108 protein-coding genes, 2 pseudogenes and 1 riboswitch (1 of these 111 running past the window's edge) are annotated in these 113630 nt (G+C 68.2%); of the genes and pseudogenes, 61 read left to right on the top strand and 49 right to left on the bottom strand.

The window, feature by feature from the left end:
- The 4 genes in view from JOD27_RS40580 to JOD27_RS40565 are tightly spaced (at most 1 nt apart) and all read left to right on the top strand, a layout consistent with a single transcriptional unit that may run on beyond the window.
- On the top strand, positions 1-523 hold the 3' portion of the coding sequence (locus JOD27_RS40580) for an ABC transporter substrate-binding protein (RefSeq protein ID WP_204767690.1). The gene continues 380 nt to the left of window position 1, outside the view; the window shows 523 of its 903 coding nt (coding positions 381-903); its start codon lies off the left edge, out of view; it ends in the stop codon at positions 521-523.
- Positions 513-1328, top strand: a complete 816-nt coding sequence (locus JOD27_RS40575; protein WP_204767689.1) for an amino acid ABC transporter permease — start codon at positions 513-515, stop codon at positions 1326-1328. The genes JOD27_RS40580 and JOD27_RS40575 overlap by 11 nt, the downstream gene beginning before the upstream one ends.
- Positions 1315-2073 carry an amino acid ABC transporter ATP-binding protein gene (locus tag JOD27_RS40570; protein ID WP_204767688.1) on the top strand — a complete coding sequence of 253 codons (759 nt, stop codon included), beginning with the start codon at positions 1315-1317 and terminating at the stop codon, positions 2071-2073. Before JOD27_RS40575 ends, JOD27_RS40570 begins: the two co-directional genes overlap by 14 nt.
- A 1-nt stretch (position 2074) precedes the next feature.
- Positions 2075-3739: an aminotransferase class V-fold PLP-dependent enzyme gene (locus tag JOD27_RS40565; RefSeq protein WP_204767687.1), complete on the top strand. Its 1665-nt coding sequence runs from the start codon at positions 2075-2077 to the stop codon at positions 3737-3739.
- Here the strand turns inward: JOD27_RS40565 and JOD27_RS40560 are convergent.
- Both JOD27_RS40560 and JOD27_RS40555 read right to left on the bottom strand, forming a co-directional pair.
- On the bottom strand, positions 3717-3896 hold the full coding sequence (locus tag JOD27_RS40560; protein WP_204767686.1) for a DUF397 domain-containing protein: 180 nt from the start codon (positions 3894-3896) through the stop codon (positions 3717-3719). The genes JOD27_RS40565 and JOD27_RS40560 overlap by 23 nt on opposite strands.
- Positions 3874-4713: a helix-turn-helix domain-containing protein gene (locus JOD27_RS40555; RefSeq protein ID WP_204767685.1), complete on the bottom strand. Its 840-nt coding sequence runs from the start codon at positions 4711-4713 to the stop codon at positions 3874-3876. Before JOD27_RS40555 ends, JOD27_RS40560 begins: the two co-directional genes overlap by 23 nt.
- A gap of 123 nt (positions 4714-4836) precedes the next feature.
- Between JOD27_RS40555 and JOD27_RS40550 the strand changes: the two genes are divergently transcribed.
- From JOD27_RS40550 to JOD27_RS40530, 5 genes are all read left to right on the top strand, one after another.
- Positions 4837-7107 (top strand): pectate lyase-like domain-containing protein, encoded by a 2271-nt coding sequence (locus JOD27_RS40550; protein ID WP_239571264.1) that lies wholly within the window; start codon positions 4837-4839, stop codon positions 7105-7107.
- 386 nt (positions 7108-7493) lie between these two features.
- Entirely contained in the window at positions 7494-7874 is a 381-nt protein-coding gene (locus JOD27_RS40545) for a PPOX class F420-dependent oxidoreductase (RefSeq protein ID WP_372441796.1), read from the top strand.
- A complete protein-coding gene (gene cbiE / locus JOD27_RS40540) occupies positions 7855-9003 on the top strand; it encodes a precorrin-6y C5,15-methyltransferase (decarboxylating) subunit CbiE (RefSeq protein ID WP_204767683.1) in 1149 nt (382 codons plus the stop codon). The genes JOD27_RS40545 and cbiE overlap by 20 nt, the downstream gene beginning before the upstream one ends.
- Positions 9000-9740 carry a precorrin-4 C(11)-methyltransferase gene (gene cobM / locus JOD27_RS40535; RefSeq protein WP_204767682.1) on the top strand — a complete coding sequence of 247 codons (741 nt, stop codon included), beginning with the start codon at positions 9000-9002 and terminating at the stop codon, positions 9738-9740. Before cbiE ends, cobM begins: the two co-directional genes overlap by 4 nt.
- On the top strand, positions 9737-10441 hold the full coding sequence (locus JOD27_RS40530) for a cobalt-precorrin-6A reductase (protein ID WP_204767681.1): 705 nt from the start codon (positions 9737-9739) through the stop codon (positions 10439-10441). Before cobM ends, JOD27_RS40530 begins: the two co-directional genes overlap by 4 nt.
- Here the strand turns inward: JOD27_RS40530 and JOD27_RS40525 are convergent.
- From JOD27_RS40525 to JOD27_RS40515, 3 genes are read right to left on the bottom strand one after another with little or no spacing between them, the layout of a single operon-like run.
- Positions 10428-11594 (bottom strand): FAD-dependent oxidoreductase, encoded by a 1167-nt coding sequence (locus JOD27_RS40525; protein WP_204767680.1) that lies wholly within the window; start codon positions 11592-11594, stop codon positions 10428-10430. The genes JOD27_RS40530 and JOD27_RS40525 overlap by 14 nt on opposite strands.
- Positions 11591-12070, bottom strand: coding sequence for a TetR/AcrR family transcriptional regulator (locus JOD27_RS40520; protein ID WP_204767679.1), 480 nt, complete (start codon positions 12068-12070; stop codon positions 11591-11593). The genes JOD27_RS40525 and JOD27_RS40520 overlap by 4 nt, the downstream gene beginning before the upstream one ends.
- A 31-nt stretch (positions 12071-12101) precedes the next feature.
- Positions 12102-13013 (bottom strand): LysR family transcriptional regulator, encoded by a 912-nt coding sequence (locus JOD27_RS40515; RefSeq protein ID WP_204767678.1) that lies wholly within the window; start codon positions 13011-13013, stop codon positions 12102-12104.
- 92 nt (positions 13014-13105) lie between these two features.
- Between JOD27_RS40515 and JOD27_RS40510 the strand changes: the two genes are divergently transcribed.
- A complete protein-coding gene (locus tag JOD27_RS40510; RefSeq protein WP_204767677.1) occupies positions 13106-14287 on the top strand; it encodes an MFS transporter in 1182 nt (393 codons plus the stop codon).
- On the opposite strand, the gene JOD27_RS40505 is transcribed toward JOD27_RS40510, so the two are convergent.
- Genes JOD27_RS40505 through JOD27_RS40495 form a run of 3 tightly spaced genes read right to left on the bottom strand, consistent with a single transcriptional unit; the run spans position 14262 to position 17331 of the window.
- The gene (locus JOD27_RS40505) at positions 14262-15710 is read right to left on the bottom strand and encodes a precorrin-2 C(20)-methyltransferase (protein ID WP_204767676.1); all 1449 of its coding nucleotides are present in this window, start codon (positions 15708-15710) and stop codon (positions 14262-14264) included. The two genes, JOD27_RS40510 and JOD27_RS40505, sit on opposite strands and share 26 nt — an antisense overlap.
- Complete coding sequence (locus JOD27_RS40500) at positions 15707-16327, bottom strand: precorrin-8X methylmutase (RefSeq protein WP_204767675.1); 621 nt, start codon at positions 16325-16327, stop codon at positions 15707-15709. The genes JOD27_RS40505 and JOD27_RS40500 overlap by 4 nt, the downstream gene beginning before the upstream one ends.
- The gene (locus tag JOD27_RS40495; RefSeq protein ID WP_204767674.1) at positions 16324-17331 is read right to left on the bottom strand and encodes a ferredoxin-like domain-containing protein; all 1008 of its coding nucleotides are present in this window, start codon (positions 17329-17331) and stop codon (positions 16324-16326) included. Before JOD27_RS40495 ends, JOD27_RS40500 begins: the two co-directional genes overlap by 4 nt.
- 26 nt (positions 17332-17357) lie before the next feature.
- Positions 17358-17499, top strand: a riboswitch (adenosylcobalamin (AdoCbl) riboswitch).
- An 8-nt stretch (positions 17500-17507) separates the two neighbouring features.
- On the opposite strand from JOD27_RS40495, the gene cobN reads away from it, so the two are divergent.
- Positions 17508-21071 (top strand): cobaltochelatase subunit CobN, encoded by a 3564-nt coding sequence (gene cobN, locus JOD27_RS40490; protein ID WP_204767673.1) that lies wholly within the window; start codon positions 17508-17510, stop codon positions 21069-21071.
- Between the two features lie 97 nt (positions 21072-21168).
- Here cobN and JOD27_RS40485 read toward each other — a convergent pair whose 3' ends face one another.
- Positions 21169-21816 (bottom strand): helix-turn-helix transcriptional regulator, encoded by a 648-nt coding sequence (locus JOD27_RS40485; protein ID WP_204767672.1) that lies wholly within the window; start codon positions 21814-21816, stop codon positions 21169-21171.
- A gap of 78 nt (positions 21817-21894) precedes the next feature.
- On the opposite strand from JOD27_RS40485, the gene JOD27_RS40480 reads away from it, so the two are divergent.
- Genes JOD27_RS40480 through JOD27_RS40470 form a run of 3 tightly spaced genes read left to right on the top strand, consistent with a single transcriptional unit; the run spans position 21895 to position 23391 of the window.
- Positions 21895-22275 carry a DoxX family membrane protein gene (locus JOD27_RS40480; protein ID WP_204767671.1) on the top strand — a complete coding sequence of 127 codons (381 nt, stop codon included), beginning with the start codon at positions 21895-21897 and terminating at the stop codon, positions 22273-22275.
- Positions 22272-22820, top strand: coding sequence for a GTP cyclohydrolase I FolE (gene folE / locus JOD27_RS40475; protein WP_204767670.1), 549 nt, complete (start codon positions 22272-22274; stop codon positions 22818-22820). Before JOD27_RS40480 ends, folE begins: the two co-directional genes overlap by 4 nt.
- Before the next feature lie 10 nt (positions 22821-22830).
- Positions 22831-23391, top strand: coding sequence for a maltokinase N-terminal cap-like domain-containing protein (locus tag JOD27_RS40470; RefSeq protein WP_204767669.1), 561 nt, complete (start codon positions 22831-22833; stop codon positions 23389-23391).
- Here JOD27_RS40470 and JOD27_RS40465 read toward each other — a convergent pair.
- A complete protein-coding gene (locus tag JOD27_RS40465; RefSeq protein ID WP_239571224.1) occupies positions 23370-23873 on the bottom strand; it encodes an EF-hand domain-containing protein in 504 nt (167 codons plus the stop codon). The genes JOD27_RS40470 and JOD27_RS40465 overlap by 22 nt on opposite strands.
- A 34-nt stretch (positions 23874-23907) precedes the next feature.
- The gene (locus JOD27_RS40460; protein ID WP_204767667.1) at positions 23908-26478 is read right to left on the bottom strand and encodes an AAA family ATPase; all 2571 of its coding nucleotides are present in this window, start codon (positions 26476-26478) and stop codon (positions 23908-23910) included.
- A gap of 279 nt (positions 26479-26757) precedes the next feature.
- Between JOD27_RS40460 and JOD27_RS47025 the strand changes: the two genes are divergently transcribed.
- On the top strand, positions 26758-29379 hold the full coding sequence (locus tag JOD27_RS47025; RefSeq protein ID WP_204767666.1) for a helix-turn-helix transcriptional regulator: 2622 nt from the start codon (positions 26758-26760) through the stop codon (positions 29377-29379).
- Here the strand turns inward: JOD27_RS47025 and JOD27_RS40450 are convergent.
- The 3 genes from JOD27_RS40450 to JOD27_RS40440 all read right to left on the bottom strand — a co-directional run bounded on the left by JOD27_RS40450 (position 29333) and on the right by JOD27_RS40440 (position 31244).
- The gene (locus JOD27_RS40450) at positions 29333-29653 is read right to left on the bottom strand and encodes a LapA family protein (RefSeq protein WP_307830612.1); all 321 of its coding nucleotides are present in this window, start codon (positions 29651-29653) and stop codon (positions 29333-29335) included. The two genes, JOD27_RS47025 and JOD27_RS40450, sit on opposite strands and share 47 nt — an antisense overlap.
- Before the next feature lie 97 nt (positions 29654-29750).
- Entirely contained in the window at positions 29751-30104 is a 354-nt protein-coding gene (locus tag JOD27_RS40445) for a DUF742 domain-containing protein (protein WP_204767664.1), read from the bottom strand.
- Between the two features lie 216 nt (positions 30105-30320).
- Positions 30321-31244 carry an anti-sigma factor RsbA family regulatory protein gene (locus tag JOD27_RS40440; protein ID WP_204767663.1) on the bottom strand — a complete coding sequence of 308 codons (924 nt, stop codon included), beginning with the start codon at positions 31242-31244 and terminating at the stop codon, positions 30321-30323.
- 101 nt (positions 31245-31345) lie between these two features.
- On the opposite strand from JOD27_RS40440, the gene JOD27_RS40435 reads away from it, so the two are divergent.
- Positions 31346-32167 (top strand): MerR family transcriptional regulator, encoded by an 822-nt coding sequence (locus JOD27_RS40435; protein ID WP_204767662.1) that lies wholly within the window; start codon positions 31346-31348, stop codon positions 32165-32167.
- Here JOD27_RS40435 and JOD27_RS40430 read toward each other — a convergent pair.
- The gene (locus JOD27_RS40430; RefSeq protein ID WP_204767661.1) at positions 32154-33239 is read right to left on the bottom strand and encodes an MFS transporter; all 1086 of its coding nucleotides are present in this window, start codon (positions 33237-33239) and stop codon (positions 32154-32156) included. The genes JOD27_RS40435 and JOD27_RS40430 overlap by 14 nt on opposite strands.
- 49 nt (positions 33240-33288) lie before the next feature.
- Between JOD27_RS40430 and JOD27_RS40425 the strand changes: the two genes are divergently transcribed.
- The gene (locus tag JOD27_RS40425) at positions 33289-33684 is read left to right on the top strand and encodes an SSI family serine proteinase inhibitor (protein ID WP_204767660.1); all 396 of its coding nucleotides are present in this window, start codon (positions 33289-33291) and stop codon (positions 33682-33684) included.
- 25 nt (positions 33685-33709) lie between these two features.
- Here JOD27_RS40425 and JOD27_RS40420 read toward each other — a convergent pair whose 3' ends face one another.
- From JOD27_RS40420 to JOD27_RS40360, 13 genes are all read right to left on the bottom strand, one after another.
- Positions 33710-34351 carry a GTP pyrophosphokinase gene (locus tag JOD27_RS40420; RefSeq protein WP_307830610.1) on the bottom strand — a complete coding sequence of 214 codons (642 nt, stop codon included), beginning with the start codon at positions 34349-34351 and terminating at the stop codon, positions 33710-33712.
- A 16-nt stretch (positions 34352-34367) separates the two neighbouring features.
- Positions 34368-37505, bottom strand: coding sequence for a tetratricopeptide repeat protein (locus JOD27_RS40415; RefSeq protein WP_204767659.1), 3138 nt, complete (start codon positions 37503-37505; stop codon positions 34368-34370).
- Positions 37502-38479, bottom strand: a complete 978-nt coding sequence (locus JOD27_RS40410) for a hypothetical protein (RefSeq protein WP_204767658.1) — start codon at positions 38477-38479, stop codon at positions 37502-37504. Before JOD27_RS40410 ends, JOD27_RS40415 begins: the two co-directional genes overlap by 4 nt.
- A complete protein-coding gene (locus JOD27_RS40405; protein WP_204767657.1) occupies positions 38476-39384 on the bottom strand; it encodes an AAA family ATPase in 909 nt (302 codons plus the stop codon). Before JOD27_RS40405 ends, JOD27_RS40410 begins: the two co-directional genes overlap by 4 nt.
- Positions 39381-40607 (bottom strand): toll/interleukin-1 receptor domain-containing protein, encoded by a 1227-nt coding sequence (locus JOD27_RS40400; protein ID WP_204767656.1) that lies wholly within the window; start codon positions 40605-40607, stop codon positions 39381-39383. The genes JOD27_RS40405 and JOD27_RS40400 overlap by 4 nt, the downstream gene beginning before the upstream one ends.
- Positions 40604-42448: an SLATT domain-containing protein gene (locus JOD27_RS40395; RefSeq protein ID WP_204767655.1), complete on the bottom strand. Its 1845-nt coding sequence runs from the start codon at positions 42446-42448 to the stop codon at positions 40604-40606. Before JOD27_RS40395 ends, JOD27_RS40400 begins: the two co-directional genes overlap by 4 nt.
- The gene (locus JOD27_RS40390; RefSeq protein ID WP_204767654.1) at positions 42445-43518 is read right to left on the bottom strand and encodes a TRAFAC clade GTPase domain-containing protein; all 1074 of its coding nucleotides are present in this window, start codon (positions 43516-43518) and stop codon (positions 42445-42447) included. Before JOD27_RS40390 ends, JOD27_RS40395 begins: the two co-directional genes overlap by 4 nt.
- Positions 43515-44498 (bottom strand): hypothetical protein, encoded by a 984-nt coding sequence (locus JOD27_RS40385; RefSeq protein WP_204767653.1) that lies wholly within the window; start codon positions 44496-44498, stop codon positions 43515-43517. Before JOD27_RS40385 ends, JOD27_RS40390 begins: the two co-directional genes overlap by 4 nt.
- Positions 44495-46690: a hypothetical protein gene (locus JOD27_RS40380; RefSeq protein ID WP_204767652.1), complete on the bottom strand. Its 2196-nt coding sequence runs from the start codon at positions 46688-46690 to the stop codon at positions 44495-44497. The genes JOD27_RS40385 and JOD27_RS40380 overlap by 4 nt, the downstream gene beginning before the upstream one ends.
- The gene (locus JOD27_RS40375) at positions 46687-49842 is read right to left on the bottom strand and encodes a tubulin-like doman-containing protein (protein WP_204767651.1); all 3156 of its coding nucleotides are present in this window, start codon (positions 49840-49842) and stop codon (positions 46687-46689) included. Before JOD27_RS40375 ends, JOD27_RS40380 begins: the two co-directional genes overlap by 4 nt.
- A gap of 19 nt (positions 49843-49861) precedes the next feature.
- Positions 49862-52078, bottom strand: coding sequence for a vWA domain-containing protein (locus JOD27_RS40370; RefSeq protein WP_204767650.1), 2217 nt, complete (start codon positions 52076-52078; stop codon positions 49862-49864).
- Between the two features lie 372 nt (positions 52079-52450).
- Positions 52451-53422, bottom strand: a complete 972-nt coding sequence (locus JOD27_RS40365) for a D-cysteine desulfhydrase family protein (RefSeq protein WP_204767649.1) — start codon at positions 53420-53422, stop codon at positions 52451-52453.
- Between the two features lie 16 nt (positions 53423-53438).
- Positions 53439-53969, bottom strand: coding sequence for an NUDIX domain-containing protein (locus JOD27_RS40360; RefSeq protein WP_307830609.1), 531 nt, complete (start codon positions 53967-53969; stop codon positions 53439-53441).
- Positions 53970-54222: 253 nt separating this feature from the next.
- Here JOD27_RS40360 and JOD27_RS40355 point away from each other — a divergent pair, with 253 nt between their 5' ends.
- Together JOD27_RS40355 and JOD27_RS40350 are read left to right on the top strand one after the other, a co-directional pair.
- Entirely contained in the window at positions 54223-54495 is a 273-nt protein-coding gene (locus tag JOD27_RS40355; protein WP_204767648.1) for a hypothetical protein, read from the top strand.
- 71 nt (positions 54496-54566) lie between these two features.
- Positions 54567-55577, top strand: coding sequence for a hypothetical protein (locus tag JOD27_RS40350; RefSeq protein WP_204767647.1), 1011 nt, complete (start codon positions 54567-54569; stop codon positions 55575-55577).
- Here the strand turns inward: JOD27_RS40350 and JOD27_RS40345 are convergent.
- Positions 55567-56934, bottom strand: coding sequence for an IucA/IucC family protein (locus JOD27_RS40345; RefSeq protein WP_204767646.1), 1368 nt, complete (start codon positions 56932-56934; stop codon positions 55567-55569). The two genes, JOD27_RS40350 and JOD27_RS40345, sit on opposite strands and share 11 nt — an antisense overlap.
- Positions 56935-56956: 22 nt before the next feature.
- Here JOD27_RS40345 and JOD27_RS40340 point away from each other — a divergent pair, with 22 nt between their 5' ends.
- Positions 56957-58390 carry an IucA/IucC family protein gene (locus tag JOD27_RS40340; RefSeq protein ID WP_204767645.1) on the top strand — a complete coding sequence of 478 codons (1434 nt, stop codon included), beginning with the start codon at positions 56957-56959 and terminating at the stop codon, positions 58388-58390.
- On the opposite strand, the gene JOD27_RS40335 is transcribed toward JOD27_RS40340, so the two are convergent.
- The 5 genes and pseudogenes from JOD27_RS40335 to JOD27_RS40315 form a co-directional block, all read right to left on the bottom strand.
- The gene (locus tag JOD27_RS40335) at positions 58387-59340 is read right to left on the bottom strand and encodes a chitinase (RefSeq protein ID WP_204767644.1); all 954 of its coding nucleotides are present in this window, start codon (positions 59338-59340) and stop codon (positions 58387-58389) included. The genes JOD27_RS40340 and JOD27_RS40335 overlap by 4 nt on opposite strands.
- 291 nt (positions 59341-59631) lie before the next feature.
- Positions 59632-60477 (bottom strand): hypothetical protein, encoded by an 846-nt coding sequence (locus JOD27_RS40330; RefSeq protein WP_204767643.1) that lies wholly within the window; start codon positions 60475-60477, stop codon positions 59632-59634.
- Positions 60478-60972: 495 nt separating this feature from the next.
- Positions 60973-61307, bottom strand: a pseudogene (locus JOD27_RS47330) (toll/interleukin-1 receptor domain-containing protein).
- 283 nt (positions 61308-61590) lie between these two features.
- Entirely contained in the window at positions 61591-61803 is a 213-nt protein-coding gene (locus tag JOD27_RS40320; protein ID WP_204767641.1) for a hypothetical protein, read from the bottom strand.
- Positions 61804-61855: 52 nt separating this feature from the next.
- Positions 61856-63355, bottom strand: coding sequence for a cellulase family glycosylhydrolase (locus JOD27_RS40315; RefSeq protein ID WP_204767640.1), 1500 nt, complete (start codon positions 63353-63355; stop codon positions 61856-61858).
- A gap of 189 nt (positions 63356-63544) precedes the next feature.
- On the opposite strand from JOD27_RS40315, the gene JOD27_RS40310 reads away from it, so the two are divergent.
- A complete protein-coding gene (locus JOD27_RS40310) occupies positions 63545-64978 on the top strand; it encodes an amidase (protein WP_204767639.1) in 1434 nt (477 codons plus the stop codon).
- A gap of 1 nt (position 64979) precedes the next feature.
- Here JOD27_RS40310 and JOD27_RS40305 read toward each other — a convergent pair whose 3' ends face one another.
- On the bottom strand, positions 64980-66416 hold the full coding sequence (locus JOD27_RS40305; RefSeq protein WP_204767638.1) for a leucine-rich repeat protein: 1437 nt from the start codon (positions 66414-66416) through the stop codon (positions 64980-64982).
- 210 nt (positions 66417-66626) lie between these two features.
- Between JOD27_RS40305 and JOD27_RS40300 the strand changes: the two genes are divergently transcribed.
- The gene (locus JOD27_RS40300; RefSeq protein ID WP_204767637.1) at positions 66627-67265 is read left to right on the top strand and encodes a DedA family protein; all 639 of its coding nucleotides are present in this window, start codon (positions 66627-66629) and stop codon (positions 67263-67265) included.
- A gap of 7 nt (positions 67266-67272) precedes the next feature.
- On the opposite strand, the gene JOD27_RS40295 is transcribed toward JOD27_RS40300, so the two are convergent.
- Entirely contained in the window at positions 67273-67650 is a 378-nt protein-coding gene (locus JOD27_RS40295) for a winged helix-turn-helix transcriptional regulator (protein WP_204767636.1), read from the bottom strand.
- Positions 67651-67766: 116 nt separating this feature from the next.
- Here JOD27_RS40295 and JOD27_RS40290 point away from each other — a divergent pair, with 116 nt between their 5' ends.
- The 9 genes from JOD27_RS40290 (at position 67767) to JOD27_RS40250 (ending at position 72993) form a co-directional block, all read left to right on the top strand.
- Positions 67767-68627, top strand: a complete 861-nt coding sequence (locus JOD27_RS40290) for an SDR family oxidoreductase (protein ID WP_204767635.1) — start codon at positions 67767-67769, stop codon at positions 68625-68627.
- A gap of 25 nt (positions 68628-68652) precedes the next feature.
- Positions 68653-69075, top strand: a complete 423-nt coding sequence (locus tag JOD27_RS40285) for a DUF6069 family protein (RefSeq protein WP_204767634.1) — start codon at positions 68653-68655, stop codon at positions 69073-69075.
- A gap of 217 nt (positions 69076-69292) precedes the next feature.
- A complete protein-coding gene (locus tag JOD27_RS40280) occupies positions 69293-70120 on the top strand; it encodes a YbaB/EbfC family nucleoid-associated protein (RefSeq protein ID WP_204767633.1) in 828 nt (275 codons plus the stop codon).
- Positions 70121-70134: 14 nt separating this feature from the next.
- The gene (locus JOD27_RS40275; RefSeq protein ID WP_204767632.1) at positions 70135-70458 is read left to right on the top strand and encodes a WXG100 family type VII secretion target; all 324 of its coding nucleotides are present in this window, start codon (positions 70135-70137) and stop codon (positions 70456-70458) included.
- Positions 70458-70958, top strand: a complete 501-nt coding sequence (locus JOD27_RS40270) for a WXG100-like domain-containing protein (RefSeq protein WP_204767631.1) — start codon at positions 70458-70460, stop codon at positions 70956-70958. Before JOD27_RS40275 ends, JOD27_RS40270 begins: the two co-directional genes overlap by 1 nt.
- Positions 70951-71514, top strand: a complete 564-nt coding sequence (locus tag JOD27_RS40265) for a hypothetical protein (RefSeq protein WP_204767630.1) — start codon at positions 70951-70953, stop codon at positions 71512-71514. The genes JOD27_RS40270 and JOD27_RS40265 overlap by 8 nt, the downstream gene beginning before the upstream one ends.
- A 6-nt stretch (positions 71515-71520) precedes the next feature.
- Positions 71521-72186, top strand: coding sequence for a hypothetical protein (locus JOD27_RS40260; protein WP_204767629.1), 666 nt, complete (start codon positions 71521-71523; stop codon positions 72184-72186).
- Between the two features lie 52 nt (positions 72187-72238).
- Positions 72239-72673, top strand: a complete 435-nt coding sequence (locus JOD27_RS40255; RefSeq protein ID WP_204767628.1) for a hypothetical protein — start codon at positions 72239-72241, stop codon at positions 72671-72673.
- Positions 72670-72993, top strand: coding sequence for a hypothetical protein (locus tag JOD27_RS40250; protein ID WP_204767627.1), 324 nt, complete (start codon positions 72670-72672; stop codon positions 72991-72993). Before JOD27_RS40255 ends, JOD27_RS40250 begins: the two co-directional genes overlap by 4 nt.
- 136 nt (positions 72994-73129) lie before the next feature.
- Here JOD27_RS40250 and JOD27_RS40245 read toward each other — a convergent pair whose 3' ends face one another.
- On the bottom strand, positions 73130-73894 hold the full coding sequence (locus tag JOD27_RS40245) for a DinB family protein (RefSeq protein WP_204767626.1): 765 nt from the start codon (positions 73892-73894) through the stop codon (positions 73130-73132).
- A 300-nt stretch (positions 73895-74194) separates the two neighbouring features.
- A complete protein-coding gene (locus JOD27_RS40240) occupies positions 74195-76705 on the bottom strand; it encodes a non-reducing end alpha-L-arabinofuranosidase family hydrolase (protein ID WP_239571219.1) in 2511 nt (836 codons plus the stop codon).
- An 873-nt stretch (positions 76706-77578) separates the two neighbouring features.
- Between JOD27_RS40240 and JOD27_RS40235 the strand changes: the two genes are divergently transcribed.
- From JOD27_RS40235 to JOD27_RS40165, 15 genes are all read left to right on the top strand, one after another.
- Positions 77579-78397 carry a mechanosensitive ion channel family protein gene (locus JOD27_RS40235; RefSeq protein ID WP_204767625.1) on the top strand — a complete coding sequence of 273 codons (819 nt, stop codon included), beginning with the start codon at positions 77579-77581 and terminating at the stop codon, positions 78395-78397.
- 181 nt (positions 78398-78578) lie between these two features.
- Positions 78579-79355, top strand: coding sequence for a hypothetical protein (locus JOD27_RS40230; RefSeq protein WP_204767624.1), 777 nt, complete (start codon positions 78579-78581; stop codon positions 79353-79355).
- A gap of 6 nt (positions 79356-79361) precedes the next feature.
- Complete coding sequence (locus JOD27_RS40225; RefSeq protein WP_204767623.1) at positions 79362-80468, top strand: SRPBCC family protein; 1107 nt, start codon at positions 79362-79364, stop codon at positions 80466-80468.
- A gap of 65 nt (positions 80469-80533) precedes the next feature.
- Positions 80534-80920 carry a gas vesicle protein GvpJ gene (gene gvpJ, locus JOD27_RS40220; protein WP_204767622.1) on the top strand — a complete coding sequence of 129 codons (387 nt, stop codon included), beginning with the start codon at positions 80534-80536 and terminating at the stop codon, positions 80918-80920.
- A 5-nt stretch (positions 80921-80925) separates the two neighbouring features.
- Positions 80926-81687: a GvpL/GvpF family gas vesicle protein gene (locus tag JOD27_RS40215; protein WP_204767701.1), complete on the top strand. Its 762-nt coding sequence runs from the start codon at positions 80926-80928 to the stop codon at positions 81685-81687.
- 1 nt (position 81688) lies between these two features.
- Positions 81689-81922: a gas vesicle protein GvpG gene (locus tag JOD27_RS40210; RefSeq protein ID WP_307830608.1), complete on the top strand. Its 234-nt coding sequence runs from the start codon at positions 81689-81691 to the stop codon at positions 81920-81922.
- A 22-nt stretch (positions 81923-81944) separates the two neighbouring features.
- On the top strand, positions 81945-82286 hold the full coding sequence (gvpO, locus tag JOD27_RS40205) for a gas vesicle protein GvpO (RefSeq protein WP_307830607.1): 342 nt from the start codon (positions 81945-81947) through the stop codon (positions 82284-82286).
- Positions 82283-82645, top strand: a complete 363-nt coding sequence (locus JOD27_RS40200) for a gas vesicle protein (RefSeq protein WP_204767621.1) — start codon at positions 82283-82285, stop codon at positions 82643-82645. The genes gvpO and JOD27_RS40200 overlap by 4 nt, the downstream gene beginning before the upstream one ends.
- Positions 82638-83417, top strand: coding sequence for a GvpL/GvpF family gas vesicle protein (locus JOD27_RS40195; protein WP_204767620.1), 780 nt, complete (start codon positions 82638-82640; stop codon positions 83415-83417). Before JOD27_RS40200 ends, JOD27_RS40195 begins: the two co-directional genes overlap by 8 nt.
- A gap of 26 nt (positions 83418-83443) precedes the next feature.
- A complete protein-coding gene (locus JOD27_RS40190; RefSeq protein ID WP_204767619.1) occupies positions 83444-83668 on the top strand; it encodes a gas vesicle protein in 225 nt (74 codons plus the stop codon).
- A complete protein-coding gene (locus tag JOD27_RS40185; RefSeq protein ID WP_307830606.1) occupies positions 83665-83964 on the top strand; it encodes a gas vesicle protein K in 300 nt (99 codons plus the stop codon). Before JOD27_RS40190 ends, JOD27_RS40185 begins: the two co-directional genes overlap by 4 nt.
- Before the next feature lie 15 nt (positions 83965-83979).
- On the top strand, positions 83980-85143 hold the full coding sequence (locus JOD27_RS40180) for a carboxylate-amine ligase (protein WP_239571231.1): 1164 nt from the start codon (positions 83980-83982) through the stop codon (positions 85141-85143).
- A gap of 18 nt (positions 85144-85161) precedes the next feature.
- On the top strand, positions 85162-86256 hold the full coding sequence (locus JOD27_RS40175; RefSeq protein ID WP_204767617.1) for a serine/threonine-protein kinase: 1095 nt from the start codon (positions 85162-85164) through the stop codon (positions 86254-86256).
- 183 nt (positions 86257-86439) lie between these two features.
- A complete protein-coding gene (locus tag JOD27_RS40170) occupies positions 86440-86808 on the top strand; it encodes a hypothetical protein (protein ID WP_239571217.1) in 369 nt (122 codons plus the stop codon).
- Positions 86809-86952: 144 nt separating this feature from the next.
- Positions 86953-87393 (top strand): hypothetical protein, encoded by a 441-nt coding sequence (locus JOD27_RS40165; RefSeq protein ID WP_204767616.1) that lies wholly within the window; start codon positions 86953-86955, stop codon positions 87391-87393.
- Positions 87394-87555: 162 nt separating this feature from the next.
- Here the strand turns inward: JOD27_RS40165 and JOD27_RS40160 are convergent, their stop codons facing one another.
- The gene (locus tag JOD27_RS40160; protein ID WP_204767615.1) at positions 87556-87828 is read right to left on the bottom strand and encodes a GlsB/YeaQ/YmgE family stress response membrane protein; all 273 of its coding nucleotides are present in this window, start codon (positions 87826-87828) and stop codon (positions 87556-87558) included.
- Positions 87829-88140: 312 nt separating this feature from the next.
- Here JOD27_RS40160 and JOD27_RS40155 point away from each other — a divergent pair, with 312 nt between their 5' ends.
- Positions 88141-88425: a hypothetical protein gene (locus JOD27_RS40155; protein WP_204767614.1), complete on the top strand. Its 285-nt coding sequence runs from the start codon at positions 88141-88143 to the stop codon at positions 88423-88425.
- Between the two features lie 18 nt (positions 88426-88443).
- Here the strand turns inward: JOD27_RS40155 and JOD27_RS40150 are convergent, their stop codons facing one another.
- The gene (locus JOD27_RS40150) at positions 88444-89583 is read right to left on the bottom strand and encodes a serine/threonine-protein kinase (protein ID WP_204767613.1); all 1140 of its coding nucleotides are present in this window, start codon (positions 89581-89583) and stop codon (positions 88444-88446) included.
- A gap of 176 nt (positions 89584-89759) precedes the next feature.
- Between JOD27_RS40150 and JOD27_RS40145 the strand changes: the two genes are divergently transcribed.
- Positions 89760-91175 carry a serine/threonine-protein kinase gene (locus JOD27_RS40145; protein WP_204767612.1) on the top strand — a complete coding sequence of 472 codons (1416 nt, stop codon included), beginning with the start codon at positions 89760-89762 and terminating at the stop codon, positions 91173-91175.
- Between the two features lie 346 nt (positions 91176-91521).
- Here the strand turns inward: JOD27_RS40145 and JOD27_RS40140 are convergent, their stop codons facing one another.
- Complete coding sequence (locus tag JOD27_RS40140; protein WP_204767611.1) at positions 91522-92298, bottom strand: hypothetical protein; 777 nt, start codon at positions 92296-92298, stop codon at positions 91522-91524.
- 219 nt (positions 92299-92517) lie between these two features.
- Here JOD27_RS40140 and JOD27_RS47325 point away from each other — a divergent pair, with 219 nt between their 5' ends.
- On the top strand, positions 92518-92940 hold the full coding sequence (locus JOD27_RS47325) for a tyrosine-type recombinase/integrase (protein WP_372441795.1): 423 nt from the start codon (positions 92518-92520) through the stop codon (positions 92938-92940).
- A 156-nt stretch (positions 92941-93096) separates the two neighbouring features.
- Here the strand turns inward: JOD27_RS47325 and JOD27_RS40130 are convergent, their stop codons facing one another.
- The gene (locus JOD27_RS40130) at positions 93097-93495 is read right to left on the bottom strand and encodes a winged helix-turn-helix transcriptional regulator (protein ID WP_239571214.1); all 399 of its coding nucleotides are present in this window, start codon (positions 93493-93495) and stop codon (positions 93097-93099) included.
- A gap of 62 nt (positions 93496-93557) precedes the next feature.
- On the opposite strand from JOD27_RS40130, the gene JOD27_RS40125 reads away from it, so the two are divergent.
- Entirely contained in the window at positions 93558-94397 is an 840-nt protein-coding gene (locus JOD27_RS40125; protein WP_204767609.1) for an NAD(P)H-binding protein, read from the top strand.
- A 285-nt stretch (positions 94398-94682) separates the two neighbouring features.
- On the opposite strand, the gene JOD27_RS40120 is transcribed toward JOD27_RS40125, so the two are convergent.
- Positions 94683-95579, bottom strand: coding sequence for a LysR family transcriptional regulator (locus tag JOD27_RS40120; protein ID WP_204767608.1), 897 nt, complete (start codon positions 95577-95579; stop codon positions 94683-94685).
- A gap of 115 nt (positions 95580-95694) precedes the next feature.
- On the opposite strand from JOD27_RS40120, the gene JOD27_RS40115 reads away from it, so the two are divergent.
- The 7 genes from JOD27_RS40115 to JOD27_RS40085 all read left to right on the top strand — a co-directional run bounded on the left by JOD27_RS40115 (position 95695) and on the right by JOD27_RS40085 (position 103812).
- Positions 95695-96198 (top strand): nuclear transport factor 2 family protein, encoded by a 504-nt coding sequence (locus JOD27_RS40115; protein WP_204767607.1) that lies wholly within the window; start codon positions 95695-95697, stop codon positions 96196-96198.
- A 34-nt stretch (positions 96199-96232) separates the two neighbouring features.
- Positions 96233-97156 carry an NADP-dependent oxidoreductase gene (locus tag JOD27_RS40110; RefSeq protein ID WP_204767606.1) on the top strand — a complete coding sequence of 308 codons (924 nt, stop codon included), beginning with the start codon at positions 96233-96235 and terminating at the stop codon, positions 97154-97156.
- Entirely contained in the window at positions 97149-97391 is a 243-nt protein-coding gene (locus tag JOD27_RS40105; protein ID WP_307830605.1) for a hypothetical protein, read from the top strand. The genes JOD27_RS40110 and JOD27_RS40105 overlap by 8 nt, the downstream gene beginning before the upstream one ends.
- 298 nt (positions 97392-97689) lie before the next feature.
- Positions 97690-98775, top strand: a complete 1086-nt coding sequence (locus JOD27_RS40100; RefSeq protein WP_204767605.1) for a nucleotidyltransferase family protein — start codon at positions 97690-97692, stop codon at positions 98773-98775.
- Positions 98772-99998, top strand: coding sequence for a hypothetical protein (locus tag JOD27_RS40095; protein ID WP_204767604.1), 1227 nt, complete (start codon positions 98772-98774; stop codon positions 99996-99998). Before JOD27_RS40100 ends, JOD27_RS40095 begins: the two co-directional genes overlap by 4 nt.
- Entirely contained in the window at positions 99995-103288 is a 3294-nt protein-coding gene (locus tag JOD27_RS40090) for a WD40 repeat domain-containing protein (protein ID WP_204767603.1), read from the top strand. Before JOD27_RS40095 ends, JOD27_RS40090 begins: the two co-directional genes overlap by 4 nt.
- Before the next feature lie 29 nt (positions 103289-103317).
- On the top strand, positions 103318-103812 hold the full coding sequence (locus JOD27_RS40085) for an LppP/LprE family lipoprotein (protein ID WP_204767602.1): 495 nt from the start codon (positions 103318-103320) through the stop codon (positions 103810-103812).
- A 172-nt stretch (positions 103813-103984) separates the two neighbouring features.
- Here the strand turns inward: JOD27_RS40085 and JOD27_RS40080 are convergent, their stop codons facing one another.
- The 3 genes from JOD27_RS40080 to JOD27_RS40070 form a co-directional block, all read right to left on the bottom strand.
- Positions 103985-104506 carry a DUF3291 domain-containing protein gene (locus JOD27_RS40080; protein ID WP_204767601.1) on the bottom strand — a complete coding sequence of 174 codons (522 nt, stop codon included), beginning with the start codon at positions 104504-104506 and terminating at the stop codon, positions 103985-103987.
- Between the two features lie 32 nt (positions 104507-104538).
- Positions 104539-105198, bottom strand: coding sequence for a helix-turn-helix transcriptional regulator (locus tag JOD27_RS40075; protein ID WP_204767600.1), 660 nt, complete (start codon positions 105196-105198; stop codon positions 104539-104541).
- Positions 105199-105745: 547 nt separating this feature from the next.
- Complete coding sequence (locus JOD27_RS40070; RefSeq protein ID WP_204767599.1) at positions 105746-106984, bottom strand: PQQ-dependent sugar dehydrogenase; 1239 nt, start codon at positions 106982-106984, stop codon at positions 105746-105748.
- A 434-nt stretch (positions 106985-107418) separates the two neighbouring features.
- Between JOD27_RS40070 and JOD27_RS40065 the strand changes: the two genes are divergently transcribed.
- The 3 genes from JOD27_RS40065 to JOD27_RS40055 are packed head-to-tail and all read left to right on the top strand — an operon-like array spanning position 107419 to position 108817.
- A complete protein-coding gene (locus tag JOD27_RS40065) occupies positions 107419-107577 on the top strand; it encodes a helix-turn-helix domain-containing protein (RefSeq protein ID WP_239571266.1) in 159 nt (52 codons plus the stop codon).
- Positions 107578-107610: 33 nt separating this feature from the next.
- Positions 107611-108447: a hypothetical protein gene (locus JOD27_RS40060; protein WP_204767598.1), complete on the top strand. Its 837-nt coding sequence runs from the start codon at positions 107611-107613 to the stop codon at positions 108445-108447.
- Positions 108431-108817 (top strand): hypothetical protein, encoded by a 387-nt coding sequence (locus JOD27_RS40055; RefSeq protein ID WP_204767597.1) that lies wholly within the window; start codon positions 108431-108433, stop codon positions 108815-108817. Before JOD27_RS40060 ends, JOD27_RS40055 begins: the two co-directional genes overlap by 17 nt.
- 617 nt (positions 108818-109434) lie before the next feature.
- Here JOD27_RS40055 and JOD27_RS40050 read toward each other — a convergent pair.
- Together JOD27_RS40050 and JOD27_RS40045 are read right to left on the bottom strand one after the other, a co-directional pair.
- Positions 109435-110886, bottom strand: coding sequence for a hypothetical protein (locus JOD27_RS40050; RefSeq protein WP_204767596.1), 1452 nt, complete (start codon positions 110884-110886; stop codon positions 109435-109437).
- 7 nt (positions 110887-110893) lie between these two features.
- On the bottom strand, positions 110894-111193 hold the full coding sequence (locus tag JOD27_RS40045; RefSeq protein ID WP_204767595.1) for a hypothetical protein: 300 nt from the start codon (positions 111191-111193) through the stop codon (positions 110894-110896).
- Between the two features lie 466 nt (positions 111194-111659).
- Here JOD27_RS40045 and JOD27_RS40040 point away from each other — a divergent pair, with 466 nt between their 5' ends.
- Complete coding sequence (locus JOD27_RS40040) at positions 111660-112349, top strand: M15 family metallopeptidase (protein ID WP_204767594.1); 690 nt, start codon at positions 111660-111662, stop codon at positions 112347-112349.
- A gap of 222 nt (positions 112350-112571) precedes the next feature.
- Here the strand turns inward: JOD27_RS40040 and JOD27_RS40035 are convergent.
- Positions 112572-113371, bottom strand: a pseudogene (locus JOD27_RS40035) (IS5 family transposase).
- Positions 113372-113630: the final 259 nt, after the last annotated feature.

Here is a 113630-nt window from a genome sequence, read left to right as displayed (position 1 = left end):
CGCCGAGCGCCAGCAGAAGATCGACTTCGTCGACTACTTCACCTCCGGCATCACGATCATGGTGCAGAAGGGCAATCCCCAGGGCGTCAAGGGCCCGGACGACCTGTGCGGGAAGGGTGTCGCGGTGAACCTCGGCAGCTCGCAGGAGCAGTTCGCCAAGGAGCAGAGCCAGAAGTGCGTGGCAGCCGGCAAGCCCGAGGTGCAGCTCAGCGTCACCGACAGCGACACCGGCAACCAGAACCAGCTGCGCACCGGCCGGGTCGCCGCGATCCTCAACGACCTGCCGACGGCCGTCTACGTCGCGAAGACCGCCGGTGACGGCAGCTACTTCGAGGTCGTCCAGCTCCCGCCGATCAACGGCGGCCCGTACGGCATCGGCGTGAACAAGCAGAACGCCAAGCTGAGCGAGGCGATCAAGGGCGCGCTGCAGTCGCTGATCGACGACGGCACCTACACCAAGATCCTCACCACCTGGGACATCAAGCAGGGCGCGATCGCGAAGGCCGCCATCAATGGCAAGTGATCTCAGGGAAGACCTGGTCGTCGTGCCGCTGCGCCACCCCTGGCGGTGGTTCAGCGGCGCGGTGATCGTCCTGGTCATCGCGGGTCTGGGCTGGGCGATGGCCGAGGCGCAGATCCAGTGGGAGGACGTGCCGGGGTTCTTCACGCACCCCGTCATGCTCGAAGGCCTGCTCAACACCATCGTGCTCGCCGTCTGCGCGCAGGGCGGCGCGATCGTGCTGGGCGTCGTGATCGCGTTGATGCGGCTGTCGGCGAACCCCGTCGCGCGGTGGTTCGCCGTCGGCTACATCTGGCTGTTCCGCGGGCTGCCGGTGCTGCTGCAGATCCTGATCTGGTTCAACCTCGCGCTGGTGTTCAAGAACATCAGCATCCCGATGCTGTTCTCGGTGCCCACCAACGTGGTCATGACCGCGTTCGTCGCGGCACTGCTCGGGCTGGGCCTGAACGAGAGCGCCTACATGGCCGAGATCGTCCGCGCGGGCCTGAGCAGCGTCGACGCGGGTCAGACCGAGGCGGCGAAGTCGATCGGCATGACCCCGATGACGACGTTGCACAGGGTCGTGCTGCCGCAGGCGATGCGCGTGATCATCCCGCCGACCGGCAACAACTTCATCAACATGATCAAGGGCACCTCGATGGCGTCGGTGATCGCCTTCCTGGAGCTCATCCACGCCGCGAACAACATCTCCTCGCGCAACCTGGAGATCATGGAAACCCTGTTCGCCGCCGCGGCCTGGTACCTCGTGATGGTGTCCCTCGCGTCGGTCGGGCAGCACTACCTGGAGCGTGCGTATGGCCCTCGTTGAGGCGATCGGGGTCCGCAAGTCGTTCGGGCACACCGAGGTGCTGCGCGGGATCGACCTGGAGGTCGAGCGCGGCGAGGTCGTGTGCCTGCTCGGCCCCTCCGGCGCGGGGAAGTCGACCTTCCTGCGCTGCGTGAACCACCTGGAGACGATCGACGCCGGCCGGATCTGGGTCGACGGCGTGCCGGTCGGGTTCAGGGCTGCCGGCGGGAAGCTGTTCGAGCTGCGCGAACACGAGGTCGCCCGGCAGCGGCGCGACGTCGGGATGGTGTTCCAGCGGTTCAACCTGTTCCCGCACCGCACGGCGCTGGAGAACGTCATGGAAGGCCCGGTCCAGGTGCTGCGCCGGGACCGGGCCGAGGTGCGGACGGAGGCGCTGGCCCTGCTCGAACGGGTGGGCCTCGCGGAGAAGGCGGGCGCGTATCCGGGGCAGCTGTCCGGCGGCCAGCAGCAACGTGTCGCGATCGCGCGCGCTCTGGCGATGAAGCCCAAGCTGATGCTGTTCGACGAGCCCACGTCCGCGTTGGACCCGGAGCTGGTCGGCGAGGTGCTCGACGTGATGACCTCGCTCGCCCGCGACGGCATGACGATGATCGTGGTCACCCACGAGATCGGCTTCGCCCGCTCGGTCGCCGACCGCGTGGTGTTCCTCGTCGACGGAGCCGTGGTGGAGAGCGGCACACCGGCCGACGTGCTGGACAATCCACAGCAGCCGCGCACGCAACAGTTCCTCGCAAAGGTGTTCTGAGTTGATCGACTCCTCGTACCTCGCCCAGTTCCGCGAACCGGAGGGGTACCTCGACTTCGCCCGCTTCGGCCCGCCGTCGATCCCGGTGGTGCAGGCCACCTCGCGGCTGATGGAGCAGGCCTCGCTCGCCGGTCCCTCCACAGTGGACACGCTGATGCGTGAGGAACAACGGGTGAAGGCCGCCGTGGCCCGCCTGTGCCGCACGGACACCGATCATGTCGCTTTGGTGCCGAACACGTCGATCGGGCTGTTCCAGGCCGCTTTCGGGCTTTCCGGGACGGTCATGTACTCGGCCGCGGAGTTCCCGTCCAACACCTATCCGTGGGTGCGGGCGGGTCTGCCGTCGGTGCTGCTGGACGGCCCGGTGACGCCGGACGCGGTGGCCGCCGGGCTGGTTCCGGAGGTTTCCGCGTTGTCGGTGTCCGCTGTGGACTTCCGCACCGGTTATCGCGCGGACCTGGAGACCTTGCGCTCGGTGATCGGCGACCGTCTGCTGGTCGTAGACGGCATCCAGGGCTTCGGCGTGGTCGACGACCCGTGGGAAGTCGCCGACGTGCTGGTCGTCGGCGGGCAGAAGTGGCTGCGGGCCGGGTGGAGCACCGGTTTCGTCGTGCTCTCCGACCGCGCTCTGGAACGGCTTTCGCCGGTTCTGTCGGGCTGGACCGGCGCGGTGGACGCGGGTCTGTTCGACGACTCGGTGCACGACGCCGCTCCCGATGCCGCGTCCTGGAACATCACCAACCTCTCGCCGGTCGTGTCCGGTGCGTTCGCGGAGGCGTTGGAGCTGGTCGAGCTCGCGGGTGTGTCGACGCTCGAATCTGCGGTCGGCGAGGTGGTCGCGGAGCTGGAAGAGATCGTGCTGTCGTGTGGTGGCGAGATCGTGTCGGCTCGGGAACGCCGTGCGGGGATCCTGGCGTTCACGATGCCCGAGGCGGCTTCGGTGGTCGGGGAGGCGTTGAACGCCTTCGGAGTCACCGCGACCGTGCGGCCTGAGCACGTCCGCTTGTCGCCGCACGCCACGACCACGCGCGGGACGCTGGAACGGGTGCGGGCCGCGTTGAAGTCGCTGTCCGGGGCTGCTTCTTCGCCGGTGCCCGCGGCGTTGTCGGCGCTGGTGCCGACGGTCGAGAGTCTGGCCGCTGCCCTGGGGCCGGACACCGAGGTCGTGGTGCACGACCTGTCACGGCTGCCGAACTCGATCATCGCCATCGCCGGATCGTTGACAGGGAGGCAGGTGGGCGGGCCGATGACCGACCTGTTGCTGGGGCTGGTCCGGCGGGGGACCACCACCGACATGCCCGGCTACGAGACGTATGCGCCGGACGGGCGGGCGATCTGGTCGTCGACGACCTTCGTGCGGGATGCGAACGGGGTTGCCGTGGGGTGCTTGTGCGTCAACAAGTTGGCTGCGCACGAGGCTTCAGGACCCGTTGAGTCGTTTCCACAGGACGTGGACACGTTGCAGCGGGTGCTCGTCGAGAAGGCGATCGCCGATGTCGGGGTGCCGGTCGAGCTGATGAAGAAGGTGCACAAGTCGCAGGTCGTGCGAGTCCTGGACGAGGCGGGGTTCTTCCTCATCCGGGACTCGGTCGACCATCTGGCGGGTGTTCTGGAGGTCACCCGCTACACGATCTACAACTACCTCAACGAGAACCGAGGGACCTGATCAGCGCGTTCCAGGCAGGGGCCGAGAACGCGAGGACGCCGCCACTCGCGTTCTTCGAGTCCCGGACCAGTGCGTCGTGGGCCAGCGACACCTCGACGCACTCACCCTCTTCCGTTCCGACGCTGTAGCTGCTCTTACGCCAGGTGCGGTCCTGCATCATAGGGTTCCTCTCGCGGTTGGCCGACGTACTCCGCCAGCCTGCTCCGCGATTGTTCCGCACTCAAGGCGACCTGATCCAGGCGATCGAAGAGCAGTCGCGTTCGTGCGATGGCGCCAGGATCCTGCACGTATACGTTCGTGAGCTCGGTTTCGCTGTAGACCACGGGCCGCGCCTTGTCGAATTCCCACAGCGCACAGCTGGAAGCGACGACAGGAGCATCGGCGGGCACGATTCGGATGGCGTGCGCGTCGAACAGCAGCCGGACGTACTGGTCTTCCATGATGCGGCTGTCGCCGATCTGCAACCGCAACGCGTTCTCATGAACGAAAAACACGCAAGTCGGCCGGTTGTATCGGCGCAGGATGGCCTGACGGTCGGTCCGGAACTGGACGAGGGTCGGGATCCGCTCCTCTGTCACCATCCCGGTCATCCGGAAGTGACCGTCGGCGTATTTCGGTGTCTGGAGCAAGCCCGGCACCGACTGGGGCGAGTAGCTCGTGATCGCGGTGGCGGTGGACTCCGCCATCGCGACCGTGCGGAGGTTGTCCGACACCTGCACGATGTACTCGTCGAAGGCGTACTGGTAGCGCTGCTTGAAGTCCACTACGTAGTCGATGTCCTTGCCGCACATGGACAAGTACTGGATCAGGTCGATCTCGCTGGCGCGGGCTTTGCCGTGTTCTATGGTGGAGACCTTGCTCGGGTCCCAGCCGAGCTTCTTGGCCAGCTCGTGGCCCTTGAGGCCGGTGCACGTCTCGCGCAGTCGGCGTAGCTCGTCGCCGAGGTCCCTGCTGTACGCGGTGGAGGGAGTCATAGGCCGACGCTATGGCTTGTATCCAATACAAGAACTCGCTCGTTCGGGTGAAAACGTCGCTTGTTCAGCGGACCTCCGCCGCTTACCGTTCCAGGTGTGAGAGCGCTCTCAAAGGTGAGATGGCTGGCCGGCCTGGCCGCCACAGCGATTGCCCTGTCGTCACTGGCGTCGTCCACGGCCTCAGCGGCCGAGGACTACACGCAGAACGTGACGGCGCTGGACGCCACTCAGGCGAGGATCGACTTCACGCCGACGACCCCTGCCCTGTACGTCGACGTGCACTACCTCGTCACCGGTATTCCGCAGCAGAACTTCCGCATGACGAACAACGCCGGGACCTGGCAGAAGACCGTCGGGGCGCTGTCGTCGGGCACGGTGATCGAGTACTGGTTCACCTACGAGAAGAGCGGGCCGCAGTACGACACCCCGCACTTCACCTACACCCACGGCAGCGCGCCCGCGCAGGTCGCGACGCCGGCGTTCAGCCCGCCCGGCGGCTCGTACACGTCCGGGCAGACCGTGACGATCACGACGGCCACCTCGGGCGCGACGATCCGGTACACAGTGGACGGTTCGACGCCGACCGCGTCGTCTCCCCTCTACACCGGGCCGATCTCCGTTCCCGATACCAGGACCGTGAACGTGATCGGTATCAAGTCCGGTCTCACGAACTCGGCCGTGGCCAGTGCGACGTACACGATCGGCACGCAGCAGGGTTGCGTTCAGTCCGACAACCCGAACTTCGGGCCGAACACGCGGATCTTCGACCCGTCGATGTCCGCGTCGAGCATCCAGTCGCAGCTCGACGCGGACTTCAACATGCAGAAGGACACGCTGACGGCGCAGATGGCGCCGCGCCGGGTCGCGCATCTGTTCAAGCCGGGCACGTACAACGTCCATGACGACGTGGGCTACTACACGTCCGTTGCGGGTCTTGGGCGCAACCCCGGCGATGTCGTGATCAACGGTGACATCACGGTCGACGCGTTCAACGAGTCGGACAAGGGTGTCGCACTGCAGAACTTCTGGCGTTCGGCCGAGAACATGGCGGTCAACCCGAGCAGCGGCACCAACCGGTGGGCCGTGGCGCAGGCAGCGCCGTTCCGGCGCATGGACATCCGCGGCAACCTGGCGCTGTACCCGGCGTCGTACGGGTATGCCTCTGGTGGCTACACGGCTGATACGCGGGTGTCGGGTCAGACAGCGTCCATCTCGCAGCAGCAGTGGTACACGCGCGATTCCAACTACGGCAGTTGGGACGGCGGTGTGTGGAACATGGTGTTCTCCGGCACGCCTGGAGCACCGGCCAACACGTTCCCGTCGCCGCCGGAGACGACTCTCGCCACCACGCCGGTGTCGCGGGACGTGCCGTACCTCTACTTCGAGGGCGGCAAGTACCGGGTGTTCCTGCCTTCCTTGCGCACCAACGCTTCCGGGGCGTCGTGGATCGGCGGCGGCACGCCCGGGACGTCGTTGCCGATGAGCCAGTTCTACGTCGTGAAGTCCGGTGACACGGCGTCCACGATCAACGCGGCGCTGGCCAACGGCTGCAACCTGTTCTTCACACCCGGCATCTACCACGTGAACCAGACGATCAACGTAACCCGCCAGGACACCGTGGTGCTCGGCATCGGCTACGCGACGATCGTGCCGGACAACGGCGTCAACGCCATGCAGGTCGCGGACGTCGACGGCGTGCGGATCAAGGGCATTCTGTTCGACGCCGGGACGACGCGTTCTTCCGCGTTGCTGACGGTCGGACCGTCGGGTTCGTCGGCCTCGCACGCCGGTAACCCGACGACGTTGCAGGACGTGTTCTTCCGCGTCGGCGGGGCGGTCGCGGGCAAGGCGACCAACAGCCTGGTCGTCAACAGCCACAACACGATCATCGACCACACCTGGGCGTGGCGCGCCGACCACGGCGACGCCGGCACGTGGGGCTGGACCGAGGCCGAAGGTGACACGGGCGTCGTCGTCAACGGCAACAACGTGCTGGCCACCGGGTTGTTCGTGGAGCACTACCAGAAGTACCAGGTGATCTGGAACGGCCAGGGCGGGCGGACGATCTTCTTCCAGAACGAGATGCCGTACGACGTGCCGAACCAGGCCTCCTGGATGGCTCCCAACGGGGTCACCGGGTACGCGGCCTACAAGGTCGGCGACAACGTCACCACGCACGAGGCGTGGGGGCTGGGCAGTTACAGCTACTTCAATGTCAATCCGTCGGTGCGGGCCGAGCACGCGTTCGAGGTGCCTCAGCGGTCTGGCGTGAGGATGCACAACCTGCTGACCGTGTCGCTCAACTACCAGGGGACGATCACCCACGTGGTGAACGACATCGGGGCCGTGACGCCGCCGGGCACGGTGCCGGTGAACGTCGTCAACTACCCGTAGCACCTGGTCGGGTGTTGAGGTTGATGAGGGGAGCTTCCCGAGCCTCAGGTTGAGCGTTGAGGAAAGCTCCCCTCATCAACGTGGTTTCGCGGTCGCGCGACGTGGGGCATGGTTCGAGCACGGACGTGTTGGTGGTAGAAAAACGCTTGTTGATGTTGGGTTGGTAGTACTTGCAGGACTCTGTTGGCGAATCCGAGCCCGGTGCCGTTCATCGACTTCGGCACCGGTCTGCAACGGACATACCGGACGCCACCGGACTTCGCCAACAGAGTCCTTGCAGATGTCGGTGCCAGCAGCCGGGCGGCGTACTGGCCGACCCACCCGCGGGGTGCGGCTTCTGGCCACCCGATTTCGGTTTGCGCGCTGGGCATTGCATGATGCGTGGCATGTCGATCGAGCGGGGCGCAGAGTTCGCCGAGTTCTGGACCGAGCGGCACCTGTGCACGCTGTCCACCGTCCGTCCGGACGGCACGCCACATGTCGTACCGGTGGGCGTGACGCTCGATCTGGAGAACGGCATCGCACGGATCATCACGCACGGTGCGTCGTGGAAGGTCAAGCACGTCCGCAAGGCCGGGTACGCGGCTGTGTGCCAGGTGGACGGTCGGCGCTGGTCCACGGTGGAGGGTCCCGCTGTCGTCCGCGAGGACCCGGCGTCGGTGGAGGAGGCCGTGCGGCGGTATGCCGAGAGGTACCGGCAGCCGCGGGTCAACCCGGAGCGCGTGGTGATCGAGATTCAGGTGAAGCGTGTCACCGGAACAGTCTGACGTTGTCGTCGTCGGCATCGGGGCCGACGGGTGGGAGGGGCTGTCACCCGCGGCACAGGCCGCCATCCGTGCCGCGAAGGTGCTGATGGGCAGCTCGCGGCAGCTGGACCTGGTGCCGACGGGGCCCGAGGAGCGGGTCGCGTGGCCGTCGCCGCTGGTCCCGGCCCTGCCCGCGCTGTTCGAGAAGTACCGGGACGTGTGCGTGCTGGCGTCCGGTGACCCGATGTTCCACGGCATCGGCACCACGCTGGTGCGGCTGCTCGGGTCGCGCGTCACCGTCATCCCGCATCCGTCGTCGGTGTCGCTGGCGTGTGCGCGGCTCGGGTGGGCTTTGAACGAGGTCGAGGTCGTGTCGCTCGTGGGCCGTTCGCCGGACCTGCTGCGACCTGCCCTGACGCCGGGGCGCCGGGTTTTGGTGCTGGGTGGCGATCCCGAAACCGTTGCGGAAATCGCCGGGCCGATTACAGTGCTCGAACAATTGGGTGGGCCCGCCGAGCGGGTCTACCAGTGGTCCGGAGAAAGTGCGGATCCGTTGTGCGTCATCGCCGCCGAGTACGCCGGGAGCGCCTATTCGCGGGTGCCCGGGCTGCCGGACGACGCGTACGAGACTGACGGCCAGTTGACCAAACGTGAGGTGCGGGCTATTTCGCTGTCGACGTTGGCACCGCTGCCCGGCCAGCTCCTGTGGGACGTTGGCGCCGGGTCGGGGTCGATCGCGATCGAGTGGGCGCGGACGCATCCGACGTGCCGGGCGATCGCGGTCGAGCAGTCGGCCGAGCGTGCTGAACGAATCGTGCGCAACGCCGCGTCTTTGGGCGTGCCCGGTGTCGTGGTCCACATCGGACGTGCTCCTTCGGCGCTGGAGGGGCTGGAGAAGCCCGACGCGATCTTCATCGGTGGTGGGCTGACGGTTCCCGGCCTGGTGCAGGCGTGCTGGGACGCGCTGGGCGCCGGCGGCCGGCTCGTCGTGAACGCCGTGACGCTCGAGTCCGAGGCCGTGGTGGCGCAGTGGTACGCGAAGGTCGGAGGCGATCTGGTGCGGATCGCGGTGAACCGCGGGTCGTCGGTCGGCAAGTTCACCGGATGGCGGCCGCACATGCCCGTGACGACGTGGAGCGTGACCAAGTGACCGTGCACTTCATCGGCGCTGGTCCCGGCGCCGCTGACCTGATCACCGTGCGCGGGCGTTCGCTGATCGAGTCGTCGCCGGTGTGCCTGTACGCCGGGGCGTTGGTGCCGGTCGAGCTGCTGGACTTCTGTCCTGACGGGGCTCGGAAGGTCGACACCGCCGAGCTGACGCTGGACGAGATCGTCGCGGAGCTCGAATCCGCGCACGAGCAGGGGCTGGACGTCGCGCGGCTGCACTCCGGCGACCCGGCGGTGTTCAGCGCGATGGCCGAGCAGATGCGCCGACTGGATGCGCTGGGGATTCCGTACGACGTGACGCCCGGTGTGCCCGCGTTCGCGGCCGCGGCGGCGTCGTTGCAGCGGGAACTGACCGTGCCGGGCGTCGGGCAGACGGTGATCCTCACGCGGACCTCGCAGCGTGCCACGCCGATGCCCGACGGTGAGGACCTGGACACGTTGGGGCGCAGTCACGCGACTCTCGTGCTGCACCTGGCCGTGCAGCGGATCTCCGACGTGGTCGCGGAGCTGGTGCCGAACTACGGGCAGGACTGCCCGGTCGCGGTGGTGGCGTACGCGTCTCGTGCTGATGAAGTGGTGCTGCGCGGGACGTTGGACGACATCGCGGACCAGGTTCGTGCGGCGGGGATCAAGCGGACCGCGGTGATCATCGTGGGGAAGGTGCTGGGGGCGACGCAGTTTCCCGACAGCCACCTGTACTCGGCGACTCGCGTTCGATGATCCTCATCCTCGGCGGGACGGGCGAGGCTCGCGAGCTCGCGACCCGTGTTCCTGCGATTTCCTCGTTGGCCGGACGGGTGAGCTCGCCGCGGCTGCCGGTCGGCGAGGTCCGGATCGGCGGGTTCGGTGGTGTCGACGGGCTCGCGCAGTGGTTGCGGGACAACGACATCCATGCCGTCGTCGACGCGACCCATCCGTTCGCGCGCCAGATCACGGCGAACGCCTTCGAGGCCTGTGAGTGGGTGGGTGTGCCTTTCCTGATCCTGCGGCGACCGGGCTTCACGCCTGTCGAGGGCTGGCACTGGGTGGACAGCGTCGCCGACGCGGCGCGGTACCTGCACGGCTCGCGGGTGTTCCTCACGACCGGGCGGCAGGACCTCGCGGAGTTCGCGAACTGTCCGCAGTGGTTCCTGGCGCGCATGGTAGAGCCGCCGGAGCCGCCCATGCCGCAACAAATCGAGGTGCTGCTGGCGCGTGGACCGTTCACTGTGGACGGTGAGCTGGCGTTGATGCGTTCGCATGGGATCGACGTGCTGGTCACCAAGGACAGCGGCGGCGAGATGACGTCGGCCAAGCTGGAAGCCTCGCGGCAGCTGGAGATTCCGGTCGTGATCGTGCGCCGCCCGCCGCTCCCGTCGGCGGAGACGGTCACGACGGTGGCGGACGCTCTTGCTTGGTTGTCCGGCGTCACGAGTCGTTGAAGACCACTCGCCGCAACGGGTCTACCTTGCCGCACAGGCTGAAGAACGCGCGGGCCGTGTGTCGTAGCGTCCGGCTGGGAGAGATCGCCAGCCGCAGGTAGCGGGACGCTTCCCGGACGGCGGTGAAGCCGTAGTCGAGCATTTCGGCCTCGTAGGCGGCGACAGCGTCGGGCTGACCGGTCGCCACCAGACGGCACAGCAGCTGAGCGTCGCGCATCGCGGTGTTGCCGCCCAGTCCGCCGACCGGCGGCATGCAATGTGCCGCATCGCCCAGGAGCGTGACGGTCGTGCCGTGCCAAGGCAGCGGTTTGACCGCCCTGGTGAACGCGAAGCGCTCGACGGCATCGGACTCGGTGATCATCCGGCGCAGCGCGGGATGCCAGCCGGCCGCGCGTTCGCTCACCGCCGCGCGCAGGTCGGCCCGCGGAGGGATCGCCGTGCTGTCGGCGACGAAGGCCCACATCAGGTAGTCGCGTTCGTCGGCGCCCGTCTGCTCCCGGCGCCGGAACACCGCCGTGAACAGGAAGTCCTCGTGCGGCAGGATCATGTTCTTGCTCGTCAGCAAGGCTTCTGGCAACCAACTGCTGTCCAGCGGCACCTTGCCGCCGACGCCACAACCGGGGGTGGTGACGACCTCCGCGTGCGGTAACAGCTGAGCCCGCACGCGTGAGCGGACACCGTCCGCGCCTACCAGCAGATCGCCCGTGGCCGTGGTGCCGTCGGTGAAGAACGCGGTGACGGTTCCGTCCGGATGTTGTTCGTAGCGCAGGAACTCCTTGCCGAACCGCACGACATCGTCGAGCCCGGTCAGCAGGATCCCGCGCAGTGTTCGGCGGCTGACCGCGTGGCAGCTCGTCGCCGGGTCGGTGGACTCGGTTCCGTTCTCCCGCATCAGCAGACGTAGTTGTTCGTCGAAGACGCCCATGCCGCGGCCGGGGTCACCAGCCGTTGCCACCAGTTCGTGCCACAACGTGGGTGGCAGGCAGTCCCGCAGTGCCGCGCTTCCGGCCGGTTCGACGTTGAGCCGGTAGCCCTGTGTCCTGGCATCCGGAGACGCGTCACGTTCGTAGACCGCGACGGAAATCCCGGCCTTGCGCAAACCCTGGGCGAGGCAGAGACCGCCGATGCCACCACCGATCACGATCACGTTCATGCGCTGATCAGCCTTTCCAGCTCGCGCAGCACGGTGGGCGCGATGTCCGGCCGCAGACTCACCCCTTTGACCAGGGCGATGACGAGTTCGACGTTCGACGCCTCGGTGCGTCCGCCCAACGCACGACGCCAGCCGTCCTCGTACCCGTCCACCATCTCCCGCACCGCCGGGTCGCGGGCGGCTCGCAGATCGAGCTCGCGCAGCACGCGGAACAGCGCGGGCCGTTCGACGATCATCCGGCCGAGCCGTTCCAGGTGTGACCCGAGGTCGTCCGCCTGCTCACCGCTGCGCCAGAACTGCCCGGTCGCGTGGTCCACCACGGCTGCGATCAGGTCTTCCTTGGTCGCGAAGTGGTGGTGCAGCGTCGAATGGTCCACCCCCACGGCACGCGCGACCTCACGCAGCCGCAATCCCTCGAACCCCTTTTCCGCGATCCGGTCGAACGCGGCCAGCACGATCCCCTGCTTGCGGTCCACTCACCCCTCCACCAACCAGTTGGTGGAGAAGCTACCAGGACGGGCGCCACGCCTGTCCTGTGAGCGGTGGCAGGCTCCGGAAGTGGTCGATGATCGGCCGCAACCCAGGGTGCGCGTTTTCCGGCAGCAGCAACGAGATGGGGTAGACGAGCACCGGGTCCACGATCGGGATGCGACGCAGGTCGTGGCCCGCGGGCCAGACGTACCGGTCACGCGCGCCGACGAACGTGGCCACCTCGGCCGAATCCGCGAGGGTGTCGAGGAGCGCCTCGTCGCCGAAGTGCGGGCCAGCGGCGTCGACGCGCAGGTCGAAGGCGGTGGCGAGCTGGTCGTAGAAGTCGGCCCACTCGCTGCGCGGCGCGATTCCCGGCATCCAGATCCGGTGCCCGCGCAGCTGGGCCGGGGTCAGGGGGCTCGCGGACGCCAGCGGGTGCCGGGGGCCGACGAGGAGCTCCAGCGGGGAGTCGAACGCGTGGATCATGCGCACGCCGGGCGCGAGCACGGCGGTATCGGTGACGGTGCGGAACGAGGCGTCGACCTCACCGGCCCGGATGGCGGCGACCACCGCGCGCGGGTCGTTCTCCCTGAGCGTCACCACGTCGAGGCGGATTCCGGGACGTGATCGCCAGAAGTCGTGCAGGACAACGGCTTGCGCGCTCCGGAAACCGAGAACGTCGATCCGCAGCGCACCGGGTGTGATCGCGCTGACGGCGCGATCGACGCCCGTGACGATGCTTTGCGCGTGCGGCAGGAACGCCTGACCGTCCGAGGTCAGCTCGACGCCCCTGGCGGTGCGGGTGAACAGCCGGACGCCGAGCCGCCGTTCCAGGGTGGCGATCCGTTTCGAGACGGCCTGCTGCGTCACGCCCAGCTCGTCGGCAGCGTGTTGCAGCTGCCCGAACTCGGCCGCGAGGACGAACGATCGCACTGCCTCGGTGTCCATGACACGAGCCTAAGCACGTCCAACCGATCGTTGTGGCTCACCGGGAGACGGTTGTTTGATCTTGCCGTGGTGCGGGCGATGTGATGCTGTCCATGGGGCGCAGCTTCGGATGGTTGTGGTCGGCTTACGCCGTCAGCACTTACGGGACGTGGATCGCGTTCGGCGCGTTCCCGCTCATCGCGGTTCAGGTGCTGCATTCAACGGCGTTCGCCGTGTCGTTGCTGGAAGCGGCGGGCCTCGCGGTCGCGGCGGTCGTCGCGTTCCCGCTCGGGCCGTGGGTCGAACGCAGGGCCAAACGTCCCTTGATGATCGTGATGGACCTGGTCAGGTTTCTTGCCATGGCCAGCGTTCCGGTCTCGTACTTCCAAGGCTCGCTTTCGTTCGGCCAGCTGCTGGTCGTCTCGGTCGTTTCCGGAACCGCGAGTATCGCCTTCACCGCCGCGTCCGGCGCGTACGTGAAGCACCTCGTCCACGGTGACCGGCTGCTCGTCGCGAACGGGAGGTTCGAGGGCACGAGCTGGGTGGCGACGGCGGCCGGCCCACCGCTCGGCGGGGCGCTCGTCGGGCTGCTCGGTCCGGTCGTCACCGTTCTCGCCAACGCGCTGAGCTACCTGTTGTCAGCGCTGGGAATTCTGTGCATCCGGGGCAGTGACGTCGCCGCGCGGGAGGCGTCGCGGCAACCCGGTTTCTTCGTCGGCTGGCGGTTCATCCTCGGTGATCGCGTGCTGCGGCGGCTGTTCCTCAACTCGATCCTGGTCAGCGGCCTGATCATGGCCACCGTCCCGCTGCTCTCGGTGCTGCTGCTGGGCGAGTACGGCTTCCCCGCCTGGCAGTACGGTCTGGCGTTCGGTGTCCCCGCGCTCGGCGGCTTCGTCGGTGCGCGCCTGTCCCCACGGCTTTCCGCACGTTATGGCCGACACCGGGTGATGATCGTCTCCGGCTGGCTGCGCTCGTCGTTCCCGCTCGGTCTCGCGCTGGTCCGGCCCGGCGTCGCGGGACTGCTCACCGTGATCGTCGTCGAAGGTCTGCTGATCACGTGCATGGGCGTGTACAACCCGATCCTTGCGACAGAACGACTTCAGCGCACTCCCGCGGACCGTGTCACCCAGGTGCTCACGACGTGGAGCGTCAGCAGCAAACTCCTGCAGGCCGCCCTGATGGTGATCTGGGGCGGGCTGGCGACGCTCACCAGCCCGCTCGCCGCGATCACCCTGTCCGGGCTGTTCCTGCTCGCGACTCCGCTGCTGCTCAGGACGGATAGCGGCGCGGCGTGAACACCACGCCCGCGTCCGTCACGATCGTCTGCGACGAGCCGATGATCAGCAGGCAGCGCATGTCGATCGTGTCCGGGTCGAGCGTCTCGAGCGTGCCGACGCGGATCTCTTCCTCCGGCCCGCCGACGTCACGGCCGACCACCACTGGAGTTTCAGGTGCGCGGTGCTGGAGCAGCAGGTCGCGCATGTCGTGCACCTGGTGCGTGCGGGCCTTGGACGCGGGGTTGTAGATCGCGATCACCAGGTCGGCCTTGGCGGCGGCTTCGAGGCGTTCGGCGATGACGTCCCACGGCTTGAGGCGGTCGCTCAACGAGATCACCGCGTAGTCGTGCCCGAGCGGCGCGCCTGCCTTGGCCGCCACGGCGTTCGCGGCCGTCACGCCGGGGATGATCTTCACCGGCACGTCCGGCTGTTCCGCGGCCACTTCCAGCACGGCCGTGGCCATCGCGAACACCCCCGGATCGCCCGACGACACGACCGCGACCCGCTTGCCCTTGCGCGCCAGGTCGAGCGCGAACGCGGCGCGTTCCGACTCGACCTGGTTGTGGGAGGCGTGCTTGGTCTGCCCCGGCCGGTCGGCGACGCGGTCGAGGTAGGTGGTGTAGCCGACGAGGTCGTCCGCGGCTGCCAGTTCCCGGCGGGCTTCCGGGGTCAGCCAGGCGGTGTGGCCGGGACCCAGGCCCACGACGGTGACCTCGCCCTTGGCCGCTCCCGGCTTGGAGTGGCTGGGCAGCAGCGCCAGGGAGAAGTACGGGACCGTGTCCGGGTCGACGTCGGCCAGCGGCGACGTCTTCTGGCGGCCCGTGGTGGCGCGCTCGACGTACCAGGCGTTGTCGAGCCGGCCCGCGTTCTCGAGGGCCTGCTTCACGTTGCCGAACGTGCGGCCCAGCTTGAGGATCGCCGCCGAGTCGGTGTTCTTGAGGCGCTCGGCCAGTTCCGCCGGCGGAAGTGTGCCGGGGAGGATCGTGAGGACCTCGTCGCGTTCGACCAGCGGGGTGCCGAGAACAGCGCTCGCGCCGCTGACGCTCGTCACGCCGGGAACCACTTCCCACTCGTAGCGGTCGGCGAGGCGTTTGTGCATGTGCATGTACGAGCCGTAGAAGAACGGGTCGCCCGCGGCCAGGACGACGACGTTCCTGCCGGCGTCGAGGTGTGCGGCGAGGCGGGCGGCGGCCTCCTCGTAGAACTGGTCGATCTCGCCCTGGTAGTCGTCCGTGTCCTCGGTCGTCACCGGGTAGATCAGCTGTTCCATGATCTGGTCGTCACGGAAGTAGGGCTGCGCAATGGTTTTGGCCACTGACCGGCCGTGGCGGGCGCTGTGGAACGCGACCACGTCGGCTTCCCCGATGAGTCGCGCGGCCTTCACCGTCACGAGTTCCGGGTCGCCAGGACCCAGGCCGACGCCGTACAGCTTGCCCGTCATTCTTCCTCGCTCGCAATCGCGTTGATGGCCGCCGCCGTCATGGCACTGCCGCCGCGCCGGCCGTGGACCACGAGGTGCTCCAGATCCGTCGCGGCCAAAGCTTCTTTGGACTCCGCCGCGCCGATGAAGCCCACCGGGATGCCCAGCACGGCGGCAGGCCTCGGGGCGCCCTGCTCGATCAGGTCGATCAGGTGGAAGAGGGCGGTCGGGGCGTTGCCGATGGCGATGACGGCGCCTTCGAAGCGGTCGGCCAGGAGTTCGAGGGCGGCTGCGCTGCGCGTGTTGCCGATCTTCTTGGCCAGTTCGGGCGTGCGCGGGTCCTGCAGGTAGCACAGGACCTCGTTGTCCGCGGGCAGGCGGCGGCGGGTGACCCCGGCCGCGACCATGTTGGCGTCGCAGATGATCGGCGCGCCGTCGAGCAAGGCGGCGTGGGCGTGCCGCACGACATTGGGGGAGAAGGCGATGTCGTGCGTCAGGTCGGTCATGCCGCACGAGTGGATCATCCGCACGACGACTCTCGCGACGTCCTGCGGGAACCCGGCGAGGTCCGCCTCCGCCCGAATCGTCGCAAAGGAACGGCGGTAGATCTCCGCGCCGTCCTTGATGTATTCCGTCACCTGATCTCCTCGTCGCCGGCGGTGCCGGCAATGCGGCGGTAGCCGTCGCCGGTCGCGACGAACTCGATCACATCACCTTGTGGGCGGCCGCAGCGGCGTGAGCAACCAGACCAGTGGACCGGGAGCGAATGGGGCGTTCCGAGCCAGGCACGTGCGTCCGCGCGCACGTCGGACAGCGACTTCGCGCAACCGGGACGGCCGGTGCAGGCGCTGACCCCGTGCCAGGGCGAAGCGGGATCCGTGATCAAGCCACTCGTGTCCGTACCCGGCGGCACGACCAGACCGCGCCACGGCGTCAGCCGGACCGGGACGCCGGGGAGTTGGTGAGCATCCAGGCGGCCCAGCGGCACACCCGGAGTCGTCGGCGAAGGTGCGACCGGCGTCACAGCAGGGGTGATCCGAGGCCCGTCGACGGCCCCGAAGTGCTCGGTGATCTTTCGCACACCGCCGTCCACTTCGGACAGGCGCCAGGCACTGCCCCGCATCTCCTGGAACAGCCCAGCCGCGGTCACGACAGCGTCGACGGGATCGTCGACCCGAACACCTGTATCGGTACCGGCGAGCAGCAGAACGTCGTCGACCAGCCCGAAGTCACCGCCGAGCCCGCTCACGGACGCACCGACCGTGACGAGGAAACGCCCAGGCAGCGAGGCCAGCACGGGGTCCGCGCACAGAGCCGCGTCCAGCGCGTCGACCAGGTCCTGATTCGATTCCAGAGGTGCCGCGATGATGTTGCGCATGCGCTCGTGCGTGGCAGAGGGCAACAGCCCCGCCGCACGCAGCCGCGCACCCAGCTCCAGACCGTCCGCCAGGCCCCTGATCTGCAGGTTCGCCCGCGAGGTGAACTCGAGGAACCCGGTGCCGAGCTCCAGGGCGGCGAGCCGCACGACGTCCCACTGAGCAGCGGAAAGGGTGCCGCCAGGGACCCGGATGCGCGCGAGCCCGCCGTCGGCCGCCTGATGCAGCTCGACGGCGCCGGGGCAGGCATCCGGGTGACTACGCATAGGTCGGACTGTAACCCGCCGGTTAGGGTGAGCCCGAACGACGAAGCGCAGGAGGAAGCCGGTGTGAATCCGGCGCGGTCCCGCCACTGTGACCAGCGCAATGCTGGGAGTCAGGAACTCCGCTTCGCCTGTCACCCGCAACCTGGGGCGAGGACCCCACGAGGGATGGAGCCTGCGTGATCCTGCTGCTGTCGACCTCCGACACCGACCTGCTGTCGGCTCGGGCGAGTGGTGCCGAGTACCGGCTCGGCAACCCCGCGCGACTCGCCGCGGACGACCTGCCCTCACTGGTCGAGGACGTCAACCTGGTGGTGGTGCGCATCCTCGGCGGGCGCCGGATGTGGGAGGAAGGGCTCGACTGGCTGCTGGCCAGCGGGCTGCCCGTGGTGGTGCTGGGTGGTGAGCAGCAGCCGGACGCGGCGCTCATGGAGCTGTCCACGGTGCCCGGCGGTGTTTGCGCGGAGGCGCACCTCTACCTGGCGCACGGTGGGGCCGCGAACCTCGCCGAGCTGCACAAGTTCCTGGAAGACACGATTCTGCTGACCGGGCACGGGTTCGCCACGCCACAAGCCACGCCCACGTGGGGTGTGCTGGAGCGGCAGCTCGCGCAGGACGGTCCGACGGTCGCGGTGCTCTACTACCGGGCGCATCACGTGGCGGGCAACACGGCGTTCGTGCACGCGCTGTGCGACGCGATCGAGGCCAAGGGCGGGAAGCCGCTGCCGGTCTTCTGCTCGTCGTTGCGGACGGCCGAGCCCGAGCTGCTGGAGACGCTGGGGCAGGCCGACGCGCTGATCGTCACGGTGCTGGCCGCGGGTGGCACGAACCCCGCGAAGGCCGGCGCCGGTGGCGACGACGAGGCGTGGGACGTCGGGGCGCTGGCGGCGCTCGATGTGCCGATCCTGCAAGGACTCTGCCTGACGTCGAGCCGCGAGTCGTGGGACTCCAACGACGACGGACTGTCTCCTTTGGACACTGCGACGCAGGTCGCGATCCCTGAGTTCGACGGGCGGATCATCACGGTTCCGTTCTCGTTCAAGGAGATCGACTCCGACGGGCTCACGGTCTACGTGGCGGATCCCGAACGGGCGCTGCGCGTGGCGGGTATCGCGACGAGGCACGCGCGGTTGCGGCACATCCCGGTCGCGGACCGCAAGATCGTCGTGATGCTGTCGGCGTACCCGACGAAGCACTCGCGCATCGGCAACGCCGTCGGGCTCGACACGCCCGCCTCCACCGTTCGGCTGCTGAAAGCCATGCAGGAGCACGGCTACGACATCGGCGACGCCCTGCCCGGCGTCGAGGAGCTGGACGGCGACGCGTTGATCCACGCGTTGATCGCCGCCGGTGGCCAGGACGCGGACTGGCTCACGCAGGAGCAGTTCGAGAGCAACCCCGTGCGGATCAGCGCGGCGGACTACCGGGCGTTCTACGAGACGCTGCCGGAGGACTTCCGCGAGTCGATGCAGGAGCACTGGGGCGACGCGCCCGGCGAGCTGTTCGTCGACCGCAGCAGGAACTCCGACGGCGAGATCGTGCTGGCGGCGCTGCAGTCGGGCAACGTCACGGTCATGGTGCAGCCGCCGCGCGGGTTCGGCGAGAACCCGATCGCGATCTACCACGACCCGGACCTGCCGCCGTCGCACCACTACCTGGGCGCGTACCACTGGATCTCCTCGAGCTTCCAGGCCGACGCCGTGGTACACGTCGGCAAGCACGGCAACCTGGAGTGGTTGCCCGGCAAGACGGTCGGCATGTCGGCGTCGTGCGGCACGGACGCGGCGCTCGGTGATCTGCCGCTGGTGTACCCGTTCCTCGTCAACGACCCCGGCGAGGGCACGCAGGCGAAGCGGCGCGCGCACGCCACGCTGGTCGACCACCTCGTGCCGCCGATGGCCCGCGCGGACAGCTACGGCGACATCGCCCGACTGGAGCAGCTGCTCGACGAGTACGGCAACATCTCCGCGATGGACCCGGCCAAGCTGCCGGCGATCCGCGCGCAGATCTGGACGTTGATCCAGGCCGCGAAGCTCGACCACGACCTCGGCATGGACGACAGGCCGCACGACGCCGAGTTCGACGAGTTCCTGCTGCACGTCGACGGCTGGCTGTGCGAGGTCAAGGACGTCCAGATCCGCGACGGCCTGCACGTCCTCGGCCAGGCGCCGACAGGGGAGACGCGCGTCAACCTCGTGCTCGCGATGCTGCAGGCACGGCAGATGTGGGGCGGCCAGGTCGCCGCGCTGCCGGGTCTGCGCGAGGCGCTGGGGTTGGTGGGCACGGCTCGCGAAGACGTTGACGCCGTTGAGGAACAGGCCCGCGCGCTCGTCCAGGCGATGGAGGACGCGGGCTGGGACGCCTCGGTGGCACGCACGTTGCACGAGTCGGAGGACGTGCGGAAGATCCTGGAGTTCGCGGCGCTGGAGGTCGTGCCGCGGCTCGCGCGCACCACGGACGAGATGACGAACGTCCTGCACGCGCTGGACGGCGGCTACATCCCGGCCGGTCCGTCGGGTTCTCCGTTGCGCGGCCTGGTGAACGTGCTGCCGACGGGCCGCAACTTCTACTCGGTCGACCCGAAGGCCATCCCGTCGCGCCTCGCGTGGGAGACCGGCCAGGCGATGGCGGACTCGCTGCTCGAGCGCTACCGGTCCGAGAACGACGGCGAGTGGCCGCCGTCCGTCGGTCTGTCGGTGTGGGGCACGTCCGCGATGCGCACGGCCGGTGACGACATCGCCGAGGTGTTCGCGCTGCTGGGCGTGCGGCCGGTGTGGGACGACCAGTCGCGCCGCGTCACGGGCCTCGAGGTGATCTCGCTGGAGGAGCTCGGCAGGCCGCGCATCGACGTGACGGTCCGGATCTCCGGCTTCTTCCGCGACGCCTTCCCGCACGTCGTGTCCCTTTTGGACGATGCCGTGCAGCTCGTGGCCGCGCTGGACGAGGCTCCCGAGCAGAACTTCGTGCGCGCGCACACGGTCGCGGACCTGGCCGAGCACGGTGACGAGCGCAGGGCCACGCTGCGGATCTTCGGCTCGAAGCCGGGTGCGTACGGCGCGGGTGTGCTGCCGTTGATCGACAGCCGCAACTGGCGCGACTCGTCGGACATCGCCGAGGTCTACGCGGTGTGGGGTGGCTACGCCTACGGGCGTGGCGTCGACGGTGTGGCGGCGCGCGAGGACATGGAGTCGGCGTACCGGCGGATCGCGGTGGCGGCCAAGAACATCGACACCCGCGAGCACGACATCGCCGACTCGGACGACTACTTCCAGTACCACGGCGGCATGGTCACGATGGTGAAGGCGTTGACGGGCAAGGCACCCGCGGCATACGTCGGTGACAGCACGCGCCCGGAAGCGGTGCGGACGCGGACCTTGACCGAGGAGACCTCGCGGATCTTCCGCGCCCGCGTGGTGAACCCGCGCTGGGTCGGGGCGATGCGGCAGCACGGGTACAAGGGCGCGTTCGAGCTGCAGGCCACGGTCGAGTACCTGTTCGGCTACGACGCCACGACTGGTGTCGTCGCGGACTGGATGTACGAGAAGCTCACCGAGACCTACGTGCTCGACCAGGAGACCCGCAAGTTCCTGCAGGCCAGCAACCCCTGGGCACTCCACGGCATCGCCGAGCGCCTCCTCGAAGCCGCGGACCGCAAGATGTGGGAGCACCCGGACCCGTCCACCCTGGACGCCCTCCGCGCGGCCTACCTCGAAACCGAGGGCGACCTGGAGGACGGCGCCTAACCACCCGATCGGGTGAAGTTGTTGAGTACGCGGGGAGCTTTCGTACTCCAGGAGAGTACGAGAGGGCCCCGCGTGCGGCTGAAAACGGCGGGGTGGATCAGGCTTGGTCCAGCTTTACGCAGCAGTGGCCCGGTGACGGGTCCAGGCGCGCGGTGTGGCTGCGTGCCTCGATGCCGTCCAGGATTCCGCTGATCAGGCACAGGTTCATCCCGCACACCAGCTGCGTGTGCTTCTGGGCCAGGCTGTGGAACGGGCAGTTGCCCAGCAGGACCGAGGTTCCCTCGGCGTGTGGCTCGAACCCGAGATCTTCCAACGCCTGCACGACCTCGCCGTCGGCTTGGGCGGCCAGGTCCTCGCCCCACTCGTAAGCCCGCCGGTTGAGGATCTCCCGCGCGGGCTCACCGGTGGTCTCCGCCTCCAGCAGCGCGTCCGTGAGCAGGTGGCTCGCGGCCTCGTAGCGCCGGTCGGGCAGCGACACCTCGATCTGCTCGCCGGACCGCCGGTACAGCTTCGCCGGGCGGCCCGCCCCAGGCCCGGTGCGGCCGGAGCGCCGTTCGTGGATCACGTCCAGCAGGCCCATCTCGACCAGCTTGTCGAGGTGGAACGCGGCCGTGGTGCGCGGCAGGCCGATGGCCTCGGACGCCTCGTCCTTGCTGATGGGCGCGGTTTGGCGCACCACGAAGTCGTAGAGCTTGCGCCGGTTCGGCTCGTCGAGGGCCGCGACGGCGGCGACGGGGTCGGCCATCTCTAAAACCTACTTGTGTTGACGAAAATCCGCCAGTGGTTCTAATGTTAGCCGAAGTTGTCGTTAGAAGGAGGAGTCATGGCGGTCCTGACGCGCACGGATCCGGCTACGCAGGCGTTCGTGTTGCTGCGCACGGTGTTCACGGCGGCGCCGATCCTGTTCGGGCTGGACAAGTTCTTCAACCTGCTCGTCGACTGGCCCGTCTACCTGGCGCCGTGGATCGACTCGATCGTGCCCGGCTCGCCGCAGACGGCCATGTACATCGTCGGAGTGATCGAGATCGTGGCCGGTGTGCTGGTCGCGCTCAGGCCGAAGTGGGGCGGACTGGTCGTCGCAGCCTGGTTGCTCGGCATCATCGTGAACCTGGTGACCGGGCCCGGCTACTACGACATCGCGTTGCGCGACTTCGGCCTGCTGGCCGGCGCGCTGGCGCTGTCCCGTCTGGCGGACGCTCGATGACGGATCTCGAGGCGGCGCAGCAGGCCGTCACGGATCTGCTGAAGGCTCTGGGCAAGGATCCGTACTCGGTGCACCTGGCCGACACGCCACGACGGGTCGCCGAGGCGTACGCCGAGCTCCTGACGCCCAGAGCGTTCAACCTCACGACGTTCCCGAACGACGAGGGCTACGACGAACTCGTGCTGGCGCGCGGGATTCCGGTGCAGTCGTTGTGCGAGCACCACATGCTGCCGTTCCACGGTGTCGCGCACGTCGGTTACCTGCCCGGCGAACGAATCCTGGGCCTGTCCAAGCTGGCGCGCGTCGTGGAGATGTTCGCGCGCGACCTGCAGGTGCAGGAACGGCTCACCAAGCAGGTCGCCGACTGGTTGCAGGAACACCTGCGGCCCAAGGGAGTCGGTGTGGTGATCGAGGCCGAGCACATGTGCATGGCGCTGAGAGGCGTGCGGGTCAACGGATCCCGCACGGTCACGTCGGCGCTGCAGGGCGTGCTGCGGTCGGATCCCGCGTCACGGCAGGAGTTCTTCACGCTCGTGCACGCGTAACCTGCGAGACATGGGGAAGATTCACACCGGCGCCACGCTGACACCGTCGTTCCGCGACTTCCTGCCCGCCTGGGTCACGAGGCAGTCGTGGTACGACGGGTCGGGCTCACTGCGCCCGACCGGGTTCTTCCGGTTCGAGGACCCGGCGGGCGAGGTGGGCGTGGAGACACATCTGCTGCACGACGGCGAGGCGGTGTACCAGGTTCCGCTGACCTACCGGCCCGGCCCGCTCGAAGGTGGTGCGCTCGTCACGACGGCCGAACACAGCGTGCTGGGTACGCGGTGGATCTACGACGCGGTGACCGACCCGGTGTGGATCGCCGCGATCCTGCACCTGGTCGCCACCGGCGGAGCCTCGGAACCGTCTTCCCGCAACGGGTTCGAGGCAGAGGCACGCGGCAGGTTGCTGCGTCCCGGGGTCGACGGGGTCGTGATCGACCTCGACCGGCGGGTCGTCCCGGCCGGTCCGCCGGAGGACGCGGTCGGCGTGGTCACCGGTTCGTGGCAGCAGGACGGTGCGGCGAAATCCGGCCGCCTGGCGGTGCTCCGTCAGACCGGCCCGAACACGTAGGTCCCGGCGGCCTCCTCGTCGTCACCCGCCCAGAACTCCAACCACAGCTGGGCGAACTCCTCGCGTGACAGCCTGCCGTCACCGTCGGAGTCGAGCGCGGCGAAGTCGGTGACGCTGCCGTGTCCCAGCCAGGCGGCGATCATCGTGTCGTACTCGGACCGCGAGATGTAGTCGTCGTGGTTCTCGTCGACGGCCGCGAACATCGCGTCCGCGGTCTCGGTGACGGCTTCCGGCGTCTTCGGGAGCGCGTCCACGATGCTCAGGACGTTGTCGATCGTCGCGCGGTCCTGGCCCGCGATCGCCTGCAGGGTCGCCCACCAGCCCATCATCACGCCGGACAGCAGTTCCTCGTCGCCGCCGCGCAAAGACACCCAGCGCGCGGTGAGGGCGCGGAAGTCGCTCTCGTCCAGGTAGCCGTCGCCGTTGGCGTCCATCGCGCCGAACACCACCGACACCTTGCGTCTTTGCAAGTCGCTCGCCATGAGCAGCAACATAGGCCGAACGTTGCAACGGAAACTATCGGCCGAACGGGTCCGAACCAGTTTGGCCGTCCAGCGCTTCGGAGAGCTGCACGCGTCCGGAGACGCCGAGTTTGCGGTAGGTCCCAGTCAACACGCCCTCCACGGCGTCCGCCGGCATCAGCAACGTCGAGGCGATCTCCTCGTTGGACCGTCCCCGCGCGGCCAGTTCCGCCGCCTGGTGCTCGACAGGGGTCAGCGCAGTCGGGCCGGTCTGGCGCAGCCGCCGCGGCCCGGTGCTCGTCGCCGCCAGCTCGGAGTGCGCCCGCGCGGCGATCGCGCTCGAACCGCACTTCTGCGCGAGGTCCAACGCGTCGCGCAGGCATGCGCGCGCACCGGATGTGTCTGCCTGACGCCGCAAAACAACTCCGAGGTCGACCAACGCGCGCGCCAACTCCAACCGGGCGGGGGAGTTGCGCAGCACTTGCACGGCCTCTTCCAACAACGTCCGCCCAGCGGCACCGGCGGTGACGCGGCCCGCCGCGCGCAACGCCATGCCCAACGCGCGCGGCGCACCCCATGCGCGCGCCAGTGAGACTTCCTCCAACGCGAGTTCGCGCGCTCGTTCGCCGTCACCCATCGCCGCACAGGCCAACGCCGCGCCCGATCGCCACGCCAACGCCGCGGGATTGCGGTAGGGCCACGACGCGCAATGCCGTCCGGCGGATAGAAAGGCCTCCAACGCCTCGTGGTCGTCGCCTCGCGCGGTCAGCAACCGTCCGCGCACGGTCAGCAGGCCGCCGAACGACCACACGCGCCGGGCTTCGTCCGACGACGCCTCGGAAATCAGCGCGGCGGCCTCGTCCAGGCGGCTCTCCTCCAGAAGGATGTCGGCGAGCAGCGCGGCGTGCCAGGTCGACACCGCGAGCCAGCGCCGGTCCTGCCGCAGGTGATCGTCGGCCAGTGCCAGCTCGGCGCGGGCGGAGACGAGATCTCCCTTGCGGCGCTGGACGTTCGCGCGCATGACGTACGTCAGCGCCCGCAACGCCGGTGCCTGCGCGCGGTCCACGTCGTCGAGCACGGTCAGAGCCGAGTCCAGCGCGTCGGCCAGGTTGAGGATCATCGCCGACGTCAGTGAGGACATCGTGGTCTCCGTCGACACCAGTGCCACGGCCTCGTCCGCGCTGATGTCCCCGACCATCACGCGATGCAGCACGCCGGCGGGGTGGTCCAGCGAGACCGACGACGGCACGGCCTCCTGCCACGCCAGCCCGTGCACGGCGAGATGAGCCCGCGCCCACGGCGAACCGTCCGACAGCACCGAGGCCAGCTCGGCGGGCTTTGCCTCGGCGTGCAGGGCGTAGGACAGCGCGACGGCGGACTCGGTATCGTCCTCATTGGACTGAAACGCCTCGCGCAACCGTGCCGTGGCACCGGGCAGGTTGCCGACGAGCTCGGCAACGCCCAGCAGCCGCAACGCCCGCGACGGGTTCGCCACCGGTTCGCGCAACGCCCGCCACAGCAGCCGCGCGGCACCGGACGTGTCGCCCTGGTTCACCGCCTCCTGCGCGGCCCGGTCCAGCACCTCGCCCGCCCACGGCTCCAGGCCCGGCGAGGTCACCAGCAGATGCTCGGCGACGGCCCGGTCCGAGGCGCCGTGCGCACGTAACGACTGTGCGGCCCGCAGATGCAAAGCAGCCCGCGCGGGCGCGGGCAGGTCGTCGAGAACCGCGGGCCCGGCGACGCCGAGCAGCTCGACTGTTCGCACCGCCTCGGCCAGCTCGACCGGCCCCAGCCCGGTCAGTTCCGCCAGCACGCCGGGATGCGGCGACGGCCCGAGCACGGCCAGGGACTGCGCCGCGGCCACGACGGCGGCCGGACGGCGGCGCAGCCGGGCCGCCATGATCTCGCCGGACACCTCGGCACCACGTTGGGTGGCCCGCCACGCGGCCTCGGCCGTGGGCGGCACCCCGTCCTCCCGCAGCGCCGTGAGCAGACGCGTCACCGCCAGTGGGTTGCCGCCGGTCACCTCCAGGCAGGCGGCGACGAACTCGGGGGCGGGCGCAGGCGAGATCAGCGCGGCGACGCCGTCCGCGGACAGGTTGCTCAGCCCGACGCGCCGGCACGTGGCCATGATCTCGCCATAAGAACTGTCGTCGCACCGCTCACCCGCACCCACGGTCAGCACGAGAGCGATCGGCAGACGTTGGATGCGCAAAGTCAGATAGGCGAGCCACCGCAACGACGCCGCGTCGGCCCAGTGCGCGTCGTCGACGGCGATCAGCAGTCCTGAAGTGCCGGCCAGGGCCGCGGCCAGCCGGTACACGCCGTGCAGCACGGCGAAGTCGGCGGCCGGGGCGGTCAGCTGGAGCGCCCCGAGTGCCTCCGGCGGCACCAGATCGGGGTCGATCAGGTCGAAGAGCTGGGCCACGATCCCGAACGGCAGATCGCCCTCCAGGGCACTCGCCCGTGCCCGCACGACGTGCCGGCCGGAGGCCTCCCAGCGCGCGGCGAGATCATCGAGCACCGCGGTCTTGCCCGTTCCCGGTGCGCCCTCCACGACGGTGGTCGTGCCCGGCGTCACCTGAGCGCTGATTCCGGCACACCACACTTTCAGCCGGTTTTCCACGATCTCTCCGTAATCGGTGGTGAATGGATCAGCGGAATTGATGCTAGGAGAAACGCCACCACTTGCCCAGGTAGAGGTTCTTGCGCTATGGGCGTCTCAACACGGTGATGGCCCGTATGATCCGCCGGGCAACTACTCGACCGGGTAGCGGCAGCCGGGAGGCGGCCTCACCTGGTCATCCGGACGGCCTAGAGATCCTGTCTCAAGGCTGGTGGGCACGAGATCGTTGTGGTAGGGCAGCGCTTGTTCTCCGCCGCCGCGGAGCGAAAGGAAAAATAGGTGTCGGGGAATCGTGACGGGACGTTCCGCGGCCGCGAGGAAGAACGTGAGCTCCTGAGCGGTGTGCTGGACGCGGGCACCGGCGTGGTGCTGGTGGACGGCGCGGTGGGAACCGGCAAGACGCGGTTGCTGGCCGAGGTCGCCGCCGTCGCCGCGCGCCGCGGTTTCGAGGTCGCCACGGCACAGGACGAGCTGGATCAGCCGTTCCTGCTGGCACGCCTCGCGGAACGCGAACCGGACGCCCCCACGCTGGTCGTGCTCGACGATCTCCACCTGGCCGAGCCGGGCACCCTGGCCGCGTTGCGCGCACTGCTCCCCGCCGCCGCTCATCAGAAGATCGTCTGGCTGCTCGCCCGCCGCTGCGGCGAAGGCGCTGACCGCCTGTTCGCGGTCGCCGCGGCGCGCGGTGCCGTGCGGATCGAGCTGCGCCCGTTGACGGACAACGTGATCGCGGAACTCGTCGCCGATCTCGCCGGCGGAATCCCCGATCACGATCTCCGGGCGCTGGCGTCGACCGCTCGCGGAAATCCCGCCGCGTTGATCAGTCTTTTCACCGCTCTTCGCGAGGACGGTCAGATCGAGATCTCCGCCGAGCACGCGACGTTGCGTTGTGACCGCTCGGCGCGGCGCACCGAGTCGTTGCTGCGCGAGCGCCTCAGTTCGTTGAGCGGCAAGGCAAGGCACGTGCTGCAGGTCGCGTCCGTGTTCGGGCCGCGCTTCGAACCCGGTGACGTGGCGGAGATGCTGGCCGCCAGCACTGCGATCCTGTTGCCCGCGCTGGACGAGGTCATCGACGCGGGCGTGGTGACGTCGCTCGAAGACCGGCTGGCGTTCCGGCACGAGCTGGTGTGGCGGCTGGTCGCCGACTCCGTGCCGCCACCCGTGCGCCGCGCCCTGCACCGCGAGGCAGGTGAAATGCTGCTGGGGCGCGGGGATTCCGCGGTCAGCGCCGCCAAGCACCTCCTGCACGGTGCCCAGCGCGGTGACGTGCGGTCGATCGACGGCCTGGTCGAGGCCGCGAAAGCGGTGCTGTGGAACGCGCCGGACGCCGCCGCCGAACTCGCGGTCCGCGCACTCGAACTCACCGACCAGGCGTCGGCGTCGCTCGTGCACCGCACGGTCATCGCGGTGCGCGCGTTGATCGCGGCCGGCAAGCTCACGGCGGCGCAAGCGCTCGCGCAGGACGCGTTGTCGCGCCAGGTTTCCCCGGCTCCCGCCGCCAAGCTGCGGCACTGCGTGGCCATGACCACGGCACTGGGCGCGCAGCACGCCGAGTCGGTGGAGATCTCCGAGGCGTTGCTGGACGAACCCGATCTGCAGCCCGAACTCGCGCCGTGGGTGGAGATCACCAGGATGATGGCGTTGCTCGGCCACGACCGGCGGCGCGCGGAGGAGCTGGCCGAAACGGTCGTGCGCACCCACACTGGCCCGCCGGACGACGTGCTCGCCACCGCGCTCGCGGTGCTGGCCGCGATCGCCCGCGACACCGGACAACCTGGTGCGGCACTGGAACTGGCGCGCGAGGCCGCGCAGTCCGTGACGTCGTACGACCTCTGCGCGTATCCACAACTGCTGCTGGCGACGCTTTACTCCGGCCAGCGGGAGTTCGCGGAGGCCGACAGTGTGGTGCGGCGGGCGCGCAGCGGGCCGTCGTCGGTGGTGACCAAGGAACTGATGACCTCGGTCGTGCAGGCGCGGATCCTGTTGCAGGCAGGGCGGATCGAGGAGGCGTCGGTCGAGGCGCGCAACGCGCTGTCGGTGGCCGAGGACACCGGGCACACCGCACTGGTGGCACCGGCGCTGGCCGTTCTCGCGATGGTCGCGCTCCACACCGGTGACCTCCCGGCCGCGATCGAGCACGTCGAGCGCTACCGGGGGCACGTGCCGGTGGACGGGATCCTCTTCTCCCGGGCGTACTACCAGTGGGCCGACGTGGTCGTCTCGTACGTGGGGTTCGGGCCCGACAAGGCGTTGGCGCTGCTCACCGACTCCTATCCGGGGCTCGTGTCGTCCGGGCTGTTCGCCGAGGAACCGCGTGCGGCCGGGTGGTTCGTGCGCAGGGCGCTGGAGGCGGGGGACGAGCGGCTCGCCAAGGCCGTCGTCGACCGCGTGGAACGGCTGGCGGAGGAGAACCCCGGACTGCGGGCCGTGGCGGCGGCCGCGATGCACGCACGCGGCCTGTTCGACGGCGACGCCTCGTTGCTGGAACTGGCTTCGCAGCAGCACCGGGACCTGTGGGCGCGGGCCAACGCGGCAGAGGACCTGGGTGTGCTGCTGACGAACTCGGACCGCGCGGACTCGGTGAAGGCGCTGGAGATCGCGCTGGGGCTGTACCGGGAGATCGGCGCCTCCCGTGACAGCGCGCGGGTGCTGGGACGGCTGCGCAAGCTCGGCAGGCGCAGGAGAGCGGCACCGGTGCGCCCCGCATCCGGATGGTCCAGTTTGGACGACACCGAACGGGCGATCGCCAACCTCGTGGCGAAGGGGCAGACGAACCGGCAGATCTCCACGCAGCTGTTCATGTCACCGCACACGGTGAACTTCCACCTGCGCAAGATCTTCCGCAAACTCGGGATCAGCTCTCGCGTCGAGCTGGTGATGAGGTCGAGGGACGACCAGTGAGCCGTTTCGCCTGACGCCGCAACTGCAGGATGCGGGCCGCGCCCACGGTCGCGACCAGCACCGCGCCGCCGATCGCCGCGAACAGCAGCGCCACGCCGAGCGGAAGGCTGAACTGGCCCCACAGGATGTGGATGGTCGCGTTGTCGCCGTTCTGCAGGATGAAGACCAGCAGGAAGATCAGCACCACGATCGCGATGAGCACGGCGATCCACGTGCCGCTGATCCGGGTGGGCCGCAGTTTCTTCTGCTCGGCAGCACGTCCTGGCACCGGCACCGGCTTGGTGGTCGGTTCGGACGTCTCGTCGCTGGGGGTCGCCACGATCATCATTATCGGCGACCCCCGGTGATCCCGCTTGATGGCGAACGGGTGCCTACAACCGGCGCAGGCCTGCGAGAACTCGTTCGAGCAACGCCATGTTCGGCTTGTCGCCCGGTTCGTGCACGGCGACGAGGCCGAGCGTGATCAGGTCGCTCAGCAGTACCCGCGTGACTCCCAGCGGGATCTTCATCAGCGCGGAGATCTCCGCGACCGACCGCGGCTGCAGACAGAGCCGCATCATCGCCGCCTGGTCGTTGTTCGCGCGGTACAGCTGCTCCTCGTCCGTGGAGAGCAGGGTTTCCAGACGGAGGTCGTGGCGGGCCGCCGTACGGCCGCCGGTGCGTGCGTACGGACGGACGAGCGCGCTGTCCCGCGCGGGGACGTGGGGTGGTTCCTCATCCTGCATCGGCCACTCCGGTGGCGGTTCCGGCGGGCGTTGGCGCAACGGTTGCTGACGGGGCAGTTGTTGCGTCTCCGCACCGCTCGCGTCGTGAGTACGTTCGGCGCGCAGTCGTCTACGAGTCGCCGGAGACCCGAAACGCGCCCCCGTGTAACCGATTTCCGTCGCTTCCTCGTCGTGCACGTGCTCAAGCTATAACGAACACGCCCAAATGTATGTCGATCACGTTGTCTTTTTGTTGCCCAGATCGAATCTGACCTGGATTGCGGTGCCGGACGACGTCGTTTGGGTGCGGACGAGGTCCGCCAAACGGTTGACCAGCAACAGACCGCGACCGCCTGGGTCGTTTGCGTGAACAGGCGATCGTCCCGCGAGAACATCGGTGATGTGGCCGTTGTCGTTGACTTGGCAAATAATACTGTCACTTTCGGCCCACACCCGGACCGTGCTCTCCCCGCCGCCGTGCCGCACGCTGTTGGTCGCGAGCTCGGTCACCGCGAGGGCGAAGTCGTCCACGCGGTCCTGCGCGAGCCCGTGCTGGACGGCCTGCTCTCGCGCGAACGCCCGCACCGCCGCCATCCCGCCCGCCGCGGCCGAGGTGCTCGCCGCGTCCGCCGGCGTCGGCAACGGCAGCGAGTGCGCGGCGACGACGACCCGTGCGGGGTGGAAGTGGTCGCTGGGCCGGTGCCCACCCGCGTCGATCACGACGGGGTGGGTCTTCTCGGCGTCGGCCAGCACGTCGTGGCTGAGGGCAGAGATGTCGTACGGGCAGAGAATGCTGAGGTCACGGCCGCTGAACGCGTAGTTGACCAGCGCCTCGTGCAACGCGCACGCGGGGTACTCGACATCGGTGCGGTTGTCCCACACCGGTTCGCTGATGATCCGCACGGGCCCGCGGTGCCGGTCGGCGAACACACGGAGCTCGGGGATGATCCGGCCGGGGTTGCGGCCGGTGTCCGCCATGTCGATGAACGTCACGAGGTGGGCGAACCCGCTGAGCGCCTCCTTGAGCAGCACCAGGTTGTGGCCGGGCACGGCGATGGCGACTGGTTCGGCGTTCGCGAGGCCCTCCACGACGAACGGGACGGTCCCGTCGATGTAGGAGTCCTCATCGGAGTAGAACAACGCGGGATGCGCGAACGTCATGTGCCACCTCTCGTCAACGCCCCAGGATGCGCACCCGGACCGTTGCTCAAACCATCATTTCTTGACCCTCACACCGTGTCAGCCCCTACACAGGAGCAGTCATGTTCACCATCGGAGACTTCGCACGTCTGGGGCGTGTGTCGGTGCGGATGCTGCGCCATTACGACGCGGTCGGGTTGCTCTTGCCGGCCCACGTGGACGCGTCGTCCGGCTACCGCTTCTACACCGCCGCACAGCTCCAGCGACTCAACCGGCTGGTCGCGTTGAAGGACCTCGGTCTGACACTCGACCAGGTAAAAATCGTGCTCGACGAAAAGCTTTCCGTTGAACAGTTGCACGGAATGCTTTCGTTGCGGCGCGCTGAGCTGCGGCAGCAGATTCTTGCGGACGAGTCGCGGTTGAGACGGGTGGAAGCACGTCTCCGCGCCATTGAAAGGGAAGGCGCCATGCCTACCGACGACGTTGTTGTGAAGCCAGTTCCTTCTGCCCGTGTCGCCCGTTTGAGCGCCACGGCCGCCTCGTACGGGCCCGAGGACATCGGGCCGGTGATCCAGCCGCTCTACCCGGAGCTGCTGGCACGGCTGGAGCGCGCCGGGGTGCCGATCACCGGGTACGGGATCGCCACCTACGAACCCGCTGAGGGCGACCAGGTGCTGGTCCATGCCGGTGTCACGGTGTCCGTGGAACCGTCCGCGGCATACGACTTCGAGGTCGTTGACCTGCCGGCGTTGGACCAGGCGGCGACCATCGTGCACCGGGGCGTGATGGACGACGTCGACGCCACCTACCAGGCCGTCGCGACGTGGGTCGAGGCCCAGGGGTACAAGCAGAACGGGTACGCCCGCGAGGTCTACCTGAACTACGGCGACGGAGATCCCGCGGACTGGGTGACCGAGCTGCAGCTGGAGATCACCAAGCCGTGAGGGCGATGACCGCGGCCAGCCCGAGCAGGCCGACGGGCAGCGAGGCGAGGGAGGCGAGCCCACCCACCAGGAGCGGGCCGCCCGCGTCGCCGAACTCCCTGCCCACCTCGGCGCTGCCCATCGTCTGACCGAGGTGTTCCTCCGGCGTGCTGTTGGCCAGTGCCGCGAACGCCAGCGGGGTCACGGTTCCTGATCCGGCGCCGATCAGGACCGCGGCCACGAGCGTGCCGGCGAGACCCGGGATCGCCGCGGCGGCCACGAAACCGGTCGCGGCGGTGAGAACGCCCGCTCGGGTGCCCAGGCGGGTGCTGACGCGTCCGGCGTCCAGCGCCGCGCCGACGCGTGGCTGGACCAGTGCCGCGGTGATCGCGAGCAGCGACACCGCGGCACCGGTGACGATCGGGCCGTGCTGGGCGGCTTTCACCGGCAGGAAGCCGACTCCGGTGGCCAGCGCGGCCGTCGACGCCGCCAGCGCCGCCGTCGGCCTCAGGAAATCACTGTGGGACAGGCGTTTCGCGAGGTCCACGACGGTTTGCCGGTGACGGGGCAGAGGTTCCAGCTTCGGCACGCTCATCACCCATGCCGCGACGGCTGCCGCGAGTGCGGCCATCGTGAGGAACAACAGGTCGAAGCCGCCGAGGTGGATCAGGAGGCCGCCGAGCAGCGGACCGGCTGTGTAGCCGATGCCCTTCCACGCGCCGTACCGGCCGAACGCCTTGCCCTTGGCGTCCGGCGGGGTGAGGCGGGCGACCATCGCACTGGCGGCGGGGGAGAACGCCGCCGCCGCAACGCCCTGCCCGAACCTCGCGACGGCCACGTTGTCGACCAGAACGAACGCGGCGCTCGCCACGACGAACGCCACGAGCCCGCCCAGCAGCACCGGGCGGGGGCCAATTCGGTCGGCCAGCGAGCCGAACACCGGCTTCAGAACGATCTCCGCGCCGTCGTAGATCGCGAGCAGGAGGCCGAGCGTCAGCAGGTTGGTCTGCAGAAATCCCAAGCCGGATGCGACGCCGTGAGCTCCGAACGCGGTCACGAAGCCCGCTGCGCACAACGGTAGGACGTTTTTCACGCGAGCCAGAATATGTTGGCTTCGCGGAATGCGCGGGAAGCCCTAGGTCATGAACAGCAAGCGAATCGTGACCATGTCCGCGCTCGCCTGTGCCGGCCTCGTCTTTCCACTGGCCGGAACCGCCGCGGCTGCCGATGGCGAGCTGACCATGACCGTGACGCCGCAGAACCCGAGTGCTGCCAGGGCCTACACGCTCATGTGCAACCCGGACGGCGGTGACCACCCCGCCGCCGACGCAGCGTGTGCCGAGATCGAGGCGGCGCACGGCGACTTCACGGCGTTGCCCGGCGAGCCCGGGACGCTCTGCACCTACATCTACGACCCGGTCACCGTGTCGGCGACCGGCCGGTGGATGGGCCAGGAGGTCAACTACCAGCAGACGTTCCCGAACACCTGTGAGCTGATCCGCGAGACCGGCTCGGTGTTCGTGCCGGAGATCAGGTAACCACGTCCGTGCGGCGCGGCGGTCCTCAGGGCTGCCGCGCCTCGTCCTGGTGAATCCTGCGGTGCAACGACTCCATGCGTTCGTCGAGCTGCGCCGCGATCATCGCCGACGACATCAGCTCGTCCACGAAGTCGGCGGGCGGGCTGTCGTCGTACTTGTAGAACAGCTTGTGCTCCAGCGTCGCCCAGAAGTCCATGGCGATGGTGCGCAGCTGCACCTCGACCTTCACGTGTTCGACCCGGTCCGACAGGAACACCGGAATGCGCACGATCAGGTGAAGACTGCGGTACCCGTTGGGCTTCGGCGAGGCGATGTAGTCCTTGGTGCGCAGGATCTCCACGTCGTGCTGCCGCGCGAGCATCGCCGACACCCGGTACACGTCGGACATGAACGGGCAGATCACCCGCACCCCGGCGATGTCGTCGAGCACTTCGCCGATCGACTCGACGTCGAGCGGCAACCCCTTGCGCCGCAACTTCTCCAGAATGCCCTCGGGCTTCTTCACCCGGTTCGTGATGTGCTCGATCGGGTCGTGCCGGTGAACGGAGTCGAACTCCTCGCTGAGAATCCGGAGCTTCGTCATCAGCTCCTCGATCGCGAACTTGTAGACGAGCAACCGCCGCTCGAGGTCGCGCAGCAGGCTCAGGTCGTCGGCCAAGTCGGTCACGACACCAGGGTACTGATCACGCGGACCCACCCCTCCATCGGTCACGCAGCGCGACAGCCTGCGCGTGCTCCCCGGCGTACCCGCTGTGCGTCCGCTCGTAAAGGCTGACCGCCTCCTCCACGGCCGCCACGGCCTCCTCGCGCTGGCCGAGCTCGTCCAGAACGGCGGCGTGACGCGTCAGAGCGAGAGCGAGATGTGGCCTGAACCGTTCGGGAGTGGCCGAAGCGGCCTTCCGGTACAGCGCCACGGCCTCCGCGGTGGATTCCACGGCCCTGCTCGCCGGCAACCGCCCGGCGAGGCAGACCAGCGCGGCCGCGAGCCGGTAGCCGTGCGCCCAGCTGTTGCTCTCCGTCAGCGTCCTGCCGAGCACGACGGCTTCTTCGGCAGCCGTCAACGCCTCCGGTGCGCGGCCGGTCTCGACCGCGCGTTCGGACAGGTTCACCAGCGCCTCGGTGAGCTCCGGCCGGTACTCCGCCGGCTGCTCGGCGGCGAGGCCGCGCAGGATCCGCACGGCCGCCGCCACGTCACGGAGGGCCAGCTGCGGGTCACCGCGGTGGCTTCGTGCCTTCTGCCTGCCGAGGTTCGCGAGAGCCACGCCGAGATTGGCCCCTGGCCGGTCGTGCAGCTTGCGCTGCAGCTCACGGAGTCGCCGCTCGGCCTCCTCGGCGGTCCGGAACGCCTCGGACGGGTGCCCCAGCTCGCCCAGCAGCTCGCTCTCCAGGATCAGGCTCTCGCACAACGTCTGCGTGTGGTGGCGCAACCCGGTCACCACCAGCCTGCGATATCCCGCCGTTGCCCTGCGCGCCGACGTCAGCGCCGCCCGGGTCAGCCCCGCCCGCGCCTCGCTCCTGGCGAGCCGCAGGTGCAGAGGCGCGTCGCGCGCCGGGCTCGGTTGCCCCTGCCGGAACAGGTGTGCCACCAGCACCTTCTCCAGCTGCGCCACCGCGGGATCCAGTCGCAGGTCCCGCCGGTGCGGCGGCGGGACGGCCTCGCTCACCCGCTCCAGCAGCTCCGTGTCGGCGGTCCCGATGGCGGCGATCATCGCCGAGGCACCGGCGTTCACCAGCAACGCGGGGTCGTTCAGCACCATCGGGTTCATGTGCAGCAACGCGAGCCGCGAGAACCGTTGCGCCGCATGCGCCAGCACCCCGACCGCCCGTGCCCGGAAGCTCTCGTCCAGCCCCCACAACGCTTCCCCAGCCCATCGCGGCTCGACGCCCGTGTCTGCGCGGCGGTCCACCAGCACCGCGGCGAGGAGGTCGTCGCGCAACTGGCAGGCGCCGAGCGGATCGAGCACGTCCTGGTCGATCGCGTAGTGCCGTTCGTAGGCGGCCAGCAACCGCGGCCATTCCTCCACATCGGACAGTCCATGATGGAAGGACAGCGTCCTCGCCTCCTCCAGCCGCAACGGCCGGAGCAGGGTGGCCAGGAAGATCAGCTTGGCCAGTGCCGCGTTGTGCTCGCGTTCCTTTTGCGACCGGAAGCGGTCCTCGTGCCGCAGGATGGTCTGGTTCGCCTGCAACCACGCGGGTTTCTGCTTGTTCAGCACGTCGAGCACGGCCGCCACCGCTACGGACTCGGTGAGTTCCACGCTCGACGGGATCCTGCTGGGCAGCTGTCCGCGCAGGTCGATCGACAGCGTGCTCGACAGCACGTCGAGCGCGTTCTGATAGGTCTGGTCGGTGCCGCGCACCCTGCGTGCGCTCGTGAGTCCCTGGACGTCCGTGTCCACGCCTCGACCGGCCAGCGCGCGGATCAACGCCTCCCACCACGGCCCCGTTTCGTTGCTGAGCAACAGGACCCGCGTGTGCACCTTCCGGGCGGTGAGCGCGGACAACAGGTCCCGCAGGTGCTGCGGGTGCCACGCGTCGGCGCGGTCGACGACGAGCAACAGCCCTCGCGAACCCGGAGTCGGTCGGGTGCTGTCGAGCCAGTGCGCCGCCTCGGGGTCCTGTCGTCCGCGGTAGACCTGCCACCCGTCGGCGTCGGCGTCCGCCGCGAGCTGGGTGGCGAGCCGGACGCGGTGTTCCTCCGCCCAGCCGTGCAGCAGCCGGATCGTCGCGTGCCGGTCCTGGTCGAGCCACCGGCGCAGGCGTTCGAGCGCGCCCGCGTCGACCGGAATTGTGCTGAGCACCTTGCTCAGCAACGCGACCGGCTGACCGTCACGGGCGTGGGTGTCGGTGTCGAACCTGACCGGCTGCAACCAGAACTGCGCGGGCTCCGCGCCCGGCCCCGGCATCCTGACCAGCACCGGGGAGGCCTGCACGGAGTCACCGACGGCGTCGGGGATCTGGAAGACCCTGCCGTCCACGGTGCGCAACCGCACCGGCCCCTTCACCGGCGGGGTGAACGTGACCACACCCTCGATCAGCTTCCACGTGCCGGAGCTGTACCCGTGCGGGATCAGCTCGACCCAGGGCACGTGGTGCGGCAGGGTGATCGTGACGGCGCCTTCGGCCTCGCCACCGAGCACCAGCACGCCGTCCTGCCACCGCACCGCGATGGTGCACAGCCACTCCGACTTGTCCTGGTGGTGCTGCAGCACGGGAAGCAGCACGGTGTCGAGCATCCGCTCCACACCGTTCTCCGGTGGCGAGGTGACGATGTCCTCCGGCAGCGAGTACTTCGCCTCCAGCACGAGGTGCCAGCCGTCCTGGCTCTCCATCACCTTCCTGGGCAGGCGATGCCGCGCCTCCGCGACCCAGCCCGCCACACCGGCGCGGGACTCCCCGACCATCGCCTTGGTGCCGCGGCGCAGCAGGGCGCACGCCTCCTCGAACCCGCCGTCCTCGTTGGTGCAGGCACGCCAGTTGACGTCCTCCTCCAGCTGCAGCGCGGGGGAGATGTCGCGATGGACCCGTTTGATCACCGCGCGCAGCCTGCCCACCGCTCCCGCGTGGAACATCTCGGTCAGCCGTGCCCGCAACGGTTCGAGCAGCTCCGGCCGCAGCGCGACCACCCGAGGTTGCCGCGCGCCGATCCACTCGCTGAACCAGAAGTCCGACTCCGCGCCGACGTCGAGGTGCGGCAGCACGGCGAGCCGCACCGCCCGCACCAGCTCGATCTCGATGCGCGTGGCCACGCTCAGCACCACGGCCAGCTCGACGTCCTGCCGCAGCGGCGTGCGCGCGAGCTCGGTCGCCAGCCGGCTCATGCCGCCCTGCCCATCGCGGACCGGACGGTGCCTACCGTGGTGCTGCGGTCCCAGCACACGAGCGGCATCAACCCGGTCAGCCACGCCGACCAGCGCTCACGGGGAAACGGCACCAGCCCGACCACCCGGCAGTCGCGCTGCCGCAGCGCGGCGACGTAGCGCTCCCAGTCCTCGCGGTTGGCCCTGCCGCGCTGCATGTCGAACGCGGACAGCACGAGCACGGCACGTCGCGGCGCGGGCTGGGGGTGATCGCGCCGAGGCCGCAGCGGCGAACCGCGGAACACCGTCACGTCGGTCAGCCCCGGCCCGACCACGTTGCGCACGACTTTGGCGAGTTCCCACTGGTCCCGCCAGAACAACGACATGGCGGAGGACTCCTCGATCAGCACGTGCGCGCCGCAGCGCAAGGTGGGTCGCGGCGACATCGGCAGCGACGTCACGGCGCGGCCGGCGGCGAGCTCGTCGACCAGCGTGGGCACGTCCACCTCGTCGCCCGGCAGCCGTCGCGACAGCATCGCCTGCACCAGCGCGGACGTGGAAGCCCTGCGCAGCAACGGTTCGAACGGCGGTTTGCGGCGCAGCCGGTCGGCCGTCGTGGTCTCCAGCGGGACGACCTCCTGGTCCTGCCAGGCGATCCGGAGGTTCTCCGGCACGTCCTCGACCCAGGACTGCCGCAGCCCGACCAGAGGTCCCGACTCCTCCTCCTTCGGCGGTTCGGAGAACCGGGGACGATCGAGGCCGGAGGGGCGTTCGCCGGACGGCACGGCGGCGGGAGCCGGCAGCATCGGGGTGACGGGTTCCTCCGTCTCCGACGTGGCGGGGTCGAGCCGTGCGGGCTCCGGATCCGGTGCGGTGCCGGTGATTCCGAGCATGGTCGCGACCGTCTCGACCAGCTCTGGCGTCGGCGGTCGGCCGTCTGGGCGGACTGCGCCGAGTGCGCGGACGAGGTCGCCGAGCCACGTCACGGGTCTCACAGCGGCCAGCCCTGGACGGCGTCGCCCCGCGTCTTCTTGGTGTAGATCATCTCCAGGACGGGTTTCAGCGACGGGTGGTCCGCGGTGGTGATGCCCTCGCGGACGCACGCCTTGATCGCGTCGATGAACTCGGCCGTGCTCGGCTGCCTGCGCTGCTCCTCCTTCGCGGTGCGGCGGGCGTCGGTGAGCCTGCCGATCAGGAAGTCCAGCGGGTACTTGTCGTCCGAGCCGGTGTGGTTGCCTGCGATGATCTTCAGTGTTTCCTTGTCGTGCTCGTCCAACCGGTGCACGACGCATCTGCGTTCGAAAGCGGGCGGCAGTTCGCGCTCCTCGTTCGACGTGATGATGATCAGGCTCTCCCCGTCCGGTCCCGGCTTCTCGTGCACGGGCTGTGCCTGGTCGAGGTCGGTCACCGTGAAGTACCGGTCCGCCAACGGGACCAGCAGGCTGTTCGGCACGTCCGGGTCGGCCTTGTCGATCTCGTCGATCAGCACCACGGCGCCGCGGTCCGCGCGCGTCGCGTTCCAGTCGGGGTGCGGCTCGGCCGTGCGGGGGTGGTCCGCCGCGCTGACGCGGTCGAACGCCCACCACAGCGCGCCGGGGGAGATGTAGTGCTTGTCCGGCTTGACGCCCGTCTTGGTCTGGGCGTCGCTGAGCCTGCGCACGGTGTCGAACGACCACAGCAGGTCCCGTGCCGTCGTCCTCGCCGTGACCACGTGTTCGTAGAACCGCAGGTTCTGCTTGGCGGCGATGTGCTTGGCGAGCGAGGACTTCCCCGAACCAGGAGCCCCGAACAGCAACAGCGGGCGCGTCGTCGCCCGCGCCACGCGGACGGCGAGGTCGAGCACGTCCGGGCACACGTACTGATCGCCGTGCCGTTCGATCTCCGCGGCCATGGTGTTCATGACGCCCTCGGCTTCCTCTCGACTTCCAGCAGGCCCGAGATCTTGTCGATCTCCTTGCGCGCCTCGGCTTCCCTGTCGCAGGACAGGGCCGTGCGGTGGTAGCAGGACGTGGCGAGGTCGTCCTGCGGGTCGGGCTCGCCGATCACGAGGACCACCACGACGTCGGGCCACCGCTCGTGCACCCGGCGCACGCCCTCGAGCCGGTTCGTCCGCGACGTACCGGCCTGGAGCACGACGTACTTCGTGGGATCCGGGTTCGTGGCCCAGTAGTCCACGTCTTCGAGCTGTACCTCGAGTCCGTCGAGCTCGGTGCCCTCCGGCACCCGGCCGAACGGCAGGACCGCGCACGTGTCCTCGTCCCAGTGGGTCGCCCTGCGCACGACGGCCTCGCCGGTGTCGAGGCTGATCGACCGTCCTGCCGTGCCCGGCAGGGTTCCGACCACGCCGAGCCGGTCCTCCTTCCCGTCGGGTGGGACCATCGACGCGACCAGGTCCAGCGGGATCCAGCTGGGTTCGAGCAGGCTCAGCAGGAACTCGAGGTCGGACCGGTGCTGCCGTGCGAAGAACCGTCTGCCCTTGTGGAACATCTTGTGCACGAGCAGGTCGCATCTGGCTTTCAGCATCAGGTACGCGAGGAACTCCCTGGCCAGCAGCGGAGGCGAGTCCTGGGGTCGGCGGAACGGCTCGGTCAACGCCCGCACGGTGTCGGGGTCCGTGGGGAGCAGCTCGGCGACCTTGCGCACGAGGCTCATCTCTCCCGCCTGCAGCAGGCCGAGCTCCGGGCAGTACAGGGTTCTGAGCACCTCGGGGAGCACACCGTCGAAACCGACCTTGTCCAGCGCCACGTAGTGCTTGTTCGTGACGAGATCGGTGAACGGGCGAGCCTTCACGTCGTCCCTGGACAGTCCGATGAGGACGATGATCACCTGGTAGTTGCGGTCCACCGGCTCGTTCTGCATCAGGAACGCCTCGTCGCGCACCCACTGGCTCTCCAGCGCCTTGTCGTCGAGCAGCACGATGCCGACGTGGCTTCCGTGGATCTCCTCGGCGATCTTCGGCCGCCACTCGTCACCCACGAACAGGCCGTCGCGGTCCACCCACCGGCCGATGCGGTGCTTCGGCAGCTCCTCCATCAGGACGTCGACGAGCTGGGAAGCGACGCCCTCCCGGTTGTCCGCGGTGCTGTGGCTGATGAACACCCTCCACAGGTCGTCGTCGTTCACGACTTCTCCTTTCCCTGTGCCGAGGTGTGCTGCGTCAGCCAGTCGGCGTTCTGCAGCTCCAGCACGCGTTCGCACTCGACGACGAACGTGGCCTGTGCCGCCGGGTCCTTGCGCGAGGGCAGGGACCGCAGCAGCCGGCGCAGGTCGCTGGCCGTGCGGCGGTAGCTCGCGATCATGAGCTGGTAGCCGGACTGCGACACGTGGGCGGTGATCGCTCCGGCGATCGTCGTGCAGACGCCCACCCAGACCACGACGCCGCCGTAGATGGCGCCGACGGCCGACAACACGACGGAGGCAAGGCCGAAGGCCAGCTCCGCGTTTTCGGCCAGGTGCAGTTTCTTCTCGTAGTCGTCGGCTGCGGTTTCGTGGTAGCGGATCTGGCCCTCCACGCGGGTCGCGGAGAAGGTGGCCGCATCCGTGATGTCGGGCGCGCGTTTGTGCGTCCGGGCAACGGTGTGCGGGCCGACCTCGGCCATGCGCTCCCGCAGGGCCTCCGCGGTGCCCACTCCCGCCAGGTAGGCGCAGGCAGCGGACTTCAGGGCTTCCGAACGGAGCCGTGCCGCCGTCCAGGCCGCGCGTGCCGCGGGTTCGCGCCATTGCCGCACGTAGGTGCCCACGGAGACGATCGCGGCCGTGACGCCTGCGGTCAGCACGGTCGCCCACTGCCCCACGGTGGTCAGCTGCGCGGAGAGCACAGCCCCCACCGCGCCGGCGATCAGCGCGATGAGGGTGAAACGGCGGTAGGCGACCGCTTTGCGCTTGGCCGCGTCGGCCGTGGTGGACCAGTACACCTGCCGTTGCCACACCTGGTCGACGAGCGCGTGGTCCGTCGGTGGGCGGTCCGGCTCGGTTTCCAGGGCGGCGGGGGACGCGTGGACCACGCCCTGCTCGGCCCGCCAGCGCCGGGCCACTGGTGGGTCCAGGTCCTTGAAGCCCTTGTTCTCCAGGTATTCCACGGCGTAGGCGGCGAGGGACGGCGGCACGGCGAGGTCGGGCAGCCACGCCGGGGCCTGGCGGTGCACCGACTCGATGTCCTGCGACTCCACGATTTCCGCGAGCTGGAGGAGGCGTTGATGCACGGGACCGTTGCCGTACAGCACGCTCGGCAGGTCGCGCTGGACCGGCACGGGCGTGACGTCCACCTGTTGCACCGGGATCTCCTCCGTGATCGGCTCGGACACGTCGGGAGGGCTCGCCTCTGCCGTGACGTCGACGCGCAGGCGGCCCGGCTGCGGTTCCACCGAGTCGTGAGGGCGTTCGGACAGGAAGATCAGCCTGGGCAGGTTCGGCTTGTCCGCGTCGGTTTTCTCGTACGTCGAGAACGTCCAGGTGGTGGCGGGCAGGAGTTCCCGCAGGCGCCACACGACGGGCAGGCGCAGCTCGTCGGACACGCCGATGACGCTGAACGTGCTCTCGGGACGGGACCGGGCCAGGGACACGATCGGGGCGACCAGTGAGTCGTCCACATCGGACTCGACCGGTGCGCCGAACAGGGCGGCCGACAACGCGTCCAGCTGGTCGCCGGAGGGGGCGGTGTCGAGCCAGCCGTCCTCCCACCGGGTCATCGACGGTGCCACCAGGGCGATGATCTCCCGGGAGCCCACGAGGGCGTGGGCGAGGTTGCGGCCCGCGTCGCCCGCCTTGCCCGCGCGGCGCAGCACCGCGGCGGTGCCGTCGGGGAACTCCAGGTGGCTGAAGGAGATCGCGGGTGCGGCGCCGAACAGCCTGGTGTGCTGGCGGAGCTTCTCGTGCCAGTCCCACTTGGCGGCGGGGGGCAGCGAGCTCGCGACCGGGCCCATGCCCGAGGTTCCGGTGAACGCGAAGACGATCTGGTCGATCATGTGCCAACCTCCACGGCTTCCTGGTGGTCGACGAGCCCGATCATCGCCATCAGCGCCAGCAGCGGGCGCAGGACGCGGGCGGGGCGGACACCGCGCGGGTACTGGTTGTTGAGGTCCACGGCGACGCCGGTCGCGGACACGACGTGCAGGGTGCCCCTGCGGAACTTCTCGTAGGTGCCGAGCATCGGCTGGGCGTCGTAGCGGTCGAGGAACGCGTACACGTCGCGGCTCTCCGCGCGGAACTCGGCCGCGGACAGGGGTTCCCGCGCGTCGTCAAGCCGGATCCAGTGGTCGACCGGGTGCTGGTAGCGCAGCTCGTCGGCCTTCGTGAGCACCATGACGACCGGCAGGTCGGCCATGTCCTTGCGTTGCGCCAGGCGTTGCAGGGCGCCCGCGAACGCCGGGTTGACGTTGCGCTCCGGTGAGCCGTACAGCGACGGCACCGCCTCGGCCGGGTGGTCGACGAACATCAGCGCGGTCGCGCCGAGCACGAACTGGCCGCCGAGCCCCTGCGCGCCCGACCGCACGAAGTCCTCGCCTGCCACGTCGAAGAACACCACCGGGCGGGTCGTGCCCGCGCTCGTCCTGACCAGCAGGTACGTGGTGAACTCCTCCTTGAGGTCCTCCGTGGCCTCGAGTTTGTTGCCGCGCATCAGCTCGTTGATCTCGCGCTCGAACGACTGGTGCCGCAACTCGTCCGCGGGCTCGAACGTCAGCCCGTGGTGCCGCAGGTCGCCGCGCAGCGCCGCGTGGATCATCGTGGCCAGCAGGTGCGTCTTGCCGGACTCGCTGCGGCCGACCAGGCCGATGATGATCGGCTCGCCGTGGTCGCGGTAGGAGATCGGCAGGTAGTGCTCGCGGTTCTCGGCGCTGGGGTTGGGACACCGCACGTAGCAGCGGGCCCTGCGGTCCTTGCGCTTGACCGGGTTGTGGATGTTCGACAGGTCCGCGCGCACCCACCGCGCACCACTGCTGTCGGTGATCCGCCGGTACAGCTCGTCCTCCCGCCAGGCGAAGGGCTCCAGGCAGATCGGGCACGTCACGCGCTTCGACTCCGTCGGCGGCGTCACAGGAAGATCACCCCCAGCACGACGGCGACCAGGACGACCAGCAACACGACCGGGATCCACGGGAACGGGCGGGACGGGGCAGGGGCCACCACAGGCGGGCGCGGAGCAGCCACCGTCGGCGCGACGGCCCTCGGCGGGTGCAGCTCGTCGAACCGGTCGTAGCCCGGCCGCATCGTGGCGGCGATGTCCACCGGGCGTGGCAACGGATCGCGGTCGTTCAGCCGTTCCAGCACCTGGACCGCCGTCGGCCGGTCGTCCGGCCGCGCCTCGAACACCCCGTGCAGCAACGCGGCCAGCACCTCCGGCTGCGAGGACAGGTCCGGTGTGTCGCCGAGATCCACGCGCTTGCCGGTGAACAGCTCGTACACCACCCGGCCCGCCGCACGGACGTCGTCGCCGGGATGGGCCACGCCGCCGTTGCGGGACAAGGAGGAGCGCGATCCCTCACCGATGTTCACGGTGTGCTCCAGGTTGATCAGCTGGGTCGTGAGGCCGTCCCAGCACAACGACGACAGCCCCACCGAGCCGTGCACCAGGTCGACGGCGGCGAGCTGCGCCAACGCCCGGAAGAGCCCGATCAGGAACCGGCGGCGCTCGTCGATCAGCAGCGTCCGCAGGCCACCGGCGACGCTGCGCCCGGCAGGAGGTTCCAGCAGCACGAACGGTTCCGCCGAGTCGAAGTCGTAGCCGACGAGCCGGGGCAACTCGGGCAACGGCACCGCGTAGCGCGCGTGCAACCGCGTGAGCGCACGGATCTCGTTGTCCAGCAACAGTTCCGCCAACGCCACGTCCCCGGGGTTCGCCACGTCGGGCAACGTCCGGTGCAGCAACGTCGTGCCGTCGTGGGTCTTCACGCGGGACGTCAGCAGCAGCGAGTCCGGGCTCGGCGCTCTCTCGACCGTCTGCACCTGCCAGTACGCGGGCCTGCCCGCCGGATCACGTCCGGTGAGCGTGTCGAAGTTCGTCGCGGAATGGGTCATCCGGCGTCCCCTTCCGGACCTGGTGCCACCACGTGGACCTCGCGCTGGACGATCCTGTTCACCAACGGCGTCAACCGGATCGCGCCCACCGCGTCACCTCTGGTGCGGATCACGACACCGCCGTCCGCGGGCGGCAGGTCCATGTCCGACGACGCGAAGTGCACGACCACCGTTCCGTCCGCCTGCAGCAGACGGATGTCCTCCGCCGCGCAGAGCTGCGTCATCAGGCTGCGCGCGGTGAGCGACAGCACGCGCCGGCTCGCGTCCGAGCTCTGCCACAGCGCCGCGGCGAGCCGTCTGCGCGGACCGTCGTCGGTCACGAACGGCGGCAGCTCGCGCAGTCCCGCGTGGTCGAGGTGGTGGTTGTACTCGGCCGCCAGATCCTGCGCCCGCAGCAGAGACCGTTGCGAGTCACCGGACAGCGGTGTGCGCGAGGAGATCTCGTCGAACGACGGCCGCAGCACCTCCAGCGTGATCGCGACCAGGTCGTGGTGCAGCACCTCGGCGAGCCCCGCCGAGCTGTCCACGCTCAGCGTGCTGCCGTCGTGCTGCTCGCGCTGGTCGGAGATCATGTCGCCGAACACCTCGACCACCGCGTCGATCGCCCCGGCGATCACCAGCAACGCGTCCGCGAGCCGGCGGTTGCGGTCCGACGGCGTCCACCGTTCCTCGATCGTGCGCGTGACCTGGTCGACCAGCAGGCGGTTCGCCCTGGCCGCCCGGCGCACCGGAACCTCGCCCGCCCACGTCGTCACCGCGCGGTTCCACACGGCCACAACGCTTCCGACCAGGACGGCCATCAGCACCAGCAGCACACCGATGGCGACGAACAGGCCGAACGACGGCAGCGCCGGGAAGAACGTGCCCGCCGTGCCACTTGCCGCCGCCGCGAGAGCCGTTGCGGCCAGCGGAAGCCGAGCGTCCTGCACTCCCGGCGCGCGGTTGAACAGCAGTGCCACCGAAAGCAGCCACAGCAGCCCGAGCCCGATCGCCCGCCACCACTGCAGTCCCGGCACCCACGCGGCGAGCAGACAGGTCACGAACACCACCGGCAGCAGATGCATGACCGGCGTCGGCCACAGCCGGAACGCGGGCGGCTTCACCAGTTTGCCGATCCACGACCCGATCTCCGCGTCCACGGACTCGGCCACGACGAGACTCCGCGCGGCGCCGAGCTGGTTGCCCAGCCCACGCGCCTGGTCCGCGAGTCCCGGCAGGGTCCGGCCACCCGAGAGCTCTGCCACGACGGCCTTGCGCAACGACTCCGCCAGCTCCACCGAGTTGACCGGAGCCGGCGACGGCAGGCCCTGCTCGACGAGCTCCGCCGGTGACGGATATCCCTCCGCCAGGCTGGAATCCACGTCCTCCAACGCCCGCGTGGTCGCCTTGTGGAACCGGGTGACGGCCTCGCCCGCCTCGGCCAGCCGCGCCAGGACCACCCGGTGCACCCCACCCAGCAGCCCGCCGAACCCGCGCAGCGCGTCCATCGCACGGGCCGCCGCACCCACTCTGCTCTGCGCGGTCGTCATCGCGTCATGCAGCGGTGATCCCGGCCGCAACGACGACGCGTCGCCTTCCGCGGCACTGCGCACGACCGACGCCAGTTCGGCCGACTCGCGGTCGTGCTGCCGTGCCGCCACCCCGGTCGCCACCAGCTGCCGCAACGCCCGCAGCTTCAACGCCCGCATCATCGCGGGCTCCACCGTCGCGTAGTCGACCGCGAGGCCGGGGTTCGCCGCCTGGTGCGGCATCTCGCTGACCTCGGCGAAGACCTTGTCGAACACCAGCGGAAACCGCAGCGCGGTCAGCAGGTCGTCCACACCGGCGGCACCGCGGCCGGCACCGGGACGCCGGGACCCGCCCTGCCACGGCACTCCGGCACCGTCACCCACCCACACCGTCACGCCGACGTTCGCGAGCGCGGACGGCGTGCGCAGGGACGGGCCCTTGCCGTCGAGGTCGATCGTGCCGATGGCGACCAGCACCACGGCGTCGACCTGAGGCAGCATCGCGAGCCGCTCGAACCACTCGTGGTGCTCGCTGAGCGCGGCCGTGGTGTCCACGACCAGCAGGCGGTTGGACGGCCCGAGCTCGCTCACGTCGCGCCGCTGTAGGTTCTCCACATAGGACTGACCTTCCGCCGTGCGGAGGTCCAGCGTCATCACCGAGTCCGGTGTCTCGAATCGGTTCACGGTCGCAGCCATTCCGGATCTCGGGCGACCCAGTCGCGCAGGTCCTGCAGGTTGTCCTGCAACGGGTTGTTGACCCCGCGGAACGTCAGCTTCAGCGCGCCCGGCAGCGTGCGCTCCCAGAACTCGCGCAGCGCGTGCAGCCTGCGGGTGCCGCTGTCGCCGGTGCGCCCGGCGAGCTCGGCGTCGATGCGGGCGAGCTCGTCCGGTGCCATGCCGACGATCCGGTCGTAGAGCCGCGCCGGCTTGACCGGCCTGCGGTACACCCCGTTGGGCGCGGTCGAGATCAGCCGCGCGCAGAAGTCGAGCCGGATCTGCTCGTCGTCGGTGAGCACCCAGGCCTCGTAGGCCGACAGCAGGCTCGCCCAGCTCGACAGCCGGCCGAACGGTTCCAGCTCCAGCCGCATCATCGCCTGGGCGCCCTCACCGAGCCGCACGTTGACCGCCCACGGCGACTCCTCGTCGCCGACCACGCTGATCTGGTCGTTCCAGGCGGCGCAGAGCAGGTGGTGCAGGATGCGTTCGCGGTGCTCGGGAATCGTCGCCAGGTAGCCGTAGTCGTAGCCGAGCCGTTGCCGCCAGCGCAGGAAGTCCTGCTGCTCCTCGTTCTTGAGCGCGTCGGACCAGTGCTTGAGCACCTCGCGGACCTCCGGCACCTCGGTGAGCCCCATCGAGCTGCGGAACAGCACCACCGTGATCGACTCGGCGGCGATCGGGCGGAACTCCACCACCGCACCGGACCGCGGCAGCTGCACGGTCTGCTGCAGGTACTTCTCCAGCTCGAAGTCCTTGGCAGCGGCCGGGTACGAGAACAGGATGCGCAGCTTGCCCGTCCCGCTCGGCGCGAACGAGCCGGGCACGAGACCGGAGAGCTTCTCCCGGAACTGCGCCAGCTCGTCGTCGCCGACCAGCGCGCCCGGCCTGCCCGCGGCCGCCGTCAGCAGTTCCTGCAACGCGGGCAGCAACGGCCGGTGCTGACCGTCACGGTAGGAGAACAGGCGCTTGACCGCCTGCTTGATCCGGTCCTTGATCTGCGCGACCGCGATGCCGACGCCCTTGCCCTCGACCACCAGGTCGTAGGCCTGCTGCCAGCCGTGGTCGCCGAGGATCTCGGTCACGAGGTCACCCCGCGTCGCGGTCGGCCGCAGCCGTCCGCCCTGGTGCACGTAGAAGTCGACGAACCGGCGCACGACCGACTGGTAGAACGGTTCGAGATCTCCCTGGGGCGGCAGGAGATACGTGACGCCGACCCGCTCCTGGTACAGCTCGCGCGCCCGCGTCAGGAACCGCCGCTCGCTCATCCTGGCGTGGTCGGAGAACGCGCCGACGAGCTCCTGCACCTCCCGCAGGACGGTCCTGAGCTTCACGTCCCAGCGCACGGCCTGGTCGTTCCACGCCGCGTGCCACACCCTCCTGGCCCGCCACGCGTACCACTCGTCCTGGCGCGCGATCGCCGCCCGCACCGCCGGGTCCGCCCACTGCAGCTTGCGCAGGAACTTGCCCTTGATGCCCGCGGCGGTGGGCGGGTTCAGCGTCAGACCCGCGGGGGCCGGTGGTTCGCCGCGCCGTGCCTCAAGGATCTTCGCGAACCCCATCGTGCTCGCCGTGTCGGCGAGCGAGTCGTGCCCGCTCAGCACGCGCCACAGCCGGAACAGGTCGACCTCGCCGAGCAGCGTCCGTACCGCCCGCCGCGCGTCGAACGACTGCACGAGCTCGGGAACCTGCATGGCGAGCTGCTGGTCCAGCGTGCGCAGCCCGGACTCCATCGTGCGGGCCCTGGTGCTGAGCGCGCCCTGGATGGCCTCCGCGCCCGTCGCGGGCGCCGCCTCCCTGATCGCGACGGGTGCCCGCAGCCGCAGCGGGTCCAGATTGGACGCCGTGAAACACCGTTCGATCAGCGGGGAGTTGTTCTCCGCCTGGCCCGCCGGCGGCTCGCTCAGCTCGTCGACCGCCTCGGCGAGCAGCCTCGTGCTGATGATGTCCGCGATGTCGTCCACCGGAACCGTCATCGATGCGACGGAACTCGTCGACACACCGCGGTTTCCGATGCCGGTCGCGGCGGGCACCTCGCGTTCGACCGCGCTGTTGATGAAGCTGTCGGCGAACGACATGTACGTCTGCGCCACGGCACCGCGGCCGCCGTCACCGTCCGTGCCGAGGTCCGTGCCGATCAACGACAGCACGAGCGAGACGACAGACCGGTGCAGGTCCTCCCGTTGCACCCCAGCGCCTTTGCCGAACAGGAACGCCGTCTGCAGCGTCGACGCCCGCAGCCGGATCTCCTCGCGGTCCGGGTAGCGCACCGACAGCGTGCCGTTGATGCCGTAGCTGTCCAGCTCGGTGCCCGCCGTCTGCGCGTTCTGGTCGTCCACCAGCCGGAAGAGGTCGAGCAGCGCGCGACCGGCGTTGAGCCGCGCGGCCCGGCCGCCCCCGAGGCCCTCGTCGAACGCCGACGGCATCAGCACGAGCGGGAAGATCCGCGCCCGGTAGTCCTGCCGCGCGAACACGTCGCCGATCAGGTGCAGGAAGTCGAAGAAGACACCGCTGCCCGTCCCGCCCGCGACTGAGAACGACACGAAGACGTCGCACGACAACGACCTCTTGCCGCCACCGAGCAACGCCAGCTCGCCGAGCGAGTTGTTGATCGCGCCGACGGCCTTGCGCAGCGGACCCTGCGCGGCCGAGGTGCCACCGCGGAACGTCTCGAACAACGCCGCGCGGCCGACCGTCGGCAGCTGGCCGGCACCACGTGCGAGCGGCCCGATCCGCGGCTCGCCCTGCGGTGGCGGTAGCCAGTCGTCGACGTAGGCGGGCGCGGCGAGGCGCAGGCTGCGGGCCACCTCGGGATAGGTGTCGTGGTGCGGAACGAGTTCGCGCACCAGGTGCATCGTGCGTTCCGCGGCGGGGAGGTACGCGGGATCGGGCACGACCCGGCGTTCCAGGTTGCCGAACTCGTCCTCGCTCAGGTCCGCGTAGACGAACTGCAGGCACGACGGCAGCTGGTAGGGCAGGAAGTTCTTGCCCTGCATCATCCGCTGGAGGTCGGTGCCGTCCGGGCCGCACAGTTCCTCACGCAGTCTGCGTTCGAGCTCGGCCCCGACCCGACAGCCGGTGCCACCCAGTCCTACGTACAGCATGGGCTGGTAGATCTGCATCGTTGTCCTTCCGCTGCTGTCAGAGCAGGTGGTGGTCGCCGTCTGCCGGTCGCTCGTCGCGCAGGTCCGCGGCGAGCGGGTCATCGGGGAACTCGAGTGAGGCGCGCTCGTCGAGCACCTTGATCGCGAGCGTCGGCGTCACGTCGACGTGCTCGCCGACGTGGCACCGGGTGTCCTCGCCGTACGGCGTGCGCAGCCGCAGCACCCCGCCGTTGCGGCGCAGTTCGTACGTGTCGTCGCCGGGCCCTGCGTGCGCGAGCTGCGGCACGCCCTGGTCCGCCTCGCCCAGGTGGAACCGGAACACCGGTGACGGCCGCTCGGGCGCGGCGAGGTCACCGCGGCCCCGATGGCCCTCGTACAGGTGCACGACCAGCCCGCGCACGTCGCGGCGTCTGCGGTGGACGAGGAACATGATCAGCAACGTGACCAGCACCGCCGACACGCTGATGCCGATCGCGATCTCGGTCAGGGGTGGCGGTTTCTCCACGTCGGCGGTCAACCGCCACTCGTAGATCACGTCCTGCGGGTTCTCGTCGTCGACGACCTTGAGCGTCACCGCGTTGGCGCCCATGACGGTGTCGCTCGCGAAACTGAGGTCGAAGTCGAACGTGCTGACGCCCGACGGCGGCAGGGTCAGCACCGTCTGCTCGCCGGGGATCGTCACGAGCGTGCCCGGCGCCGGATCGCTGACGATGATCCGTGCTTTTCTCGCCCTGCCGGAGTTGTTGGTGACGGTGACGGAGCCCTTGAGCGAGTCGCCGGGAGCCACCGTCCGGTCGGTGTCGCCGAACGAGCTGACGGCGGCGAGCGGTGCGGGGCCCGACGCGATCGCCGCGTCGACCGTCCTGGTGTCGCCGCTGATGCCGATGCCGGCGACCTTGCCGACGAACCGGATCGAGCCTGTGGCGTTGTCGGGAACGGTGACGTGTCCTGTGTAGACACCGTCGTCGCGGCGCTGGTCGCTGTCCCGCTGCTCGTCGTTGAGCTGGATCGTCGTGGTGAAGTCGGCCCCGGACATGGTGGCGGTGAACGACAACGCCCTCAGCGCGGCCGGGTCGACGATCGCCCGGCTGCGGGTCTGCAGGCTGAGCTCGACCACGACCTGCTGACCCGGCCGTGGCACCGGCGGGTTCAGGATCATGGCCGACCGCACCGCGCCCTGGTACAGCACGGCGGTGCCGACGTCGATCCTCGGCACGTCCGGGAACGACGTGATCTTGACGGTCCACGTGCCCGGCAACGGGTTGACGACCCGCAACGCCTCGACCGTCGCGTTCTCCCCGCTGACCTGGAACGTCGACTCGCCCTGCGTCCCCGACTTCGGCACCACCTTGCCCTCGGGGTCCACATAGGACACGGCGACGCGCGAGTCGTGCTTCATCACGATGATCGATCCGTCGGTCGCGATCATCGGAATGGTCACCTTCACCTCTGCGGTGCCGCCGGGACTGACCGGGGTGCGCTGGATGTCGCCGACACCCGCGCAGCGCCCCGACCCGAACGCCTGCAGCAGCGCCCTGTCGACGTCCGCGCTGCTCGCCACGATCGACGCCGACGGGCTGGGGGAGCGGTCGCTGCACTGGCCCTGGAACGAGCTCTTGGCGAACTTCTCCAGCTGTGCCCGGTCGACGTCGCCGAACCCGAGCGGCCAGATCGCGACCTTCTCCTGCCTGGCCTGGGAGAGCACGGTGTCGACGAGCGCGGACGCGGCCCGGTTGCGCTGGTCGCCGACGTTGTCCGGCCCGTATCGCGGGCTGCCGCTCACGTCGAGCTTGCCGTCGGTGAGCAGGAAGACGAGCTTGGGCCCGTCCTTGTCCCCGGTCAGGTAGCTCAACGCCTGCTGCAGCGCCGCGGCGTGGTCGGTGCCCTGACCTTCTTCCTTCCTGCGGCTGCGGAGGTTCTTCACGCAGTCGCTGAGCCGCTGCCGGTCCTGCGCCGTCGCGACCTTGCTCGGCGGGCACACCACGTCGACCGGCGTCTGCCCCTGCCCGCCGTCGTCACTGGCGAAACCGACGACGGCGATCGTGGACCCCGGCGCGAACTCGCCGAGCGCGATCAGCGCGGCGGCCTCCCGTTCCCGCTGCATGTCGTCGGAGCCGATGCTCCCCGACTCGTCGACGAGAACGACGATGTGCGCGGGCTGGACGACAGGCTGCGGTTGTTGTTGTGCGGCGCCCGCCGGTAACGAAACCAGCAGCAGGGCAGCCGCTGTGGAAGCGAGCACGTTCAGACGCATGAGTCAATTCACCCACTGACGCTGGTGGAATGTTGCTCGGGCGGGTCGCGGTATTTCGATCGACGGGGGCGAGCGGGTTGTTACCGCTCACCTTCGCTGCATGTCGGATCGTTATCGCCGCTCTTGCGCGCGCGTGTCGTCGCAGCTCACGAGCATAAGTGCAGGCAGAAGTATTCCAGCGCACATGGATTCGCAAAGATTGCGCCGTGCGGGTGAAAAAGTGACGATGGTGAAACGTGGGCGGACATGGGCGCGATTATGCCCGGTCAATGGCCCGGTAATCACGGCCAAAACCTGGCCAATTGGTGCCCAATGCACTGTCAGGTGCACCGGTGAAACGCGTCGATAGGATGCGTTAATGGGAAACCGCGATCAGAACTGGGCGACGGCTTCCGGTGCATAGCCGTAGAAACCCGGAAGACCACCCGTGTGGAGGAACACGACGGGAACGTCGCTCGCGGGCGCGAGTGCGCGGAACTTGACGGCCGCCTTGCCCGTGTAAACCGGGTCCAGGATGACGCCCTCGGTCTCCGCGAACAGCTTCAGCACCTTCCACATCTCCTCGGTCGGCACGCCGTAACCGGGACCGACGGTGTCGTCGGTGACCGTGACGTGGCCGAGCTCCGGCTTTCCCGCGCCGAGGAGTGCGGCGGCGTCGCCGGCGAGTTGGTGCAGTTCCTGGCCGGCTTCCTCGGCGCTGTGGGAAACGCTCGCCGCGTGCACGGTGCCGGGCCAGCCCAGCAGCTCGGTGCCGAGCGCGATGCCCGCCGCCGTGGCGCCACTGCCCTGAGGAACGACGATCGTGGCGTTGTCGATGCCGCGCTCGGAAAGCTGCCCGACGAGCTCGACGGCGGCCGCGACGTACCCGAGCGTGCCGAGCCCGTTCGACCCGCCGACGGGCAGCGTGACCGCCTTGTCGTGGTTGACCTTCTCGTAGGCCCTGACGGTTTCCTCGGCGTCCGCGCAGACGTGGACGTTCGCACCGAACATGTGGTCCAGCACGACGTTGCCGGACCTCTCGTACGCGTCACCCTTCATCGGCACCTTCGCCGTGAGCACGAGCTCGCACCGCAGCCCGAGCTTGGCGCAGGCCGCGGCGGTCTGGCGGCCGTGGTTGGTCTGCAGCGCGCCGAACGTGATGATCGTGTCCGCGCCCTGCTCGATCGCCTGCCCGAGCAGGAACTCGAGCTTGCGCAGCTTGTTGCCGCCCGCGCCGAGCCCGTTGACGTCGTCGCGCTTGATCAGGACCGGCGGGCTGCCGAGCGCGGTCGCGAGCCTCGGGGCGTCGTCCAGCGGGGTCGGCCAGCTGCCCAGTGCGACTCGGGGGAACGCGCTCAGGTCCATGCGGCGAGCTTAATTGCTAGACCTCCCGGCCGAACTCGGCGTAGTAGGTCGTCTTGGTCTCCAGGGCCTGTAACGCGAGCGTCAGCCGGCGATGCAGCGACGGGTAGATCCTCGGCCGGGCCTCGTCGAGCGTCAGGTAGACCACGCCCTCCAACTCGTCGTCGTGCGCGGTGGCGCCATCGATGATCCCGCCGTCGAACACGAACTGATGGCAGTCGCTCCACACGCCGTTGCGCGGCGTCCAGTCCACGACGAGCAACGGCCCCGGCTCGACGTCCAGCCCGAGTTCCTCGCGGATCTCGCGGATCGTCGCAGCCTTGGGCGACTCGTTCGCGTCGGTCATACCACCTGGGATGTCCAGTACCGATTTGTAAATCGGCACGACGAAGAGCACACGTCCGGTGGAATCACGGATCAGCGCTCCTCCTGCGGACGTCTTGGTCGGCCTCCTGCCGGCTATGCCTGGCTCGTACTCGACCTCGGCAGGTCCCTCGTCGAGAACGTCGGCGGCGAATGAGGCGGGGTCTCCCGCGTGCAGTGCTGACACGGGTTGATGATCACACCAGAGGATGAATCGCGCACGGGCCGTGGGCGCGGAGTACCTGATGGGTGGATGTGCCGACGATGACGGAACGCAACCAAACGACCAGGTAGTACTCTTGGATGTTGTAACTCCGTGCGATCAATCGCCGATGTCCACGACAACATCGGTGGAGGTGACGCCAATGGGGGCAACCGGTGCCGCCAAGCGCAGACGCGATGGTAGATCGGCCCCGTGGTCGGTGGTCGGACTGACTGTCGTGTTCGTCGTGGTGGCCCAGGTCCAGTTCGCCATCGCGATCGCGGAATCGGTCTGGTGGCCGGTCGTGATCGGGGTGCTGCTGCTGGCCGCGGCGGTGGCTTTCGTGAAGACGGCACGCATGCTGCGTTGGGACGACAGCGGCCCGTACGAGGCTCCTCCCGAGGTGGCCGAGCCGCTTCCGGCCGGGTACGAGCGCCACGTCGACGCCGACGGAAGCCTCGCTCGCGCCGTTGGCGACGTCGTCCAGGCGTCGCGGCGCTGGCGGACCTGACAGCCTCACAGGCGGAGACCGGGTCAGGCAGGGAGACCCGGTCGTTTCGCCGTCTCCGGGACAATGGCGGTATGCCGACGCCGGACCAGTGGCTCGCCGTGCGCGCCCACCTGCTGCGACACCGCCACGCGCTGGCTCTGAAGGCCGCGGGGGAGTACCCGGACGTGCCGAAGGTCGCGGACACGCCCCTGCTCACGTCGCCGCACTGGACGCCGGCCGCGCCGGTGCCGCTCGCGGACCTGTCGCTGGAGCTGCGTCCGTCGCCCGAGCTGCCTCCTCTCGTCACGGACCTGCTGCCCGACGGCTACCGGAGCTATTCGGAGGCGATGGCCGCGCTGGCCGCGCCGAGCGTGTTCGAGAACCGCGAGACCTACCGGTTGCTCGGCTTCACCGACCGGCACCTGACGTTCGGCATCGGCTCGTACTTCGACGGCATCGACGTGGGCGAGGCCTGCGCGCACGAGTACGCGGCCCGCGAACTCGGCCACACCGGCGAGTTGCTTCTGCGTTCGTCCGTCGGCAACCCGTGCGACCCTTCGCGCAGGCCCACCAACGTCGCCATCAGCACCCTCACGATCCGGCACGACCCGGCGACCGGTGACGCGACGTTCTTCCTGCACTGGCGCGACCCGAAGCGCGTCGGGCATGCGGGCGGCATGTACCAGGTGCTTCCGGTCGGAGTGTTCCAGTCGGCCGGTGACGACGATTTTTCGTTGTGGCACAGCATGATCCGCGAGTTCGCCGAGGAACTGCTCGGTGTTCCCGAGGTGCACGCCGCCGACTACGTGACCTGGCCGTTCGCGCGGGAGCTGACGTCGGCGGCGCGCGTGTCGTACCTCGGCATGGGCGTGGACCCGCTCACGTTCGCGACCGACATGCTCACCGTGGCGGTGATCGAGGCTCAGCGGTTCGACTCGCTTTTCGGCGATCTGGTGTCCCACAACGACGAAGGCCGTGTCCTGGAAGGACTCCCGTTCACCGCCGCCAACGTCGAGCGCTTCGTCCACCACGAACCGACGCAGGCCGCGGGTGCGGCGCTGCTGTCGTTGGCGTGGGAGCACCGGGAAGCGCTCATCGGCTGAAGGGGTTGGGCAGGTGTGCCCAGGCCTTCGTCGCCGGGTCGAGGCGCATCAACGTCAACGGCTTGGCGGGCAACGGATCGTGCAGCAACGCGGGCCGGTCCGGGGTGTCCGGGACCGCCTTCGCCACCGTTCGCCACAGGTCGGCGTCCGGCGCGTCGAGTGCGGTGATCAGCCCCGTCAGCGCGGTCGCGAAGAACGTCGCGAACGTCTTGGCGCGCAGGGCCTCCGGGCTCGCGTGCAGGCGTTCGGGCAGGTCCTCGCGAGGGCTGACGCGGATGTCGGCCAGGTCGCGGTAGATCACCCGGGACGGTCGGCCGTCGACGAGACCCACCACCAGGTTCTGCTCGTGCGCCTCCAACGCCACACCGCGGGCGAGCAGCGTCATCAACGGCGGCACGGTCAGCTCGGCGAACTCGCGGAGCCACTCGACCGGGTCGCCGAGCGCGCGGATCGGTGGTGGGCCGCCGTCGACGGGACGAGCGGTCAGCGCGGCGAGCGGCAGCAGGGTCTCGTTCGAGCGTGGCACTGGTTTGTCGCGCAGGATCACGCCGAGCGCGCGGTCCGGTTCGCCGTTCGTGAGCACCGCGGCCGAGGCTCGGTTCGGCTGCAGTTCGATGCCCTCGACGACGCCAGAGAGGAAGCAGGAGACCGTGGTGGCCGTGGTGATCGAGCCGCCGGAGATGTCCCGCACGGCCGAGGTGATCTGGGCGCTCAGCGTGGTTTTGACGTGCCAGTCGCCGGTCGACAGGGTCCGCAGGGCCATCAACGGGCTGGCGTCGAGCCTGCCGATGGTGGTGATGTCGAGGTGGTCGGCCTGCCACGGGTGCACCGGCAGCAGGATCTCCTTGCCGTCCCGCAGTTCGTCCGGCCAGTCGCCGAACACGACGTGCTCCTTCACCGGGTGCAGGCGCAGAGCGACCGCCGGCCGGTGCTCGGGGCCGTACGCGAGGTGGTCGAGGGCGGTGAACCCGGTGCGGTTGCGGCAGCACGGGTGCAGCGGATGGCCGTCGACGACGCTCTGCTCGTGCTCCTCCAGCGAGCGGCCGAGGAACGGCGTGGTGAGCGGGCTCGTCGTGCGGGACAACGCCAGTCCGGCCACGCTGTGGGCGACCTCGGCGACGAGGTTCGCGGAGTTCGGCCAGCGCAGTGCGGTGAGGAGGTCGGCCGGGTGGAGGAACTCGTCCACGCTGACCTGCGGCAGCGGTTCGACCGCGAAGGCTCTGCGCAGGCGTGCGAGAACGGCCGCGCGGGCTCCCGGCAGTGCCGCGAGGAACCGCTCGGCACGCTCGCCGTCGAGCGCGGCGGCGAATTCGGCCTCAACCGGGGTCTGGGTCAGAATGACCTGATCCTGACACATCGCCCCAGGGAAGCGGACATCGGTGGAAGCGACCTCTGACCCCGACGGCATCACCTCGACCGCCCTGCTCAACTGCCTGCGGCGCGAAGTGGGTCAGGTGGGTGAGGACGGCACGATCCGCCTGCCGCGCACGGGCGTCCTGCTGCGCGCACGGCAGGGTCGCTGGCTGTCAGACCCCGAGGTGTTCACCGGATCGTGGCACTCCGTGTCGTGGCACGAGCTGGCCGTGTTGATCACCAAGGAGCTCGGCGACCCGCCGGTCGGTTTCCTCGACGAGATCGCGGGTTCGCACTCGGCCGTCGCGGCGATGCTGGCGGCACGTCCCGCCCCGCCCGCCGACCTCTACCAACGCTCCGAGCAGGCGTTGATCGCCGGTCACCGCTACCACCCCGCGCCGAAGGGCCGCGGCGGCCTGCCCGCGGCGGAGTGGCTGCCGTACTCGCCGGAGGTGCACGCCCGTTTTTCGTTGGTGCACTTGGAAGGCGAGTTCGTCGACGACGGCGACGTCCCGCTGCCGCGCGGAGTGCTGCCGGCGCATCCGTGGCAGCTGTCGTTGCTGGGCAGGTCAGGTGCTGTCGCCGAGCACGAGGTCTGGCCCACGTCGTCGGTGCGCACGGTCTACGACCCGGCAGCCGACCTGTTCTACAAGTTCAGCCTCGACGTGCAGATCACCAACGACGTGCGCCGCCTGTGGGCCCACGACCTGCGCTGGATCCCGCCGCTCGCGCGCGTGCTGAGACCGGTGTTCGCGGACATCGCCTCGACCTACCCCGGCACGGCTTTTCTGATCGACCGCGGTTACCGGACCTCGCCGGAGTGCTTCGAAGGGCTCGCGGTCGTGGTGCGCGACGGCGTGCGGCGGCACACGTTGCCCGGTGTCACCCCGTTGCTGGCGGCCGGAATCAGCGAGGGCTTCGACGGCAACCCGCTGGACGGCCTCGACCGGGACGGCGCCCTGCGGTGGTTCCGGCAGTACGTCTCGGTCATCGTTCCTCCTGTGCTGCACGCGTTCTTCGCGCACGGCGTCGTGATGGAGTGCCATCTGCAGAACGTACTGGTGGGTGTGGACGCTGCCGGGATGCCGGTGCAGGCGTTCTACCGCGACCACGAGGGAATGCGTTTGCTGCCACGACATGCAGCGCTTTTGTCCGAAGTGGACGGTTCTGGTGGGTCGCGCGGGGTGTCCGAGGCGAAGGGCTGGGAGCGGCTGCAGTACTGCCTCGTCGTGAACCACCTGATGGAGATCGCGGGTGCGGTGATGGACCGGCACCCGGATCTGAACGTGTGGGCGGAGGCACGAGCTGTCTTCGCTGGGCACGGTTCGTTCCCGCTGCTGAGGTCGTTGCTGGAGAGTCCGACCGTGCCCGCGAAGGCCAACCTGCTGCTGCGCTGGACGCGCGCGGAAGGCGCGGCGGGCCGGTACGTCGACTGCCCGAACCCGCTGTACCGGCACTAACCGTTGTAGCCCGCGAAGATCCGCGCGAACTCGTAGGGCTGCTGCGCGATGTTCGTGCACCGGTACAAGGCTCCGGTGCAGGCGTTGGCATCCCGTCCCTGCTCCCAGAACGAGAGCATGCCGAGGTGCACCGTGCTCGCGAAGCTCACCAGCGCCCGAGCGTCCCTCTGGTAGAAGATCTCGTTCTGCGAGTCGTTGACGCCCAGCATCGGCGTGACCCCGATCTTCTTCCACGCGGCCGAGTCCGTGAGCCCGTACACCGCCTTGACCTGAGCCTGCGTGGCCTTGGCCGCCGCGATGGCCTTGGCGCCCTGGTCAGCGGGCCCCTGGTAGTAGTCCATGGCCATGATGTTGACCAGATCCAGGTTCACGCCGGCGTTCCTGGCCGACCGCACCACGTTCACGCCGTCCTGCGTCAGCCCGCTGGGCAGCACCGGCAACGTCAACGAGATCTTCAACCCGGGATTGCGGTCCTGCAGGATCTTCAACGCCTGCGACCGCCGCTGCACCGTCGTGGGATCGGCCACCGCCGCCCCCTCGATGTCGAAGTCCACGTACTTCAACGAATACGCCTTGACCACGGCGTCGTACTCGTCGGCCAGCGTCGTCGGCGTCGTGCAGTAGTACGCCAGCTCGATGCCGGACGCGCCGCCGAACGAGATCTTCACGTCCCCTCCGGCCGCGCGGAGCTTGGCGATCTCCTCCTTCTGCCAGCCGGTCCGCGGGTCGTAGGCGCCGAACCAGCTGGCCTTGCAGCCGTACGAGGTGACGAACCCGAGCGTGAAGCTCTTCACGCCACCTTTGCTCGCCATCTCGGACAACACGGGCGTCGGCCACGCGCCCATGTCCACGTAGGGCGCGATGGACGACGCCGTGGCCGCCTGGGCGGTGGGCAGGGGCAGAGCCATCGCCATCATCGCGGCGATCACGCCGATCCTGGACAGCTTCATGACGAACCTCCTCGGAGCAGGGGGTGAGGTGGGTCATCATTGGTATAGACCATCAGCCCGAGGATGGCCAGTGGTCTGGGCGGTCTGGTGCTCGTCACCGAAAGCCCGGATGGGCGCGCTCATGCACGTCGCTGCCGAGATGGCGGTAGAGAAATGCTGACGCAAACGTTTGCTGATCACCCCGACTGCTGCCAACCGTGCAGTTGACAGTCATGAGAGCGTGATCGAAGCGCGGCTGCCTGCCGGCATCACTCTCACTGTCACATCCCAAGAGATAGCTGCGACACGCCACTAAGTCAGGATGTCGCGCAGGGCTTCCGTGATGCCACGTTCGTCGCCGGGATCGAGTGCGGCGTAGATCAGCGCCTGGACCGACGTCACGAACAGGTCTTGATCGCCGCCCGTGTCGTCGCCGGTGCCCGCGATGTGCTGCGCGAAGCCCGACGTCTGCGCCGACACCATGGAACTGAGCTTCCGCGCGGTCATCCCGGGCCGGAACCGCGCGCCGAGCAGCCGCAGCCCTTCCTTGTACACCGGCTCCCACCGCGTGGAGTACGCCTCGAGCAGTTCCCGGTACGCCCTCGTGGCAACGGCCCGCCACTTCGCGTCGATCGTCAGCGAGAGCTGGAACAACCAGTACCGCGCCAGCCGGATGCGCATCCGGAGGTCGTGCGTGGCGATTTTCGTGATGAGGTCGGTGAGGTCGAGCTCGCCTTTGCTCACCCTGGGCAGCTCGGCGAGCACCCGCCGCGGCCCGTAGTCGAGGAAGAGCCCCCAGCGCGGCGCCGTGCACGTGTACTTGATGAGGCACATGAAGAAGTTCGCCATGCCGCCGTTTCCCGGCCAGCGGTCCTTGAACGCGCCCTCGCCCACGTGCACCGCGAACGGCAGGTCCGCGGCGAGCGCGGCGGCCCGCCGCAACACGATGTCGCGGGTCAGCCGGGCACCCGCGAGCTCGTCCCGGCTGTGGCGGCTGCGCCCCGACAGCTGATCGTCGATCTCCTGCAGCCCGCCCTCGAGGAACGTCATCGTGGTGACGTACGCGGATCGGCGCGGATTGCGCGGATCCGCGAGGCTGGGCCGGGAAATGTGCTCCCGGAACACCTCGGACCAGTCGACTTCGTCGTTGAAGTACACGGCACCCCCTGGAGATCACCTCATTCCAGCACGCACCGCGCACCCCGGCAACGTCCTCCCGTGTCCTCCTGAACAGGAGGATGACGAACCGCTCAGCCGCCGACATCGTGTAATCACCAGGGAATGGGGAGGAAGTCCGATGCGGATCGTCGTGGAGACATCGTTGTTGTCCATGCGCGTGGCCGAGGTGCTGCTGGTGCTGCTGACCGCCGTCGTGTGCGGGGTTCGCCGGCGCAAGCCTCCCCGGAGGTGATGGCGGGAACGAGTTACCTCAAGCGTTGCCTAATTCAGGTGTGCTCGCCGTCACACAGTCCCTAACCTCGAATTCATGAGGTTGCTGCTGTGGTTCACGCTGGCGTGCGTCTGCGCGCTCAGCGGAGATCACGCGCTCGCGGTCGTCACGGCGATGCTGCTCGTCGCCTGCGCGACCGACCGCGCTCGACACTGAGGCGGTTCGCACTTCGGTGCCGCCGTGACGTGATCGAGCAACCGGTCTCATGTGGACGGTCGAGATCCTGGGAACGGCGGTTCCGTCGCCACGCGCGGCCGTTCGGGTCTGCTGCCGTTCAGCAGACGCCGTTTCGCCTCGTCGCGGTCCACGCCGACCAGGTCGATGTACACGATCGGGGCGAGCAGACCGTGCGGTGCGCACTCCTCGACCCGGACGGGGATCAGCTTTCGCGCGGACCCGGCGGGGTCCTGCACGAACGCGGCTGCCCACTCCGACAGCGGGAACGGGCGGTCCGCGAAGGAGGGCTGAGCACGGCGATCGTGCGTGTCGCAGACGTGCCGGTCTGCATCTGGCGGACTGTGTTCTGCCCCGGCAGCATGTCCAGCTCCTGGAAGACGACCCGGAAGCCGGCCTGCTCGAGCACGGTTGCACTCGGGTAGCTTGGCGACGTGGACACGAGCTGCTGGCCGGGGCTGATCTCCCCGGCCAGCTGGAACTTCTCGACTACCTGCCGCAGCTGGAGGAGCACTTCGCTGCCGGCCTCGTTCTGCGGCTTGAGCCCTGGCGCTACCCGGAGGTGCAGGCGAGGCCGAACCAGATGGTGAACTGGGGCTCTTCGGGTGGTCAGCTGCGAAGGAACACCCGGCTTCTGCTCGCGCGGACTAGTAGCGTGTCGCAGCTATCTCTTGGGATGTGGCAGTGATGCCGGCAGGCAGCCGCGCTTCGATCATGAAGATCGCGCTCTCCTGGCTGCCAACTGCACGGTTGGCAGCAGTTGGGGTGATCAGCAAACGTTTGCGTCGGCATTTCTCTACCGCCATCTCGGCAGCGACGTGTGTGAGAGCGCGACCATCCGGGGTTTCGGTGATGAGCACCAGACCGCCCCCTGCCCGACTCAACGGAGCACAACCAAGCCGCGACGCTCTACTAGTAGGGGTTCTGGGTGAGCAGGTGGGCCTTGAGGCCTTCTCCGACACCGGGTTCGGGCGTGCCGTTCCAGTCCTTGATCAGTACGGCGCCTGTGCTGCAGCCCCAAGGGTTCCACGTCCACGCGAGGTAGCTCAGGCGGTGCGAGTCGGCCCAGTCCACCAACCGCTGCATGTAGTCGAAGCCGCAGTTGTCCTGGCCGAACTCGCCGAGCACGACAGGGGCCTGCTGGGTGAGCGGGGCGATCTGGCTGTCCCAGCACGTTTCGCTGGCGCAGGCGTTGTTGCTGTACGCGTGCCAGGACGCCGCGATGTTGTTCAACGGGTCGGTTGGCTTGTGCGCCAGCCACTCCCGCATGTCGTTGGCCCATTCGAGGCCGCCCAGCATGAGGATGTTGGTCGCGCCCGTGGACCGCACCGCGTCGACCAGGTCCTGCATGCCGGCGGTTTCGTAGGGAAGGCCGGTGCAGGTGCCGCCATCGCGCCAGCACTGCCAGCCCAGGGTTTTGTTCCAGTCGCTCGCGATCTCCGGGTACGGCTCGTTGAACAGGTCGAAGACGACGGCGTCGTTGCCCTTGAACGCCGTGGCGACGCCGGTCCAGAACTGCGGGGCGTACTTCGCGTCCGGCATCGGTTTCTGGCACACCGCGTGCTCGTCCTTGCAGTGCCAGTCCGGCCCGTTCGAGTACGCGCCCCAGGTCCAGTGCAGGTCGAGGATCACGTTGATGCCGTTCGCCACCAACAGGTCCACGTAGTCCTTGACGGCCTGCCGGTAGGCGGCGCCGCCGGGGGAGCCGTTGACACCCAGCCAGCACTCCTCGTTCAACGGGATCCGCACCGCGTGGATGTTCCAGGTCTTCATCGCGTCCACCGACGCCTGGTCCACCGGACCGCTGTCCCACATGCCCTTGCCCTGCACACAGGCGAACTCGCCGCTGGACCGGCTCACGCCCAGCAACCGGTACGGCCTGCCGTCCGCGCTGACGATCTTGTTGCCGGAGACGCGCAGCGCCGGTGCGGGGCCGCTGCCAGGAGGCGTGGTCGTCGTCGTGGTGGTGGGCGGGACGGTGCCGGTGCACGCGGCACCGTTGACGGCGAAGTCCGTCGGCTTGGCATTGCTGCCGCTGTAGGAGAAGTTCGCTCCCGTGCTGACGCTGCCGCCCGCGGGGACGGAGCTGTTCCAGCTCATGCTGGTGACGGTGACCTGCTTGCCCGACTGCGACCAGTTGCCGCTCCAGCCGTGCTGCAGGGTCTGGTTGCCGGCGTAGGTGTAGGTCAGTGTCCAGCCGTCGATCGCCGATGAACCGAGGTTCGAGATGGTTGCCGTGGCTCCGAACCCGCTGCCCCAGTCGTTGGTCGTGTAGTCGACCCTGCATGCGAACGGCGCCATGTCACTCGCCCACGAGCCACCCGCGGCCACCGTCAGGACGGTGCACGCGAGGGAGACCGCGGCAGCCAAGGCGGCGAGCGCGGCGGGACGTTTTCCGATTCTTCCCGACATCAGCACTCCTTTGTGCCATTCGTTCTGGGAGCGCTCCCAGAACGACCGTAGCGAAGATCCGGCGAGACGTGAAGGCCTTGGCGCGCGTGCGCACCCTCGATCCATTGTGGACTCTGTGGTCGATTCGTCGAACCCGTTGCGCGAAAAGGTGTTTTATGGCCTCGTCAAGGTGTCGATACGGTCGAATGCATGGAGTCGAATTTTCCGGCGGCCGAAGAACTCGTGGCCGCTCTGCGTGCCGGCGACGTGACATCGGTGGAGCTGACCGACGAGGCGATCGCCCGCATCGAACGGGACGACAAAGCGATCAACGCGATCTGCGTGCGCGACTTCGACCGCGCACGGGCCGCCGCGCGCGATGCCGACCAGGCGCGCGCCCGCGGCGAGGACCGGCCGCTGCTCGGCGTTCCGATCACCGTCAAGGAGTCCTACGACATCGCCGGGCTGCCCACGACCTGGGGCATGCCACAGCATCGGGACTACCTGCCGGCCGAGGACGCGGTGCAGGTGGCGCGGGTCAAGGCCGCCGGCGCGGTGGTACTCGGCAAGACCAACGTGCCCTTGGGGCTGCAGGATCTGCAGAGCTTCAACGACATCTACGGCACCACCAACAACCCGTGGGACCACGACCGCACGCCGGGTGGTTCCTCCGGCGGATCAGCGGCGGCCCTGGCGGCCGGCTTCGGCGCGTTGTCCCTGGGCTCCGACATCGGCGGCTCGCTGCGCACTCCCGCGCACTTCTGCGGCGTCTACGCGCACAAGCCGACACTCGGGTTGGCGGCGACCCGCGGCATGGTCCCGCCGGACGCGCCGGCGTTGCCGGTCGACCTCGACCTCGCCGTGGTGGGTCCGATGGCGCGCACCGCCCGCGACCTCACGCTCCTGCTCGACGTCATGGCGGGTCCCGACCCGTTGACACTCGGCATGGCGCACAAGTTGTCCCTGCCGCCCCCACGTCATGATCGGCTCGGTGACTTCCGGGTCCTGGTCCTCGACGAACATCCTTTCATCCCAACCGGTTCCGCTGTGCGGGCGGCCGTGAACCAGGTGGCCGCAGCACTTGTCGGTGGCGGTGCCCACGTGGAACGGCACAGTCATTTGCTGCCAGAGCTGGCCGAAGCCGCGACGCTCTACATGAACTTGCTGTTCTCGGGCTCCGTCGCACGGTTCCCCGTCGACGAGTACGAGCAGCTGCAGGCCCGCGCCGCAGGTCTGAACGCGGACGACCGAAGTCTTGACGCGGCAAGGTCGCGCGGCATGGTGCTCAGCCACCGCGACTGGCTCGAGGTGAACAACCAGCGCGAACTCCACCGCCACGGCTGGCGGAAGTTGTTCGCCGAGTTCGACGTCGTGGTGTGCCCGATCACGCCGACGCCCGCGTTCCCGCACGACCACAACCCGGATCTGCTGGCACGCCGGATCGACATCGATGGCGTCGAATGCCCGTTCTTCGACCAGCTCGTCTGGGCCGGTCTGGCCACCATGCCGGGCCTGCCCGCCACCGCGATACCAGCGGGTCGATCATCCGAAGGCCTGCCGGTGGGAGTGCAGCTCATCGGTCCCATGTACGAGGACCGCACTCCCCTGCGGCTGGCCGAACTGCTGGAGCGGAAGATCGGATAGTTCAGGGCTTGGGGCGGACCGCGAGCCCAGGTGCGCCGGACGGCGTGAAGTTCTTCCACGCCGCCGGATCGCCGGTGTGGAACACGGTCGCGTGAGGACTCCCGGTGAAGACCTCGCCCTCCTGCCTCGGCGGAACCGTGCCCAGGTAGACCGAGGTCAGGGCGGGGTTGTCCCGTAGCGCGCCCGGCCCGAGCCGCGTGACGCCCGGTATGAAGACCGTGGTCAGCTTCGGGTTGTTGGTGATGGCGTTGTGCCACACCGTGGCGAGACGAGGGGCGTGGACCCAGCGCAGGTTCGCGAAGTTGGTGACCGCGTTCTTGTCCATCTCGGTGAGCGCGGGCAGCCGCAGCCCGACGAGCTTGCCGTTCAGGTCGAAGCAGTTGATGCCCAGGTACTCCAGCTTGGGCAGGTTGACCGAGATGAGCTCGTGGCTGTCGTTCAACGCGTTGCGGCCAAGCCTGCGCAACGCCGGCGCGGTGAAGTACTGGAGACGGGAGGCGTCGTCGAACGCGAAGTCGGCGACGTCGGTCGCGTTCGGCAGGTTCACCTTGACCAGGTACTGGTTGCGGCGGAAGGCGTCGTGGGCGATGGTGCCGACGCTCGGCAGGTACAGCACGCTGAGCTTGGCGTGCGGGGCATGGCCGAAGGCCATCACACCGATCGACCTGGCGCCGCGCAGGCTGACCTCGCTGAAGTTGTGGTTGCTGAAGGCGCCGTCGGGCACGGCGTCCAGGTCGTCGAGCACGAGCTGCCTGACCCAGGTGTCCCACCAGCCGTTGAACCAGAGGTAGGGAAACCTGCCGCCCCGCGCCTGCTGGCCCGCGCGGGGCAACCCGGACGTGGGGGTGCATTCCCGTCCACCCTGGATGCTGCGCAGGTTGTAGACGTGGAGCCGGGTGAGGTTGCCGAGGCCGAGATCGCGGTGCACGCCCTGTAGTGCGGCGAGATCACCGTCGGAGAGCGCCGTGCCGCCGGTGAGGTACAGCGCGATCCCTGTCGCCTTGGCGAGTTCCGGCTTGCGTTCGGCGAGACGTGCCCTGAGGGCGTTGGTGGTGACGTCGTACTGGAACGCGAGGGTTCCTGCGGGCAGTTGGTGGTCACCGGGTTTGGTCGGTCGATAGCTGTAGCCGTCGTTGCGGTGGAGATCGGGGTCGTTGGCGAACACCGGATCAGGTCCGGGGTCGTCGGACGGATCCTCGGGCAGCACGCCCTCCGAGTACGGCAGGCCTCCCGCGCGAGCAGATTTCCGCTCTGCGCTGGCAGAAGTGGAGACCGGCGGCGACGAGATCATGGTCGCCGGTCCGATCGAGGCAGCGGCATCGGCGTTGTCGACGGCGGCCGACGGTGCGGAGGTGCCACCCGAAATGACGGCAACCGATCCGGCGCACGAGATGGCGACGACGATCCCGATGACGGCAAGGACCGTCTTTCGTTTCATGGCGCTTCCATGCCTCGGCGTCAGGGGGTGTGAACGCTAACATCTTGGCCACCTGGCGGGAACAGTCCCCGCCGGTTGGGGTTTTCCCTTACCTCCAAGGAGTACCGCCGGCTCAGACCACGGGCCGATGTGCGCGCGGTTCCCCTTGCGTTGAACTGACCGACGTCTACCGCCGAGCCACGTTCCGACGTTTCACTGGGGGAGAGCTCCATGGCCTTCTTGACCGATGCCCTCGAAGGGCTGGCCGGTCTGCCGCAGCCCGCCGTGCTGGCGGTGACGGGTGCGCTGACCCTCGCGGAGTGCACGCTCGGCGTGGGCTTCCTCGCGCCGGGGGAGAGCGCCCTGCTGCTGGCCTCGACGACGGTGACGAGCGTGCCCCGGTTCCTGGTCATGTGGCTGGTGGTCACGGTGTGCGCGGTGGCGGGCGACAGCATCGGCTACTACCTCGGCCGCCGTTTCGGTGACCGGCTGCGCGACAGCAAGATCGTCCGCAAGGTGGGGCAGCGGCACTGGGACAAGGCAGGCGAGCTGCTGCGGCGGCGCGGGGCGTGGGCGGTGTTCGTCGCGAGGTTCATGCCCGTCGTGCGAACCCTGGTCCCGGCCTCGGCGGGTGCGTCGAAACTGGAGTACCGCCGCTTCCTGCCCGCCTCGATCGCGGGCGCGGCGTGCTGGTCGGCGCTGCACATCGGCATCGGCTCGGCCGCGGGCGCCTCGGCGAAGTACATCGAGTCGGTCTTCAACGGGGCGATGTGGGTCGTGCTGGCCGTCGCGGTCGTGATCGGCGTCGTCGTCGTGCTGCGCCGCCGCAAGCAGGCCACCGAACCCAGGGAGCTGGAAGAAGTCGCCTGATCCGCCGTCACCTGGCGGCGTCGTAACGCTCCCGCGCCGCCATGACGTCCGGCATCTGCGACTCGACGTCCTGGATGAGCCCGATCAGCAACTCGGCGGTGTGCCTGCCTCGCTCGGTCAGGCTGTACTCCACCTTGGGCGGGATCGTCGCCTGCGCCTCGCGGTGGACGAATCCGTCCCGCTCCAGTGCCTGCAGCGTCTGGGCGAGCATCTTCTCGCTCACGCCGTCGACCCGGCGGCGCAACTGGTTGAACCGGAACGTGCCCTCGTGCAGGGCCACCATCGCCAGCGTGCCCCACTTGCCGGTCAGGTGCTCCAGCGTGGCACGCGACGGGCAGCGCTGCGCGAACACGTCGAACAGGAACTGCTCCTCCACATCGCTCACACCTCACATACTACCCATTACGCCGCACGGTCCAAGAGATCGTACTCACTCAGGGGTTGCACTTTCTAAAAGTTTGTACAAACCTGAACGAAGTACAGACTCGAAGGAGAACCTCGATGATCGTCGTCACCGGTGCCACCGGACACCTCGGCCGCCTGGTCGTGGAAGCGCTCGCCCAGAAGGTCCCGACAGACCAGATCGTGGCCGCCGTCCGCACCCCGGAGAAGGCCGCCGACCTGGCCGCCCTCGGCGTGCAGGTGCGAGTCGCGGACTACGAGCAGCCCGCCACCCTGACCGAGGCGTTCGCGGGCGCGGAGAAGGTCCTGCTGGTCTCAAGCAGTGAGGTCGGCCGCCGCACCGCCCAGCACGCCGCCGCCGTGCAGGCCGCCAAGGCCGTCGGCGTGACCCACCTCGTCTACACGAGCATCCTGGGCGCCGACACCGCCACCATCAGCCTGGCCCCCGAGCACAAGGCCACCGAGGAGATCATCCGCGACTCGGGCATCCCGTTCACGTTCCTGCGCAACAGCTGGTACACCGAGAACTACGAGCAGTCCATCGCCCAGGCCCTGGCGACGGGCGCGATCCTCGGCAGCGCGGGTGAGGGCAAGCTCGGCGGTGTGCCTCGCGCCGACTACGCCGGTGCCGCGGTCGAGGTGCTCACCGGCACCGGTCACGAGAACAAGGTGTACGAGCTCGCGGCGGACCAGGCCTGGAGCTACGCCGACCTCGCCGAGGCTGTCGCCCGGATCTCCGGCAAGCCGGTCGCCTACCAGAACGTCCCCGCCTCGCAGCACCGCGACATCCTGATCGGCGCCGGCCTGCCCGAGTTCGTCGCGGACATGCTCGTGGACGCCGACCGCGCGATCGCCGACGGCGAGCTGGCCTCCGGCAGCGGTGACCTGAGCGCCCTGCTCGGCCGCCCCACCACCACCCTGGACGATGCCGTCACCGCGCTGCTCAAGAACCTCGGCTGATCCCGGCGCACCTGAGGAGGCAGTCGTGGAAACGAGCAAGACCAAGGTGATCCTCGGCGTGCTGGCCGCGATCGTGCTGGCGTCCGCCGCCAACACCGTCGTCGCCTTCGTCGCCAGGGCGCTGGGGGCCGACGCCGCGGTGATCCAGGGCCTCACGCCCCAGGCCTACGTGTTCCTCACCGCGGTCGGCGTGGTCGTGGCCGCCGCCGCGTGGGCGGTGATCCGTCGCAAGGCCGCCAAGCCGAACGCCTTGCTGCGCAAGCTGGTGCCGATCGTGGTCGCCGTGTCGCTGGTGCCCGACGTGCTGCTGTTCGGCATCCCCGGCGCGAGCCCGATCGGCGTCGTCGCCCTCATGCTGATGCACGTGGTGGTGGCCGCGATCGCGGTGCCGATCTTCCGCACCGTGCTGCCGCTGCCGGCGGACAAGCCACAGACCGCCCGCGCCTGATCGCCGGGCGCCACCGGAGCTTCGGCCCGATGGCGCCCGGCCCAGGCTCTTGTCCACTTTGGACAACGGCGCGGCTGCGCCCGCTCCGGCCAATTCCTTTGTGGCGTGGAATGTTCCCGTTCCCGTCCTCCGAAGCTCCGCAGGCCTCTAGGCTCGGTTACGCCTTGTGAGCAAACCCGTACTCACGGGGTGCGGAACCTTCGACTCGAGGGGGAATGTGAACCCGGACGAGGACTACGAGGCCGTTCTCGCCGAGCGCCAGGCGCTCTTGGCCCAGGTCCGGGCCGGTACCTACCGCCCGGCCGACGACGCCCGCGACCAAGAGGTGACAGGGACTTCCGGCGACGGCGCGGTGCGCGTGGTGATGCGGAATCGTCGAGTCGTCTCGGTCGTCGTCGGCCAGGCGGTGCCGGCGAAGTCCCGCCGCGAGGTCGCGGACCTGCTGCTGGAGGCGATCAATCCCGCGGTGCGGCAGTCGCTGGCGCTGTCTCCGCAGGCCGGTGATCCGGGACCGGACCTCGATGCCGTCGGCACCGGGCTGACCGAGGCCGCCGAGGCGGGCGGGCAGGCGCTGCGGCGGATCCAGGACGCGGTGGAGCAGTCGATGGCCAAGCTGGCCGGCAAGGTCCAGGTCCGCGGTGACGCGTCACCTCAGTACGTCGACTTCCTGTTCGACGAGGCGATGGAGGTGGTGCGGTCCATGCGGGCCGCGCTCGGCAGCGAGGTGCCGGTCACCGGTGAGGGGCGGGACGAGGCGAACGAGGTCGTCGTCACCGTGTGCCAGGGCGAGCTGAACCAGGTGACGCTGAGCAGTTCCGCGTTGCAGATGTCGCCGGGCGAGTTCGGACTGGCTGTCCAGCAGGCGGTCAACGACGCGCTGACGGACTGGGAGCGGCACAGCGCTGAGGCGAACCGGCAGCCTCGCGACACGGAGGCGTTGCAGCAGCTGGCGGAGCGGGCCGGTGCGGTGCGGCGGCAGAGCATGGAGCACTTACGCACCTACACGGACAGCATGACCGCGATCATGCGCAACGTGGACAAATAGCAGGGGGCTGCACGGTGTCAGGTGGATTCAGCGTTCATCCGGAGGAAGTCGGCGGAGCGGCCAAGAGCCTGCAGGGGGCGGGGCAGTCCCTCGCCGGTGCGGTCGCCCAGTTCCAGTCGCAGGTCGCGGCACTCGGCGACGCGTTCGGCGACGACGACCTCGGCTCGGTCCTCGGGATGATCTACCAGGTCGCCTCCGAAGCGGCGTTCGAGAGCTTCCAGGACAACGCGGACGGACTGCAGGAGATCGGTCACACGCTGCAGGAGATGGCCGACCACTACGCCGAGACCGAGTCGGCGAGCATGGACTCCTTCCGGCAGATGCTGGGAGGTCTGTGATGACGAGCGGGGTCATGTTGCCGCCCGAGCTGGCCGGACTGCTCAACACCCTCGGTTTCAACTGGCCGCTGAGCGACGAGGGCAAGCTCGTCGACCTCGGCGGGCAGTGGTCGGGGTTCGCCGACCGGCTGGGACCCGCCGCCGCCGAGGCTGACGGCCACGCCCAGCAGGTGCTCGGCAACAACTCCGGTGCGGCGATGGAGAAGTTCGGGGCGTTCTGGTCCGACAGCGAGGCGCCGAAGCAGAACCTCGACGACGGCGCGACGGCCTCCACGCTGATCGGGACCGGTCTCTACGTGTGCGCCGGCGTGGTCGTGGCGTTGAAGATCGCCGTGGTGGTGCAGCTGGCGATGCTCGCCGTCGAGATCGCTCAGGCCATCGCCACGGCCGTGCCGACGCTGGGTGCCTCCCTGCTCGAGATCCCGATCTTCAAGAAGATCACCGACATGCTGCTGGACCAGGCGTTGGACCTGGCGATCAACGCGGTGCTGAATGGCTAGGCGCGGGGGCGGCAAGGCGGCCAAAGCCGGCGCCGGCATCCTCAAGCCCGCCCTGACGAGGCTGCGCAAGACGAAGCGGCCTGCCGGTGCCGCCGCGAAGTCGGCGGCGAAGAAGGTCCCCAAGCCCAAGCCGGTGCCGGGCGCGTGGGTCAACAAGCTCAGCGCCAAGGACAAGGCGAGCTACAACAACCTCAAGAACGCGGTGAACGCGTCCTCCAACCGCTCGGCCGCCCAGATCCGCGCCGGGCTCTCACCCCGCCAGCTCGCCAGGGGCAAGCAGGAACCTTATCTGCGTTCGAGGTTCGTGGGCTCGGAAATCGAAAAGGACGTCGCCCGCCGCGTGCGCTCGGATACGAACATCTCCCACCTGGGAACGAGCCAACCCGGCAAGGCGGTTCCCGACTTCAAGATCGGCGGGAAGCACAACGTCGACGTCACCGGCGGCAGCGCGACATCGATGCGTACACACATGAACCGGCCGTACTACAGTCACCCGGACCAGGTGTTGACATATCCGTCGGTGCCCAAAACCAAGCTAGATGCCATCTTCCGGTAGGAATCGATGCGAAACCACGTCAAGGAAGAATTCGAGTACCGCAAGATCATCGAGTCGTCGGCGGAGATTGCGGACCTCGACTTCGAGCGGTGCTCGTTCGTCGGCGGAGTGATCATGCAGCCGGCCGACGACCCGGCCTACGGGCTGCTGGTCCGCAACGTCGCCCTGCGCAAGTGCAAGGCGGGCAACGTCGAGCTGTACGGCGTCCGGTTCGAGGACATCACGGTCGACACTCTGAGCCACCCCAAGCTCATCGAATTCGAAGCCTGCGTCTGCACCCACGTCGTTCTCCGTGGCAAGGTCGGCGCCGTCCGCTTCCGTCCGGCGATCGAGGACGATTCACGCGCGGTGCTGGCCCCCGCGGCCGCGAAACTGTACGAAGGCGTCGACTGGGCGCTGGACATCACCGAGGCCGAGTTCAGCGACGTCGAGATCTGGGACGTTCCAGGACATCTGGTGAAACGCGATCCGGAAACCCAGTTACTCGTTCACCGTTCCGCCGCCGCGGCCGCGGACATCGACTCACTGTCCGTTTATGCGCAGATCTACGTCGAACGCGCCGCGGAAGCCCCGTACGAGACGAGCGTGGTGGCGGCACCGAAGCGGTCCAAGAGCTTCCAGGAGATCCTCGACGCGTTCCACGAGCTGCGCGACCTGGGCATCGCCGAATGATCCACCTGAGTACGCTTCCGCCCATGTCCGCCCCGCGCCACGCAGGAGCCCGATGATCACCGATGTGTTCAGCGCCGGACCCGAGACCCTGCCCGGCTACCGCGCCGCGGGCTTCCCCGATCCGACGACCTTCGGCTACCGCACGGTGCGAGCCAGGGGACTGGACCCGGTAGCGCTCGCGTCACTGGACGTGCTGCTCTCCGGCGTCCCCTTCGAGACCGCCCTGGACACCGCCGGCACGTCGCCCTCGGACAACCCGAACCTGTACGAGGCCCCGGTGATCACCACCCTCAGCGAGCGAGTCGTGCGCCTCCTGCCGTCGATCGACGACAGCAGCATCGACCAGCTGGCCGCGGACTGGCAGGACACCCCGGAACTGGCCGACCGCGACTCCGCCGCGCTGAGCTCGTGGCTGCGCCAGGTGGCCGACCTGTGCCGCACCACCGTGCCGGCCGGAAACCTCCTGTTCGTCTGGAACTGTCTATGAACATCACCGTGCGCCAGTTCGAGGCCGCCCAGCGACACCGGTGGCTGCAGGCCGCCTACTACCACTACGACGTCGTCGAAACCACGCTCGACAACCCGGCGATCGCAGGCGACCCCAACATCAGCACCCCCGGCTCCGGCGACGCGGTCCCGCTGGACTACCCGGACGCGCTCGTGGGCGGCACCGACCCGATCTACGTGATCCCGGAAACCGAGATCAGCGAACGAGCCCACCTGAGCCGACCTGGGGTGACCGAGCCCGATCAGCTGATCACCTACGCCCCGGCCACCGACGAGCTCCTGGCGGAAATCTTCGAGTGACCCGCCTTGCGAGGCAGGGCCGTCTCTCCGTCAGACAGCCGGTCGAACCTCCTGGCGTCGGTGGTGCTGCTGCGGTGGTTCCGACACTGCGACCATGGCCTCGAATTCGTTGCGTGGCCTGGGAATCGCTCGGCGACTATTGCAGTTCGGACGCGCCTTCGAGCACTGCGAGGTCGCGCACCGCGTAACGGTGGTGCTCGGCTTCTTCCTTCAGCACTACCCTGAGACAGCGGCGCACGACGTACTCCTGGTCGGGATACATGTCCGCCGGCTTGCGACCGCAGACCCGGTCGAGTTCGGCAGCGGTGAGCCCGTCGACGACACGCCGCATCGCGGCCATGCGGGCGAGCCGCGGCGCGAGCACCTCGTCGAGCGTCGGGACGGCTTCAAGGGTGAGGCCGAGCCTCGCCGCGGCGTCGGGCGGGGTCCCCCCGGCGGGCAAGCCCAACGGATGGTAGGGCGCTTCCTCCTCGAGCACGGCGTTGCCGAGCCAGGCATCGCAGGCGAACAGCAGATGCCGTTGTGTCTCGACCAGCGACCACTCGCCGTCGACCTGCTCGTGCAATTTGGCCTCGGGCAACAGCTTCGCCCGTTCGAGCGTCGCGTCCCACAGGGTCTCGATGGCGTCCCAAGCGCCCCGGTAGTCCTCCGGGGAGGCCGCCTCCCGCGCCAGCATCCGCGCGGGGTGCCGCCGGTCGAGTTCAGCCTCGACGTAGGCGGTCACGTCGACGTCGTTGACGACGAGGCGCTCGAAGAAGCCACCGAGGTAGACGTCGGTGCCGTAGCAGTCGACGATCTTCAGACCGTCCACTCCGCAATCGCGGATCTCAAGGCCCGCGAGATTGCACAGATGGATACGCGCACCGCGGAACAGATCGCTCTGAACGTATTCGGAAACCATCGAAGCAGTCTGGCCCACCCGTCCTCTCCGCGCCACGTTCCGCAACGACCCTGAACAGCGCACGGCGCGGTCGAGAGAAACTGGCGCCAGGCCCAGGGCCACGGGAGACGTCGTGACCTTGATCGCGACGCCGAGGCAACCGGCGCGGGTCCGTTCAGGTCCATTGAGGACCGTTCGAGCATGTTCAGCGCGGGGTTGCTCCCAATCCGCTCTCACTCCGCGCTCCCAGGCTCGTGGCTCTGCCTGGTCTGAGGTCCGGCGTGTCCGGTGCCGTCCGGGCACCGGACACGCCGGATCCGGTCAGCAGGTCGAGTTGGCCTGGGTCAGCAGACCGAGTCGCCAGGGCAAGCTGTTGTAGTCACCACCCGCGCTGGGGTCCTTGCCCTGGTACAGGTACTGCATCCGGCACGGGCTGATGGTGAGCGTCTGGTCGGCGGTGCCACTGCGGATCATCTCGCCGTGGCTGATGTCGTTGGTCCACGCGGAGCCGCTGAAGGTGACGTTGTTCGCGCCGGCGAACGGGTTGCTCTCGCTGGCGGCCAGAGGAGTCCAGCTCCCGCTGAGCGACGACGATGTCCAGGAGCGGAAGTACCGGCCGCGGGAACCTATCGCCTCGACGAGGAGCAGGTACTGGTTCTGCCCGGCGACCTTGTACACGTTGGACGCCTCGAACAGGTTGTTGCGGTTGCTGTCCTGCAAGGCGATGACGGTGTTGGTCATGCCGTTGGGGAAGTTGGCCACGCTGGTCTGGGAGCGGTAGAGGTGGCCGTTGTCGTCGGAGGAGAACAGGTAGCAGTCGGTGGTGTCGCAGATGACCCACATGTCGACCCAGTAACCGTTGCCGATGTTCTGCTGGATGATCGTCGGCATGCTCGGGTAGAAGTTCTTGGGCGCGCTCCAGCCGTTGGGGTTGTCGATGTCGGGATTGGTCGAGAACGACGCGTTACCGGTCTGGTACACCAGGTACCAAAGCCGCTGCGGCGCGAAGTAGAACACCTCGGGCGCGGCGCGGTAGCCGGCGCCGATCGGGGTCTGGTCCAGGTAGTGGTGCGCCGCCGAGCCTGCCTGCGACCAGTCCGTGAAGCTCAGGTAGACCAGGTTGTAGCCCGAGGCGTTCGCGACGCTGGCGAACACGTGGTACTTGCCGTTGTAGTACACCACCGACGGATCCTTGAGCCCGGTGATGTTGTGGGTGGCGTCTGGCTTCGCGGCGATCAACGCGCTGCTGGAGCTCCACTGGAAACTCGATGGCAACGTTCCGCTCGTCGGCGGTGGCGAGACCGGGGAAGGTGAGGACGGGGCAGTCGAAGGCTGGACTGGTGAGGGCTGGCCGCTGGCGGGCGCGAGGCCGAACTTCTGATTGACCTGCCCGCTGCAGTCGTACAGCTGGACCTGCGCCCCGTTCGCGGTGCTCCAGACGTCAAGGCAGCGCCCGGACTGCACGCCGGTGATGGTGCCGTTGGCGTTGACGTTCCACTGCTGGTTGGTCTGGCCGTTGCAGGTGTAGATCTGGATCGCCGCGGCGTTGCCGGAGCCGGCGGCGTCCAGGCACATGGTGCCGTACACGGTCAGCTGCTTGCCGGCGGTGTAGGTCCACTGCTGGTTGACCTGATTGTTGCAGTCGTAGAGCTGTACACGGGTGCCATTGGTGCGCGACGCGTTGGGCACGTCGACACACCGGCCCGACTGAGCTCCGACGATCTGGTTGACGCCGTTGGGCGGCGGCGTGCTCGTCGACGAGCTCGTGGTCGGTGAGGTGGTTGACGAGGTGGTCGGGGCGGCGGCGTTGAGGGCGTCGAGCACCGCGGTGTACGCGGGCTTCTTGTTGCCGGCGCCGTCGAACAGCAGCGGGTTCTCGTTGGCACGCCAGGAATCGCTGTCCCGCACGCCCCAGACGCTGATGCCGACGCAGCGGGCCACGTTGAGGCAGGCCCTGGTCAGCCCGGCGTACTGCGTGGTGGAGGCATTGGTCACGTCGGCCTCGGTCAGGGCCACATCCACGCCGAGCGCGGCGAAACTCGACAGAGTGGTCTGGAAATCGCCCGGCAGCGAGCTGCCGCCGGTGAAGTGGGTCTGCAGCCCGACGCAGTCGATCGGCACGCCCCGGTTCTTGAAGTCCCGGATCATGTTGTACACGCCCTGGGTCTTCGCGTAAGACCAGTTCTCGACGTTGTAGTCGTTGTAGCACAGCTTGACCGACGGATCCGCCGTGCGGGCGGTGCGGAACGCCACCTCGATCCAGTCGTTGCCGGTGCCCTGCAGGTTCGACTGCCGGCGGTTGCCGTTCTCGTCGAACGCTTCGTTCACCACGTCCCAATAGGCAAGCTTGCCCTTGTAGTGGGCCATCACCCCGTTGATGTGGTCGATCATCGCCTGCCGCAACGTGCTGCCGGACAGGCTCTGCATCCACCCCGGTTGTTGTGAATGCCACGCCAGGGTGTGCCCACGCACCTTCATCCCTCGCTGCGTGGCCCAGTTGTAGATCTGGTCGCCGGCACCGAAGGTGAACTGCCCCCGCTGCGGCTCGGTCGCGTCGATCTTCATCTCGTTCTCGGCCGTGACCATGCCGAACTCACGCCCGGCGATCGTCGTGTAGGCCGAGTCGCCGAGTCGCCCGCCCGCGATCGCCGTACCGAAGTACCGGCCCGACTGCGCCGCCGCGGCACCGAGCGTGGTCGCCGCCGCGTCCGCCGACGGGATCAACATCACCGCCGTGGCCACCGCCACGACACTGGCCGCCCCCGCGACCAGGGCTCTGACAATGGGCGCTCGACTCCGCCAGAACCCGCCGACGCGGGTGGTGTGGCTCATCGCCATCATGGTGTCCGTTCTTGTTCAGGGCCCGAGCCGTCTGCGCCTGAACGACTGGAGCTGCTCGGTGTGCCCCCCGGATTCGGGGTGCTCATCTCATATCCTTCAGCGTCCACACCGTCGTTCTTGTCACTCCCGTGGTGTCCGCCCTGGTGAAGCGGGGGAGCTGCGGTTGAGAAAACGAGCTGCCAGGAGTCGATGCAGCCGCTGTCGGTGGCGCGGTGGACGTCCCGCACCCGCCGCCACCAGATACCGGTCGGAATCCCCGTCCGGCCGAACCGGGCCGGCGACGGTTCCGCAGCTTGTGAATACCGCCGCACCTGCACTTCGGTCGACGCAGCCGACCCTCGCGTTGGATTGGTGTGGTGATGAGAAAGCTGTCGAAGTATGAATTCCCGCGGAATTCTGGTGAATCCCGTGGATAGATGATCGCTGTGCCGGCGAACGCGGCGACGATGCCGACGAGGAGCGTCAGTCAGATCGGAATCTTCTGCGTGCCGGGAAACGATCAGTTTGACCGAGCACGCCGATGGCCAGGCCAATGATCAAGGCCTGAGGATGCGCCGAACGGCGAGGATGCCAGTCCCGAGGGGACGCTGTGCCCTGGTGCGACGCTCCGTGTCCGTACCTTCGCAATGCGTCGCGCCGATGATTGTGTCACGGTCTGCGACCCGCCGAGTCGAAATCCGTCACCCAGTGAGTCCAGTGTGGATCTTATATCTGCCGTGCCGTTCGATCCGAAAAGGACGGCACGAGGATAGATGTGAAGAGACAGTTTCTTGTGGACTGGGGGAGGGTAGCCGAACCAAGAGCCCGAGGCGCGCTGCCAGTGGGCGGGTGAGCACGTGCGTGCGCCGGAAGGAAGTGGGTCGAATGGACATTCGTGGCGCGTGGAACGATGTTGTCCACAACATCATATTGTGGGCGCCGAAGATCGTCATTTTCCTGATCATCCTGTTGGTCGGTTGGTTGATCGCGAAGGCCTTGCGCAAGTTGGTCAACGTGGTGCTGGAGCGGGTCGGCTTCGACCGCGCCGTGGAACGCGGCGGCGTCAAGAACGCACTCGCCCGGTCCAGGTACGACGCCAGTGGTCTCATCGCGACACTGGTCTACTACGCGGTGTTGCTCATCGCGCTGCAGCTGGCCTTCTCCGTGTTCGGACCGAACCCGGTCAGCAACATCCTGTCGGCCATCGTGGCGTGGCTGCCCAGGGCGATCGTGGCGGTCATCATCGTGGTCGTGGTCACGGCTGTGGCCAACGCCGTCGCCGAACTCATGCTCGGTGCGCTCAGCGGACTGAGCTACGGCAGGGTTCTGGCCAGGATGGTGCAGGCGATCATCATCGGTCTTGGTGTCATCGCCGCGCTCAACGAGATCGGTGTCGCGACCCAGGTGACGACGCCGGTTCTGATCGCCATCCTCGCCACTGTCGGTGGCGTGATCGTGATCGGTGTCGGAGGCGGTCTGCTCCGGCCGATGCAGGAGCGGTGGGATCGGTGGCTCAACCGCATGGAAGCGGAGATTCCGGCTGCCCGCGCGCACACCGAGGCGTATCAACGCGGTCGCGAAGATGCCATGCGTGACGCGGACGTCGCATTCAGCGAACGCCCACGGCACGCGGCAGCAGAGGGACGCGAGGACATGCCGCCGGTCGGGCCTCGGACGTCACCCCCGGAAGCACCGCGGCCGTAACAACCACGCGAGCTGGGCCTGCGCGCGTTCCCCAGCCGCGGACGGATCAGGACATCCAACCGGTCGGCACGACGACCACCGGGCAGCGACTTCTTCGCACCACACCGGTGTTCGCCGGGTCCGTCGCGGACTCACAACGGCATTGACCGCAAAGGAATGAACTATGAAAACAGGAGCGCGTATGGCTCTGGGGGTAGGGATCGGCTATCTCCTCGGGCGTTCGCACAAGATGCGGCTGGCACTGATGGTCGCGGCGGCCGGAGCCGCGGGCAAGCTCGGCGGATCACCGGGGGCGTTGTTGCAACGCGGTCTCAGCGCATCTCCGGAGCTGGCCAAGATGACCGACGCCATTCGCGGGGAGTTGATCGGCGCCGTCAAGGCCGCGGCGGTGACCGCGACGAGCAACCGGATCGACTCGCTGAGCGATCGGATCAAGCACCCCGGCAAGGCCCGCGACAAGGAGGCCGAACCACAGGAGGACGAAGAGGACGACGTCCGGCAGGACAACGCCACGGATCAGGAACCTGACGAGGACACCGAGGACACCGAGGAACCCGAGGCGCCGGTCAGCCGCGCACGCCGGTCACGCACGGGCCGCGGTGGTTCCCGCCAGGCCGACGAAGAGTCCGGCGAAGACACGGACGAGGACGCCGCCGACGAGCCCGAGCGACCGGTCCGGCGCACGCGCCGATCGGCCACGAGCCGCAGTGCGTCCCGCAGCACCGACGAAGAGCCCGACGAAGAGGCCGACGAAGAGCCCGACGAGGACAGCGGCGAACCCGAACAGCCGGCCAAGCGGGCGCGCCGCTCAGCGGCAAGCCGCACCACCTCTCGCCGGACCAAGGACTCCGGTTCCGAGGACGCCGGATCCGACGACAGCAAGAAGACCCCGGGGCGTCGGGCCGCGCGCTCGACGAGCGGCACGGGCCGTACGCCGGCGCGGCGCACGCGGAGGTGACACCGGATGACGAGCACGGTCAAGCGAGCAGCGAGTGGCAGCACGCCGAACGACATGCTCAGGGATTCGCTCCAGAACCTCGCTTTGGCGGTTGTCGACCGGGCGGCCGCGAAAGTCACCGACCGGGTCACCGGCGCGGCGGGCCGGATCACCGACCTCGCCCACGGCGAGGGAGGCGGACTGGCGTCCGCGCTGACGGGATCGAAGAAGTCCGGGGACAAGGGTGCGTCGACCGCGAAGCCCGGGTTGGCCCACGTGCTGGCCGATGTGGCGTCCCACGCGACGGAGGTGGTGGGCGAGCAGGTTGTCGAGCAGCTCAAAGACAAGGTCAAAGGCGTTGCCGGCGGTGTGCTGCACGCTCTGCCTCTCGGCGGCAACAACAAGCAAGGCGGCAACAAGCTCAAGCTGACCAACATCGTCGAGCAGATCGACGTGGGAGTTCCGATCCAGGTCGCCTACGACCAGTGGACGATGTTCACCGACTTCCCCAGCTTCATGAAGAAGGTCGAGAACGTCGAGCAGGAGTCCGACGAGAAGCTGGTCTGGACGGCCAAGGTCTGGTGGTCCCGGCGCACCTGGACGTCCACGATCATCGAACAGGTTCCCGACGAACGCATCGTGTGGCGCTCGGAAGGGGACAAGGGGTACGTCGACGGCGCGGTCACCTTCCACGAGTTGACGCCGGACCTCACCCGCATCCTGCTCATCCTCGAATACCACCCGCACGGACTGTTCGAGCGAACGGGCAACCTCTGGCGGGCCCAGGGCCGCCGGGCCCGGTTGGAGCTCAAGAACTTCCAGCGTCATGTCATGACGAACACGATCCTGCACGCCGACGACCTCGAAGGCTGGCGCGGCGAGATCCACGGTGGGCAGGTGGTGGATGACGACGAGTCGGACGCCTATGAGGACGACTCGGCTGTCGACGAGGACGAGCAGTGGGAGGACGAGGACGAGGACCTGTACGACGAGGACGAGGAAGCCGAGGACGAGGAAGCCGAGAACGACGAGGAATACGACGAAGACGAAGACGAAGACACTGAGGACGTTGAGGAGGAACAGGACCTGCCGAACTCGCGCAGGGCAGGACGACGAGCGGCGCGCAGGGCATAACTGGCGCCGCGAACCGACAACAGCACACGACCACGACTTCGGATCAGGAAGGAACGGCCCAGGAGATGACCACAGCCCTACAACAATCCGGAGGCGGCGGTGGATCCTCACGCGGCCTGGCCGACGCGATCGACAGCATCCTCGACAAGGGCCTCGTGCTCGACGCATACGTCGGGGTGTCGATCGTCGGCATCGAGCTGGTGACCATCAACGCACGGGTAGTCATCGCCAGTGTGGACACGTATCTGCGCTTCGCCGAGGCGACCAACCGCCTCGACCTCTCCGAGCAGCAAGGGGCCGGCATGACGGAGCTCCTGGGGAACACGACGCAGAGCGTGGCCAAGGGCAAGACCAAGGGGATGCTGGAGGCCGTGGGCGAGAAGGTGGCTGAGGCACTGCAAGACAAACGGGAAGAGTTGGAACGGCCTTCGAGACGGCGGAGGGGTGAGTGAGCGTCATGGCCGAGGACAAGGACACGGTCTGTTACGTGTACGGCATCGTGCCGGCGGACGTGGTCACCGATGAGCAGGCACGCGGAGTCGGTGGCACCCCGGTAGTCACGGTGACGCAGGGCAAGATCGCGGCATTGGCCGGAGACATTCCCCGCGACAAGCCGCTGGGCCGGCCGGACGACCTGATCGCGCACGAGCGCCTGCTGGACCTGGCCGCCGCCGAGACACCCGTGCTCCCGTTTCGTTTCGGCTCGGTCATGAGCAGCAAGGAGGCCGTCGCCGACGAACTCCTGGCTCCCTATCACGACGAGTTCCTCTCCGCGCTCACCGAGCTCGACGGGCGGCAGGAGTACGTCCTGCACGGCCGCTATGTGGAGGAGACGATCCTGCGCGAGGTGCTGTCCGAGCACGAGGAAGCGGCACGGCTGCACGAACAGCTCCGAGCGCAGGGCGAGAACGCCAGTCAGGACGAGCGCGTCGCACTCGGCGAGTTCCTCTTCAACGCCGTTGCCGCCAAGCGCGAGAAGGACTCGCACACCGTGGCAGACGCGCTCGCGCCCCTCACGGTTGCCATTGCCCCGCGTGACCCGACGCATGAAGAAGACGCAGTCAACATCGCCTTCCTCGTCGACGCCGACCACGAGCAGGACTTCCACGCCGCTGTGGCGGAGATCGCAGAGGAGTGGGCGAGCAGGGTCGAGCTGCGGGTGCTGGGACCCTTGGCCCCGTACGACTTCACTGTCTCGCGCTCCACACCGGAGGGATGACGTGGCGGCCCTGCTCTGGCTGATCTTCGGCCTGCCGTTGGCACCTGTGCGCGGGGTTGTCGCCCTCGCCGAGGTTCTGCTGGAGCAGGCCGAGGGGGAACTGCGCCTGCAGGCTCGCCGTGAACTGGAACAGCTCGAGGACAGGGTGGCCGCCGGCGAACTGTCCGAAGAGGAGGCGAGCGAGGAAGCGCAAAGGATCACGGAAAGGCTGATGAGCAGCGGCATGGGCGGATGAGGCGGAGTGGAGGTGATCGACAGTGGTGGCCGGGAAAGGTGGTGAGCGGCGTCGCGACGAGTCTTGGGGCAGCGAGGACACCGAGCCTGAGGTGTCCGCGGCGGAGGCCGCCGATGCCGCGATCCAGACGATAGGCGAACTGACCGGCAAGAACCCGATCGGGGCGACAGCGGTGAAACCCACCGAGGAAGGGTGGCTGATCGAAGTGGAAGTGGTCGAGGAGAGCCGCATTCCGTCCTCGGCCGACGTTCTCGCGCTCTACGAGGTGGACCTGGACCTCGATGCGACGCTGGTGTCCTACTCCCGCATCCGGCGGTACTCACGCGGCAGCGCGTTGAACTCGAAGCCTGGAGGTAGGCAATGACCAGCTCGAGGAACTCACGTGCCGGACTGCCGCAACCCCTGGGAAATTCCGGGGGCCACGACTCGGCCAACCTCGCCGACATCCTCGAGCGAGTCCTCGACAAAGGCGTGGTGATCGCCGGGGACATCCAGGTCAACCTGCTCGACATCGAACTGCTCACCGTCAAACTCCGCCTGGTCATCGCGTCGTTGGAAGCGGCCCGCCAGGTCGGCATCGACTGGTGGGAACACGATCCGTGGCTTTCGGGCGGCAGTGGCAAACGAGAACTCGAACAGGAGAACCAGCGGCTGCGGCAGCGGCTGGCCGACCTGGACCGGGACGCCCTGCGAGAGTTGGACGAGGGCCCCGACGATGGGTGAGCAGCACGTGGTGTGGCTGTACGCGGTCACCAGGCGACTGGACGTCGCGCGGTTTCCCGCGACGACCGGAGTGGCCCGGGAACCGGTGCGCATCGTCGAAGCCGCTGACTTGATGGCCGTCGTTGGCTCCGTCGGTGCCGGCGAGTTCGGCGAGGATGCCCTGCGGCGCAATCTCGAGGACCTCGCCTGGCTGGAAGCGACCGCGCGTGCCCACGATGCGGTGGTCGACATCGTGAACCACTTCGGCCCCACCGTGCCACTCCGCCTCGCCACCGTCTACCACGACGACGACAGCGTGCGCGCGTCGCTGGTGGCACATCGCGGCGAATTCGACACGGCACTGCGCCGCGTGACGGGACGAACCGAGTGGGGGGTCAAGGGTTACGCCGATCCCGACTCCATCGCGAACCACAGTGTCGAGGAGCAAGTCGGCGATGTCGGTGAAGGAACGGCATACCTGCTCAGGCGGCGTGCCAGGCTCTCCGCCCTGCAGGCGGCGGAATCCGAGGCCGCCGCCAAGGCCCACCGAATTCACGAGGCTCTCAGCCGGATCGCCGTCGTCGCGAAGAGACAACCGGTTCCGCACGCCGAACTTCTCCACAAACGAGCCAAGATCGTGCTCAACGGCACCTACCTGGTCGACAACGAACGAGCCGACGAGTTCGCCGACACCGTGCGGACACTCGATGATCAGCACCCCGGTATCGAACTGGATCTGACGGGTCCCTGGCCGCCGTACTCGTTCGCCGGCGTCGACCAGATGTCCCCGTGACGCCACGAAATAGAAGGGAGGCAAGGATGACAGAGATCGAACCGGCGTCTTCGCGATCGCCCGCGCCCGTCAGCGACCGGCGTGTCGCGCTGGTCGACCTGCTTGATCGCGTCCTCGCTGGCGGCGTCGTCATCGTCGGCGACGTGAGGCTCTCCGTCGCCGATGTGGACCTGGTCCACATCTCCCTGCGCACCTTGATCACCTCGGTCAGTGCCCTGGATCCCTTGACCGACGAGCGGGACAGGCCGTGAGTCAGCTGCCCGAACGCATCAACACCGACCACGAGAACGTCGAACGCGGTCTCGCGTCGCTGGTGCTCACGATCATCGAACTGCTCCGCCAGCTCATGGAACGCCAGGCCCTGCGCAGGATCGAGCGCGGCGACCTCGCCGATGAGCAGGTCGAACGGATGGGCCGGACGTTCATGGCACTGGAGCAACGCATGAACGAATTGTGCGACCAGTTCGGCCTCACCGCGGAAGACCTCGACATCGATCTCGGCCCGCTCGGTCCCCTGCTCGGCAACGACTTCGACGGCAGCGGGTAGAGCATCGTGAACGCGATGCTGGGCGTCGAAGAGGAGTTCCTGCTCGTGGACCCGCGTACCGGCGAGCCGGTTCCACGAGCCCTGGAGGTCGCGCGATGGGCACGCGAGCAATTCGGCGTTGAGTTCGACCTCGAACTGACCGCCGCACAGCTCGAGGCCAAGACCACGGCGTGCCATGACCTCGCGGAGGTGCGGCGGCAGTTGCTCGGCGCGCGGTTCATCGCGGCTGAGTCCGCTCGTCAGCTCGGTTGCCTCCTGCTCGCTGTGGCGGTGCCGCCGATCGGTGCGTCGAGGATGCAGATCACCGCGGATGACCGCTACCGGCAGATTGCCGACGACTACGGGCGGTTGGCCGTCGAGCAGCTGATTTGCGGCTGCCACGTGCATGTCTCGGTGCCGGATCGCGAGACGGCCGTGCAGGTTTGCAATCATGTGCGGCTCTGGCTGCCGGTACTCGGCATGGTGACTGCCAACTCCCCGTTCGCGCATGGTCGTGACACCGGCTATGCGAGCTGGCGGTCGATGGTGTGGTCACGCTGGCCGGTGTCGGGACCGCCACCGTGGTTCAGCTCCGCGCAGCACTACGACGAAGTGTGCGATTCGCTGGTGGCCACCGGAGCCGCACGCGACCTCAAGATGATCTACTGGGATGTACGGCCGTCCTCGCACCTGCCCACTGTGGAAGTCCGGGTGGCTGACGTTGCGGCCACCGTGGACGAGGCAGTGCTGTTGGCCGCCTTGGTACGTGCGCTCGTCGCCACCGCGGTGTGCGATGTGCGGCGGGGTGTGGCCGCGAGCAACGTCCCGGTCGAACTCCTGCGGCTCGCTGCGTGGAAGGCGGCCCGAGACGGCCTGAGCGGTCAGGCGTTCGACGTGATGTCCGGACAGCTGCTTCCCGCTCGGCTCCTGTTGGACCGGCTTGTCAGCCGAGTGCGGGATCAACTCGTCGCCATCGGGGATCTGGGCGTGGTGCTGCGCGTTCTGTCTGTTGTGGACAGATGCGGCGACGGTGCCACGAGGCAGCGCAAAGCGTTCTCTGTCGCACGATCACTGCACAACGTGGTGGACCAACTCGCGGAGGAGCTGATGGGGGAGCCGACCGGGGATCCGGGCGCGATGTTCCGCACCACCAAAGGATTGCGTCACGAGGTTGGCGGGCACCCGCAAAGTGCAGGCTGACAACGGAAGGTGTCGCCCATGCCCGGCTATTACGATCTCGTCGCCGATCGCTACCGGTTGGCCGGGATTCTGGGTGTCGGCGGTGTGGCAGAGGTACGGCGCGCGTGGGACACCGTCTTGCGGCGCCCTGTGGCGATCAAGCTCCTCCTCTCCGGATGCGACGAGGCCGACCGGCGCCGGTTCGACAACGAGATCCACACGCTGGCCGGGCTGTCCCATCCAGGTCTGGTGTCGGTGTACGACGCGGGCACCATCGGGCCGATGCCTTTCGTGGTGTTGCAACTTGTCGACGGATCCACTTTGCGCGATCGCCTCGCGTACGGCCCGTTACCGGTAATCATGGTGTGCGAGCTGGGTCGGTCTCTCTCGGAGGCCCTCGGCCACGTGCACACACATGGAGTGGTGCACCGTGACGTCAAGCCCTCCAACATCCTGCGTGACCGCGACGGCACCGTGTACCTGGCGGACTTCGGTCTGGCGAGAGCAGCCGGCACCACCCGGCTCACCAGGTCCGACCAGTTCGTGGGCACGGCGGCCTACCTCGCCCCGGAACAGGTGCGCGGTGGCGAGATCACATCGGCGGTCGACGTGTACGCGCTCGGTCTGGTGCTGTTGGAATGCCTGACCGGCGTCCGCGAGTACGACGGCAGTGCGATCGAGGCAGCCGTCGCCCGGCTGCACCGCCGGCCCCTCGTACCTGACCACCTCCCGTTCGAGCTGCGACGGTTGTTGACGTTGATGACCTCGCCACACCCTCGTCAGAGGCCATCCGCCTACGAGTGCGCGCGCATCCTGCAGGCCATCGGCCGCTCCGAGGCCGTCGGTCCGATCACCACCAAGGCACGGGTCCGTCAGCATCCTTGGCGTTCTCGCACACAGGCGTTGCTGGCCGCCGCGCTTGCGAGCCTGCTCGTCGCCGCTGGCAGTACGGACGCGGCACACGACGCCGCGCCACCGGTTTCCGGTGAGCTTCTCGTTACGCAGCAACCACGCGGACCGCGCGCGGACCCGGTCGAGTCCAGTGATTCCCTGGCGAAGGCCCATAAGGGCGTACACAAGAACAAGGGCGGCAAGGGGAAGCCGAACCGCGGCAAGGGCAAGCACGGTTGGTGAGCTGGATGACGGACGATGTGGACAATCCGAAGTGGACCGAGAAGCCGCCGTCATGGCTCATTCCCGCGTTTCGAAGCTGGATCGCGCCGGGTACCCGAAGGCATGACTCGACCAGTTGACCCCGAGAGACGGCGGCACAGGGCGTACGAGCGCGACTACCTGTTGCCAGAAGAACCTCCGGTCGTGGAGGAAGAGGTCGCCGCCCGCGACGACAACGGCAGGGCACGCGCGGTACGCACGATCTGCGCAGTGATCGACATCGTCTGCTGGGTGTTCGCACTCGTCCTGTTGCTGCACATCCTGCTCGTGGTGGCGGGCGCGAACATGGGCAACGGCTTCGCCTCGTTCATCTCAGGCTGGGCCGGCGGGATCGATTTCGGCTTGGACGATCTGTTCACCCCTGCCAATGAGAAGGCGGCCGTTCTGCTCAACCAAGGTGTCGCCGCACTGCTCTGGCTTGTGATCGGTGGGTTGCTCACACACCTGATCAGCCGCGTGGCGCTGCCGGTGGACGAGCGACGGGCCTGGTATCGGCGATCGGTCCGGCCCTGACAGAACCGGCGCAGACAGGGGTGCTGAGCCGCGGCGCACCGCCGCGGACTCGGCGCTCCTCAGGCTCGGCGCCAAGCTACGACAGTTCGGGTCACTGGACCCGCATCACTTGCTTTCACCGCACACCGCCAGCGGGATGTCGCCATGACACAGTCACAGGACACAGACAAATGGTTTCCCTTCGAGTGGGGCGAGCCTGTGGTTGTCGAGAAGGTGGTCGCCGATCGACCCGGCTACGCCAAGTTACGCACCGTCCGCTCGATCTGCGCGGTAATCGGCATTGTGTGCTGGGTGTTCGCCGCCGTCCTGCTGGTGCACGTCGTCCTCGTCGCGGCGGGCGCGAGCCCTGGCCACGGGTTCGCAGCCTTCGTGACGAACTGGGCCGGCATCATCAACCTCGGGACGAGCGGTCTTTTCCCAGTGGGCAACGAGGCGCTTGCCGTGCTGGCGAACGAGGGCTTGGCCGCGGTGCTGTGGCTGGTGATCGGGGCACTTCTGACGAACTTGATCTCGCGAATCGCCCTCCCAGCGGATCAGCGGCGAGGCTGGTACCGGCGGGACCGCCACACAGCGATCAGGCGCTGATGTGCGCGTTCGAGGTCTGCCCGGACATGTTGCGGGCTCCGATTCCCGCCGTGGCCAAGCGGTAATCGGAGCCCCTGGAGAGCCACTCAGTGCCCAGCAGAAAGGTCGAAGGTCCCTCGACCTAAGCATCGAGCGGCAAGACCTTGCCCGACAATGCGGCTGTCAAAGGATCGACTTGTGCTTGCGGGTCCCGGCGACGATGCCGATGCCCGCAGCCGCGAGCGCGATCTGGATGAGTACTTCGATCCAGTCGATGCCTTCGGTGTTCGCAACGCCGAGCCCGCGGGCGATGGCCGTTCCGACGAAGGCGGCCACGATGCCGACGAGAATCGTGAGCCAGATCGGGGTCTTCTGCCTGCCTGGCATGACCAGCTTGCCGAGCACACCGATCACCAGTCCGACGATCAAGGCGCTGAGGATGCCGGTGATCTCCATGACACCTCCACTCGTTCGTCGGCGGCGAAGTCGTCGCCGCCGAGTACTTCTCCACGGTCAGGCACTCGCCGAACGACGGCAACGCCTTTGTTGATCGTGGGTTGAAGCACGTTGTTCGTTCTGTGGATATCCCTGGTGCAACGCACCAAACGCGAAAGCGTCCGGCCAGAGTGGACTAATCCCTGCGTCTCCCCTTGTGCGCGACGTTAAGTGTCTGTGCCGTCGCGATGTGTCGCAACGATCGATCGTCTCGGCCCTCGGCCGACGCGGGCACGTCGTAACGATGCGAGGAACCGTCACGATCAGGTCACCATGAAGCAGGCCGGACAACGCGACCGCGCTGCGCGGCTCAAGGTCCGCTGTCTGGCCACCGTGTACTTGATCGTCGCGGTGATCCACAGCGTGCTGGCGGTGGTGGAACGCGTCGCGTGGCCGGTCGTTGTGGCCGGCGCGTTCGTCGTGGCCGCCCTGGCGCTGGAAAGGCTGCTGGCGCGGGACAGGCCTGCCTGCGATGCGGCCCGGCGCATTCTGCGTATGGGGTTCGCCGAGCTTCCGCATCACACCATGACGTGTGGACTGGCCCGCGACATCACCTGATCAGATGTCGCCGCCCGGTCAGCCCTTGTCCGAGTCCTTCCTGTCCTTGTCCGGCTTCCTGGGCTTGTCCTCCTCGCCCTTCTTCCCTCCGACCTTGTCGTCAGCCGGCGGGTTGACCTGGGCCGGCACGACAACGGCTGGATTGCTCTGCGGCTGAGCCGAACCGGTGGCGGGCGCGGGTGTGCTGGTCGTCGGCGCCACCAGTGTCGTGGTCGCCGGAGGAGCGGACTCGCCGGGCGGAGGTGGAGAGAGGACGGTAGCGGTGACACCGGCCGCGCCGAGCGCTGCCAGTAGCACGGAGGCCACGAGCAACCGGATCGGACGGCGTGGATGGACCGGCGCTCCGACACGGGTCGGGGCGTCGCCTGTGTCTCGCAACGCTTGTGCGCATTCGGTTGCCGTCGGTCGCCGGCGTGGCGACAGCGAGGTCATGAGCGTCAGCAGGCGCTTCAGGTCCGCCGGCAACTCGTCGGGAACGATGGGCTGGCGGTGCAGGCGAGCGACCGCGGCCTCGATCTCGCTGCCTTCGTACTCCCGCCGCCCGGTGAGGCACTCGAGGAGCACGAGGCCGAGCGCGTACACGTCCACCGGGTGGCCGAACTCCTCTCCGCGCACCTGCTCCGGGGCGAGGTAGGCGGCGGTGCCGACCAGCTGGTCGGTTCTGGTGAGCCGGGTCGTGCCGATCAGCCGCGCCAGTCCGAAGTCGGCGAGGTGGGCGTTGCCGTCGCGGTCGAGCAGGATGTTGGACGGCTTGATGTCCCGGTGCACCACGCCGTGGGCGTGCACGTAGGCGAGCGCGTCGGCGAGTTCTGCGCCCAGCCGTCGCACGTCGTCCACCTCGAGCGGGCCGTGCGTGATGCGATCGCGCAGCGTGCATCCGTCGACGATCTGCAGCACGACGAACGGCGTGCCTGCCGTGGTTCCGGCGTCGTGCACCTGCACCAGTCCGGGATGGGACAACGCGGCCAGCGTCTTGACCTCGTTGTCGAAGCGGAGCACATCGGCCACATCGGACCCGGCGCGGAACAGCTTGACCGCGACGTGTCGCTGCAACCGGGTGTCCCACGCACGACGTACGTCAGCCATAGCGCCTGAGCCCAGCAGCTCGGCGAGCTCGTACCGTTCGGCGATCAGACGGTCCTCGGCGGATACGGACATGGCAGCCTTCCCGTCGGGGGTCGGGTGGCTCCTGTATGCCCGCTGGCCCGCGGACGCGAACCTTTCGGAGCATCCGATCAGCGAGTCAGGGGTAACCAGTCCTGCGGTGCTTGAGCACGACGGCGTCGTGGCGGCACCTATGCTGCTGAAGCCAAGCGTGATCGGAGGAGGCGTCGGTGACCGAGCAGGGCGATCTGATCGCAGGCCGTTACCGCCTCAACCAACGGATCGGCGCCGGCGGCATGGGCGTGGTGTGGCAGGCGTTCGACGAACGCCTCGGCCGTGTCGTCGCACTCAAGCACCTCGCACTCCCACCTGGACTGTCCACAGAGGACGCCGAGCGTGCCCGGCAACGAGCGGTTCGGGAAGGACGGATCGCCGCCCGGCTTCAGCACCCCGGTGCGGTTACCGTGCACGACGTCACCGAGGACTGCGGTCGGCCGGTCCTGGTCATGGAGTACGTCCCGGCGCGCAGTCTCGCCGAGCTCATCGCAGCGCGCGGACCGCTGCCCGCGGCCCAGGCCGCTCAGATCGGGGGACAGGTCGCCGCCGCGCTGGCGGCGGCACACGAGGCGGGCATCGTGCACCGCGACATCAAGCCCGCGAACATCCTGATCACCGACACCGGCACCGCGAAGATCACCGACTTCGGCATCGCCCGCGCCCACGGTGACACCACCGTCACCGCCACCGGCCTGCTGGTCGGGACACCGGCGTTCCTGGCACCGGAAGTAGCGCAGGGACACGAGCCCAACGCCGCCAGTGACGTGTTCTCTCTCGGAGCCAGCCTCTATACGGCGGTGGAAGGGCGTGCACCGTTCGGAGACGGTGACAACGCCATCGCGCTGCTGCACACCGTGGCTGCCGGACAGTTCGTTCCGCCCGCACACCACGGCCCGGTCTCCGATGTCGTGCTGCACATGATGCGAACGGATCCTGCGTCGCGTCCCACGATGGCTCAAGCAGCAGTGAGTCTGCGCGCGGCCGCGGCCGATCGCCCCGCCCCGGCCCCGACCCGCCTGGATCTGCAGCCGGTAGCGGGTTCACCGGCCCCGCCATGGCGCCGGCCACGTTTCGCACTGCCGGTCGCCGCGGCGGCGATCGCCGCCATCGTGCTCATCGTGCTGCTGTACCCGCAGTCGTCCTCCAACAAGGTCGCAGGCCCACCACCCACGTCGACAACCAGCACCGTCACCGCCGCAGAGCTGCAACAGGCCGTGGCCGACTACTACGCCCTGCTTCCCGACCGCACCGACGAAGCGTGGACACGGCTGAGCCCTGCCATGCAGGCGCAGGGCCGAGACCAGTACGAGAAGGCGTGGAAGGGCGTCAAGACCCTCGTCGTCACCGCGGCGCCGCAGGCCACCAACGCCGACACGGTGACCATCGGCGTGGAATACACCACGGAGAGCAGTGGCCGACTCCGAGAGACACGCCAACTGCACCTGATCACCGACGGCGGCAAGGTGCTCATCGACTCAGATCAGGTCCTGAAGTCCGAACGCGTCAACGACAACAACGGCGACAAGAACGATAACGGCGAGAAGAAGGGCGACAAGAAGCGCGAAGGGGAAGGCAAGGGAGGCCACTAGCCTCGATCTTTCACTTGGCGCCGGGATGGGATGCCGGTGGACGATTCGGTGTGCTCGTTTGTGTTGGGCAGGGGTGATTCCCGGCGCTGGGGCCGCCGGTTCTCCGGGTCCTAGTCATGGGGTCGGGGGTGCTGGGTCAGGTCTGTAGCGCGGTGTAGGCGGTGTGGATGAGGCGGTTGTAGGGCCAGTCGCGAGGAAGCCGGAGTCGATGTCGGCGTCCGCTGTGGATGATGCGTCCGGCGACTGCGGCTCGTCGAGCGGCGAGCCCGGCCGCGTCGGGAATGTCCAGGTTTGCAGAGGACATGATGGGCGCAGCCCTCGGTCAGGGTTGTATGGAGGTTGGCGATCAGTCGACCGAGTCGGTGCCGGACTCCTGTCGGCCGGCGGGCAACGGGATGGGGATCGTGATCTGCCCGCCGGGATGTTCGGCGACCAGGGTGAGAACGCGTGCTTCTGCCGGTGGGCCTGGTTCAAATACGCACCTCTCGGCGAACAAGACGTGCGACCCCGATCTGCCCCCGCCTCCACCTCGGTACTGGGTTCCGGCGTCATCCCACCCGCGCCAGCGCACACCTGGTCCGAAACGTTCCCGCATTCGGTGCATGTCGATAGCGACATGCACGAGGTTCAGCGCGAGGAAGGTCGACCACACCTCCAGGCACACCAGATTCGCAGTTAACTCCCCGATCGTGAGGGTACGTCCCGCAAGCGGAACAACGTGGCGCAATACGGGAGTGGGCGGGTCTTCGATTGCCTGCCGCCACTCGGGTCGCTCGACGCCCATTCGCGTGGCCACAGCCTCGCCACTGCTCGTGGCCGACGTCTCCTGTCGCAGGACCGTGAGCCAACCGGAACGCTGCAGGGTCACCTCCAGGTCGGCGAGAATCTGCTCGGCCTCCTCCTGAGGGAGTGCCCCCGCGGCCACCAGCCCGATCGCCACCCCGCGGATCTCGAGCCAGTTGATGCTGCTCTGCCTGCCGAGTGCCGACTGTCCCTTCCCCGCTCCCAGACTGTCGGCAATGAGCTTCTCCAGATACCCACGCCCATCCATGCCGTCATCCTGCACCACCAAGAGCGGGCGACGGGCCTTCTGCGGAGTCTCCTGTCGCTGGACCAGCAGCAAGCGTCATTGCCCGGCTTGCCCCGGCAGCAGCGGCCCGGCCGAAGCCGTCGACGAGGGCCTGATCGGAGCGAATCCCGTGCCGGAAGCTGCGGATCAACTTCGATGATCGCCCCGAACGCCCGCACGCCACCACCGGCGAGGTCGACGCACTGGCGGGAAGGATGGAGCCGGACGACGGGTTGCTGACGATCACCGCCGCCCACACCGGTATGCGGTGGGGTGAGCCGGCCGGGCTGCAGTGGATCAGGACCTGTCTCGACGACAACCCGCGCATCCACGTGGACGCGAAGTTCGGTGCCCTGCACGAAGTCCGCGGACGGAAGCTGGAACTCGGTCCGCCCAAGACGCCCGCCACGTGCACCTGCCACCGTTCCTTGTCGAGAAGCTGGCGGCGAAGTGCCGATCAACCAGGAGATGCACTTTCACGATCTCCGCCACACGCACGAGACGTGGCTCGTCGAGGAGAAGGTGCCGCGGGTGCTGAGGCTCGAGCGGTTGGGGCACGAGCGCAAGGACGTCGACGACGACTACTCGCACGTGACCGACGTCATGATCGCCAGGATGCTGGCGGCTCTGCAGCACCGGTGGGAGATCGGAGGTGGGTGGAGCTGGGACCGGCAGAGTGGGCTGAAAGTGGCGTGACCACTTAGGTATTGGGAATGTGGTCTCGACGCCGTGCCAAGGCTCGTTACCTCCATTTCGTCTGCGGTCGACATACGCTCGGCGGCATGAGCGCGCGTTCGGGACTCGGGCGCGGCACAGGAGATGCGGGGGTCAGGCGAGCTCGTGCCGGCAGCCTCATCGGTGCTGCTGGTCGTGGCGGCGCTGGGCGGTGACGACGTCGATCGTGTGCTGCCGGATCCAGCCCAGGAACTGTTCCAGTGACTTGGTGAGGCCTCGGCCGAGTGGCGTGAGTTCGTAACTGACCCGCGGCGGCGTGGTGGGCTCCACCGTTCGCGCGACGAGCCCGTCCCGCACCAGGGTGCGCAGTGTTTGGGACAGCATCTTCTCGCTGATCCCACCGATCGTCGCATGCAGTTCGGAGAAGCGCCGCGGGCCCTCTCCCAGTGCCGCCAAGATCAACATTCCCCAGCGGCCGGTGATGTGCTCGAGCACCTCGCGCGCCGGGCACTCGCTGTTGAACGCGTCACTCATGCCCTGCCACGCGTGCCGCTCGACCTCGGAACCTACCTCCATGTCCGGAGCTTACCCGGAGGTAGGTACTTTCGAGCAGTAAGCTACCGATCTAGCCTTCCGGCATGGTCACAGTGGTCTTCGGCGCCGGCGGCAATGTCGGTCGCAATGTCGCGGCGGGTCTGAGTTCGGCGGGTGAGAAGGTTCGGTTGACGAGCCGGAAGCCGCTCCCGACGGGCTTCCCGCCTGGAGCGGAAGTCGTCACGGCCGATCTGGAGAGCCCGGAAACCCTGCCTGCCGTTCTCGACGGTGCGCAGCGCGTGTTCCTCTACGCCAAGCCGGAGGGAATCGACGGCTTCGTGACGGCGGCCGAGTCCGCCGGCGTCCAGCACGTGGTCCTCCTGTCGTCCGGGTCCGTCCTCCACCCGGATGCCGCGCACAACCCCATCGCCCGGTCGCACATCGCCGTCGAGTCCGCTCTCGAGAACTCCGGCCTGGCATGGACATTCATCCGGCCGGGAATGTTCGCCACCAACACCCTGTGGTGGTGGCGGGACTCGATCCGCGACGAGAGCACCGTCCGGGTGCCCTACCCGGACGCGCAGACAGCGCCCATTCACGAGAAGGACCTGGCGGCGCTCGCGGTGACCGCTTTCACCCGGCCGGGGCATCGCGGCCGCGCCTACCCCGTGTGGGGGCCCGAGTCACTGTCCATCCGGCAGCAGGTACGCCACATCGGTGCCGCCGTCGGTCGCGAGATCACCCTCGAGCCGATCTCGGTCGAACAGGCACGCGTCGAACTCGGCAAGACCATGCCGCCCATCGGGATCGACGCGATCTTGGCAGCATGGCAGGCTGGAACCATCGCGCCGCCACAGGTGTCGACCGTCGTCGCGGACGTCACCGGTCGTCCTGCCCACACGTTCGCGCAGTGGGCCGAAGACCACGCGAACGACTTTCGCTGAGGCGCCACGGACGCTCACCTTGCGATCGCGCCTGGAACGAAGCCGTCCAGACCTACCCTGACATCCGGTACTCGGCATGAGTGAGCACGTGTGCTGCGTGTGCGGTCGACGAGCGGCTATTCGGGCCGGTCGAAGTCGATCAAGCTGTACGAGCCGTCCTCGTGCTGCTCGAAGTCTGGTGCGCGACCGCGTGGGCCGCCGAGACGATGCTCGGGCAAGAACACGCCGTGTGCACTCGCACATGCTGCGCCGCATTCGCCTGGCGGGCGCGGAAGAGAGCCGCGGTCAGCGGTGTGCGGAGATGAGGTCGTGGGCGGCGTCGCTGAAGGCACGGACGCGGGCGGTGGCGTTGTCGGTGCGCCAGAGCATGCCCCACTGCAGGGGTGGTGCGTCGTGGAGGTGGACGTAGGCGACGTCGGGGCGGGCGTAGTAGCGCCGCACGTTGGCGCCGACCGGGAAGACGCCGTGTCCGGCGCCGATGAGGGTGAGCATTTCCTGGAACGTGGCGGCGGACCGGCCGGTGCGGATCGGGTGGCCGGCCGGGGTGGTCGCCGGGGTGCGGTCGGCGCGCAGGGATTCGGGCAGGGTGTCCGGTAGCTGCAGCATCGTGACCGTGGCCAGGTCCTCGACGGAGACGGAGTCGCGCCCGGCGAAGGGATGGCCGGTGGGGACGGCGAGGAAGCGGGCTTCGGACACCAGCACGGGACCGCTGTCGATGCCTGGTTCGCGCACCGGGAAGGTCGCCAGCGCGATGTCGACCTCCCCGCCCTGCAGCCACGGCATCAGCTCCCCCAGCTGGGCTTCGCGGATCCGGACCTCGCAGTCCGGGTGGCGCTGCCCGAAACGCTCGGTGGCGCCGACCAGCAGCTGGCCGGCGGCCGCGCCGGTGAAGCAGACCCGCAGGGTCCCGGTGAACCCGCGGCCGGTGTCGATCGCCCAGGCGAGTGCGGTGGTGATCGTGGTCCACGCCGGGCGGAGGTCTTCGTAGAGCCGGCGTCCCACCGGGGACAACTCCACCCGGCGGCTGGTCCGGGTGAACAGCGGGACCCCGACCCGGCGTTCCAGCTTGCGGATCGCCTGGCTGATCCGGGCGGTGGACACGCGCAGCCGCTCCGCCGTGCGGCCGAAGTGCAGTTCCTCGGCCAGGGTCAGGAACGCCTCCAGTTCGTGCCGCTCCAGCATGCCCCTCCTCACATCGTTAAGCGTGGCTTCACGATCGTGGCACACATCGGCGTTGTTCCGGCAGCTGGGCCACCGGAGATTGGAGATGTCGGAAACCAGTCCACAAAGGAGCAGGATGTACGTCACCGATCACCACGCTCTGGCCGCCGAGAGCGGCGCGGCAGTCGTGCAGGAACTGCGGGACCGGATCGAGATCGGCGACGCGCTCCACCGCTTCGCCCTCGGCCAGGACCTGAAGGACAAGGCGCTGTTCGCGTCGGCCTTCGCCGCGGATGCCGAGCTCGACTTCCGGCCTGCCGCCGCGAAGTGGGGCGCGCGGCCACCGCTGATGGCGGGCCGGGACACGATCGTCACCACCATCCTCGGCCTGTTCACCGGCCGGGTGGACACCACGCACCAGGTCACCAACACGCGTGTCGTCGTCGGGAACGACACCGCGCGGCTGACCGCGCTCGTCGAGGCCAAGCACCTGCTGACCGCCGATCACGGGGTGTTCGCGCTGTTGAAGAACCCCTACGACGTCGAACTGGCCCGGGACGGCAGGCGCTGGCTGATCCACCGGATGCGGATCGACAACGCCTGGTTCACCGGTGACCCGGCCACGATCTTCGCCGGCTGACCCCCTCCGAACCCCGAACAACAAAGGAAGGCACATGAAAGCCGTCAGAATCCACCAGCCGGGCGGTCCGGAGGGGCTCGTGTACGAGGACGCGCCGGAGCCCTACGCGGGCGTCGGTGACGTGGTCGTGCGGGTGCACGCGGCCTCCTTCACCCCAGGCGAGCTGGACTGGCCGGTGACCTGGGTGGACCGTGGCGGCCGGGACCGGACACCGGTCGTTCCGGCACACGAAGTGTCAGGAGTGGTCACCGCGGTCGGCTACGGCACCACCGGGCTGCGGGTCGGCGACCGCGTGTACGGGCTGACTGACCGGCACCGCGACGGGGCGGCGGCCGAGTACTTCTCCGCCGAGGCCCGCGATCTGGCGGTCCTGCCCGACACGGTGACCCACGTGGCCGCGGCGGCGCTGGCGATGCCGGGGCTGACCGCGTGGCAGGCGCTGTTCACCCACGGGCAGCTGAGGCCCGGGCAGTCCGTGCTCGTCCACGGCGCGGGCGGCGGGGTCGGGACCCTGGCCGTCCAGCTCGCGCGGGACACCGGCGCGCACGTGATCGGCACCGGCCGTGGCGCCCACCGGGATGTGGCGATCGAGGCGGGCGTGCACGAGTTCGTCGACCTCGACCAGCGCCGGTTCGAGGAAGCCGGTCGAGCCGACCTGGTCTTCGACACGGTCGGCGGTGACGTGCTCGCCCGCTCGGGTGCCGTCGTGCGGCCCGGCGGGACGCTCGTGTCGATCTCGGCGCCGCCCCCGGCGGTGTCCGGTGGACGGGCGGTGTACTTCATCGTCGAGCCCGACCGCACGCAGCTGACCGAGCTCGCCGACCGCGTCCGGACCGGGCGGCTCCGCCCGTTCGTCGGAGCCACCTTCGCACTGCCGGACGCCCGACAGGCATTTTTCGCCAAGCAGAGGAGCGGTGTTCCGGGGAAGATCGTGCTCAAGGCGGTCGACGATGACTGACCGGTTCCAGCGGTCGCCGGCGGCGTTGGCGCTGCTGGCGTTCGCGCAGCTGATCATCGCTGTCGACTACGACATCGTGTACGTCGCGCTGCCGGAGATCAGCGATGCCCCCGGCTTCTCGGCGCAGACTCCGCAGTGGGTGGTCAGCGCGTACGCGGTCGCCTTCGGTGGTTTCCTGCTGCTGGGTGGTCGGCACAACGACAAGACCGAGCAGCCGGTCATGCGCGGTCGTTAACCGCCTACGACCACAAACCCTTGGAATCAGTCATCTAGGCGGAGCGGGCGGCGGAGTGGTGCGGAAGGTCAATATTCCTGCTGGCAAAGAAAGTTCTTGCTGTGGTAACGGTTCAACGGGTTTGCCGATCAACCACGCATGCCGCTTCGGTTCTTTGCTATGTTGATCTGCTCACCCCAGCGTGGTGAGAGCAGGTGCGGCGACCTGCCCACCCTCCGGACACCCCGGCACTTCGTGACGTGCGTTGACCTTCGCTCAACGCTTTCCTGGTGTCCGAGAAATCTGCTCGGAGTGCTCGATGACGACCGATGACGCCGTCAGAAGCCGCTTCTCCCCGGTGCGCCCTCTACTTGCCGGTGACGTGATCAACGGCGACAAGGTGGCGGGTTTTGCCTGGAGTTCCCGCGGTGGCGACGTGCCATCCACGCATTTGGACGACAAGCTGGTGTTGGTGGGGGAGGAGGGTCTTGATTCACCTCCCGAGCGAGGGGTGCCCCAGAGCTGTGATGGCGCCGAGGCGTGCGCCCTGATGCCTCCCGACGATCTTTCTGCCGATCAGGTGCGCTCGGCGGCAGCGCTGGAACCGACGCTCCCTCATCGAGTGGAAGCGCTGCTGGATCTGCCTGGTGCTGCGTGGCAGCCGGTCGCGAGGGTGCTGTTCGCTTCCGTGCACGCCACAGGACATCGTCTCTGGCTGGCGGGTGGTGTGGTGCGCGATCTCGTCAGTGGCGTGCCGGAGAGGCAGATCAACGATCTCGACCTCTCGGGCACGGTTCCTGCCGGCCGATTCAGCGACATTCTGTACCAATCGCGGCGCATGACGCGCATGAGTGAGTTCCGGCAAACGGTGACGCCAGGATCGTTGGTGTGTGCGGTGACCGCGCCGGGCTCCAAAGAGCGCTTGATCGAGTACCGCGGCCTGAGTGTGACGGGGTTCCGGTTCCCGGCCGTGGGCAGCAGCCTTGTGGAGGACGTCCGGACACGTGACTTCACGTTCAACGCGTTGTTCTACGACCTGGGGAACCACGACGTGCTCGACCCCTGCGGCTCCGGGGTCGACGACCTGCTGGCGGACGAACGGAAGTTCGTGGCGCTCAAGGCGACCGGCGATGCGTTCGCGCAAGCCGAGGTCTTGGTACGGGCGCTGAAGTTCGCGATGCGGTGGAAGGACCTGCCGGCACCTGATGTCAGCGGACTGAACTCGTGGCTCTCACGAGTTTCCCCGCACCTGTGTCAGGTGCTTACCTCGAAGCAGTGGCGGAAGCTCACTGATATGTACCGCACGAACGTGAGCCTGGAAGCTGACGAACACCGCAGGTTCACGGAGCGCCTCGTGCAGCCCGGTCGTGATCTGCTGATGACCCTGATCGGAGGCGCGAAATGACTGGTGTGCATCGACCTCTGAGCGCCTGGATCTCCTATGTCGACAATGGAGTGCTGAGTCAGGTCAACGACGGTGAAGACCGCGCTGACGCACGGGCCTTCAGCCGCTTCGCCGCCGGATGGACACGTGAGGCGTTGCGGTGGAACGAAATGCACGTGCTTGCACTGTCCAACGGCGAATCGACCGCGGTCGAGCTGGACGACTATGGCCGTCCTGTCCAGGCCACACCGGACGTTGTCGACGCCGTCGCACGCGTCGAACGGGGCTGGCCTCACGTCAGCCCGGATCTGGACGACTTCCGCGACGCGGCGCTTCCGCTGCGCTACTGGCTCATGCAGCGGCTCGCTGACGAGGGCACGCCGGAGGATGGCGCCTTCTCGATACTTCCCTGGGACCTTCTGGATCGTGCGGTGGAGTCGTTGCTCGGCACCCTCCGCGGCGACGGGGTCGGCGAGCTCGTTGAGATGCGGCATTGGCTGACGCCGGCGGTTCGAGGCTTGACCGGGCCGCTTGAGCAACTGGACCACGGTTTGCGCACAGAGGATGAGAGCGTTGCGCGGCTGGGTGCTGCAGGACTTCTGGAGAGCCTGCTGCACCTGTCCCTTTCTCGGATCCCTTCGGCATCTCTCTCGGGACTGGGGTCGCTCGTGCGTGAGATCGGTGCAGCGGATCCACTTCTGCGGCACACCGCACGAGTGGTCGGGGCTCGGCTCACAGGCGAGTCAGGGCCGAGGATGAGGATCCGCCTCAACTCCGTCTTGGAAGCCGCGGCGAACGGTCGGGAAGTCAGGGAACATTCCGCTTCTGCAGCAGACGGCGAGTTCTCGATTCGCGTCAATGAGAACCAGGCTGGCGAGGTAAGGGTTCTGCTTCGGTTGCCCAAGCCTGTCCAAGGGCGTTTCGGTCCTTGGGGTGATGTCTTCGCGCGGCTCCGCGTGGTCCGCCAGGGTGCCGAAGAGCAGTTCTACTGGGTGAACCTGCAACCAGAGGACGGGCAGTTGGTCGGTTTTCTGAAGTTCCCGCTGCGTCCTGGCTGGTCCGATTTCGATTGTGACGGCGTGCCCGTGACAGTGGACGACATGGCGGGGGAACACCCGGAGCGGCTCCTGGGGTCGCTCTACGCGAGCACTTCCAGTGTAAAGCGATGGAGCCGGATCGCGAACACCTTGCCCGACCTGCACCCGATTCGGCTGGCAGTCCGGCAGTACGAGGAGTCGCGGTGACCGAAGCTGATTCGGCCATCCTCGAGGTAGAAGAGCTGCTACAGCAGGAGATTTCCACCGAGACCGTGATGTCGAGAGGTGCGCAGCTGGTCGACGCAAACCACCGCTACCTCGCTGTGGTGAAGGAGTTGGTGAAAGCCGGCGATAAAGCCGGCTTGACGAAGCTTGTGCACGGTGATCTCGCTGCACACCGCGTGCTTGAGGCATACGGCTCACACAGTCGCGTCCCGACGCTGACTGGTGATCCCTACTCGCAGCACGATGGAATCCTTGTCCACAGTGGACGCGCATTGGCAGCGCTGGGGCTTGTTCTGGTGGACGTGGAGGAGGCGAGCAGCCACCTGGAAGTCTTCCGGCGTTGGCTGAACCAATCCGGGATGCACGTGCCAAGCGGGGTCGTGCACGAGGTGAACAAAGACATTCCCTCTGATCGTCGCGAGGTGCTTGAACGCCTTGCGGTTGCTGGAGAACTGGACCCGCTCGTGCTGGCCTGGCTGCTGGAGCTCGCGGGGGCTCTGCACACAGAGACCACCAAGGTTCAGGTCGGACCGGCGGTGCAGGTGCTCCTCGACTTCAGCCAGCACGGGCAACGTGCGGAGCTTCGCCTCCGCTACCGCCGCGATCTGCCGGCCGGTCTGATCCCGGATCCGTCGAAGATGGCGCTCGCCTCGTTCGACGAGGAATTCCACGCGGCGCTTGTCTCGGCTTGGCAGCTGGCAGGCGAGAAGCTCACGCACGCCGTGTTCTGGTCGGTCGCGGACAGCGCGGGGCCGGTGAACAGGATCGTCGGACCGTCGTTGGGAGCGGCGTTCACGGTGTTGCTGAACGAACACGCGCGGCTCAGTCGCCGGATCCGGGGTCCCCTGACCGTCAGGAGGCTTCAACCAGCGAATGCCATCGTCGGAGCTGTGAACGCGAAACAGCCGACCAAGATCCTCGGGGTGAAGGGTTACGCGCAGAAGCTCAGCGTTGTCACAGACAAGATGCGCGTCGTACTGCCCCGATCGGACATCGAGGAGGCTTTGGCGGCCACTTCCGGCGTGGCCGAACTTCACCCGGTCGACAATTGGCCGGAGGCAGCGAAGAAGGCACGCGGCTGGGCGCGGCGCCGAGTTCTTACGATCTTCAGCGCTGTGGTGCTGGTGATCGCATCTGCGGCAGCGACGGTGGCGAGCACTATTTTCGTTCCACGACTCATGGATAGCGTCGCCGGCGATCTGCTGGCAACCGCGGGTGAGCAGCGCGGTAAGGACGAGGCCACGTCGCTCGTGCTGACCGCTGCCGCGCAATCGGCCAGCACGAGGCCTGACACTGTGCGGGCATTGCTCGCAGCCGAGCTCGACAACCACGGCTCGACAGCCATTCTGCCCACCAGCACGCCCGCGGCAGAACTCGGGCTCGCCGCCGACGGCAAGCGGGTCGTGGTGCTGGAACAGGATCAACGCATGGTGGTGTGGAACGTCGGTTCGTCCCCACCGACGGTGGTGGCTGTAGAAGGTGGCATCTCGGCTGTCGCGGTCAGCCAGGCCGGGGACCAGGTGGTGACAGGTGACCGGCGTGGTCGGATCCAGTTGCACGACGCCGCTTCATGGGCCGTTCTGACCGCCTGGGACGGTCCGGAGAGCACGGACGCCACGGCACGGGAAGTGAAGGCGTTGTCCTTCGACGCCACCGGGCAACGGATCGCAGCGGCCGCGACGAACTCCGGACGTGTGCGGCTGTGGGAAATCGCGACCGGAAAGTCCCGCGATCGGGTCCTCCAGGACACCTACGTGACGGTGGACCGGATGGGATTCACCGCAGACGGTGTGCTGATCACAGAGGGCCTCGGTACCTATTTCGGCTGGCTGGCTTGGGATCCGGCCAAGGACACCGTGCGCGAGATCCGCCACGACGACAGCCTTCCCCTTTACGACAACGAGAGCATGCTCTTCGGGCCGCGCACTGTGCTCGCACGGTGCGACGGCCTGAAGTTGAGCTTGCTGGAGCCGGTCACGCGGCAGCCTGTTCCCCAGTTCTCCATGGGGATGCCGTGTGGAACGCATCGTGTTTCCCTGGCCGGCATGCGTCTGCTCCAGGTCGAAGTGCCCGTCGACAGCCGACTCAAGCCCCAGCAGCCGAAGTTGCTGGTGTCCGACGGCTCGGCCTACTGGACGTCGGTGCCCGGCCGGGAGCGCCCGACGCCGCCGGGCCTCACCACCGCACCGGTCGGCGGACCGTACGCTTTGAGCGCGACAGCGAACGTGCTGGCTTCCTACGACAGCCTGAGCGTGCGCGTCACACGATTGCCTGAACACAAGCAAGGCGGCGCCAACGTCAGATTCGCGCAGTTCATCGGTGACGGATCATTGCTGGCGTTGCGGGAAGACGGTGAACTCAACCAATTCGACACCGACGGAGACGTCGTCGCGACGCAGCGCCTTCCGTTCCGCACGACGGCGACCTTCAACGTGGCGCCGGATGGATCCCGGCTTGCGGTCGCCGGTATGGATGATCGGGACAGCGGTTACAAGATACGCAGATTCACGCTTCCCGACCTGGAGCCCGTGGGCACCGAGATCGTCGTGCCAGGTGCCGGGTTGGAGGACAACCGGGACATCGACGTCACTACGCTCGACGACGGACGCTTGGTCGTTCGCACGGGACGCCGGCTTGTCGTGTACCCGCTTCAGGCCGATACCGGACAGCCTCAGGTCATCAACCTGTCCGGCGCCAGCGAAACCCTGAGGATGATCGTGTCCGCACGCCCAGGAACGCACCAGGTGGCGCTGCCGACGCCGGATGGCTCCGGGATGCAGCTGATCGACGTCGACACCAAGCAGATCGGCACGGCCTACGGGCCCTTCCCCGGTGGCCTGACTGAGGGGATCCTGTTCGATGGCCCGGACACGGCCGTCGTGCTGACGTCGACGTCGGCCATCAACCTCGACTTGTCGACTGGGACCGTCGAACGCCCCGAGGGTCGCCCGATTCTGAGCGAACTGTCCCGTGATTCCGCGAGCGGCGCCCAGGTGCTCCACGGTTGGCCCACGGTGCTGAAGAAGTGGGGCTTCGCCGAGGACAGCCAACGAATCTGGGACGACACACCCGTCGACGCCCAATGGGCCAAACCACGCAAGGTCGTGCTGTCGTCGGACGGCTCCCAGATGGCCGTGGTGCGCGACGACCTGATCGATATCGTCCCGACCGATCCGTCGGAATGGCAATCATCCGTGTGTGCGATGACATCCGCTGCCCACGATCGAGCGCGCACCCATATGGCCGCGCCATGGCTCCTCGATCCCTGCTGACCTGCCAGGAGAAGAATGTGTTGACCAGAATGGCGTTGCTTGCGGTACTCATGTTCGTGGCGAGTTGCAGCGTGCCCACGGCAGGCCAGAGCACGGCGCCTACCGCGTCAGGCTGGTCGGTTTCGCCGACCCCGTCCGTGGCGAGGCCGACGTCGGAGTTCGACGCCGACCAGGTGTTGGAGGTGATCCGCAAAGAGGGCTTCACCGTGTTCTCGCCCGAGGTGCCGGAAACCGGTCCTCTGCGTGCCTTCGACGGCCTCTGCACGGGCAGCGTCAATGGACGCTGCCACCGCGTCTTCATCTACGACGGACCCACCAGGGTCGGCGCCATCGATGCCGGGATCGTCGAAATCATCAACCAGAGCGGCAAGGAAGTCATCCTGCAGTTCCCGCAGTACAAGGTTGGAGACGCAGGATGTTGCCCCAGCGGCGAACAGCGAAAGCACACTGGTCGCATGGTCGACGGAAAGCTCACCTTCACTCCACCGATCCCAGCCGATCCCAACAACCCCGAGACGCGATGAAGCTTCAGTCCGGTTGGTCGCTGCACTCACCACGTGTGTTCGGAGCTGACAGATGCTGTCATGTCGCCTGCTCCGCTGGCCGTGCACGCTCGGCGGCAGAAGAGTGTGTTGACAGGCTGGAGAAGTTGATCGTTCAGCCCTGACGTCGAGGTCGTGCATCGGACGGCGCTGGTCACCCGGTGGCGCTCAGCCGGCGGTCTGGGCCTTGGTCGTGTCCGTCGGTGGTTACGACGCCGAGACCCGCGTCCTCGGGCGTGTACGTGTCCCTGAACCCGAAGGCGCTGGGCGACGGGCCGTGCGCGCGCAGATGTTGCAGCCGCTCGACCGCCTCCTCGACGGTGGGCACGTGGCCGGCTGGGATCCACCACATCACCTGGAACGCCGTCCTCGGCAGTTCGAACCACTCGGCGCGGCGCCGGAGCACGTCCAGGTGGCCGCTGCGGTAGACGTAGTCCCACAGGCTGTCGCGACTCTCCCAGACCGACATGTTCACGATGACGTCCGCGCCGAGGCTGGTCTGGATCGCGGTGGCGTCGTTGCTCCCGTCGCCGACCAGTCGCCACACGAACCCAGGCGACCGGTCGGCGACATCGTTCAAGGTGTCCAGCATCGACGTGAAGCCGTGCGTGCGCGGGTCGTCCAGTGGATGTCTCAAGGTGCCCACGTTGAGCTGGGCGAGGTGGTGTCCGGCCATGCCACCCACCTCACCATCCTCACTCCTCTATGTCAATCGTCGTTATTTTTAGAACTCTCGACGGTGACGCAACACATCCCGGGCTGCGGATCCAGGCGAGCCCGCAACCCTTCTGTGTCCTCGAGGAGACCTTCCAGCAGCGCCAGGTTCATGCCGCAGATCAGCGCGGGATGCCGCTCCGAAAGGACGTGGAACGGGCAGTTGACCAGGCGAAGGACGGTGCCGCCCGCTTCCGTGCGCGGCTCGTAGCCGCGCCCGGACAGAACGGCTCGCACCGCGTCGAGGTCCTCGATCGGTCCGGCGGCGACCCGCGCGGCCCGTCCTTCCCGCCAGGCAGCGGCCCGTAGCTCGACATCCAGCCGGGCGCCGTCCGCCACCTCGGCCAGCAGGTCGGCGGCGGTGCGGTAGTCCCGGGCGGGGACCGAGACGTGGTGTTCGGCGCCGGACCGGCGGTAGAGCTTGGCCGGCCGCCCGGCGCCTGGGCCCGAACGCCCGGTGAGTCGCCGGCTCTCGGTGGCGAGCAGCCCGGCGTCGACGAGCTTGTCGAGGTGGAACGCGGCGAGCGTGCGGCCGATCCCGGCGCCCTCGGACGCTTCGTTCCGGCTCACCTCGTGGTCCTGGGCGACTACGTACTCGTACAGCTGCCGCCGGATGGGGTCCTGCAGCACGACGATCGCCTCGATGTCCTCCATTCCACCATTCTAAGAACAACGCAGGTTTCCGTTAGAATCCGTGGTGACGAGCCATGCTGATGCCGTCCCCGCGACGGCCGCCACGGCGGTGCTGAGCCAGCGCCTTCGACAACGAACAGTGACCACCCTGCCGTACGCACATCGGCATGAGTGTGTTCGGAGCAGACAGATGCGGTCATGTCCTCTGCTCCCAGAGTTGCTAAGTGCTCACCTGTGCTGTGATCGCTGTACGCGTGGTCCGTTCAAGTCCTTTGAGGACCGTCCTGGCACGTTGAACGCACGGAGTTGCTCCCGATCTGCTCCCACTCCGTGCTCCCGAGGCTCATCGGCCTTGTCTCGGCTGAGGTTGGCGTACACGCTCAGCGGCAGTAGCGGATGTAGGGCTGCTTGCGCGCAGGAGTCACGGCTGGGATCGGCGGGCCCGGCGCCGCGGTCTTCGGTCACAACAGGAAAGCGCGCAATGTGACCTGCATCGGGATGAGCAGGGACGGCCACTCGGACGGGGCCGTCCCGAAGTCCCGCGGATGCGGGAGATCGCTCTTGGACTTCAGCGGTTCGAGACCCCGCCAAGGGCCGGCCGCACCCGCTCGAACCGCACTCGGTTCAGCCATCCCGGGAGATCGCTGAGCACGTACAGCTCACCGTGCACGTCGGTGCCGATCGCGGTCGGCTGGGTGGGGAAGTTGCCGATCGTGGCGGTGTCGTAGCCGCCGTCGAGCCTGGGGCGCACGGCGAACACACGGGTTGAGCAGTAGTCGCTCGCGACGTAGGTACCCCGTGCTTCCGGGGTCCGGGACCCTCGGTACACCACGCCGCCGGTTACCGAGCAGTTGTCGTTGTAGTGGTCGTACTCGAAGACCGGGTCGGTGTATCGAACGTCCGGCCGGCATTGCTGCGGGTCGAACACCGGGGTGCCTTCCCGGCAGGACCAGCCGAGGTTCGCCCCGCCCTGCCACGGTCGGATGTGGTTGATCTCCTCCACCAGGCCCTGGCCGACGTCACCGATCCACAGCGAGCCGTCAACGTGGTCGATGGAGAACCGCCACGGGTTGCGCAGCCCGTAGAGCCAGATCTCCGGCCGCGCGCCTGGCACACCGACGAATGGATTGCCGCGAGGTACGCAGTAAGGCAGTGCCCCGCACGCGCGCTTGACGTCGATCCGCACGATCTTGCCGAGAAGTGTGCCGAGGTCCTGACCGGTTTTGAACGGGTCGTTGGCGTGGCCGCCGTCGCCCGTCGACCAGTAGAGGTAACCGTCGCGGCCGAAGGCGACCTGTCCGCCGTTGTGGTTGCCGTACTCGGCGTGTGCCTGGGTAAGCAGCACTTGCAGCCGGTCCGGGGCGCCGAGGGGCACGCGCGCAAGGGTGAGCGTACCTGCAGGCAGGCTCGTGTAGGCCACGTAGAGGATCCCGGTCCGCGCGAAGTCCGGCGCGGGAGTGATGCCGAGGAGGCCGCGCTCGTTGTCCGACGTGTCGGTCCGGGCGGTCAGGTCGAGCACCGGCTCGGCCGCCAAGCCGGTGTCAGGGTGGTAGACCCGAACGGTGCCGTCCTTCTCGGCGATCAGCATCCGTCCGTCCGGCAGGCCGGTGATCGCGATCGGGCGCCGCAGACCGGACGCCACCCGTTCGGACACCACGGTCAACTCGGCGAGCGGCACCGCGCGAGTCTGGGACGTCCCGGCTGCGGCGGTGCCATCCGCCAACAACGAAGGTGACGGGAACGCGGACAAGGCCAGAACGAGCAGGCCGGCCAGCAGGGCGGCCGGGCGACAACGCAGTCGCGACATGTTCGGCTCCTCAAGCAGGGGTGTGAAGGACACGTCTGGGAGCGTTCCCAAAGTACCGCGACCTCCCGACTGCATCGAGCCGCCGTCTTGCCCCTCTGGTCGCAGAAGGAGTACGAGAACGACAGGGCGGCAATGACGCGACCACGTTCCCGAGGGCTCACCATCGCCGTTCGGCGAGAACGTCATCCGGGGCCGACAGCCTCCGTCACCTCAACGGTCCTGGCCACCCGGACACGGTTCGGGCGTTCAGAGATCGAGGGGTCGGAGCGGCGGATTGCGGAGCGGCCGCAGCCTCCTGCACGCGGAACGTCGGCGGGGACAGATCGCGTGTTCCGGGTACGTGCGCGGGCTGGACCTGCGCCGAGCGCACGCAGTCTCGACCGGAGGAGTGTCGTCGCACGAATTCATCGATCAGCAGCTGTTGCTGCGCCGGAGTGGCGCCCTTTCAGCTCGTCAAGAACTACCTGTCGTCGTTGCTGCACAAGCTGGTGTTCGACCGCCGCACCGAGGCGGGCGTGTACGCGGCTCGGCGCCGGCGGACCCACCCCGGCACGTTTGGCCGAATTCCGGAGCAATTTTTCGCTCTGTGGTAGTTCTGGGCACCGGCATACAGTCTGGGGGACTACATGCGGTACCACGTCGTTCTCACCGCCCATGCGCACTATCCGGAAGCCGGTCCGAGAGCGGTGATGCGGATCGACGGCGACCACGAAGAGATCTTCAACCCCGCGCGCGGATGGACGGTCGCCGACAGGCGGTACCGCGAGTGGTTCGTGAACACGCGGATCTCCGAGACCGAAGCGGAGAGCATTACCGCGCGCATCGGCCCGTTGCCGTCGCTGGACGACGAGAATTGGGACCCGCGCAACACCTCCGAGCGTGCGCTGGCGATCGAGGGCTACGGCGACCCGTACCTCCACTTCGCGGTCGAGGCCGAAGGGCACCCGTTCGACTACCCGCTCACCGCGGTACACGAGCAGCTGGCAGGAGAGCGGCTGCGGTTGTCCTACACGAAGGACCTCTCGTGGAAGGTCGTGCCGGTCGAAGGCCGGCTCGTCCGCATCACCGGTGAGGACTCCAAGAGGTTCGAACAGGTACAGGCGCGCAGGGTGTTCGGGGACGCCGAGATCCGCCACTTCGCCGTGGTGAACCACCTGCGCCCTGATCCGCGCGATCCGTACCTGCTCCTGCGCGAGTTCGCCGACGTGGTCGACAGGTACGGCCTGCACCTATACGAGCTCTACGATGAAAACCGCCAGTGGGTGCGCGTCGGGCACCAGTCGCGCCTCGGCATGCCCGTGCTCGAGCACCTGCTCACGTCCCTGGACGCCTCTTCCCGCAGGGGAGCACGAGGCGTACTTCGCCTTCCTCGACGACGACGGGAGTCCGTTGCGCGTGGTGCACGTCCAGGCGGAGAAGTTCGGCTACACCACCGAAAGAACGTTCGTGACCTACTGGCATGAACCGCGCAGGGAGGACGGGTGCGCGCTCCGGGGCGTCGGCGAGCGGGTGGAGATCGACGCGGAGAGGGCCGCGGAGCTCGTCCAGGTGCTGGAGAACCTCGATCGCGGGCCAGCGGACGGGCGCTTCCTCTACTGGGAGTGCAGGAAGCCGTACTTCCTCGGCCTGAGGCACGGCGTGGAGAGGCGGTACGCCCGCACCTGGGGCGGCACCGACGGTCTGCAGCACACCGAGTGGTACTTCGAGACCCAGGACCTGTGGTGCCTCAGCCAGTTCCCCGGAGAGGTGAGAGGAATGGAGCACCGCCCGATCGAGGTGGGCGAGACGCCGGTGCTGCGGCGGTCGAGCCTCGACCGTCGCAGCACCAGCTGACCTCACCAGCCCAGGTGCACCGCGAGCTCCCGCGCCTGCTCCACCGGCCCGGCCTGCTGCGCCCCCGGCTGCAGAGCGTCTCGTGGGGAAGATGCGACCCAGGTGGCTTGGACTTCTACCCGGTGACGTGCTCGGGTTGAAATCGGTGACTGGAAGACGAGGTTCGGGTGCAAATTTCGGGTGCAACAGGCCGGGATTCGGCGCATTCGGCACGCAGAAAACCGGAGAGTCTCTGATCTGTGCAGATCAGAGACTCTCCGGTTTGTGTGGGCGATACTGGGATCGAACCAGTGACCTCTTCGGTGTGAACTATGGTACGGAAACCGCGCTGAGCTGCGAGAACAGTACTCTTGCAGGTCGGCGCGGGTCCGTTCAGGTCCATTGAGGACCGTTCCGGCATGTTCAACGCGCGGAGCTGCTCCCAATCTGCTCCCACACCGTGCTCCCAAGGCTCATCGGCGCTGGCCTGTCTGTAGCTGGCCCACGCGCTCAGCGGCATGAGCGGATGTTCGTACTTCCGCGAACGATGAGGTGCCGAGTGGTGACATGTGGTCGTCTGGTGCCTCGGTCCGTGCTTGCCAACGATCATCCTTTGTGGACAGCGCGATGGTCAGGGCCTACCACAACGGTGCTCCAGGGTCGGACACGTATCTGTCGATGAACTTCTCCACTGACGTCTCGATGCGCAAGTCGCGAGGGAGGAACAGTTGTGCGGCCGCAGCGGAGGGACGCCCTTGGATGAGCTCGTCCAACACGCAGAACCCCCATGCGCCGCGCACGAACGCCGCCATGTCCACGTCACTCAGCACCGGCTCGACCGAGCCTGCGGAATAGTGCCCGTCGGTGAAGCTCATCAGGATCGGCGCGGTGAATCGTACACGCGACTGCATGGCGGCCAGCCACTGGCCCCAGTCGTCGCCGTCGTGCACGTGCACGCTCTCGATCGTCGGCCACACGGCCTCGAGCGGGGATTCGTCGAGCAGATGACTCAAGGTGAGGGCGTTCTTCACCACGGCGTTGTGGCCGCCGGCCGTGGGCTGTGCGACTGCGGGGTGCGAGCCGACGTCGAAGACGGGGACCCCCGGAACCTTGCCGACCGGGACGCCGGAGAGGGATGCGATCTCTTCAAGCAGCCCGGCCGGAGCCCGCGAGCGGACGACCATTTCGTGCAAGAACGAGTTCTCGGCCACGGTGCGGTAGAGCCGTGCGAACCGGGCAGGTGGGTAGAGGTCCTCCCAGGATGTCGCCGTAGTTGAGGTGTCCCAGAACGGGAGGGGTGGGTTCATGGCCAGGTGAACGACCAGTTGGAACATGTCCGGGGTGGTTCCTCCCGCACACTGGCTGTTGGCCCAAGCCCACGGTGCGCCGTATTCAGGTTCGTCGAGTTTGTACCGCACCAACTCTGTCAGCTGCGCCCCGTCGTCAGAGGTAAGTCCGTTGGTGCGCAGCTCGTCCAGGGTTGACGCGCACTCCCAGAGCGACCGGGTTGTGATCGTCCGCCCGGTCTGCGAGTCGATCTTGGGGCGATCCCGGCACAGGTGGTCGGCGACGGCATTGCCTGGATGGGAGAGCATGCCGGGGAACGAGGCCGCGGCCCGCCACGCGTCCGACAGGGCGCAACCGAGCGCTTCGTCGTACTGCCAGGCGATCCCGTCGATTCCGTTAGCGTCGAACAAAAGGGTGAACACGACCTGCAGGTCCAGCCACGACTGGCCCATGAGCGCGAAGTCCTCGCCCAGGTGATTCGGGTCGAATCCCCGCTCGGTGGACCAGACTGGAGAGCCCGAGCGCAAACGGCGGATCAGGTCGACGCGCGAGGGCTGGGGGAGCTCGCTGAACGCGCGCATCGCGGTGATGGCCTTGGCGCGCTGCAACAGTGTCAGCAGCAAACCGATCGTCGAAGACTGGTAGCGCATCCAGTGCGCCGTCTCGTGCAGGTAGGTCGCTTTCCAGAAACCCCGCGCGATATCAGAGCCTTCGAGGTTGTCAGGGCTGAACATGATGTGGCTGCGCAGGTCCAGGTGCCACCCACAGCCTCTGTCGTGCAGCATCGGTGCTGCGAAGGCCATGACTGGATCACTCCGGGTTTGCGGGACCGTCGTCTTCCAGTCCTCGGGTTTCCACCTGTCCTCGGCGCTTGGCCCGCTGAACCGCGGCTTTCACGGCTGTCTTTGCCGTTTCGTACACGGCGGCACTGACGAGCCCGACACCGAGGTCCACGACTATGGAAGCCCAGTCGGCGTTGCGGAGCTTGCTGTCGTTGCCCGCCGGGGCCTTGGTGATCGTCAGCTCTTGACCGTCGAGTTCGGGTCGTTCGCGCAGTTCGCGGACAAGCAACCGCAGGTTGGGGACCTCACCGAAAACCGTGACCTTCATGCAACCCACCCTCTTGACCTTGTCGGCCAGTAGATCGAATCGGGGCGTGAGCGCGTTACGGCCGCCGTCGCCGAAGGCGCTCTGCTCACTGAGCAGTACCGGCGCGTCGCCCGTGGGGACCTCCGAGGCAGTGTCGGAACGACAACGTGATCCCATCCCGACGGCCCTGTCCCGAGCACACGAGGGACTGCCGGCCTCGGTGTGCCCCGGTTCTCGCACGACCGGACGTTTTGGGCAGAGTCGAAACGTTTCAGCGAAGTTGACGTTGTTCGCACACCGCTGGCAGGGTCGATCCCGAGGGCTTCTTCGCGCGGTCGGCGTGAGCAGCCGGAACAGTCCACTGACGATTGTCGTCGATGAGCTGCTTCTACTACGTGGCCCGGTAGGTGATTCCGCACGAACGCCGCGGGTTGCTCGAACCACGGCGAGTCCTGCGCTGTCGTAGCAGAGATCGAGAGGAAGCATCTTGAGGTTGAGCACCAGAGTTCTTGCGCTCATCACGTTCACTCTGTCCGCGGTCTTGGTCGGTACCGCGCCGGTGCCCGCCGCCACTGCCCAGACCGTGGAACTCGCCGCGCCGGCCGGCAGCAGCCTCCCGCCCTACGTCGCGGTCATCAAGCCGGTCACCGCGAAGCGGCTCGCCTCCAGCTGGCGCGAAGGCTGCCCCGTCGGACCCGATCAGCTGCGGCTGGTCAGCCTGAATTTCGTCGGCTTCGACGGTGCCGTGCACCGCGGCGAACTGGTCGTCAACGCCGATCTCGCCACCGAGGTCGCCCGCGTCTTCGCCGACCTGTACTTCGGCCGGTTCCCCATCCAGCGGATGGAGACGATCGAGAAGTACGACTCCGACGACGACGCGTCGATGGCGGCGAACAACACCTCGGCGTTCAACTGCCGGGCGATCACCGGCGGCACCGCCTGGTCCAACCACTCCTACGGGCGGGCTATCGACGTCAACACCGTGCAGAACCCCTACATCTCCCGCAGTGGCGCGGTCTACCCGCCCAACGGCGCGCCCTACGTCGACCGCACCCAGAACGTGCCCGGCATGATCCACGCGGGCGACGCCACCGAGCAGGCGTTCACCACGCGCGGCTGGACGTGGGGCGGCTTCTGGGACACCCCGATCGACTACCAGCACTTCGAAAAGCCCTGACACCAGCTGAGAAGCGGTCGCTGCGGCGCGTGGCACCGCGTAACGTGAACAGCGCCCCGGATCGCCGCCGGATGGGGTGGCGGCGGTCTGGGGCGCCACGACGGCGGCAGGCGAAGGCTCGGGTCCATCGACTCGACCCGACATCCCGATCATCGGCATGAGCGTGCGTTCGGAGCAAACAGATGTGGTCACGTCGCCTTCTCCGGGAAGTACTAAGAACTCCTAACTCAATGAGAGGTTGCGCAGGCGCCGCCAGCAGATGATGGCGCAGGCCAGGCTGAGGAAGGCTTCGTGGATGTCGTCGCGGATCTCCCAGCGGATCCGCAGGCTGCGGAACCAGTGCAGCAGCGCGAAGGTCTGCTCGACCACCCAGCGATAGACGCCCAGGCCGGAGCCGTGCTCGCTGCCACGGCGGGCGATCACAGGCGTGATGTCCTTGTCCCGGACCAGGGCGCGGTACTTGTCGTGGTCGTAGCCACGGTCGGCGTACAGCGCGTCAGGACGGAACCGGGGCCGGCCGCGTTTGCCGCGCACCGGCGGGATCTGGTCGATCAGCGGCATCAGCTGGGTGAGGTCGTTGCGGTTGCCACCGGTCAAGGACACGGCCAGCGGGATGCCGTGTCCTTCGGTGATCAGGCGGTGTTTCGAGCCCGTTCTGGCACGGTCGACCGGGCTCGCCCGGTTTTGGGCCGCCCTTGAGGGCACGCACGTGCGAGCCGTCGATCACCGCCCGCGACCAGTCCAGGGCGTCCGCGGCGTTGAGTTCGGGCGAGCAGGTTCTCGTGTAGCCGCTGCCAGACACCGGCCTGGTGCCAGTCCCGCAACCGCCGCCAGGCCGTCATCCCTGAGCCGAAACCCAGCTCCTGCGGCAGAAACTCCCACGGGATGCCGGTGTAGAGCACGAACAGGATGCCGCACAACACCTTGCGGTCGTCCAGCCGCTTGCGTCCCGGATGATCCGCGCGTCGCGGGACCACCGGGAGCAGCGGCTCGATCCGCGACCACAACTCGTCGGACACGATCCAGGGAAGCTGCTCACCCTTCCTCACACCAAGGTCAACACAGCAATGATCAAACCTATTCCAAGATCATTCTGTTAGGAGTTCTTTAGAGCTTGGTTCACGACCGGTGTCTGGCCAGACTCGGTCCAGGTGCCTGGCGAGGCGCTCCCTCGTTTGCGGCTGCCGGGTCTGCTGCACGAGTAGGTGACAGTTGTAGTCACGCAGCCTGACTGGCTGGCGTGGTCATGATTGCTTCGTATTCGATGGGGGTCAACCGGCC

Origin of the sequence: Lentzea nigeriaca, assembly GCF_016907955.1 — a bacterium.
In the GTDB taxonomy this organism is placed as follows: domain Bacteria; phylum Actinomycetota; class Actinomycetes; order Mycobacteriales; family Pseudonocardiaceae; genus Lentzea; species Lentzea nigeriaca.
Note: the sequence above shows the minus strand (reverse complement) of the source record. Positions and strands in the feature narration are given on the sequence as shown.

Coding starts and splice junctions, on each gene's coding strand:
- JOD27_RS40575 (WP_204767689.1), top strand. CDS start 513: ATGGCAAGTGATCTCAGGGAAGACCTGGTCGTCGTGCCGCTGCGCCAC.
- JOD27_RS40570 (WP_204767688.1), top strand. CDS start 1,315: ATGGCCCTCGTTGAGGCGATCGGGGTCCGCAAGTCGTTCGGGCACACC.
- JOD27_RS40560 (WP_204767686.1), bottom strand. CDS start 3,896: ATGCAGGACCGCACCTGGCGTAAGAGCAGCTACAGCGTCGGAACGGAA.
- JOD27_RS40555 (WP_204767685.1), bottom strand. CDS start 4,713: ATGACTCCCTCCACCGCGTACAGCAGGGACCTCGGCGACGAGCTACGC.
- JOD27_RS40545 (WP_372441796.1), top strand. CDS start 7,494: ATGTCGATCGAGCGGGGCGCAGAGTTCGCCGAGTTCTGGACCGAGCGG.
- JOD27_RS40530 (WP_204767681.1), top strand. CDS start 9,737: ATGATCCTCATCCTCGGCGGGACGGGCGAGGCTCGCGAGCTCGCGACC.
- JOD27_RS40525 (WP_204767680.1), bottom strand. CDS start 11,594: ATGAACGTGATCGTGATCGGTGGTGGCATCGGCGGTCTCTGCCTCGCC.
- JOD27_RS40515 (WP_204767678.1), bottom strand. CDS start 13,013: ATGGACACCGAGGCAGTGCGATCGTTCGTCCTCGCGGCCGAGTTCGGG.
- JOD27_RS40510 (WP_204767677.1), top strand. CDS start 13,106: ATGGGGCGCAGCTTCGGATGGTTGTGGTCGGCTTACGCCGTCAGCACT.
- JOD27_RS40505 (WP_204767676.1), bottom strand. CDS start 15,710: ATGACGGGCAAGCTGTACGGCGTCGGCCTGGGTCCTGGCGACCCGGAA.
- JOD27_RS40495 (WP_204767674.1), bottom strand. CDS start 17,331: ATGCGTAGTCACCCGGATGCCTGCCCCGGCGCCGTCGAGCTGCATCAG.
- JOD27_RS40485 (WP_204767672.1), bottom strand. CDS start 21,816: ATGGCCGACCCCGTCGCCGCCGTCGCGGCCCTCGACGAGCCGAACCGG.
- JOD27_RS40480 (WP_204767671.1), top strand. CDS start 21,895: ATGGCGGTCCTGACGCGCACGGATCCGGCTACGCAGGCGTTCGTGTTG.
- folE (WP_204767670.1), top strand. CDS start 22,272: ATGACGGATCTCGAGGCGGCGCAGCAGGCCGTCACGGATCTGCTGAAG.
- JOD27_RS40470 (WP_204767669.1), top strand. CDS start 22,831: ATGGGGAAGATTCACACCGGCGCCACGCTGACACCGTCGTTCCGCGAC.
- JOD27_RS40465 (WP_239571224.1), bottom strand. CDS start 23,873: ATGGCGAGCGACTTGCAAAGACGCAAGGTGTCGGTGGTGTTCGGCGCG.
- JOD27_RS40445 (WP_204767664.1), bottom strand. CDS start 30,104: ATGCAGGATGAGGAACCACCCCACGTCCCCGCGCGGGACAGCGCGCTC.
- JOD27_RS40440 (WP_204767663.1), bottom strand. CDS start 31,244: ATGACGTTCGCGCATCCCGCGTTGTTCTACTCCGATGAGGACTCCTAC.
- JOD27_RS40435 (WP_204767662.1), top strand. CDS start 31,346: ATGTTCACCATCGGAGACTTCGCACGTCTGGGGCGTGTGTCGGTGCGG.
- JOD27_RS40425 (WP_204767660.1), top strand. CDS start 33,289: ATGAACAGCAAGCGAATCGTGACCATGTCCGCGCTCGCCTGTGCCGGC.
- JOD27_RS40415 (WP_204767659.1), bottom strand. CDS start 37,505: ATGAGCCGGCTGGCGACCGAGCTCGCGCGCACGCCGCTGCGGCAGGAC.
- JOD27_RS40405 (WP_204767657.1), bottom strand. CDS start 39,384: ATGAACACCATGGCCGCGGAGATCGAACGGCACGGCGATCAGTACGTG.
- JOD27_RS40395 (WP_204767655.1), bottom strand. CDS start 42,448: ATGATCGACCAGATCGTCTTCGCGTTCACCGGAACCTCGGGCATGGGC.
- JOD27_RS40385 (WP_204767653.1), bottom strand. CDS start 44,498: ATGACCCATTCCGCGACGAACTTCGACACGCTCACCGGACGTGATCCG.
- JOD27_RS40375 (WP_204767651.1), bottom strand. CDS start 49,842: ATGCAGATCTACCAGCCCATGCTGTACGTAGGACTGGGTGGCACCGGC.
- JOD27_RS40370 (WP_204767650.1), bottom strand. CDS start 52,078: ATGCGTCTGAACGTGCTCGCTTCCACAGCGGCTGCCCTGCTGCTGGTT.
- JOD27_RS40365 (WP_204767649.1), bottom strand. CDS start 53,422: ATGGACCTGAGCGCGTTCCCCCGAGTCGCACTGGGCAGCTGGCCGACC.
- JOD27_RS40350 (WP_204767647.1), top strand. CDS start 54,567: ATGCCGACGCCGGACCAGTGGCTCGCCGTGCGCGCCCACCTGCTGCGA.
- JOD27_RS40345 (WP_204767646.1), bottom strand. CDS start 56,934: ATGTGTCAGGATCAGGTCATTCTGACCCAGACCCCGGTTGAGGCCGAA.
- JOD27_RS40335 (WP_204767644.1), bottom strand. CDS start 59,340: ATGAAGCTGTCCAGGATCGGCGTGATCGCCGCGATGATGGCGATGGCT.
- JOD27_RS40315 (WP_204767640.1), bottom strand. CDS start 63,355: ATGTCGGGAAGAATCGGAAAACGTCCCGCCGCGCTCGCCGCCTTGGCT.
- JOD27_RS40310 (WP_204767639.1), top strand. CDS start 63,545: ATGGAGTCGAATTTTCCGGCGGCCGAAGAACTCGTGGCCGCTCTGCGT.
- JOD27_RS40305 (WP_204767638.1), bottom strand. CDS start 66,416: ATGAAACGAAAGACGGTCCTTGCCGTCATCGGGATCGTCGTCGCCATC.
- JOD27_RS40300 (WP_204767637.1), top strand. CDS start 66,627: ATGGCCTTCTTGACCGATGCCCTCGAAGGGCTGGCCGGTCTGCCGCAG.
- JOD27_RS40290 (WP_204767635.1), top strand. CDS start 67,767: ATGATCGTCGTCACCGGTGCCACCGGACACCTCGGCCGCCTGGTCGTG.
- JOD27_RS40270 (WP_204767631.1), top strand. CDS start 70,458: ATGACGAGCGGGGTCATGTTGCCGCCCGAGCTGGCCGGACTGCTCAAC.
- JOD27_RS40265 (WP_204767630.1), top strand. CDS start 70,951: ATGGCTAGGCGCGGGGGCGGCAAGGCGGCCAAAGCCGGCGCCGGCATC.
- JOD27_RS40260 (WP_204767629.1), top strand. CDS start 71,521: ATGCGAAACCACGTCAAGGAAGAATTCGAGTACCGCAAGATCATCGAG.
- JOD27_RS40255 (WP_204767628.1), top strand. CDS start 72,239: ATGATCACCGATGTGTTCAGCGCCGGACCCGAGACCCTGCCCGGCTAC.
- JOD27_RS40250 (WP_204767627.1), top strand. CDS start 72,670: ATGAACATCACCGTGCGCCAGTTCGAGGCCGCCCAGCGACACCGGTGG.
- JOD27_RS40245 (WP_204767626.1), bottom strand. CDS start 73,894: ATGGTTTCCGAATACGTTCAGAGCGATCTGTTCCGCGGTGCGCGTATC.
- JOD27_RS40240 (WP_239571219.1), bottom strand. CDS start 76,705: ATGAGCCACACCACCCGCGTCGGCGGGTTCTGGCGGAGTCGAGCGCCC.
- JOD27_RS40235 (WP_204767625.1), top strand. CDS start 77,579: ATGGACATTCGTGGCGCGTGGAACGATGTTGTCCACAACATCATATTG.
- JOD27_RS40230 (WP_204767624.1), top strand. CDS start 78,579: ATGGCTCTGGGGGTAGGGATCGGCTATCTCCTCGGGCGTTCGCACAAG.
- JOD27_RS40225 (WP_204767623.1), top strand. CDS start 79,362: ATGACGAGCACGGTCAAGCGAGCAGCGAGTGGCAGCACGCCGAACGAC.
- gvpJ (WP_204767622.1), top strand. CDS start 80,534: ATGACCACAGCCCTACAACAATCCGGAGGCGGCGGTGGATCCTCACGC.
- JOD27_RS40215 (WP_204767701.1), top strand. CDS start 80,926: ATGGCCGAGGACAAGGACACGGTCTGTTACGTGTACGGCATCGTGCCG.
- JOD27_RS40200 (WP_204767621.1), top strand. CDS start 82,283: ATGACCAGCTCGAGGAACTCACGTGCCGGACTGCCGCAACCCCTGGGA.
- JOD27_RS40195 (WP_204767620.1), top strand. CDS start 82,638: ATGGGTGAGCAGCACGTGGTGTGGCTGTACGCGGTCACCAGGCGACTG.
- JOD27_RS40190 (WP_204767619.1), top strand. CDS start 83,444: ATGACAGAGATCGAACCGGCGTCTTCGCGATCGCCCGCGCCCGTCAGC.
- JOD27_RS40180 (WP_239571231.1), top strand. CDS start 83,980: ATGCTGGGCGTCGAAGAGGAGTTCCTGCTCGTGGACCCGCGTACCGGC.
- JOD27_RS40175 (WP_204767617.1), top strand. CDS start 85,162: ATGCCCGGCTATTACGATCTCGTCGCCGATCGCTACCGGTTGGCCGGG.
- JOD27_RS40165 (WP_204767616.1), top strand. CDS start 86,953: ATGACACAGTCACAGGACACAGACAAATGGTTTCCCTTCGAGTGGGGC.
- JOD27_RS40160 (WP_204767615.1), bottom strand. CDS start 87,828: ATGGAGATCACCGGCATCCTCAGCGCCTTGATCGTCGGACTGGTGATC.
- JOD27_RS40155 (WP_204767614.1), top strand. CDS start 88,141: ATGAAGCAGGCCGGACAACGCGACCGCGCTGCGCGGCTCAAGGTCCGC.
- JOD27_RS40150 (WP_204767613.1), bottom strand. CDS start 89,583: ATGTCCGTATCCGCCGAGGACCGTCTGATCGCCGAACGGTACGAGCTC.
- JOD27_RS40130 (WP_239571214.1), bottom strand. CDS start 93,495: ATGGAGGTAGGTTCCGAGGTCGAGCGGCACGCGTGGCAGGGCATGAGT.
- JOD27_RS40125 (WP_204767609.1), top strand. CDS start 93,558: ATGGTCACAGTGGTCTTCGGCGCCGGCGGCAATGTCGGTCGCAATGTC.
- JOD27_RS40120 (WP_204767608.1), bottom strand. CDS start 95,579: ATGCTGGAGCGGCACGAACTGGAGGCGTTCCTGACCCTGGCCGAGGAA.
- JOD27_RS40115 (WP_204767607.1), top strand. CDS start 95,695: ATGTACGTCACCGATCACCACGCTCTGGCCGCCGAGAGCGGCGCGGCA.
- JOD27_RS40110 (WP_204767606.1), top strand. CDS start 96,233: ATGAAAGCCGTCAGAATCCACCAGCCGGGCGGTCCGGAGGGGCTCGTG.
- JOD27_RS40105 (WP_307830605.1), top strand. CDS start 97,149: ATGACTGACCGGTTCCAGCGGTCGCCGGCGGCGTTGGCGCTGCTGGCG.
- JOD27_RS40100 (WP_204767605.1), top strand. CDS start 97,690: ATGACGACCGATGACGCCGTCAGAAGCCGCTTCTCCCCGGTGCGCCCT.
- JOD27_RS40095 (WP_204767604.1), top strand. CDS start 98,772: ATGACTGGTGTGCATCGACCTCTGAGCGCCTGGATCTCCTATGTCGAC.
- JOD27_RS40085 (WP_204767602.1), top strand. CDS start 103,318: ATGGCGTTGCTTGCGGTACTCATGTTCGTGGCGAGTTGCAGCGTGCCC.
- JOD27_RS40080 (WP_204767601.1), bottom strand. CDS start 104,506: ATGGCCGGACACCACCTCGCCCAGCTCAACGTGGGCACCTTGAGACAT.
- JOD27_RS40075 (WP_204767600.1), bottom strand. CDS start 105,198: ATGGAGGACATCGAGGCGATCGTCGTGCTGCAGGACCCCATCCGGCGG.
- JOD27_RS40070 (WP_204767599.1), bottom strand. CDS start 106,984: ATGTCGCGACTGCGTTGTCGCCCGGCCGCCCTGCTGGCCGGCCTGCTC.
- JOD27_RS40060 (WP_204767598.1), top strand. CDS start 107,611: ATGCGGTACCACGTCGTTCTCACCGCCCATGCGCACTATCCGGAAGCC.
- JOD27_RS40050 (WP_204767596.1), bottom strand. CDS start 110,886: ATGGCCTTCGCAGCACCGATGCTGCACGACAGAGGCTGTGGGTGGCAC.
- JOD27_RS40045 (WP_204767595.1), bottom strand. CDS start 111,193: ATGAAGGTCACGGTTTTCGGTGAGGTCCCCAACCTGCGGTTGCTTGTC.